General features: G+C 73.4%; 105 protein-coding genes and 1 tRNA gene. 23 read left to right on the forward strand and 83 right to left on the reverse strand.

Going from position 1 to position 115,343, the window contains the following annotated elements:
- Both IFT90_RS08845 and IFT90_RS08850 read right to left on the reverse strand, forming a co-directional pair.
- Positions 1-3,061, reverse strand: a 3,061-nt coding sequence (locus IFT90_RS08845; protein ID WP_192041862.1) for a GH92 family glycosyl hydrolase, incomplete at its 3' end; no start/stop codon positions are given.
- Positions 3,062-3,299: 238 nt separating this feature from the next.
- The gene (locus IFT90_RS08850; RefSeq protein ID WP_371740903.1) at positions 3,300-4,106 is read right to left on the reverse strand and encodes an oxygenase MpaB family protein; all 807 of its coding nucleotides are present in this window, start codon (positions 4,104-4,106) and stop codon (positions 3,300-3,302) included.
- Positions 4,107-4,178: 72 nt separating this feature from the next.
- Between IFT90_RS08850 and IFT90_RS08855 the strand changes: the two genes are divergently transcribed.
- On the forward strand, positions 4,179-4,718 hold the full coding sequence (locus IFT90_RS08855; RefSeq protein ID WP_192041863.1) for an NUDIX domain-containing protein: 540 nt from the start codon (positions 4,179-4,181) through the stop codon (positions 4,716-4,718).
- Here IFT90_RS08855 and IFT90_RS08860 read toward each other — a convergent pair.
- The 10 genes from IFT90_RS08860 to IFT90_RS08905 form a co-directional block, all read right to left on the reverse strand.
- Positions 4,715-6,346, reverse strand: coding sequence for a stealth conserved region 3 domain-containing protein (locus IFT90_RS08860; protein WP_192041864.1), 1,632 nt, complete (start codon positions 6,344-6,346; stop codon positions 4,715-4,717). The two genes, IFT90_RS08855 and IFT90_RS08860, sit on opposite strands and share 4 nt — an antisense overlap.
- 126 nt (positions 6,347-6,472) lie before the next feature.
- Positions 6,473-6,853: a DUF6804 family protein gene (locus tag IFT90_RS08865; protein WP_123546233.1), complete on the reverse strand. Its 381-nt coding sequence runs from the start codon at positions 6,851-6,853 to the stop codon at positions 6,473-6,475.
- Between the two features lie 136 nt (positions 6,854-6,989).
- Positions 6,990-7,574, reverse strand: coding sequence for a GDSL-type esterase/lipase family protein (locus IFT90_RS08870; protein WP_192041865.1), 585 nt, complete (start codon positions 7,572-7,574; stop codon positions 6,990-6,992).
- A gap of 105 nt (positions 7,575-7,679) precedes the next feature.
- Positions 7,680-7,880: a hypothetical protein gene (locus IFT90_RS08875; RefSeq protein WP_192041866.1), complete on the reverse strand. Its 201-nt coding sequence runs from the start codon at positions 7,878-7,880 to the stop codon at positions 7,680-7,682.
- Positions 7,877-9,505, reverse strand: coding sequence for an SDR family oxidoreductase (locus IFT90_RS08880; RefSeq protein ID WP_192041867.1), 1,629 nt, complete (start codon positions 9,503-9,505; stop codon positions 7,877-7,879). The genes IFT90_RS08875 and IFT90_RS08880 overlap by 4 nt, the downstream gene beginning before the upstream one ends.
- A gap of 24 nt (positions 9,506-9,529) precedes the next feature.
- The gene (locus tag IFT90_RS08885; protein WP_192041868.1) at positions 9,530-10,465 is read right to left on the reverse strand and encodes a bifunctional riboflavin kinase/FAD synthetase; all 936 of its coding nucleotides are present in this window, start codon (positions 10,463-10,465) and stop codon (positions 9,530-9,532) included.
- Positions 10,466-10,470: 5 nt separating this feature from the next.
- Complete coding sequence (locus IFT90_RS08890; protein WP_123546244.1) at positions 10,471-10,908, reverse strand: hypothetical protein; 438 nt, start codon at positions 10,906-10,908, stop codon at positions 10,471-10,473.
- 58 nt (positions 10,909-10,966) lie between these two features.
- The gene (locus tag IFT90_RS08895) at positions 10,967-11,335 is read right to left on the reverse strand and encodes a hypothetical protein (protein WP_133737651.1); all 369 of its coding nucleotides are present in this window, start codon (positions 11,333-11,335) and stop codon (positions 10,967-10,969) included.
- Complete coding sequence (gene truB, locus IFT90_RS08900) at positions 11,332-12,231, reverse strand: tRNA pseudouridine(55) synthase TruB (protein WP_192041869.1); 900 nt, start codon at positions 12,229-12,231, stop codon at positions 11,332-11,334. Before truB ends, IFT90_RS08895 begins: the two co-directional genes overlap by 4 nt.
- A gap of 35 nt (positions 12,232-12,266) precedes the next feature.
- On the reverse strand, positions 12,267-12,830 hold the full coding sequence (locus IFT90_RS08905) for a hypothetical protein (RefSeq protein WP_192041870.1): 564 nt from the start codon (positions 12,828-12,830) through the stop codon (positions 12,267-12,269).
- 56 nt (positions 12,831-12,886) lie between these two features.
- On the opposite strand from IFT90_RS08905, the gene IFT90_RS08910 reads away from it, so the two are divergent.
- Positions 12,887-13,756, forward strand: coding sequence for an A/G-specific adenine glycosylase (locus IFT90_RS08910; protein ID WP_192041871.1), 870 nt, complete (start codon positions 12,887-12,889; stop codon positions 13,754-13,756).
- A 14-nt stretch (positions 13,757-13,770) separates the two neighbouring features.
- Here the strand turns inward: IFT90_RS08910 and rbfA are convergent, their stop codons facing one another.
- The 20 genes from rbfA to IFT90_RS09010 form a co-directional block, all read right to left on the reverse strand.
- Positions 13,771-14,319, reverse strand: coding sequence for a 30S ribosome-binding factor RbfA (gene rbfA, locus IFT90_RS08915; RefSeq protein ID WP_192041872.1), 549 nt, complete (start codon positions 14,317-14,319; stop codon positions 13,771-13,773).
- 96 nt (positions 14,320-14,415) lie between these two features.
- Complete coding sequence (gene infB / locus IFT90_RS08920; protein WP_192041873.1) at positions 14,416-17,223, reverse strand: translation initiation factor IF-2; 2,808 nt, start codon at positions 17,221-17,223, stop codon at positions 14,416-14,418.
- A 95-nt stretch (positions 17,224-17,318) separates the two neighbouring features.
- Positions 17,319-17,801, reverse strand: coding sequence for a YlxR family protein (locus IFT90_RS08925; protein ID WP_371740904.1), 483 nt, complete (start codon positions 17,799-17,801; stop codon positions 17,319-17,321).
- A gap of 6 nt (positions 17,802-17,807) precedes the next feature.
- Positions 17,808-18,794, reverse strand: coding sequence for a transcription termination factor NusA (gene nusA / locus IFT90_RS08930; protein ID WP_192041874.1), 987 nt, complete (start codon positions 18,792-18,794; stop codon positions 17,808-17,810).
- A gap of 152 nt (positions 18,795-18,946) precedes the next feature.
- Positions 18,947-20,710 (reverse strand): proline--tRNA ligase, encoded by a 1,764-nt coding sequence (locus IFT90_RS08935; protein WP_192041875.1) that lies wholly within the window; start codon positions 20,708-20,710, stop codon positions 18,947-18,949.
- Positions 20,711-20,777: 67 nt separating this feature from the next.
- Positions 20,778-21,602: a hypothetical protein gene (locus IFT90_RS08940; protein ID WP_192041876.1), complete on the reverse strand. Its 825-nt coding sequence runs from the start codon at positions 21,600-21,602 to the stop codon at positions 20,778-20,780.
- Positions 21,599-22,663, reverse strand: a complete 1,065-nt coding sequence (locus IFT90_RS08945; RefSeq protein ID WP_371812200.1) for a VWA domain-containing protein — start codon at positions 22,661-22,663, stop codon at positions 21,599-21,601. Before IFT90_RS08945 ends, IFT90_RS08940 begins: the two co-directional genes overlap by 4 nt.
- A complete protein-coding gene (locus tag IFT90_RS08950; protein ID WP_192041877.1) occupies positions 22,660-23,661 on the reverse strand; it encodes a VWA domain-containing protein in 1,002 nt (333 codons plus the stop codon). Before IFT90_RS08950 ends, IFT90_RS08945 begins: the two co-directional genes overlap by 4 nt.
- Positions 23,652-24,131 carry a hypothetical protein gene (locus tag IFT90_RS08955; RefSeq protein WP_192041878.1) on the reverse strand — a complete coding sequence of 160 codons (480 nt, stop codon included), beginning with the start codon at positions 24,129-24,131 and terminating at the stop codon, positions 23,652-23,654. Before IFT90_RS08955 ends, IFT90_RS08950 begins: the two co-directional genes overlap by 10 nt.
- The gene (locus tag IFT90_RS08960; RefSeq protein WP_192041879.1) at positions 24,124-25,005 is read right to left on the reverse strand and encodes a DUF58 domain-containing protein; all 882 of its coding nucleotides are present in this window, start codon (positions 25,003-25,005) and stop codon (positions 24,124-24,126) included. The genes IFT90_RS08955 and IFT90_RS08960 overlap by 8 nt, the downstream gene beginning before the upstream one ends.
- Positions 25,006-25,010: 5 nt before the next feature.
- Positions 25,011-26,045 carry an AAA family ATPase gene (locus IFT90_RS08965; protein WP_192041880.1) on the reverse strand — a complete coding sequence of 345 codons (1,035 nt, stop codon included), beginning with the start codon at positions 26,043-26,045 and terminating at the stop codon, positions 25,011-25,013.
- 29 nt (positions 26,046-26,074) lie between these two features.
- Entirely contained in the window at positions 26,075-26,734 is a 660-nt protein-coding gene (locus tag IFT90_RS08970) for a methionine ABC transporter permease (protein ID WP_123546270.1), read from the reverse strand.
- Positions 26,735-26,736: 2 nt separating this feature from the next.
- Positions 26,737-27,816 carry a methionine ABC transporter ATP-binding protein gene (locus IFT90_RS08975; protein ID WP_192041881.1) on the reverse strand — a complete coding sequence of 360 codons (1,080 nt, stop codon included), beginning with the start codon at positions 27,814-27,816 and terminating at the stop codon, positions 26,737-26,739.
- A gap of 81 nt (positions 27,817-27,897) precedes the next feature.
- Entirely contained in the window at positions 27,898-28,815 is a 918-nt protein-coding gene (locus IFT90_RS08980) for a MetQ/NlpA family ABC transporter substrate-binding protein (protein ID WP_192041882.1), read from the reverse strand.
- Between the two features lie 309 nt (positions 28,816-29,124).
- The gene (ispG, locus tag IFT90_RS08985; RefSeq protein ID WP_192041883.1) at positions 29,125-30,273 is read right to left on the reverse strand and encodes a flavodoxin-dependent (E)-4-hydroxy-3-methylbut-2-enyl-diphosphate synthase; all 1,149 of its coding nucleotides are present in this window, start codon (positions 30,271-30,273) and stop codon (positions 29,125-29,127) included.
- Positions 30,274-30,374: 101 nt separating this feature from the next.
- Positions 30,375-31,706, reverse strand: a complete 1,332-nt coding sequence (locus tag IFT90_RS08990; RefSeq protein WP_192041884.1) for a site-2 protease family protein — start codon at positions 31,704-31,706, stop codon at positions 30,375-30,377.
- 136 nt (positions 31,707-31,842) lie between these two features.
- Entirely contained in the window at positions 31,843-32,922 is a 1,080-nt protein-coding gene (gene dxr / locus IFT90_RS08995) for a 1-deoxy-D-xylulose-5-phosphate reductoisomerase (RefSeq protein WP_192041885.1), read from the reverse strand.
- A gap of 44 nt (positions 32,923-32,966) precedes the next feature.
- Entirely contained in the window at positions 32,967-33,953 is a 987-nt protein-coding gene (locus IFT90_RS17535; protein ID WP_192041886.1) for an FKBP-type peptidyl-prolyl cis-trans isomerase, read from the reverse strand.
- A gap of 2 nt (positions 33,954-33,955) precedes the next feature.
- Positions 33,956-34,519 (reverse strand): FKBP-type peptidyl-prolyl cis-trans isomerase, encoded by a 564-nt coding sequence (locus IFT90_RS09005; RefSeq protein ID WP_123546284.1) that lies wholly within the window; start codon positions 34,517-34,519, stop codon positions 33,956-33,958.
- Positions 34,520-34,659: 140 nt separating this feature from the next.
- Positions 34,660-35,139, reverse strand: coding sequence for an OsmC family protein (locus tag IFT90_RS09010; RefSeq protein WP_192041887.1), 480 nt, complete (start codon positions 35,137-35,139; stop codon positions 34,660-34,662).
- A 38-nt stretch (positions 35,140-35,177) separates the two neighbouring features.
- On the opposite strand from IFT90_RS09010, the gene IFT90_RS09015 reads away from it, so the two are divergent.
- Positions 35,178-36,206 carry an asparaginase gene (locus IFT90_RS09015; RefSeq protein WP_192041888.1) on the forward strand — a complete coding sequence of 343 codons (1,029 nt, stop codon included), beginning with the start codon at positions 35,178-35,180 and terminating at the stop codon, positions 36,204-36,206.
- Here the strand turns inward: IFT90_RS09015 and IFT90_RS09020 are convergent.
- The 9 genes from IFT90_RS09020 to IFT90_RS09060 form a co-directional block, all read right to left on the reverse strand.
- Positions 36,187-37,143, reverse strand: coding sequence for a hypothetical protein (locus IFT90_RS09020; protein ID WP_192041889.1), 957 nt, complete (start codon positions 37,141-37,143; stop codon positions 36,187-36,189). The genes IFT90_RS09015 and IFT90_RS09020 overlap by 20 nt on opposite strands.
- Before the next feature lie 102 nt (positions 37,144-37,245).
- The gene (locus IFT90_RS09025; protein ID WP_192041890.1) at positions 37,246-39,327 is read right to left on the reverse strand and encodes a zinc-ribbon domain-containing protein; all 2,082 of its coding nucleotides are present in this window, start codon (positions 39,325-39,327) and stop codon (positions 37,246-37,248) included.
- Between the two features lie 8 nt (positions 39,328-39,335).
- Positions 39,336-41,699, reverse strand: a complete 2,364-nt coding sequence (locus IFT90_RS09030; protein WP_192041891.1) for a transglutaminase domain-containing protein — start codon at positions 41,697-41,699, stop codon at positions 39,336-39,338.
- Positions 41,696-43,147 (reverse strand): DUF58 domain-containing protein, encoded by a 1,452-nt coding sequence (locus tag IFT90_RS09035; RefSeq protein WP_192041892.1) that lies wholly within the window; start codon positions 43,145-43,147, stop codon positions 41,696-41,698. Before IFT90_RS09035 ends, IFT90_RS09030 begins: the two co-directional genes overlap by 4 nt.
- Positions 43,144-44,115 carry a MoxR family ATPase gene (locus IFT90_RS09040; protein WP_123546296.1) on the reverse strand — a complete coding sequence of 324 codons (972 nt, stop codon included), beginning with the start codon at positions 44,113-44,115 and terminating at the stop codon, positions 43,144-43,146. The genes IFT90_RS09035 and IFT90_RS09040 overlap by 4 nt, the downstream gene beginning before the upstream one ends.
- A gap of 37 nt (positions 44,116-44,152) precedes the next feature.
- Entirely contained in the window at positions 44,153-49,963 is a 5,811-nt protein-coding gene (locus IFT90_RS09045) for an Ig-like domain-containing protein (protein WP_192041893.1), read from the reverse strand.
- 50 nt (positions 49,964-50,013) lie between these two features.
- Entirely contained in the window at positions 50,014-51,444 is a 1,431-nt protein-coding gene (locus IFT90_RS09050; RefSeq protein ID WP_192041894.1) for a protein kinase, read from the reverse strand.
- Positions 51,445-51,627: 183 nt separating this feature from the next.
- Positions 51,628-52,422, reverse strand: a complete 795-nt coding sequence (locus IFT90_RS09055) for a protein phosphatase 2C domain-containing protein (protein WP_192041895.1) — start codon at positions 52,420-52,422, stop codon at positions 51,628-51,630.
- A complete protein-coding gene (locus IFT90_RS09060; protein WP_192041896.1) occupies positions 52,419-52,994 on the reverse strand; it encodes an FHA domain-containing protein in 576 nt (191 codons plus the stop codon). Before IFT90_RS09060 ends, IFT90_RS09055 begins: the two co-directional genes overlap by 4 nt.
- A 190-nt stretch (positions 52,995-53,184) precedes the next feature.
- Between IFT90_RS09060 and IFT90_RS09065 the strand changes: the two genes are divergently transcribed.
- On the forward strand, positions 53,185-53,745 hold the full coding sequence (locus IFT90_RS09065; RefSeq protein ID WP_244638382.1) for a methylated-DNA--[protein]-cysteine S-methyltransferase: 561 nt from the start codon (positions 53,185-53,187) through the stop codon (positions 53,743-53,745).
- On the opposite strand, the gene IFT90_RS09070 is transcribed toward IFT90_RS09065, so the two are convergent.
- From IFT90_RS09070 to IFT90_RS09180, 23 genes are all read right to left on the reverse strand, one after another.
- The gene (locus IFT90_RS09070; protein ID WP_192041897.1) at positions 53,715-54,515 is read right to left on the reverse strand and encodes a peroxide stress protein YaaA; all 801 of its coding nucleotides are present in this window, start codon (positions 54,513-54,515) and stop codon (positions 53,715-53,717) included. The two genes, IFT90_RS09065 and IFT90_RS09070, sit on opposite strands and share 31 nt — an antisense overlap.
- A 29-nt stretch (positions 54,516-54,544) precedes the next feature.
- Complete coding sequence (locus tag IFT90_RS09075; RefSeq protein ID WP_123546308.1) at positions 54,545-54,805, reverse strand: F0F1 ATP synthase subunit epsilon; 261 nt, start codon at positions 54,803-54,805, stop codon at positions 54,545-54,547.
- Between the two features lie 2 nt (positions 54,806-54,807).
- On the reverse strand, positions 54,808-56,268 hold the full coding sequence (gene atpD / locus IFT90_RS09080) for a F0F1 ATP synthase subunit beta (RefSeq protein ID WP_192041898.1): 1,461 nt from the start codon (positions 56,266-56,268) through the stop codon (positions 54,808-54,810).
- 39 nt (positions 56,269-56,307) lie between these two features.
- Positions 56,308-57,207 carry a F0F1 ATP synthase subunit gamma gene (locus IFT90_RS09085; protein WP_192041899.1) on the reverse strand — a complete coding sequence of 300 codons (900 nt, stop codon included), beginning with the start codon at positions 57,205-57,207 and terminating at the stop codon, positions 56,308-56,310.
- 44 nt (positions 57,208-57,251) lie between these two features.
- Positions 57,252-58,889: a F0F1 ATP synthase subunit alpha gene (atpA, locus tag IFT90_RS09090; RefSeq protein WP_192041900.1), complete on the reverse strand. Its 1,638-nt coding sequence runs from the start codon at positions 58,887-58,889 to the stop codon at positions 57,252-57,254.
- 58 nt (positions 58,890-58,947) lie between these two features.
- On the reverse strand, positions 58,948-59,742 hold the full coding sequence (locus IFT90_RS09095; protein ID WP_192041901.1) for a F0F1 ATP synthase subunit delta: 795 nt from the start codon (positions 59,740-59,742) through the stop codon (positions 58,948-58,950).
- A gap of 2 nt (positions 59,743-59,744) precedes the next feature.
- Positions 59,745-60,305 (reverse strand): F0F1 ATP synthase subunit B, encoded by a 561-nt coding sequence (locus IFT90_RS09100; RefSeq protein ID WP_123546317.1) that lies wholly within the window; start codon positions 60,303-60,305, stop codon positions 59,745-59,747.
- A gap of 20 nt (positions 60,306-60,325) precedes the next feature.
- Positions 60,326-60,559 carry an ATP synthase F0 subunit C gene (gene atpE / locus IFT90_RS09105; RefSeq protein WP_043594505.1) on the reverse strand — a complete coding sequence of 78 codons (234 nt, stop codon included), beginning with the start codon at positions 60,557-60,559 and terminating at the stop codon, positions 60,326-60,328.
- Between the two features lie 71 nt (positions 60,560-60,630).
- Positions 60,631-61,437: a F0F1 ATP synthase subunit A gene (gene atpB, locus IFT90_RS09110; protein ID WP_123546319.1), complete on the reverse strand. Its 807-nt coding sequence runs from the start codon at positions 61,435-61,437 to the stop codon at positions 60,631-60,633.
- 240 nt (positions 61,438-61,677) lie between these two features.
- A complete protein-coding gene (locus IFT90_RS09115; RefSeq protein ID WP_123546321.1) occupies positions 61,678-62,103 on the reverse strand; it encodes a hypothetical protein in 426 nt (141 codons plus the stop codon).
- The gene (locus tag IFT90_RS09120) at positions 62,100-63,380 is read right to left on the reverse strand and encodes an MraY family glycosyltransferase (RefSeq protein ID WP_369878088.1); all 1,281 of its coding nucleotides are present in this window, start codon (positions 63,378-63,380) and stop codon (positions 62,100-62,102) included. The genes IFT90_RS09115 and IFT90_RS09120 overlap by 4 nt, the downstream gene beginning before the upstream one ends.
- On the reverse strand, positions 63,377-64,054 hold the full coding sequence (locus tag IFT90_RS09125; protein ID WP_192041902.1) for an L-threonylcarbamoyladenylate synthase: 678 nt from the start codon (positions 64,052-64,054) through the stop codon (positions 63,377-63,379). The genes IFT90_RS09120 and IFT90_RS09125 overlap by 4 nt, the downstream gene beginning before the upstream one ends.
- Positions 64,055-64,092: 38 nt before the next feature.
- Complete coding sequence (gene prmC / locus IFT90_RS16905; protein ID WP_192041903.1) at positions 64,093-64,980, reverse strand: peptide chain release factor N(5)-glutamine methyltransferase; 888 nt, start codon at positions 64,978-64,980, stop codon at positions 64,093-64,095.
- On the reverse strand, positions 64,977-66,059 hold the full coding sequence (prfA, locus tag IFT90_RS16910) for a peptide chain release factor 1 (RefSeq protein WP_192041904.1): 1,083 nt from the start codon (positions 66,057-66,059) through the stop codon (positions 64,977-64,979). The genes prmC and prfA overlap by 4 nt, the downstream gene beginning before the upstream one ends.
- Entirely contained in the window at positions 66,059-68,269 is a 2,211-nt protein-coding gene (rho, locus tag IFT90_RS09140) for a transcription termination factor Rho (protein WP_192041905.1), read from the reverse strand. The genes prfA and rho overlap by 1 nt, the downstream gene beginning before the upstream one ends.
- A gap of 260 nt (positions 68,270-68,529) precedes the next feature.
- Complete coding sequence (gene thrB / locus IFT90_RS09145; protein ID WP_192041906.1) at positions 68,530-69,483, reverse strand: homoserine kinase; 954 nt, start codon at positions 69,481-69,483, stop codon at positions 68,530-68,532.
- A gap of 13 nt (positions 69,484-69,496) precedes the next feature.
- Positions 69,497-70,579, reverse strand: coding sequence for a threonine synthase (gene thrC / locus IFT90_RS09150; protein ID WP_192041907.1), 1,083 nt, complete (start codon positions 70,577-70,579; stop codon positions 69,497-69,499).
- Positions 70,579-71,913 carry a homoserine dehydrogenase gene (locus IFT90_RS09155; RefSeq protein ID WP_133737675.1) on the reverse strand — a complete coding sequence of 445 codons (1,335 nt, stop codon included), beginning with the start codon at positions 71,911-71,913 and terminating at the stop codon, positions 70,579-70,581. Before IFT90_RS09155 ends, thrC begins: the two co-directional genes overlap by 1 nt.
- Positions 71,914-71,996: 83 nt before the next feature.
- Positions 71,997-73,400 carry a diaminopimelate decarboxylase gene (gene lysA, locus IFT90_RS09160; RefSeq protein WP_192041908.1) on the reverse strand — a complete coding sequence of 468 codons (1,404 nt, stop codon included), beginning with the start codon at positions 73,398-73,400 and terminating at the stop codon, positions 71,997-71,999.
- A 96-nt stretch (positions 73,401-73,496) separates the two neighbouring features.
- On the reverse strand, positions 73,497-74,264 hold the full coding sequence (locus IFT90_RS09165) for a DUF2993 domain-containing protein (RefSeq protein WP_192041909.1): 768 nt from the start codon (positions 74,262-74,264) through the stop codon (positions 73,497-73,499).
- 7 nt (positions 74,265-74,271) lie between these two features.
- Complete coding sequence (gene argS / locus IFT90_RS09170) at positions 74,272-75,936, reverse strand: arginine--tRNA ligase (RefSeq protein WP_192041910.1); 1,665 nt, start codon at positions 75,934-75,936, stop codon at positions 74,272-74,274.
- 96 nt (positions 75,937-76,032) lie between these two features.
- Positions 76,033-76,818: a gamma-glutamyl-gamma-aminobutyrate hydrolase family protein gene (locus IFT90_RS09175; protein WP_244644841.1), complete on the reverse strand. Its 786-nt coding sequence runs from the start codon at positions 76,816-76,818 to the stop codon at positions 76,033-76,035.
- 51 nt (positions 76,819-76,869) lie between these two features.
- Positions 76,870-77,559 carry a pyridoxal 5'-phosphate synthase gene (locus IFT90_RS09180; RefSeq protein WP_199861748.1) on the reverse strand — a complete coding sequence of 230 codons (690 nt, stop codon included), beginning with the start codon at positions 77,557-77,559 and terminating at the stop codon, positions 76,870-76,872.
- 88 nt (positions 77,560-77,647) lie between these two features.
- Between IFT90_RS09180 and IFT90_RS09185 the strand changes: the two genes are divergently transcribed.
- A tRNA-Arg gene (locus tag IFT90_RS09185) sits at positions 77,648-77,722 on the forward strand.
- A gap of 119 nt (positions 77,723-77,841) precedes the next feature.
- On the opposite strand, the gene IFT90_RS09190 is transcribed toward IFT90_RS09185, so the two are convergent.
- A complete protein-coding gene (locus tag IFT90_RS09190; protein WP_192041912.1) occupies positions 77,842-78,057 on the reverse strand; it encodes a hypothetical protein in 216 nt (71 codons plus the stop codon).
- A 172-nt stretch (positions 78,058-78,229) separates the two neighbouring features.
- Positions 78,230-79,123 carry an EamA family transporter gene (locus tag IFT90_RS09195; protein ID WP_192041913.1) on the reverse strand — a complete coding sequence of 298 codons (894 nt, stop codon included), beginning with the start codon at positions 79,121-79,123 and terminating at the stop codon, positions 78,230-78,232.
- An 83-nt stretch (positions 79,124-79,206) separates the two neighbouring features.
- Between IFT90_RS09195 and IFT90_RS09200 the strand changes: the two genes are divergently transcribed.
- From IFT90_RS09200 to IFT90_RS09225, 6 genes are all read left to right on the forward strand, one after another.
- Positions 79,207-79,614 carry a sortase gene (locus IFT90_RS09200; RefSeq protein ID WP_192041914.1) on the forward strand — a complete coding sequence of 136 codons (408 nt, stop codon included), beginning with the start codon at positions 79,207-79,209 and terminating at the stop codon, positions 79,612-79,614.
- 127 nt (positions 79,615-79,741) lie between these two features.
- Complete coding sequence (locus IFT90_RS17300; protein ID WP_192041915.1) at positions 79,742-81,781, forward strand: TPM domain-containing protein; 2,040 nt, start codon at positions 79,742-79,744, stop codon at positions 81,779-81,781.
- Positions 81,782-81,891: 110 nt separating this feature from the next.
- A complete protein-coding gene (locus tag IFT90_RS09210; RefSeq protein ID WP_192041916.1) occupies positions 81,892-82,614 on the forward strand; it encodes a PspA/IM30 family protein in 723 nt (240 codons plus the stop codon).
- On the forward strand, positions 82,611-83,687 hold the full coding sequence (locus IFT90_RS09215) for a DUF418 domain-containing protein (protein WP_192041917.1): 1,077 nt from the start codon (positions 82,611-82,613) through the stop codon (positions 83,685-83,687). The genes IFT90_RS09210 and IFT90_RS09215 overlap by 4 nt, the downstream gene beginning before the upstream one ends.
- Before the next feature lie 46 nt (positions 83,688-83,733).
- Positions 83,734-84,561: an arginase family protein gene (locus IFT90_RS09220; RefSeq protein WP_192041918.1), complete on the forward strand. Its 828-nt coding sequence runs from the start codon at positions 83,734-83,736 to the stop codon at positions 84,559-84,561.
- Complete coding sequence (locus IFT90_RS09225; protein WP_192041919.1) at positions 84,558-85,379, forward strand: crotonase/enoyl-CoA hydratase family protein; 822 nt, start codon at positions 84,558-84,560, stop codon at positions 85,377-85,379. Before IFT90_RS09220 ends, IFT90_RS09225 begins: the two co-directional genes overlap by 4 nt.
- Positions 85,380-85,501: 122 nt before the next feature.
- Here the strand turns inward: IFT90_RS09225 and IFT90_RS09230 are convergent, their stop codons facing one another.
- On the reverse strand, positions 85,502-85,672 hold the full coding sequence (locus IFT90_RS09230; RefSeq protein WP_123546355.1) for a CsbD family protein: 171 nt from the start codon (positions 85,670-85,672) through the stop codon (positions 85,502-85,504).
- A 171-nt stretch (positions 85,673-85,843) separates the two neighbouring features.
- Between IFT90_RS09230 and IFT90_RS09235 the strand changes: the two genes are divergently transcribed.
- The 3 genes from IFT90_RS09235 to IFT90_RS09245 are packed head-to-tail and all read left to right on the forward strand — an operon-like array spanning position 85,844 to position 88,415.
- Positions 85,844-87,244 (forward strand): NAD(P)/FAD-dependent oxidoreductase, encoded by a 1,401-nt coding sequence (locus tag IFT90_RS09235; protein ID WP_192041920.1) that lies wholly within the window; start codon positions 85,844-85,846, stop codon positions 87,242-87,244.
- Positions 87,241-87,597: a Fe-S oxidoreductase gene (locus IFT90_RS09240; RefSeq protein WP_192169191.1), complete on the forward strand. Its 357-nt coding sequence runs from the start codon at positions 87,241-87,243 to the stop codon at positions 87,595-87,597. The genes IFT90_RS09235 and IFT90_RS09240 overlap by 4 nt, the downstream gene beginning before the upstream one ends.
- A complete protein-coding gene (locus IFT90_RS09245) occupies positions 87,594-88,415 on the forward strand; it encodes an SDR family NAD(P)-dependent oxidoreductase (protein WP_146900030.1) in 822 nt (273 codons plus the stop codon). Before IFT90_RS09240 ends, IFT90_RS09245 begins: the two co-directional genes overlap by 4 nt.
- Before the next feature lie 39 nt (positions 88,416-88,454).
- On the opposite strand, the gene IFT90_RS09250 is transcribed toward IFT90_RS09245, so the two are convergent.
- Positions 88,455-89,432 carry a siderophore-interacting protein gene (locus tag IFT90_RS09250; protein ID WP_371812204.1) on the reverse strand — a complete coding sequence of 326 codons (978 nt, stop codon included), beginning with the start codon at positions 89,430-89,432 and terminating at the stop codon, positions 88,455-88,457.
- Between the two features lie 92 nt (positions 89,433-89,524).
- A complete protein-coding gene (locus IFT90_RS09255; protein ID WP_192041921.1) occupies positions 89,525-89,974 on the reverse strand; it encodes an SIP domain-containing protein in 450 nt (149 codons plus the stop codon).
- Between the two features lie 321 nt (positions 89,975-90,295).
- Between IFT90_RS09255 and IFT90_RS09260 the strand changes: the two genes are divergently transcribed.
- Genes IFT90_RS09260 through IFT90_RS09280 form a run of 5 tightly spaced genes read left to right on the forward strand, consistent with a single transcriptional unit; the run spans position 90,296 to position 95,301 of the window.
- A complete protein-coding gene (locus tag IFT90_RS09260; RefSeq protein ID WP_192041922.1) occupies positions 90,296-91,816 on the forward strand; it encodes an ABC transporter substrate-binding protein in 1,521 nt (506 codons plus the stop codon).
- Positions 91,813-92,766 (forward strand): ABC transporter permease subunit, encoded by a 954-nt coding sequence (locus tag IFT90_RS09265; RefSeq protein ID WP_192041923.1) that lies wholly within the window; start codon positions 91,813-91,815, stop codon positions 92,764-92,766. The genes IFT90_RS09260 and IFT90_RS09265 overlap by 4 nt, the downstream gene beginning before the upstream one ends.
- Complete coding sequence (locus IFT90_RS09270) at positions 92,763-93,704, forward strand: ABC transporter permease (protein ID WP_192041924.1); 942 nt, start codon at positions 92,763-92,765, stop codon at positions 93,702-93,704. The genes IFT90_RS09265 and IFT90_RS09270 overlap by 4 nt, the downstream gene beginning before the upstream one ends.
- Positions 93,701-94,474, forward strand: a complete 774-nt coding sequence (locus IFT90_RS09275; RefSeq protein ID WP_192041925.1) for an ATP-binding cassette domain-containing protein — start codon at positions 93,701-93,703, stop codon at positions 94,472-94,474. The genes IFT90_RS09270 and IFT90_RS09275 overlap by 4 nt, the downstream gene beginning before the upstream one ends.
- Positions 94,471-95,301, forward strand: a complete 831-nt coding sequence (locus tag IFT90_RS09280) for an ABC transporter ATP-binding protein (protein ID WP_371812205.1) — start codon at positions 94,471-94,473, stop codon at positions 95,299-95,301. Before IFT90_RS09275 ends, IFT90_RS09280 begins: the two co-directional genes overlap by 4 nt.
- 9 nt (positions 95,302-95,310) lie before the next feature.
- Here the strand turns inward: IFT90_RS09280 and IFT90_RS09285 are convergent, their stop codons facing one another.
- The 5 genes from IFT90_RS09285 to IFT90_RS09305 form a co-directional block, all read right to left on the reverse strand.
- A complete protein-coding gene (locus IFT90_RS09285) occupies positions 95,311-96,759 on the reverse strand; it encodes an amidase family protein (protein WP_192041926.1) in 1,449 nt (482 codons plus the stop codon).
- Between the two features lie 32 nt (positions 96,760-96,791).
- On the reverse strand, positions 96,792-97,403 hold the full coding sequence (locus tag IFT90_RS09290) for a GNAT family N-acetyltransferase (RefSeq protein WP_192041927.1): 612 nt from the start codon (positions 97,401-97,403) through the stop codon (positions 96,792-96,794).
- Between the two features lie 136 nt (positions 97,404-97,539).
- Positions 97,540-98,226, reverse strand: a complete 687-nt coding sequence (locus tag IFT90_RS09295; RefSeq protein WP_192041928.1) for a uracil-DNA glycosylase — start codon at positions 98,224-98,226, stop codon at positions 97,540-97,542.
- Positions 98,223-98,966 (reverse strand): Type 1 glutamine amidotransferase-like domain-containing protein, encoded by a 744-nt coding sequence (locus IFT90_RS09300; protein WP_371812206.1) that lies wholly within the window; start codon positions 98,964-98,966, stop codon positions 98,223-98,225. Before IFT90_RS09300 ends, IFT90_RS09295 begins: the two co-directional genes overlap by 4 nt.
- On the reverse strand, positions 98,963-99,604 hold the full coding sequence (locus IFT90_RS09305; protein WP_192041929.1) for a phosphoribosyltransferase: 642 nt from the start codon (positions 99,602-99,604) through the stop codon (positions 98,963-98,965). Before IFT90_RS09305 ends, IFT90_RS09300 begins: the two co-directional genes overlap by 4 nt.
- A 195-nt stretch (positions 99,605-99,799) precedes the next feature.
- Between IFT90_RS09305 and IFT90_RS09310 the strand changes: the two genes are divergently transcribed.
- Positions 99,800-100,099 carry a hypothetical protein gene (locus IFT90_RS09310; RefSeq protein WP_192041930.1) on the forward strand — a complete coding sequence of 100 codons (300 nt, stop codon included), beginning with the start codon at positions 99,800-99,802 and terminating at the stop codon, positions 100,097-100,099.
- 69 nt (positions 100,100-100,168) lie between these two features.
- Here the strand turns inward: IFT90_RS09310 and IFT90_RS09315 are convergent, their stop codons facing one another.
- The 8 genes from IFT90_RS09315 to IFT90_RS09350 are packed head-to-tail and all read right to left on the reverse strand — an operon-like array spanning position 100,169 to position 110,132.
- Positions 100,169-100,933: a YqjF family protein gene (locus IFT90_RS09315; RefSeq protein WP_192041931.1), complete on the reverse strand. Its 765-nt coding sequence runs from the start codon at positions 100,931-100,933 to the stop codon at positions 100,169-100,171.
- A 13-nt stretch (positions 100,934-100,946) separates the two neighbouring features.
- Positions 100,947-101,858: a glycoside hydrolase family 16 protein gene (locus IFT90_RS09320; RefSeq protein ID WP_192041932.1), complete on the reverse strand. Its 912-nt coding sequence runs from the start codon at positions 101,856-101,858 to the stop codon at positions 100,947-100,949.
- Positions 101,855-103,249 carry a hypothetical protein gene (locus tag IFT90_RS09325; RefSeq protein WP_192041933.1) on the reverse strand — a complete coding sequence of 465 codons (1,395 nt, stop codon included), beginning with the start codon at positions 103,247-103,249 and terminating at the stop codon, positions 101,855-101,857. Before IFT90_RS09325 ends, IFT90_RS09320 begins: the two co-directional genes overlap by 4 nt.
- Positions 103,246-105,126, reverse strand: coding sequence for a hypothetical protein (locus IFT90_RS09330; protein WP_192041934.1), 1,881 nt, complete (start codon positions 105,124-105,126; stop codon positions 103,246-103,248). Before IFT90_RS09330 ends, IFT90_RS09325 begins: the two co-directional genes overlap by 4 nt.
- Positions 105,123-106,937 (reverse strand): glycosyltransferase family 2 protein, encoded by a 1,815-nt coding sequence (locus IFT90_RS09335; protein WP_199861749.1) that lies wholly within the window; start codon positions 106,935-106,937, stop codon positions 105,123-105,125. The genes IFT90_RS09330 and IFT90_RS09335 overlap by 4 nt, the downstream gene beginning before the upstream one ends.
- Entirely contained in the window at positions 106,934-108,271 is a 1,338-nt protein-coding gene (locus IFT90_RS09340) for a hypothetical protein (protein ID WP_192041935.1), read from the reverse strand. The genes IFT90_RS09335 and IFT90_RS09340 overlap by 4 nt, the downstream gene beginning before the upstream one ends.
- Positions 108,268-109,245: a glycosyltransferase family 2 protein gene (locus IFT90_RS09345; protein ID WP_192041936.1), complete on the reverse strand. Its 978-nt coding sequence runs from the start codon at positions 109,243-109,245 to the stop codon at positions 108,268-108,270. Before IFT90_RS09345 ends, IFT90_RS09340 begins: the two co-directional genes overlap by 4 nt.
- Complete coding sequence (locus tag IFT90_RS09350) at positions 109,242-110,132, reverse strand: glycosyltransferase family 2 protein (RefSeq protein WP_199861750.1); 891 nt, start codon at positions 110,130-110,132, stop codon at positions 109,242-109,244. Before IFT90_RS09350 ends, IFT90_RS09345 begins: the two co-directional genes overlap by 4 nt.
- 900 nt (positions 110,133-111,032) lie before the next feature.
- Between IFT90_RS09350 and IFT90_RS09355 the strand changes: the two genes are divergently transcribed.
- Positions 111,033-111,695 carry a hypothetical protein gene (locus IFT90_RS09355; RefSeq protein WP_192041937.1) on the forward strand — a complete coding sequence of 221 codons (663 nt, stop codon included), beginning with the start codon at positions 111,033-111,035 and terminating at the stop codon, positions 111,693-111,695.
- On the opposite strand, the gene IFT90_RS09360 is transcribed toward IFT90_RS09355, so the two are convergent.
- Positions 111,682-112,458, reverse strand: coding sequence for an SDR family oxidoreductase (locus IFT90_RS09360; protein WP_192041938.1), 777 nt, complete (start codon positions 112,456-112,458; stop codon positions 111,682-111,684). The two genes, IFT90_RS09355 and IFT90_RS09360, sit on opposite strands and share 14 nt — an antisense overlap.
- 191 nt (positions 112,459-112,649) lie before the next feature.
- Here IFT90_RS09360 and IFT90_RS09365 point away from each other — a divergent pair, with 191 nt between their 5' ends.
- Together IFT90_RS09365 and IFT90_RS09370 are read left to right on the forward strand one after the other, a co-directional pair.
- Positions 112,650-113,981 carry a bifunctional o-acetylhomoserine/o-acetylserine sulfhydrylase gene (locus IFT90_RS09365; RefSeq protein WP_192041939.1) on the forward strand — a complete coding sequence of 444 codons (1,332 nt, stop codon included), beginning with the start codon at positions 112,650-112,652 and terminating at the stop codon, positions 113,979-113,981.
- Positions 113,982-114,053: 72 nt separating this feature from the next.
- Entirely contained in the window at positions 114,054-115,262 is a 1,209-nt protein-coding gene (locus IFT90_RS09370) for a homoserine O-acetyltransferase (protein ID WP_192041940.1), read from the forward strand.
- The last annotated feature ends 81 nt before the right edge of the window (positions 115,263-115,343 follow it).

Below are 115,343 nucleotides of genomic sequence, written 5' to 3' on the forward strand. Positions count from 1 at the left end.
CCGCCACGAGCGCCCCGAGGGGGCCGGCTCCCGTGAAGGCGAGGGCTCCGCGGTCGGCGATGGCCGACGACGAGCCGTCGGAGGCGGTCCCGTCGCCCGAGGACCCGGGCGAGGTGCCTGCTCCCTGACCGGCGCCGTCTCCCCCGCCGCCCGGCGGGTCACCGGGCAGCACCGGGGCGGCCGCGACCGACACGGGCACGGCGATCGAGGCCGGGGCGAAGGGCACGGGCGCGAACGGCGGCAGGTCCGCCGCGCTCGACACCGTCACCGTCGCCGTGCGCACGCCGATCGTGTCGAAGGCCCGGGTCGTCGTCACGAGCCAGGTGTCGCCGTCGGGGACGACCGTGGCCGGGGCGGCGACGCCGTCGTCCCACTCGACCTGCGCCTCCATCGCGGTCGCCCCGGTCGCGAGCACGGCCGGCGTCGGGGTGACGCCCGACGACACCGGGAACGCCGGCGTCACCGGGGTCAGCGACGCACGGGCGAGCCGCAGCTCGACCGCGCTGCCCACCTCGGCCGACACGGGCTGCCCGTCGATCGGGGCGAGGGCGAGCTCGGCCTGGTCGGGGGCCGACACGCTCGGGACGGCGTCGTCCGGCCCGGTGCCCCAGGTGAGGCCCTCGGGCGACGAGGCGAGGTCGAAGGCCAGCTCGGCGCCGTCCTGCAGGTCGGTCGCGTCGAACCAGGTGCGCGTCTGCGGCACGCCGTCGACGCTGAGCCCGCGGACGTAGCGGGGCGAGTCGCCGGAGGCGGCGGGCGCGGACACCGAGACCTGCGCGCCGTCGTCGAGCGTGATCGTCGCCGCCAGCACCCGCGGTGCGTTGACGGCCATGATGCCCGAGCCGGGCTCGACCGGCATCATCCCGAGGGAGGCCAGCACGTACCAGGACGAGAGCGTGCCGAGGTCGTCGTTGCCGACGCCTCCGCCGGGCGTGTCCGGGAACCGGTTGAGGTTGGCGGCCAGCACGTCGTTGACCTTCGCGGGCTCGCCGACGAAGTCGTAGAGCCACGGGTCGACCAGCATGGGCTCGTTGCCCGGGTTGTAGCCGATGCTCGAGTAGTAGTCGCTGCCGCCCTCGGCCCAGCTCGCCGGCGAGACACCCGGCGCGGCACGCAGGGCCGGCAGGTCGACGTACTGGTCGAGGCGCGCGAGGAACGCCTCACGACCGCCCATGGCGTCGACGAGGCCAGGGACGTCCTGCGGGGCCATCCACTGGTAGTGCCAGGGCGTGCCCTCGTGGAACCCGGACTCCTGCACCTCGGCGAGCTCGGGCGCCGAGTTGAAGGTGCCGTCCGGGCCGACGGCGTTGACGATGCCGGTGAAGCCGCCCGTCAGCTCGACGTCGGGGTTCCACAGCGTGCGCCAGTTGCGTCCCCGCTCGAGGAACGGCGCCGCCTCGTCGTCCTTGGCGAGGCGCTGCGCGGCCGCGCCGATCGCCGCGTCCGCGAGGGCGAACTCCATCGTCGCCGAGCCGCCGTGGCGGTACTCCTCGAACTGCCCGCCGAGGCCGCCGCCGTTCTCGGCGTACCAGGGCACGTGCCCGTTCGCGAGGTAGAACTCGACGCTCTGGCGACCCACGGAGACGACGTCCGCCGGGGGCGCAGTGGTCGCGTTCTCCGTCAGGAAGCCCCAGAGCTCGTCGTGGATGTCGTCCGGCACCGAGCCCAGGGCGAAGTTCTCCGCCAGCCAGGGCGACACCGGGTCGCCGGCCATGATGTTCGTCTCGAGCGCGCCGAGCGACCACCGGGGCAGCCAGACGCCCTCGATCCTCGCTCGGTGCATCGACCGCACCACGTCCTCCGCCCGGTCGTGCTCGAAGAGGGCGTGGAGGGTCGCCTGCGTGCGGTACGTGTCCCAGAGGGAGAAGCGCTGGTAGTAGGTCCATCCGTCGGCGACGTGCTGCTGCAGGTCCATCCCGAGGTAGCGGCCGTCGACGTCGCTGCCGATGGTCGGGGACAGGAGGCTCTTGTAGAGCTGGGTGTAGAAGACCCGCAGCTGCTCCTCCGTCTCGGTCGTCACGTCGAAGCGGCCGAGCGCGTCGTCCCACTCCGCGGCGGTCGAGGCGCGCACGGCGTCGAAGCCGAGACGCTCGCCGTCGACGGCGGTCTCGGCGACGCGGTTGCCCCGCGCTCCGTCGAGGTCGACGAACGAGACGCCCACGCTCAGCTCGACCGTCCGGTCGGTCGTCGTGTCGAACGTCGCGGCCGCGCCGTTCAGGCCGACGTCGACGGCGCTCGCCTCGGACGCAGGCACGAAGGTGCCGTCCGTCCCCCACGTGCCGTGCGTCGCGGCGGGACGGTCGAACTCGGCGCTGAAGAAGTACCGGACGGAGTCGTCGGTGCCGCCGCAGAAGCCGCCGTTGTCGACCCAGCCCTCGACGGTGCGGTCGTCGACCCACGTGACGCTGCTGGCGCCGGCGTCACGGAGGGTCTGACCCACGTTGACCGAGACGGAGCCCGTGGCGCCCTCGGGGAACGTGTAGCGGTGCTCGCCGACGCGTGTCGACGCGGTGAGCTCGACCTCGACGTCGTCGGCGAGGAGCGCCGTGTAGTACCCGGCCGAGGCCTGCTCGGTGGTCGCCTGGTCCTTCAGGGCGATCGCCGTCCGCTCGGTGACGGGCACGTCGCCCGCGCTCGGGGTGACGAGCACCTCCCCCGCCGCGGGGCAGCCGGCGCTGTTGACGTGCTGGTGGCTGAAGCCCCAGACCTCGCCGGCGTCCTTGCTGTACGACGTCGAGGCGTAGGAGGACGTGTTGTCGGGGCTCAGCTGGACCATGCCGAACGGCGCCGTCGCGCCGGGGAACGCGTTGCCCTCGCTCTCGGTGCCGACGAAGGGGTTCACGAGCGCCGACAGGCCCGTGTCCGGAGCCGGGACGCCGACCCCCGGGGCGGGAGCGGCCTGGGCCGGCACGGCGGCGAGGCCCGTGAGGGCGCCTCCGCCGACGGCGACCGCGAGGGCGGTGAGGGCCGCGGCGATGCGACGGCCGTGCGGGCGGGAGCGAGCAGGTGACGGGGAACGACCCTGACGTCGTCCCGGGGCGGGGGTGATCGGGTGGGGCATGGGGGCGTTGTCCTCCTCGACGAACGGTCCGCGCCTCCTGCTCGCCCGGGTGCACGTCGGCGTGCACCCGACCGGACGACGACGTCACGGGGCGGCACGGCACGGGGCCGACAGCGGGAGGGCGTGACTTGTCTACCACGAGACGTACCCCGAACGAGACTCGTCGGGGTACGCCGACCGGCGGGACCAGCGCAGGCCGCCGGCCCTCTCGGGCGGCCCCGTAGCCGTCTCGTCCGGTTTAGCCGCGGGCGAGGTAGGCGCGGAGTCGGCGCAGGTAGTGGTCGCGGAGGACGTGCCGCAGGCGAGCCGGCAGCCACGGCACGACGAGGCGGCAGAGCAGCAGCACCGCGCCGAACGCGCGGGCCCGGACGGGCCCCCACGGGAGCCGGAACGCCTCGCGCAGGCGATCCGGCAGCAGCCCGGTGGTCACGAGCCGGGCGAGCGGCATGGCGAGCCGCAGCGCCAGGGGCACGGCCCGCGGGTGCAGCAGCTGGTGCGCCACGTCGCGCGTGACGTCGTCGACGACGAGCTCGTCGAGACGCGCGTCCCACCAGGCGCGGAAGGTCGCCCGGTCGGCGGGCCAGGCCCCCGGGGGCAGCTGCAGCGCGGTCCCCACCCGCTCGTAGTCGCGGTAGACCGCCTCGGACGCCGCGACGGGGCCGTAGACGCGCTCGTACAGGTCGATCGCCGAGTCGTAGAGCGTCGCGGCGACCCAGAGCTGCAGCTGCGGGTCGTGCGCGTCGTAGGCCACGGACGAGGAGGCGTCGCTCCGGACCGGCGCGTGCGCCCGGTCCACGAGACGGCGCACCGCCGCGGACTCCTCCTCGCTGCCGTAGACGATCGCGTAGAGGTAGGTCATCGTGCCGTGCAGACGCTGCAGCGGCCGGTCGACGAAGTCGCTGTGCTCGGCCACGCCGTGGCCGACGCCCGGGCTCGCGAGCTGGAGCAGGATGGCACGTCCGCCCGCGCCGAGCAGCAGGGCCTCCCCCGCCATGTCGCGGATGCCGCGCACGTCGCGGCCCCGCCTCACCTGGTCCTCGTGCACCGGGCCAGCCTAGGGCGGCGACCCGGGGAGGCCGCCGGGTGGGGCCGCCGGGTGCCTCGCTAGGCTCTCCGCATGGCCGCCCCCGACTTCGTCCTGTCCCTCCGCGAGGCCGTCGGCACCGCCCCGCTCTGGTTGTCGGGCGTCACCGCCGTGGTGACGAAGGGCGACGACGTGCTCATGGTCCGCCGCTCGGACACCGGGGCGTGGACGCCGGTCACGGGCATCGTCGACCCGGGCGAGCACCCTGCCGACGCGGCCGCCCGCGAGGTGCTCGAGGAGGCGGACGTGACGGCCGAGCCCGTCCGTCTCGCGGCCGTCGGGGTCACCGGGGTCGTCACCTACCCGAACGGCGACCAGGCGAGCTACCTCGACCACACCTTCGCCCTGCGCTGGGTCTCGGGCGAGCCCGCCCCGGCCGACGGAGAGAACACGGAGGCGCGGTGGTTCCCCCGGGACGCGCTCCCGCCGATCAGCGATGAGATGCGCGGCAGGATCGACGCCGGGCTCTCGGACGAGCCGGGCGCCCGGTTCACCGCGGCGGGCGAGCTCCGGGGAGGCGGTCGGCGCCGGGACGACGTCGGCGGTCCCGCCGGCGCGACCGGCGCCTCCTAGGACTCGATGCTGCCCTGCGGGCCGCCGGCACGCAGCGTGCGTCGCTCCTGCTCGGCGGCCTCGCGCGCGACCCGGTCCATCTCGGCCTGCTCCCACGGCGCCGCGAACGGGAAGTAGCGCTCGAGGAAGTCGGTCACCGTGTCGGTGCGCTCCTCGTCGGTCACCTCGGGGAAGCTGCCGTCGTTCAGGCAGAAGAAGTCGAACGAGCGCTTCTTCAGCACCTCGGACAGCGACGCGAGACCGGAGACCATCGTGGTGTCGACGTAGCTCACCTTCGCGTTCTCCTGCACGATCGCCCGGCCGGTCATCAGCGTGTAGTAGTGGTACAGCGAGTTGGTGACCGAGATGTTCTCCTTCGCGCGGAACGGGCTGGCGCCCGTGGCGGCGAAGTCGTCGGCGAACTCGTGCTCCATCTCGAACAGCACGCTGCGGCGGAGCGGCGCGGCGGTGTGCTCGAGGTGACGCGTCGTGACCCGCCCGAAGCGCTGCTGCAGGAGGCGACGGTTGACTCGGGCGGCGTTCTCGAAGCCGCTGCGCTCGGGGTTGTTCAGCCCGAGGCCGATCCGGGTGTCGGCCTCGATGAACTTCGACACCGAGCCGGGCGAGAAGAACATCGACGGCGCAACGGGACGGCCGAAGAACATGTCGTCGTTCGAGTAGAGGAAGTGCTCGCTGAGCCCCTCGATGTGGTGCAGCTGCGACTCGACGGCCTGCGAGTTGTGGGTCGGCAGCCAGGAGAGGTCGGAGAAGAACTCCTCGCTGCGGACGACGCGGACCCGGGGGTGGTCGCCGAGCCACTCGGGCACGGGCGAGTCGGTCGCGATGTAGATGTTCCGCACCCACGGCGCGAACATGTAGACCGAGCGGAGCGCGTACTTGAGCTCGTCGATCTGACGGAACCGCGCGGGGGCGTCGTCGCCCTCGCCCACCACGTGGCCGTTCGCGCGGGCTGCTCGGGCGCGCTGGTACTCGACGGAGTTGCCGTCGACCCACGAGAAGACGATGTCGACGTCGAACGTGATGTCGGTGGCGTGGTCGTCGAACATGTGGGCGAGCGTGGGCCACTGCATGCCGTAGCGCTCGACGGTCTCCTCCACGGCCTCGGAGCGCGGCAGGTCGGTGCGCATGAGCGCGTTCTCGACCGGGACGAGGATCTGATCGTCCGTGAGGATCCAGAACTCGACCTGGACCGCGGTGCCGGCGCCGTAGCGCAGGCGCCCGATGGGCTCGACGCGCGGACGGTAGAGGCGGAAGATCCGCTCGTCGTCGTCGAGCAGGCCGCCCTCGGACACGAGCACGGCCTGGCCCTTGGGGGGCTTGGCGTAGAAGGGCTCGGTCGCGGCCGCCACGGTCATCGCCTCGGCGAAGGCGTCGCGGTGGACCGTGTCGACGGCGATGACGGGACGGACGTCGTTGCCCCGGACCAGCAAGAAGGGGACCTCGGCCTCGTCGAGCACCCGACGGATGAAGAGCAGGTCCTCGATCATCGACTGCTGCGGGGTGAGGTGGCCGTTGAGGAGCGTGAACTGGCCCTTGCGGACCACGACGTCGTCGCGGTCCAGACCACCGGCTCGGGGACGGGGCGTCAGGAGCGGACTCTCCGTCGTTCCGGTGATCTCGGTGACCATCTAGGCTCAACTCCCTGTGCTCGCCTCGGGCAGGCTCGTGCACGTCGACACCCAATTTAGCGGTCCGCGGAGCGGGCCGCGTGCAGGGGTGCTGGCGGGTGGCGGAGGATGCGGCGTGCAGGGCGGTCAGCGACGCCGTCCGGGGGCGGGACGACCGCCTCCGGCGCCCCGGCCCGCCTCGGCGTTCGGCACCTTCGTGCGGACGCCCGCGACGATGAAGACGACCGCTGCGGCGAACTGCATCGCGGCCCAGGGCTGACCGCTGAGGGGCACGACGACGACCGGGTTCCAGAGGACCGCGATCGCGCCCAGCAGCGCGACCGCCCACCAGGCCCGCCCGCGCCAGGCGAAGACCGCCATGATCAGGGCGAGGATGGCGACCACGTAGCGCACGACGGTGAAGGTGCCGGAGTCGAGCAGGAAGGCCCCCACCGTGAGCACGACGGCGCCGAGCAGGCCGGGCGCGAGGGCCGGGCGGAGGAAATCGGGGGCCTGGGGCGTGGGCACGGAGCCGCCTCTCGTCGATGTCGGGCACGATCGTGCCCGGGAGAGCCTAGCGACGGGCGTCGTGACGCACCCTGGACGCGGCGACGCCCCCGGGACGACGGGTCGTCGAGGGGGCGTCGAGGCCGAGCGGCGGCCCTCAGTCGATGTCGTAGGGGACGTGCAGCACCGTGAGCGGCCGGCTCATCGGCGGCTCGCCGCGGAGGCGCTCCAGCCCGGGCAGGAGCTCGGCGACCCAGGCACGGTAGCCCTCGTCGCTCAGGTGCACGCCGTCGGTCGTGAACTCGGGGCGGAGCGCCTCGCCCGACTCGTCGGCCAGTGCCGGCCACAGGTCGAGCCACTGGGCCCGGACCGTCGACGAGAACTGGCGGAGGTGGCGGTTGGCGTCCTGGATGCGCGGCGCCTGGTCGGCGGTGCGCGGCAGGATCGACTGCAGCAGCAGGCGCGTGCCCGGCAGCTCGCGACGCATCGTCACCATGAGCGACTCGACGCCGCGGACGACCTGCTCCACGGTGCGCCGAGCGATGAAGTCCTCGTTGCCGATGAGGAGCACGACGGAGTCGGGACGTGCCGCCACGACCTCGTCGAGGCGCTCCGTCAGGCTCGCCGTGGTGTCGCCGTCACGGCCCAGGGCGACGACGTCGTCGTCCGGGAACCAGGCCGACCAGTCGCCGCCTGCCGTCGTGCTGTCTCCGACGAAGACCAGTCTCTCGCCGTGCGCCATGGGTACCTCCGGGTGGTGTCGATGTGCCGAGGGGCCGGACGGCCCCCGGCGTGTCGTCTCGGGGAAGCGTACCGCTCGCCGGCTGCGCACGACCCGGGCCCCGGCTCAGCGGAGGAAGCGCCGCGGCCGCCGGGCGGCGATCCGGTCGAGCGCGTGTCGGACGCTCGGCAGCAGCACGACGAACGAGACCACGACCACGAGCACCCCGAAGGCCACGCCGAGCCAGAGGGGCACCGGAGAACCCGCACCGGCCTCCGCGGGGTAGAGCGGCGGCGGCGTGACCGCCAGGACGGCCGCGAGCGTCACGACCGGGCCGCGCCGGCCCCGGCCCCGACAGCCTCGCCGGAGCCGGAGCCAGCACCAGCACTGCCGGTCGACCCCGAGGCGTCGCGGGCAGCGGTCGCCGTGATCCGGCGGAGCATGCCGCTGAAGATCACCCCGTGGAACGGCAGGATGGCGAACCAGTACAGCCGGCCGCCGAGCCCGTGCGGGAAGAACACGGCGCGCTGACGGTAGTGCGAGCCACCGCCCTCGCGCGGGGTGACGCGCATCTCGAGCCATGCCCCGCCCGGCGCCTTCATCTCGGCGCGCAGTCGCAGAAGCCGGCCTCGCTCGAGCGTCTCGACGCGCCACCAGTCGAGCGCGTCGCCGACCCGGAGCGACGTGGCGCTGCGCCGCCCGCGACGGAGCCCCACTCCCCCGACGAGCCGGTCCATCCAGCCGCGCGCGGCCCAGGCGAGCGGGAACGAGTACCAGCCGTTCTCCCCGCCGATGCCCTCGACGACGCGCCAGAGCGCCTCCGGCGACGCGGTCGAGTCGGTCTCGCGGTCGTCGGTGTAGACCGTGTGACCCGACCAGTCGGGATCGCTCGGCAGCAGGTCGCTGGGGGCGCCGGCGACCGACGAGTCCTGCCAGCTCGTCTCGACCTCGCCGTCCTTCTCGCGCTGCAGGGCCAGCCGCACGGCGGCCCGGTAGCGCAGGAGCCCCTCGGCGGGCGGTGGCACGACGTCGTCGATGTCGCTCTCGCTCACCACGCAGTCGTACTGCAGGGAGGCGATGATCGGGATCGCGAGGGCGCGCGGGATCGGCGTGACGAGGTTCACCCACTGCGAGGCGAGCCAGGGCGTGAAGACGGGCAGGGAGGCGATCGGGCGCTGCGCCAGGCCCGCCTCCAGCGCGTAGCCGTTCATCATCTGGCCGTACCGGAGGACGTCCGGCCCGCCGATGTCGAAGGTCCGGTTGACGTCGGCGGGCACGTCGGCCGAGCCGATCAGGTAGTGCAGCACGTCGCGGACGGCGATCGGCTGGATGTGGTTGCGGACCCACTTCGGCGCGGGCATGTAGGGCAGCACGTCGGTGAGGTGGCGGATCATCTCGAAGGACGCGGAGCCGGACCCGATCACGACCCCGGCCTGGAGGGCCACGGTGGGCACGCCGCTCGCCAGGAGCACGTCGCCCACGTCGCGGCGGCTGCGGAGGTGCTTCGACAGCTCCCCGTCGGGGTGCAGGCCCCCGAGGTACACGATGCGGCTGACGCCGGCGTCGCGGGCGGCGTCGGCGAACACGTGGGCGGCCTCGGCCTCGGCCCGCTCGAAGTCGCCCTTGCTGCCCATGGCGTGGGCGAGGTAGTACGCCACCTCGACGCCGTCGAGGGCGACGCGGACGGACTCGCGGTCGGTGAGGTCGCCCTGCACGACCTCGACGTCGTCGGCCCACGGCACGTCGACGAGCTTCTCGGGCGAGCGGACGAGCACGCGGACGTCGGCGCCCGCCTCGACGAGGCGCGGGGTGAGCCGTCCACCGATGTACCCGGTGGCCCCGGTCACGAGCACGCGGCGGCGGGAGACCGCCTGGTCCGTGTCGCGGGTGACGTCGGTGGCCACGGGCGCCTCGGGAGGCGCAGTCGTCGTCGGGTCGTTCTCAGCAGGCATGTCGACGACGGTACGCCGCCGGTCTCAGGACAGGCCGAGGACCTCGCGCGTGCGGACGACGTCGGCCCGGATGTGCTCGATCAGCGCGTCGATGCCCTCGAAGGCCACGTTGCCGCGGACCCAGTCGACGAACATCACCGTCAGCTCCTGGCCGTAGAGGTCCATCGAGACGTCGAGCAGGTGGGCCTCGACCTGCTTCTCGGGCACGCCGTCGAAGGTCGGGTTGTGCCCCACCGAGACGGCGGCGGGATAGGTCGTGTCGCCGACCAGCACCCGGGCCGCATAGACGCCGTCGGCCGGGACGTAGCCCTCGCTGTCGGGCGCGAGGTTGGCCGTCGGGAAGCCGAGCTCGCGCCCGCGCTGCTCGCCGTGCACGACGATCCCGCGGACGGCCGGCTCCCGGCCGAGCAGCTCGCCGGCGCGCGCGACGTCGCCGGCCTCGAGCAGCTCCCGGATCCAGGTCGAGGAGGCGCGGCGCCCGCCCCCGAGACGGACGTCGTCGATCGACACGACCTCGAGCCCCCGCTCGGCGCCGAGCTCGCGCAGGGTGTCGACCGTGCCGCTGCCCCGCACCCCGAAGCGGAAGTCGTCGCCGACGAAGACGACGCGGGCGTGCAGGGCGCCGACGAGGATCCGGTCGACGAACTGCGCAGGCGTGAGGCTGCGGAGCTCGTCGTCGAAGGTGAGCATGAGGGTCGCCGCCACCCCGGCGGCCTCGAGCAGCTCGCGCTTCTGGCGGTTGCTCACGAGCGACCGCGGCACGGAGCCCGGCCGCAGCACGGCGAGGGGGTGCCGGTCGAAGGTCACGACGGCCGAGGTGAGGCCGCGCTCGGCCGCGACCTGCTCGAGCAGGTCGATGACGGCGCGGTGCCCCACGTGCACGCCGTCGAACTTGCCGATCGTCACCGCGGTCGGGCCGAGGTCGGCAGGCACGTCGGCGAGGGCGTCCCAGAACTGCACGGGAGCTACTCCGTCCGGTCGGCGGCGTCCGCCTCGGCGGCGACGGCGGGCCGGGAGCGGAGCAGCCAGAGGATGCCCAGCACGGGCAGGACGAGCGGGACGAAGCCGTAGCCGCGCCCGAACCACGACCACACGGTGTCGTCGGGGAACAGCTCCGGGTCGAGCACGGTCACCAGGCCGACGATCAGCACGCCCGCGAGCTCGAACGAGATGGTCGCCCAGGCGACGGCGTACGAGGTGCGTCCACGGCGGATCAACGACACGGTGGCGACGATGTAGACCACGGCGGCGAGGGCGCTCAGCGTGTACGCGAGCGGCGCCTCGTCGAACTGCTCGAGGATCTGGAACACGGACCGGCCGGTCGCCGCCAGGGCGAGCACCGCGTACACCGCGATGAGGACCCGGCCGACGCCGACCGCACGAGAAGACTTCTGAGTGACCATCACCGACAAGGATATGGCGCGCGCCTGTGGACCGGCGCCAGGACGCAGGAGGCGGCCCTCACGCGACCTGGACGGTCCAGATCTGCAGCATGCGGTAGACCATGACCGCGACGGCGAAGACGGCCGCCGCGAGCACGAGGTTGCTCCACCGGGTGCGGTCGACGAGCGCCCAGACGACGGCGAGCGGCGGCAGCAGGATCGCCGAGACGAGGTAGATGTAGAACTCGACGACGTTGCCCGTCGGCGGGTTGCCCGCGAACGGCGCGACGATCGCGACCACCAGCTGCACGAGCAGCAGCAGCAGCACGAGCGCCGTGGCGCCGACCGTGATGTCGTTCGGCAGCTTGCCCGAGAAGCCGGCCACCAGGCAGACCAGCCCGGCGACGCAGGCCACGATCACCTGGGCCCAGGTGAACCACTCGATCACGCGCGCACCTCGTCGGTCGGGAAGTTGACGATCGGCACGGCACGGCCGCCACGCACCGAGACCAGCCCGGCGAGGTCGCCCGAGGCGGTGACCGCGGCCACGGGGCCCTCGGTGTCGGCGCGGCCGGTCGCGGGCCGCTTGCCGTGGCCGAGGTCGGTCGCCTCGTCGGCCGTCATCGACCAGACGGGGAACAGCGAGGAGGCGACGGCCGAGGGAGCGAGGAGGGCCGGCGCGACCTCGATGCCCTCGAGCACCGCGGCGTCGGCGACGTCGAACGAGCCGACCCGGGTGCGCCGCAGCGCGGTGAGGTGGCCGCCGACGCCCAGCGCGGCGCCGAGGTCGCGGGCGAGGGCCCGGACGTAGGTGCCCGACGAGCAGCTGACCCGCACGTCGAGGTCGCGGACAGCCACGCCGTCGGCGACGCCGTCACGCCGATCGAGCACGACGAACTCGGAGACGACCACGTCGCGCGCCGCCAGCTCGACCTCGACGCCCTCGCGGGCCAGGTCGTAGGCACGACGACCGCCCACCTTGATGGCGCTGACCGTGGTCGGCACCTGGCTGATCGGCCCGGTGAGGTCGGCGATGCCGGCGTCCACCGCGGCGTCGGCCACGCCCGACGCGTCGGCGGTGGCCGTGACCTCGCCCTCGCAGTCGTCGGAGGCGGTGGAGACGCCCAGCCGGATAGTCGCCTCGTACGTCTTGTCCAGCCCGACGAGGAACGTGAGGAGCCTGGTCGACGAGTCGAGGCCGAGGACGAGCAGGCCGGTGGCGAGGGGATCGAGCGTGCCCGCGTGGCCGACCTTGCGGGTGCCGGCGGCCTTGCGGACGCGGGCGACCACGTCGTGGCTGGTGATGCCCTGCGGCTTGTCGACGAGGAGGATGCCGCTGTTCACGCGACGACGCTACCGCACCGTGCCCGGGCCGACGCTCAGCACGCGTCGTCGAACACGCGGCGCGGGTGCTCGGGGTCGGCGACGTCGACCACGGCCGTGGCGACGGCCCGCAGGCCGCCGCGGCCGCCGCCCGGCGTGACCCAGACCGTGTAGTTCCAGAGCCCGGCGAGCTCGGGGCGCCCGAGCGCCTCGCCGTCGACGACGAGGAGGGCGTCGTCGGGGCCCGTCACCCAGCGCGGCTCGACCTCGCGCTGCGAGGCGCTGTCGAACGCCGCCGGTACCCACGCGGTGCTGCCACCCAGCCGGAACGGCTCCACGAGGACGCGGCGCAGGAGCGCCCCGTCGACCGGGGCGGGCTCGCCGTCCGCCACCGCGCCTCCCTCGCCCCGGGGCCTGCCGAAGTCGGCGACCGACGCCCGGAAGGCCGCGTGGCCCGCCTCGACGAGAGCGGCCGCGAGGTCGTCGGCGAAGGCCGACTGACCGGCACCCGCGGGGCCGTCGACGGCGACGAACGCCCGGCCCCTCGAGTAGTTGTGCAGGATCTCGGTCGCGAGAGCGCGCAGCGTGTCCTTCTTGGCGGGGGCCCAACGAGTCGTCATGCGGTCACCCTAGGCCGGGCCGCCTACAGCGGTCCGAGCGCCCGTAGGATCGTCCCGTGACCATCGCCCCCGCCGTCTCGTCGTGGTTCCGCGAGCACGGGCGCGACCTGCCCTGGCGCCGCCCGGGCTTCACCGCCTGGGGCACCCTCGTCAGCGAGGTCATGCTGCAGCAGACACCGGTCGTGCGGGTCGTCCCCCGGCTGGAGCAGTGGCTGGAGCGCTGGCCGACGCCGGCGGACCTCGCGACCTCCCCCGCCTCGGAGGCGGTGCGCGCGTGGGACCGCCTCGGGTACCCGCGCCGCGCGCTCGCCCTGCACGCCGCCTCCGTCGTCATCACCGAGCGGCACGGCGGCGTCGTGCCCGAGACCGTGCCGGAGCTGCTGGCCCTGCCGGGCGTGGGCGACTACACCGCCCGGGCCGTGGCGGTGTTCGCCTACGGCCACCGGCACCCGGTCGTCGACACGAACGTGCGCCGGGTGCTCGCGCGCGCCGTCGAGGGCCTGGCCGAGCCCTGGGCGCCGAACGCGCGCCGCGACCTGCCGGCGATGGAGTCGCAGCTCCCGACAGACGTCGCCGAGGCCCGGGTGACCAGCGCCGCGGTGATGGAGCTCGGCGCGCTCGTCTGCACCGCGCGGTCGCCGCGCTGCGACGAGTGCCCGCTGGTCGCGCAGTGCGCGTGGGTGCTGGCCGGCCGGCCGGAGCACGCCGGCCCTCCCCTGCGCCGCCAGGCCGCCTTCGCCGGGTCCGACCGCCAGGTGCGCGGGCTGGTCATGGCCGAGCTCCGGGCGAGCGACGTGCCGGTCACGGGCGACGAGGTGGCCCGCGTGTGGCCCGACGCGGAGCAGCGCGACAGAGCCCTCGCCGGCCTCCTCCGTGACGGGCTGGTCACGGGATCGGCCGACGAGGGCTGGTCGCTGCCGAGCTAGGCGGCAGGGCCAGCTCAGCGGGTCGAGCCGTCCGGCTCCACCGTGCCGTCGTCGACGGCGCCCGACTCGACGTCGGCCTCGTCGACGACGGGCACGACCTCGTCGTCGTCGAGGTCGTCGTCCTCGTCGTCGAAGTCGTCCTCGTCGCGGGGCTTGACGTAGGGGTCGGCGTCGCCGGCGTACTCGGCCGTGGCCGCGACGGTCTGGCTGTCCTGGTCGCGCTGGCGCGCCTCCTGCAGGAGGCGGTCGATGGACGCCGCGTTCTCGGGCAGGGCGTCGAGGATGAACTCGAGGCTCGGGGTCAGTCGGGCCGTGATGTTCTTGCCCACCTCGCTGCGCAGCATGCCGGTGGCGGACTTGAGGGCGGCGCCGGTGTCGCTGCGCTCCTCGTCGGTGCCGTAGACCGTGTAGAACACGGACGCGTGCTGTAGGTCGCCCGTCACCTTGACGTCGGTGATGGTGACGAACCCGAGGCGCGGGTCCTTGATGCCGCGCTCGAGCCGCCGCGCCACGATCTCGTGGATGCGGTCGGCCATCTTGCGGGCGCGCTGTGCGTCGACCATTCCTTGCTCCTTCTGCTGTTCGCCCGCAGGCGAGAGGGGTGAGGCCCCGCCCCGACCGTGGTCGTGGCGGGGCCTCTGACGATGCGTCGCCGGGCGTCAGCCCCGCGGCTTCTCGACCATCTCGATGGTCTCGATCTCGTCGCCGATCTGGATGTCGTTGAACTTGCCGAGGCCGATGCCGGCCTCGAAGTCCGTCCGCACCTCGGTGACGTCGTCCTTGAAGCGACGCAGCGAGTCGATGGCGAGGTTGTCGCCGACCACCACGCCTTCGCGGATGACACGGGCACGGGCGTTCCGCGTGATCGTTCCCGACCGCACGATGACACCGGCGATGTTGCCGACCTTCGACGAGCGGAAGATCTCGCGGATCTCGGCGACACCGGACTGCTTCTCCTCGAACTCGGGCTTGAGCATGCCCGTGAGCGAGTTCTCGATGTCCTCGAGCGCGGCGTAGATGACCGAGTAGAAGCGCACGTCGACGCCCTCTCGGGCAGCACGCTCGCGGGCCTTCGTGTCCGGTCGGACGTTGAACCCGATGATGACCGCGTTGTCGACGGTCGCCAGGTTGACGTCGCTCTCGGTGACGGCGCCCACGCCGCGGTGGATGATGCGCAGCTGCACGCTGTCGTCCACCTCGATCTTGAGCAACGACTCCTCGAGCGCCTCGACGGCACCCGACACGTCGCCCTTGATGATGATGTTGAGCGCCTCGACCTTGCCCTCTTCGAGAGCACGGGTGAAGTCCTCGAGCGAGATGCGCTTGCGGGCCTTGGCCAGCGACGCGTTGCGCTCGACGGCCTCGCGCTTCTCGGCGATCTGACGGGCCGTGCGGTCCTCCTCGGTGACGAGGAAGGTGTCGCCGGCACGGGGAACGCTCGAGAGCCCCTGCACGAGCACGGGACGGCTCGGGAAGGCCTCGTCGACGGTGTCGCCGTTCTCGTCCATCATCGCGCGGACTCGGCCGTAGGCCGTTCCCGCGACGATCGCGTCGCCCACCCGCAGGGTGCCCGACTGGATGAGCACGGTCGCGACGGCGCCGCGGCCCTTGTCGAGGCGTGCCTCGATGGCGACTCCGCGAGCGTCCTTGTCCGGGTTCGCCCGCAGGTCGAGACCGGCGTCGGCCGTGAGGAGGACGGCCTCGAGGAGCGCGTCGATGTTCTTGTTGTCGCGTGCGGACACGTCGACGAACATCACGTCTCCGCCGTACTCCTCGGCGACGAGGCCGTACTCGGTCAGCTGCTGACGCACCTTGGCCGGGTTCGCGCCCTCCTTGTCGATCTTGTTGACCGCGACGACGATCGGCACGTTGGCGGCCTGGGCGTGGTTCAGCGCCTCGACCGTCTGCGGCATGATCCCGTCGTCCGCCGCGACCACGAGGATCGCGATGTCGGTGACCTGCGCACCACGGGCACGCATGGCGGTGAACGCCTCGTGGCCCGGGGTGTCGATGAAGGTGATGGCGCGCTCGACGCCCTCGTGGGGCGCCCAGACCTGGTAGGCACCGATGTGCTGCGTGATGCCGCCCGCCTCGCCGGCGACGACGTTGGCGTTGCGGATGGCGTCGAGCAGTCGGGTCTTTCCGTGGTCGACGTGGCCCATGACCGTGACGACGGGCGGACGGACCTGCAGCACGGCCTCGTCCTCGTCCTCGAGCTCCTGCTCGAGGTCGATGTCGAAGCCCTCGAGCAGCTCCTTGTCCTCGTCCTCGGGAGAGACGACGAGGATGCGGTAGCCGAGCTCCTCGCCCAGGACCTGGAACGTGGCGTCGTCGAGCGACTCCGTGGCGGTCGCCATCTCTCCCAGGTGGAAGAGGACGGTCACCAGGTTGCCGGGGCTGGCGTCGATCTTGTCGGCGAAGTCGCTGATGGACGCGCCGCGACGCAGGCGGACGATCGTGCTGCCGTCGCCGCGGGGGACGCTGACGCCGCCCAGCGACGGGGCGGAGCGCATCTCGAACTCGGCCCTCTTCGTCCGCTTCGACTTGCGTGCCTTGCTCTTGCCGCCGCCGCGACCGAACGCGCCGGCCGTGCCGCCGCCGGGGCCGCGACCACGGCCACCGCCGCCGCCGCCCGCAGGGCGGGGAGCGCCGAAGCCGGGACGGAAGCCGCCGGCCGCGCCGGGAGCACCGCCGCCGGGACGCTGGAAGCCGCCGCCGGCACCGCCGGGACGACCGCCGGCACCCGCGGGGCGCTGGCCGAAGCCGTTGGGGCGGGGGCTGGCGCCGACGCCGGGACGCGGAGCGCCCGGACGAGGAGCGCCGGGACGGGGAGCCATCGGGCGCGGCCCTGCTGCTCCGCCGGGGCGGGGCATGCTGGTCGCGGCGCCGGAGCCGCCGGGACGGGGCGCGCTCGGGCGGCCCATGCCCTGGTTGCTGGCGAAGGGGTTGTTGCCGGGGCGGGGGGCGCCGGGACGGGGACCGCCGGGCTTCGGCGCGGACGCGCCGGCCTCGGCGGGAGCGTCGGACTCGGCGGGAGCCGTGCCCGACTCCTTGGCGGCCGCGGCCGCGGCACGCTCGGCCTCGGCCTTGGCCTGGCGCTCGGCGACGGTGAGCGGCGCGACGGGGGCAGGTGCCGCCTCCGTGTCGTCAGCGGCAGCCGGGGCCTCGACGGGAGCAGCGGGCTGCTCGGCGACGGGAGGCTTGGGTGCGGCAGGACGGGGCCCGCCGGGCTTCGGTGCGGAGGAGGCGGCGGGAGCCGACGCCTTCGGGCTCGCGGCAGGTGCGGCGCCGGCCTTGGGCGCGGCAGCGGCGCCGGCGAACGCCTGGCGCAGCTTGCGGGCCACGGGGGGCTCGACGCTGGAGGACGGTCCCTTGACGAACTCGCCCATCTCCTTGAGCTTCTCTAGTGCTGTCTTGCTGTCGATCCCCAGCTCGCTGGCGATCTCGTGTACGCGTGGTTTAGCCACAGTTCTCCTGTCTCGGGCCCCTTCCCGGTCAGGAGGGAGCCGTCAGTTCTGGACGGGTCTCATTTCGAGCCGCTCATTAGTTGTCCATGTGCCTGTCAGCCTGTTCTGTCGTGGCCAGTGGTCGTGGTGGAACTCGGGGTGTGCACATCGGTCTGCAGCCGCATCAGGTGGTCGCGGAGCTGCTCGGTGTCGGGCTCGGAGTCGAGGCGGAGCGCACGGCGGAAGGCCCTGCGTTTCACTGCCGACTCGAACGCGTCCATCGAAGGCGTCAACCACGCGCCCCGCCCGGGCAGCGTGGCGGTCTCGTCGACCACCAGGCGTCCGTCACGGGCGACGACCCTCACGAGTGAGGACCGTGGAGCGCGCGCTCGAGTACCGATGCACGTTCTTACGGGTACCACTCTACCCCCTCGGGTGGGCGGACGGGAGACGTCGGGGGCGAACGGCGTGGTGCACCGCCCGCCCCCGGCATCCCGACCGGTCAGTCGTCCTCGAGGATCGAATCGGGCTGGATGGGTCAGGCACAGGACCGGGCCGCCGACGCTGGCGCGTCGTCGACCCGGCGCGCGCATCGACATCCAGACCTAGTCCTCGAGGATCGAGTCGGGCTGGATGTCGATGCGCGCGCCCGTGAGCTTCGCGGCGAGACGGGCGTTCTGCCCCTCCTTGCCGATGGCGAGCGAGAGCTGGTAGTCGGGCACCAGGGCCCGGACGGCCTTCGTCGCCTGGTCGATGACGAAGGCCGACGACACCTTGGCCGGCGACAGCGCGCTGGCGACGAAGACGGGCAGGTCGCTCGAGTAGTCGACGATGTCGATCTTCTCGTCGCCCAGCTCGGTCTGGACGGCGCGGACGCGCGCGCCCATCTCGCCGATGCAGGCACCCTTGGCGTTGACGCCGGGCTCGGTCGCGCGCACCGCGATCTTGGTGCGGTGCCCGGCCTCACGGGCCAGGGAGACGATCTCGACGACGCCGCTGGCGATCTCGGGGACCTCGAGCGCGAAGAGCTTGCGGACGAGCGAGGGGTGCGTCCGCGAGACGGTGATCTGCGGCCCCTTCGTGCCCTTGCTGACGCCCGTCACATAGACGCGGATGCGCGTGCCGTGGTCGTACTTCTCGCCGGGCACCTGCTCCTCGGGGGGCAGGATGGCCTCGATCGTGCCGAGGTCGACGTGCACCATGCGGGGGTTCGGTCCCTGCTGGATGACGCCGGCGACGATGTCGCCCTCACGCCCCTTGAACTGGCCGAGGACCTTGTCGTCGCCGATGTCGCGCAGGCGCTGGTTGATCACCTGCTTGGCCGCGAAGGCGGCGATGCGGCCGAAGTCGCTGGGGCTGTCGACGGACTCGCCGACGACCTCGCCTTCTTCATCGCGCTCGATGGCGAAGACGGACACGTGCCCGGTCTTGCGGTCGAGCTCGACCCGGGCCGCCGGGACGCGGCTCTCGGGCTGGTCGGTGTGCTTGAGGTAGGCCGTGAGGATGGCCTGCTCGATGATGCCCACGAGTTCCTCGAAGGGGATCTCGCGCTCGCGTTCCATGAGACGCAGCACGCTCAGGTCGATGTCCACTGAGGGCCTCCACTGTTCAGATCTTCAGGCTGCGCGCACGGTGGCGCGCACAGCATCCCCCTACGGTACCCGAGTGCGACGGGGGCGGAGCACCGGACGCGGCCCCCGCCTCCTGCGTCCGAGGGGACACGAGGAGGCGCGGGCCGACGATGTCAGGAGGCGCGCGGAGCCGACAGGGCCGCGACGGCCTCGGCCACCGGGACGGGCGTGCGCTCGCCCGTGCGGCGGTCCCACAGCTCGACGATGCCCTCGCCGGCGGAGCGCCCGACCACGACGATCTGCGGCACGCCGAGCAGCTCGGCGTCGCCGAACTTGACCCCGGGCGAGACCTTGGGGCGGTCGTCGTAGAGCACGTCGAGGCGGTGCGCCTCGAGCTCGGCGGTGAGCGCCTCGGCGACCTCGAAGACGACCGGGTCCTTGCCCGTCGCGACGACGTGCACGTCGAACGGCGCGACGTTCGCGGGCCAGACGAGGCCCTTGGCGTCGTTGTTCGCCTCGGCGATCACCGCGAGGATGCGCGTCACGCCGATGCCGTACGAGCCCATCGTGACGGTCACCTGTTTGCCGTTCTCGTCCAGCACCTTGAGGCCGAGGGCCTCGGCGTACTTGCGGCCGAGCTGGAAGACGTGGCCGATCTCCATGCCGCGGGCGGTCTCGATCGGGCCGGAGCCGTCGGGGGCCGGGTCGCCCTCGCGGACCTGCGCGGCCTCGATGACGGCGTCGGCGACGAAGTCGCGACCGGCGACGAGACCGGAGACGTGCAGGCGGGGGGCGTTCGCACCCGTGACCCAGGCCGACCCCTCGACGACCCGCGGGTCGACGACGTAGCGGATGCCCGACTCGGACTCGCTGCCGAGCACCTGCGGCCCGAGGTAGCCCTTGACGAGCACGGGGTGCCGCGCGAAGTCGGCGTCGCCGGCGGCCTCGACCTCGGCCGGGGCGAAGGCGACCTCGAGGCGCTTCATGTCGACGTCGCGGTCGCCGGGGAGCCCGACGACGACGACCTCGCGGGTGCCGTCCAGGTGGGTCAGGGCGACGACGACGTTCTTCAGGGTGTCGCCGGCGGTCCACGGACGGCCGTCGTCGCGCGGGTGCGAGTCGTTCAGCTGCTCGACGAGCCCGGCGATGGTCGGGGTGTCGGCGGGCTCGAGGGCGACGGGCTCGGCGAGCCCCTCGAGGGGGATCGACTCGGGCACGATCGTGGTGAAGGCCTCGACGTTCGCGGCGTAGCCGCCGGCCGTCCGGACGAAGGTGTCCTCGCCGACCTCGGTGGGGTGCAGGAACTCCTCGGAGCGCGAGCCGCCCATCGCACCGGCGTCGGCCTGGACGATGACGTACTCGAGGCCGAGACGCGTGAAGATGCGCTCGTAGGCGTCGCGCTGCAGCTGGTAGCTGGCCTCGAGCCCGGCGTCGCTCGCGTCGAACGAGTAGGCGTCCTTCATCGTGAACTCGCGGCCGCGCAGGAGGCCGGCACGGGGCCGTGCCTCGTCGCGGTACTTGTCCTGGATCTGGAACAGCGTCAGCGGGAGGTCCTTGTACGACGAGTACAGGTCCTTCACGAGGAGCGTGAAGGCCTCCTCGTGCGTGGGGGCGAGCAGGTAGTCGGCGTCCTTGCGGTCCTTGAGGCGGAACATGCCGTCGCCGTACTCGGTCCAGCGACCGGTCGCCTCGTAGGGCTCGCGCGGCAGAAGGGCCGGGAAGTGCACCTCCTGCGCGCCCGCGGCGGTCATCTCCTCGCGGACGACGGCCTCGATCTTGGCCTTGACCCGGAGGCCCAGGGGCAGCCAGGCGAACACGCCGGGCGCCTGGCGGCGGATGTAGCCGGCCCGCACGAGGAGGCGGTGGCTGGTCACCTCCGCGTCGGAGGGATCTTCACGGAGGGTGCGGACGAAGAGCTGGGAGAGGCGCGTGGACACCCGCCCAGCATAGGGGCGTGCCCGGAGGAGCCGAGGCCGGATGCCCCGAGGCTCGACCCGGTCACGGTCACCAGGGCTTGCCGTCGTACTCCCCCGGCGCCTGCTCGTAGTACCGCTCCCGGTCGGTGTCCTGCTGGCGCTCCTGCTGGCTCTCGTCGCCCTGCTGCTGCAGCTGGTCGAGCGGGTCGGTGCCGCCCGCGCCGGCGTCGCCCTCGTCCTCGCCGCCGCCCTGCCCTGGAGCCGAGCCGTCGCCTCCCGAGGGGTCGCCCTGGTCGCCGCCCTCGGCCTGCTGCTGCTTGTCGCCCAGCCTGCCCTGGGCGTCGTCGAGGGGCTGCGACGTGTCGGGCTGCTGCGGGTCGTCCGGGGGCTGGAAGCAGCCCTCCGGAGCCTCGGCGATCGTCGACTGCCCCAGTTCGTAGAGCTGCTCGGCGTCGGCGTAGCGCAGCTCGAGCAGCGCGGCGTCGCCCTGGGCCTCGATGACGAGCACGAGGTCGGTGCGGATGACGCACGAGACCGTCTCGTCCCCCTCGGGCGCGAGGTCGAGGGCGGTGACGAGCTCCTGCCGCGCGACGTCGAGCACCCCGACCCTCGCCCACGCCGTGCCGCGGTCGAAGTGGTGCACCCACGGCTCGACCACGTTGGCGACGCCGAGGGGCGCGGTCAGGGAGGCCGCCCGCTCGTAGGCCCGGCCGTCGTAGGCGTGCTGCGTCAGGCCCGCGAAGAGCGGGAGGCTGAGCAGCTTGAGCGCCACGAGCAGCACGACGAGCACGACCGGGGCCGACCAGAGGAACATCCGGCGTCGGAGCCGGCGACGGTACTGGTCGAGGCTCGGCTCCGCGGCGGTCGCCCGGTCGCGGTCGTCGACGGGCGGCGGGGCGTGGGTGTCGGTCACGACGACGTCCTCCCGGGTGCACGGTCGGCCCGGGGCCGGACGCGGATCTCGGCGAGGGCGCGGGCGACGACGGCCACCTCGACCAGGGCGAGCAGGAACAGCGGGACGGCGGCGATCCAGTACAGGTCGACGACGGCCTCGGCACGGCCCTCGTCCGAGGCGACCGCCCCGTCGCGCGCGTCGGCGACGACGGCCCCGACGCCCGTGTCGGCCTCCCGGTGCACGTAGTCGACGCCGAGCTGGGAGGCGATCGTGCGGAGGGCGTCCTCGTCGATCACCGAGAGGGCGTCCGGCTCGCCCGGCTGCGTCCTGTCCTTGATGTACTCGGTGCTGCTGTAGGCGTCGCCGTACCCGTCGAAGACCTCCATGCGCCCACCCGCGGCCGTGCCGTAGCCGAGCACCGCTCCCCCGTCGACGTCCGCCGCGGCCGCCGCGAACGAGCCGGGCGCCTCGTCGGCCGTCTGTTCTCCGTCGCCCAGGTAGTAGACGACGTTCGCCCTCTCGGGGTCGGCCTCGCGCGCCTCCTGCAGCCGCTCGGCCAGGAGGTCGGAGGCCTCGGTGATGCTGCTGCCGCTGGAGTAGTAGGTGATCTCCTGGTTCATCACTGAGGCCGCGGTCACGACTGCCGCCGCGTCGTCGGTGAGCGGGGTGCGGAGCACGGCGGTGCTGTCGAAGGAGATGAGCGAGAAGCGGGCGCCGGCCAGCTCGCTCGCGATCGCGTCGACGTCGCTCCGGACGCCCTCGAGCCGCGGGCGGTCGCCGTCCCAGTCCTCCGCCGCGATGCTCGAGGTGGTGTCGACGACGAAGAACACGTTGAGCGCCGCCGTCGACGCCTGGGCGCTGCCGCCGGGCACGCCGGGACGCACGGCGACGACGAGCAGCAGCGCCACGACCACGAGACGGCGGACCCAGCTGCGCAGGAGGCGGCGGTCGCCCCGCTCGGCGACGACCCGCCACCCGACGAAGCCCAGCAGCGCGACGCCGAGGACGGCGAGCAGCCACCACGGGAGCACGGGCTGCAGCACGATCGCGGCGGGCAGCGCCGCCGTCGCCGCGATCACAGCCGTACCCGCCAGAGCAGGACGAACGAGGCCGCCGCGAGCAGGAGCGCGACGATGACGGCGGCCTGCGGGGCGTCGGTCGTGACGAGGCGGCGCGTCCCGGTGAAGAGGCCCGCCTCCTGGTCGTCGACCTGCTGCACGATCTCGGCCACGGTGGTCGCGCCGTCGAGCGCGTAGTAGGCGCCGCCGGTCGACTCGACGACGGTGCGCAGCTCGCCGGCGACCTCGTCCGCCACGGCGTCGTCGGAGTAGTCCGCGGGGTTCAGCGCGTAGACCCGGATGCCGCGGTCGGTCGCGAGCTGCCCCGCCTCGTCGAGCGTCAGCAGGGCCGCGCCGTTCACGTAGTTGTCGGTCGCGAGCACGATCGACTTCGGCCGGGTGCTCTCGCTGCCCCCGTCGAAGCTGAGGGCGCAGGAGGCGAGGCCGTCGCCGATCAGGGAGGCGCCCTGCCCGAGGTCGGTGCCCGTCCAGTACCGCGTGCCGTCCTCGCCCGCACTGTCGAAGGAGTCGCGGTACTGGCTCAGCTGCTCGGCGACGAAGTCGTAGTCGTCGGTCAGGGGGAACGCCTGCACGGACGAGCTGTCGAAGAGGGTCAGCCCGATCCGCTCGCCGTCGAGGCCCGACGCGAGCTCGGCGAAGGTCGACACGATCTGGGAGTCGACCTCGGTCATCGACCCCGAGACGTCGAGGCAGAGCACGATGTCGCGCTTGTAGGACGGCGGCTCGACGACCTGGACCGTGCCCGGCCGGGCGATGAGCAGGGCGCCGAGGCCGGTGAGGGCGATCACGAGGACGAGGGCGCCCACGAGCGCCGCACGGTAGCGCGCCACGATCCGGCGGTACACCGGCAGCTCGGTCAGGCGCTCGCTGTGGGCGACGGGGGTGCCGGCGCGGCGCAGTCGTGCGCGCTCGCGGCGTCGCAGGACGAGCCAGAGCCAGGCGCCGAGCCCGGCGACGACGAGGGCGGCCAGCAGGGCCCACCACCAGATCAGGACCACGAGCGCACCACCTCGCGCGCGGTCTCGGCGGCCCGGTCGGGGTCGCCCGGGTGCTGCTGGGCGAAGGCCGGCGGGTACCACTGCTCGACCGCGTCGGCCACGCGGGGCAGGTCGGCCTCGCGCAGGTCGGCGAGGGTCATCACGTGCGTGTCGGCGCCCGCCGTCTCGTGGACGAAGAACCGGAGGAGGAGGCTGAGCCGGCTGTGCACCGCCCGCTCGCCGAGACGGCCGTCGCGGGAGGCGGCCTGGACCTCGTCGATCAGGCCGAGATAGCGGAGCCGGACCGAGGGCAGGTCGACGACCGCGGCCGCTGCCGCCCGGCGGGCCGATGGGGGCAGCCGCCGCGCCGAGAAACGCAGCACGAAGACGATCCACGCCCCGACGAGGCCCAGGAGGACGAGCCCGAGCACCAGCCACAGGACCCAGAGCGGGTACTGGTACGGCCCGAAGAAGCCCCTGTCGTCAAGCACGGCGGTGCTTCTCCATCAGGGTGAAGAGCCCGGGCACCACGGCCGCCTGGCTCGACAGCCTCTCGCTGCTGATGCCGAGGGCCTGCAGCTGCCGCCCGGCGTCGTCCGCGCGCCGCTCGGACGATTCGTCGAAGGCGCGGCGCAGTGCCGCGTTCTCACGCAGGTACGCCGGGAGGGCCGTGACCTCCTGCACGTCGTAGACGTCCCCGGCGTGGCCGGACCGCGTCATGAGGTCGGCGTCGCCGACCGTGACCCAGACGATCTCGTGCTGGGCGCGCAGCCGTCGGAGGAGCCGCACCAGCTCGGCGTCGACGACGACGTCGTCGGTCACCACGACGAGGATCGACCGGCGGCGGACGCCGCGGGCGACCCAGTCGAGGACGCCCCGGAGGTCGCTGCGGGGCGCGTCGAGCGAGACGCGACGGTCGACCTGGCGGAGGAGGCGCTCGAGATGGGCCTCCGTCGCGCCGGCGGGGAGGGCGACGGTGCCGCCCTCGTCGCCGGCGACGAGCGAGACGACGTCGCCGTGACGGGACGCGATGTAGCCCAGGGCGCCGGCCGCCATGATCGCTATCTCTTTCTTGGTCTCGCCGCTGGCGGCCGTCGCGGCCATGTTGCGACCGGTGTCGACGACGAGGACCAGCGACCGCCTCCGGCTGGCGACGTAGCGCTTGACCAGCGGCTCGCCGTGACGCGCGGTGGCCTTCCAGTCGATGTCCTTCACCTCGTCGCCCGGCACGTAGGCCCGGAGGTCGTCGAAGTCGTGGCTGCGGCCGTGGTGGACCGACGCCCAGCCGCCCTCGAGGAGGTCGAGGGTGCGGCGGTGCGCGAACAGGGACATCTTCGTGCGCACCCGGAGGAGGAGGCTCGCCACGGTCGTCAGGGAGTCTGCACGGAGGCGAAGACGGCGTCGATGATCGTCTCGGGGGCCACGTCGTCGGCCGTGGCCTCGTAGCCGAGGATGACGCGGTGCCGCAGCACGCCGTGCCGCAGGTGCTTCACGTCTTCCGGGATGACGTAGTCGCGGCCGTGCAGCAGGGCCAGGGCACGCGCGGCCTGCATGAACGCGATGCTGGCACGCGGGCTCGCGCCGAACTGGACGTAGTCGGCGAGGCTGGCGGGGATGTACTGCTGCGGGTGGCGTGTGACGTAGATCAGCTGGACGATGTAGTTGACGATCGAGGCGTCGACGTACACGCGCTTGGCGAGTTCCTGCAGCCACACGACGTCCTCGAGCGACACGCCGGTCGGCGCATCGACCTGCTGCTCGTCGTAGACGCCGGCCTCGATGCGCCGGATGACCTCGGCCTCCTCGGCGGGCGACGGGTAGTCGAGCACCTCTTTCAGGAGGAACCGGTCGAGCTGCGCCTCGGGCAGCTGGTACGTGCCCTCTTGCTCGATCGGGTTCTGCGTGGCCAGCACGAGGAACGGCCGGGGCAGCGGGTAGACGGTGCCGCCGATGCTCGTCTGCCTCTCTTGCATGGCCTCGAGCATCGCGCTCTGGGTCTTCGCGCTCGAGCGGTTGATCTCGTCGAGCAGCACGAAGTTCGAGTGCACGGGGCCGAGCTGCGTCACGAAGGTCGACTTCTGCGCGTCGTAGATCTGGGTGCCGGTGATGTCGCTCGGCAGCAGGTCGGGCGTGCACTGGATGCGCGTGAAGCTCGCCTCGACGGACTGCGCGAGCGTCGCCGCCGCGGTCGTCTTGGCCAGCCCGGGGACGCTCTCGAGCAGCACGTGCCCGCCCGTGATCAGCGCGATCAGCAGGGTGTCGCGGAGGCCGGTCTGGCCCACCACCTTGCGCGAGAACGCGTGCGACACGGCACCGACGACACCGGCGGCACGCTCGAGGTCGGCGGGGCTGACAGGGGTGCCGACCGCGGCGGGAGGCGGGGGCGTCGTCGAGGTGTCGGTCACCCGGCCCACTGTAACCGAGGCGTCCGACGTCACCGCCGGAGCGCCCTCCTCGCGAGGTGGTTGCCCAGGAACTGGACGAGCTGCACCAGCACGATGATGAGCAGCACCGCGCCCCACGTGACCACGGGGTCGAACTGCCGGTAGCCGTAGAGCAGGGCGAACGCGCCGAGTCCCCCGCCGCCGACGTAGCCCGCGACCGCCGACATGTCGACGAGCGCGACGAAGATGAACGTGTAGCCGAGGATCAGCGGGCCGAGCGCCTCGGGCAGCACGATGCTGCCGATGATCCGGAACGGCCCTGCACCGGCCGCCCTGGCCGCCTCCACGACTCCCGGCTGCACCGTGAGCAGGTTCTGCTCGACGATCCGCGAGATCGCGAACGAGGCCGCCAGGGAGAGCGTGAAGATGATGGCCGTGTTGCCGACGCCCGTGCCCACGACGGCCCGGGCCAGGGGCTGGGCCGCCGCGAGGAAGATGATGAACGGGATCGGCCGGAACACGTTGACGACCACGTTGAGGACGCCGAAGACGACGCGGTTCGCGAAGAGGGCGCCCTCGCGGGTGAGGTAGAGGGCGAGCCCGAGGAGGAGCCCGCCGAGCCCGCCGAAGAGCAGGGTCAGGGCGACGATGTAGACGGTCTCGTAGGCCGCCTTCCAGAGCTGGGGCTGCAGGTCGATCAGGGAGTCCATGGTCAGCGTGCCTCCGCGTCGTGGGCCGGCCGGTCGGGCGCGGCCTCGGTCGTGGGCGGGGCCGGGAGCTCGGTCGCGGCGACCCCGAGCTCGGCGACGGCGGCCGAGACGTCGCCGTCGCCGCCCGTCAGGGCCAGGGTCAGGGTGCCGAAGGTGCGCCCGCCGATCTCGTCGATGCCGCCGAAGACGATCTCGAAGCGGACGCCGTGGCGGGCGAGCACGCCGAAGACCTGCTGCTGGTCGACGCCGCCCTCGGAGACGCGCACCGTCACGAGGCGGCCCTCGTGGCGTCGCCGGAGAGCCGCGAGGTCGTCGCCCTGCGGCGACCCGGCGACGACGGTGGAGACGAAGCGCCGTGTGGACGCCTCGCGCGGGGCCGAGAAGACCTCGAAGGTGCGTCCGATCTCGACGACCCGACCACGGTCCATCACGGCGACGCGGTCGGCGATCGACTTGATGACGTCCATCTCGTGCGTGATGACGACGATGGTGATGCCCAGCTCGGCGTTGACCCGCCGGAGCAGGGCCAGCACCTCCTGCGTGGTCTCGGGGTCGAGCGCGCTCGTCGCCTCGTCGGCGAGCAGCACGCCCGGCGACGTCGCGAGGGCGCGGGCGATCCCGACGCGCTGCTTCTGGCCGCCCGACAGCTGGTCGGGACGCGCGTGGGCTTTGTCGGCCAGCCCGACGAAGTGCAGCAGCTCGCTGATCCGCCGCTGGTGGTCGGCCTTCGGCACGCCGGCCGCCTTGAGCGGGAACTCGACGTTGCCCCAGACCGTCTTCGACGAGAACAGGTTGAACTGCTGGAAGATCATGCCGATGCCGGCGCGCACCCCGCGGAGCTCGCGCTCGCGCAGCCCGGTCACGGGACGGCCGTCGATCTCGATCCGGCCGCTCGTGGTCGGCTCGAGCGCGTTGATCAGGCGCACCAGCGTGCTCTTGCCGGCGCCGGAGTAGCCGATGATCCCGAAGATCTCGCCGTCGGCGATCTCGAGGCTGACACCGTCGACGGCCGTCAGCGGTGCGGCGCCCTTCTCGCGGGGCGGGTAGGTCTTGACGACGTCGGTCAGGGTGATGGCGGGCATGGTCTCCTCGTCACGGTCGGAAGGGCCCGACCCGCACGCCGTCGTGGCGAGCGGGTCGGGCCCGGGCGGGGGCAGGCGGCGTCAGCCGTTCTGCTCCACGAGCTCCTTCGTCTGCTCGAGCGACTCGCGCAGGTCGGCGACGGGCACCTTCGTGGTGAGGGCCGTGCCGCCCGAGTTCTCGACGACGCCGTCGGTGACGGCCTCCGTGTCCTGGTAGATCTGGACGAGCTTCTGGTACGTCTCGTCGTCCGCGTCGCCCTCACGCGCGGCGAAGACGTTCACGTAGGGCAGCGACGCAGGGTCGGAGGGGTCGTCCTGGGCGATGATCGTGTCGGGCGAGAGCCCCGCCTTGGTGGCGTACTCGTTGTTGATGATCGCGCCGTCGAAGTCCGGCAGCGACGTCGCGGCGAGGTCGGCGGCGACGGGCGAGACCGTGACCGTCGAGGCCTCGGTGTCGATGTCGTCGAGGCCGGAGAAGATGTCGCCGCCGTCCTTCAGCTCGATCAGGCCGTTCGACTGCAGCACGAGCAGCGAGCGGGCGAGGTTGCTCGCGTCGTCGGGCACCGCGACGGTGTCGCCCTTGCTGAACTGGTCGAGCGAGGTGTGCTCCTGCGAGTACAGGGGCAGGGGGTAGATCGCCGTGGAGCCGATCGGCACGAGGTCGGCGTCGGCCGACACGTCGTACTGGGCCAGGTAGACGATGTGCTGGAACTGGTTCAGGTCGAGTTCGTCCTCGGTCAGCGCCGGGTTCGGCTGCTCGTAGTTGGCGAAGTCGACGATCTCGACGTCGATGCCCTCGTCGGCGGCGGCCTGCGTGAAGGTGGCCCAGTACGGGTCGCTCGCGCCGGCGACCCCGATGCGCACGGCGTCGCCGCCCCGGTTCGCGACGGCGATGCCGACGCCCACGGCGGCGAGCACGACGACGACCGCCACGACGATCGCGATCAGCCGACCGCGCTTCCTCTTGGGGGCCTCGATCAGGGGTGTTGCCTCGGACATGACGTTCCTCTCAGACGGTGCGACGCACGTCGCCGGCTGCTGCTGCCGGCACCACGACCGTGCGTCCCTCCATCGTGACCGGCGGGGCGGGCCGGGTCACAATCGGCGCGTCACACGGCGACACACCCGCTCCGCGAGCGGGCACGGGAACGAGCGCGGCGACGGTGCGGGAGGCCGCGGGACCCGGAGCGTCGGCGCGGCACGTCAGAGGCGGCGGGCAGGCTGCGACGCGGAGGAGGCGCGATGCGGCCGGAGCCTGCACCGCGCCTCCTCGGGGCCGTCGGGTCGGTGACCGACCCGCGATCAGCCTCAGACCGTGAGGACCTGGGGCGAGCCGACCTCGCCCGGGGGCATCTCGGCCGCGAGGCGGTTGGCCTCGTCGATCAGCGTCTGCACGATCTCGGACTCGGGCACGGTCTTGATGACCTCGCCCTTGACGAAGATCTGGCCCTTGCCGTTGCCCGACGCGACGCCGAGGTCGGCCTCGCGGGCCTCGCCTGGCCCGTTCACGACGCAGCCCATGACCGCGACGCGGAGCGGGACCGTCATGCCCTCGAGGCCGTCGGTGACGTCGTTCGCGAGCTTGTACACGTCGACCTGCGCACGACCGCAGCTGGGGCAGCTGACGATCTCGAGCTTGCGCTCGCGCAGGTTCAGCGACTGGAGGATCTGCAGGCCGACCTTGACCTCCTGCGCGGGAGGCGCGCTGAGGCTCACGCGGATGGTGTCGCCGATGCCCTCGCCGAGCAGGATGCCGAAGGCCGTGGCCGACTTGATGGTGCCCTGGAACTCGGGGCCGGCCTCGGTCACGCCGAGGTGCAGGGGCCAGTCGCCACGCTCGGCGAGCTGCCGGTACGCCTTGACCATGATGACCGGGTCGTTGTGCTTGACCGAGATCTTGAAGTCGTGGAAGTCGTGCTCCTCGAAGAGGGAGGCCTCCCACACCGCGGACTCGACGAGCGCCTCCGGCGTCGCCTTGCCGTACTTCTGCAGGATGCTGGGCTCGAGCGACCCGGCGTTCACGCCGATGCGGATGGAGACGCCGGCGGCCTTGGCCGCGGCGGCGATCTTGCCGACCTGGTCGTCGAACTTGCGGATGTTGCCGGGGTTGACGCGCACCGCGGCGCAGCCGGCGTCGATCGCCTGGAACACGTAGTTCGGCTGGAAGTGGATGTCGGCGATCACCGGGATCTGGCTCTTCTTCGCGATGATCGGCAGCGTCTCCGCGTCGTCTCGAGTGGGCACGGCGACGCGCACGATGTCGCAGCCCGAGGCGGTGAGCTCGGCGATCTGCTGGAGGGTCGCGTTGATGTTCGTGGTGGGCGTGGTGGTCATCGACTGGACGCTGACGGGAGCGTCGCCTCCGACGAGGACCTTGCCCACCTTGATCTGCCGCGACTTGCGTCGCGGGGCAAGGGTTTCGGGGACCTTCGGCATTCCGAGATTGACTGCAGGCACGTCGTCGATCGTAGACCCGTGCGCTGGGCGCGCGATGTCGGAGGCGAGGACGCCCAGCGGGCCGGCAGGTCAGGACGTCCGCGGGCCGGCTGCCGAACGGGTCAGCGGATCAGCGAGATCGGGTTCACGATGTCGGCGTAGGCGAGCAGCAGCCCCATGCCGCCGAGGACGATCACGACCGCGAACGTGAGCGGGATGACCTTCGCCGTGTCGACGGGCCCCGGGTCGGGGCGGCGGAACAGCTTGGCGAAGCCACGACGGATCGCCTCGATCAGCGCGCCCGCGACGTGGCCGCCGTCGAGGGGCATCAGCGGCACGAGGTTGAAGACGAACAGGGCGACGTTGAGGCTGGCGAGCAGGCTCACGAGGAACGCGGCCCGGTCGATGAACGGCACGGTGTCGAGGCTGACCACCTCGCCCGCCATCCGGCCGACCCCGACGACGCTGACGGGGCCGTTCGCGTCGCGCTCTCCCCCGCCGAACGCAGCCTGGGCGACGGCGACCATGCGCTGCGGCAGGTGCACGATGACGTTCGCGACGTGTCCGATGTTCGTGCCGACGGTCGGCAGCACGGCCGTGACCGGCTGCTGCACCGTCACCGTCGCGAAGCCGATGCCGACGAAGCCCACTTCCTGGGTGACCGGGGCGCCGTCGTCGCCCACGACGGGCACGCCCGCCGAGTCGATCACCTGGCGTGCGGAGAGCGCCGGGGTGACCTCGAGCGTCTGCTCGCTCCCGTCCCGCTCGACCACGACGCTGAGGGTCTGGTCGGGAGCCGCTCGGAACGCGCTCGTCACCTGGTCGCCGTCCGCCATCGCCACGCCGTCGATCGACACGATGCGGTCGCCGTTCTGCATGCCGGCCGCGAACGCGGGCGCCGCCGTGGCGTCGGCCGGGCACTCGGTCTCGGTCGACCCGGCAGGCAGCACGCACTGGTTGACGAGGCCGACGGTGGTGCTCGACTGCGCCGTGCCGAAGCCGCACAGCAGGATGGTGAAGAGCACGATCGCGATGAGCAGGTTCATCGTCGGCCCGCCGAGCATGATGATGACCCGCTTGTAGACGGGCAGCCGGTAGAAGGTGCGGTGCTCGTCGCCCTGGTCGATCGTGTCGGCGCTGGCGGTGCGCGCGTCCTGCACGAGGGTCTGGAAGAAGCCCGTGCTCGCCGTCCGGCCCTTCTGGCCTTCGCGCGCCGGCGGGTACATGCCCGACATCGAGATGTAGCCGCCGAGCGGCAGCGCCTTGACGCCGTACTCGGTCTCGCCCCGGCGGCGGGAGAAGATCGTCGGCCCGAAGCCGATCATGTACTGCCCGACCTTGACGCCGAACGCCTTGGCCGGCACGAGGTGCCCGATCTCGTGCAGCGCGATCGAGACGGCGAGCCCGATGACGATCACGACGATGCCGAGCAGGTAGAGCAGGACGGTTTCCACCGGGCAAGGGTAGCCGTCCGAGACGGGGAGCCGGCCCCGCACCGGCCATGGCGACGCTGTGAGGGGTCAGGGCCCGCGCCTCCTCGGCCCGGCCTCGTGCCCGAGGCACTGACGGGGGACGGCGGGACGGCGGCCGCTAGCGGCGGGCGAGCAGCGCGTCGGCCGCCTCGCGGGCCCAGCGCTCGGCCTCCAGCACCCCCTCGAGGGTGCTCGACCCCGCCGTGTGCCGGTCGACGACCTCGCGCACCGTGTCGAGGATGCCCAGGTAGCCGACCCTGCCGTCGTGGAACGCGTGGACGGCCTGCTCGTTCGCCGCGTTGAACACCGCGGGCCAGGTCGCGCCCGCCCGGCCGACCTGCTTCGCCAGCAGCACGGACGGGAACGCCTCGTCGTCGAGCGGCTCGAAGGTCCAGGTGGAGGCGGTGGTCCAGTCGAGGGGCACGCCGACGCCCGGCACGCGGTCGGGCCAGGCCATGCCGAGCGAGATCGGCAGTCGCATGTCGGGCGGCGACGCCTGGGCGATCGTGGACCCGTCGACGAACTCGACCATCGAGTGCACGATCGACTGCGGGTGGACCGTCACGTCGATGTGGTCGTAGTCGACGTCGAAGAGCAGGTGGGCCTCGATCACCTCGAGCCCCTTGTTGACGAGCGTCGACGAGTTCGTCGTGACGACGCGGCCCATGTCCCACGTGGGGTGCGCGAGGGCCTCGGCGGGGGTGACGTCGGCGAGGGAGGCGCGCGTCCGGCCGCGGAAGGGCCCGCCGGAGGCGGTGAGCACGAGACGACGGACCTCGCCGCGGTCGCCGGAGCGGAGCGCCTGCGCGATGGCGGAGTGCTCGGAGTCGACCGGCACGATCTGCCCCGGCGCCGCGCGCTCGCGCACGAGGTCGCCGCCGACGATCAGGCTCTCCTTGTTGGCCAGCGCCAGCGTGGCGCCGGAGTCGAGCACGGCGAGCGTGGGTGCGAGGCCCACGCTGCCCGTGATCCCGTTGACGACGACGTCGGCCTCGACGTCGCGGACGAGCGCCACCGACTCGTCGGTGCCGAGCGCGGTGTGCTCGACGCCGAAGCGGGCTGCCTGCTCGGCCAGCAGGGCGGCGTTCGAGCCGGCCGACAGCCCGACGACGGTGAAGAGATCGGGGTGGGCGGCGACCACGTCGAGCGCCTGCACGCCGATGGAGCCGGTGGAGCCGAGGAGGATGACGCGACGCATGCGGTCAGCCTAGGGGCGCGCCGGGCCCGGTGCGGAGGCGGCGCTCAGGCCACGGCGAGGACGTCGATGACGAAGACGAGCGTGTCGCCGCCCTCGATGCCCGCGCTCGGCTGTCCGCCGTCGCCGTAGCCCTCGGCGGGCGGGACGACGACGAGCACCTGCGAGCCGACGGTCTGGCCGATCATCGCCGCGGCGAAGCCCGGGACGACCTGCGCGGTCGAGAACGGGGTCGGGGTGCCCTTGCCCCAGCTCTCGTCGAAGACCTTGCCGTCGCGCCAGTTGACCCCCTGGTACTGGACCGTCACGTTGGCGGGGTCGGGGACGACCTCGCCGTCGCCCTTCTTGAGCACCTCGACCTGCAGCTCGGCCGGCGGGTCGGCGTCGGGGATCGTCACGGTCGGACGGCCGTCGTCGGCGAGCGCCACCTCGGGGAAGCCCGGCTGCGCGGGCTGGTCGACGCCGGTCGCGCGCGTCGGCACGATCGAGAACGTGTCGACGACGATCACGGCCGCCGCGTTCGGCGGCGCGGTGCCCGTCTGGGCGGGCTGCATGTCGGCGGCGCTGGCGACCGTGACCGAGCGCGAGCCGGCCTGGTTGCAGAGCAGCGCGGCCTCGAGCCCGGGCACGTAGTAGTCGGCGCTGATGGTGAGCTGCTCGCCGCTGCCGCGCTCGTAGCCGGCGGAGCTCAGCTCGGCGCCGGTCGTCGCGTCGAAGACCGTCACGGCCACCTGGACGACGTCGCCGGACTTCGTCTCCGGCCCGGTGCCCTGCGAGACCACGGCCCGCTGGCTCGTCGCCGCGCCCAGGGGGCCGGAGAGCGCGATGGTCGGCTTCTGACCCACCTCGCCCGACACCTCGACCGAGTCCGCCTCGGCGCCGCCGCCGAGGCAGGCGGTCGCGGCAGGGCTCGCACCGGGTGTCGTGGCGGACGGCTCAGGCGCCGCGTCGTCCGTGCAGCCGACCAGGGCGACCGCGAGGAGCGGCACCCCGACCAGGCCGAGGAGGCGCGCGCGGCGACCGATGACGGTCACGGTCAGTTCGCGGCCAGGATGTCGATCACGAAGACGAGCGTGTCGTCGCCCGCGATGCCGGCCTGCGGAGCGCCCGCCTCGCCGTAGCCCTCGGCCGGCGGGATGACGACGACGGTCTGCGAGCCGACGGTCTGGCCGACGATGCCCGCGGCGAAGCCCGGGATGACCTGGCCGGTGCCGAACGTGGTCGGCTCGCCGCGCTTCCAGCTCTCGTCGAAGACCGTGCCGTCCTTCCAGAGCGAGCCCTGGTACTGGACGGTGACCTGGGCGCCGTCCTCGACGACGGGGCCGTCGCCCTTGATCAGCGTCTCGACCTGGAGCTCGGTCGGCGCCTCCGTGCCGGGCAGGGTGACGGTCGGGCGGCCGTCGGAGTCGAGCTCGACCGTCGGGAAGCCGGCCTGCGGCTCCTGCGCCTCGCCGCTGGCACGCGTGGGCACGTCGGAGGGGGCGCTCGACGACGAGGACGGGGCGGAGGTCGCGGTGTCGCCCGTGCTGGCCTCGGAGGCACAGGACGCGAGGCCCAGCACGAGGACGGGGACGGCGAGCAGGGAGAGGGAGCGGCGCATGGGAGTCTCTCGATCGAGGGGCGGGGACGGCGCGGAGCCGGGACGGCGCGGAGCCGCCCGGGTCGCGAGGCGCCGGGTCAGGTCATTCTGCCCCACGCCGCCGCAGGGCCTGCTGAACGGCCGAGGCACGTCGACCCCGATCAGGAGGCGGCGGCCACCAGGGTCGTGGGCTCGTGGCCGACGGGGAACGCGACCGACGCGGCGATGAAGCACTTGCGGGCGGCCTCGGCGTGCAGCGTGCTCGCGAGCTCGACCATCGACGCGTCGGCCACGGTGACGACGGGCCGCAGGGTGGCCGACGTGAAGCGGCCTCCCCCGTCCGCGGTCTGCGTCATGGAGCCCTCGGCCGAGTCGCGGTAGGCGACCACGACCACGCCCGCGGACGCGGCGACGTGCAGGTAGCTGAGGAGGTGGCACTCGGCCAGGGCGGCGAGGAGCAGCTCCTCCGGGTTCCAGCGATCGGCGTCGCCGTGGAACGTGCGGTCGGCCGACCCCTGGATGTCGTGCAGCTTGCCGGCGGCCGAGACGGTGGCGTCGCGACCGTAGCTGCGGTACGACGTCGTGCCGACTCCCCGGTCTCCCGTCCAGGCGAGGTCGACGGCGTAGTGGTGGTCGAGCACGGGATCCTCCTCGGCGGGGCGTCGATACACTCCCCATCATGACCCACCTGAGCGCCTCCGCCGGCGACCCGCGCCGTCCCCTCACCGCCGACGGGAGCGTCGAGCTCGCCGTCCTCGTCCGTTCGGGCCTCGAGGAGAGCCGCCACCTCGGCGCCGCGGTCGTCGTCGGGCCGGACGGGGCCGTGCTCCGCTCGGTCGGCGACGTCGGGGCCTCGATCTACCCCCGCTCCTGCCTCAAGCCGCTGCAGGCGCTCACCGTGCTGCGCGCCGGCGTCGACCTCCAGGGGCCGCAGGCGGTGCTCTCGACCGCCAGCCACGCGGGCACCCCCGCCCACCTCGAGGTCGTCGAGGCGATGCTCGCCCGCGGCGACCACGACGAGCACGACCTGCTCTGCCCCGCCGACTGGCCCGGCGACCGCCGCAGCGCCCGCCTGCTCGACGAGCCCCGTCGCGCGGCCATGAACTGCTCGGGCAAGCACGCCGCTTTCCTCCTCGCCTGCGACCAGCGGGGCTGGGACACGGCCACCTACACCGCCATCGACCACCCCCTCCAGGCCGCCGTGCGGGAGACCGTCGCCGAGTTCACCGGCGAGGTCGTGGACCACGCCGGGACCGACGGCTGCGGCGCTCCCGTGTTCGCCACGACCGTCACGGGCCTCGCCCGGGCCGTCGGCCGGGTGGCCGGGTCGGCGGGCGACGTCCGCGACGACCGAGACCCCGACGCCGCGCACCTCGTCCGCTCGGTGCTCGCCGACGCCTGGGCCATCGACGGCCCGGGACGGGACAACACGGTCACGATCGACGAGCTCGGCGTGTTCGCCAAGCTCGGGGCCGAGGGCGTCATGGTGATGGGGACCACCGGCGGCGTCGGGGTCGCCGTCAAGGTGCTCGACGGGAACGTCCGCGCGGGGACCCTCGTCGCTCTGCACCTCCTGGTGGAGCAGGGCGTCGTGGAGCAGGCTGCCGCCGACCGTGTCACCTCCACGACCCTGGAGAAGGTGCTCGGCGGGGGCGTCCCCGTCGGCTCGCTCCGGCTCAGCGGGGCGCTCACGGCCGCTGGGGCGTGACGCGCTGACGGCTCCGTCCGTCGAGGGCGTCAGGGGCATCGGGGGCGTCGGCGGCGTCGGGGGCGTCGAGCACCGACGTCCACGCCGGAGTGACGGGCACCGAGCAGGCCGTGCCGTCGCGTCGGACGACGGCCACGGCTCCGTGGCGCGAGATCTCGACGACGCAGGCGGCGGACGGGCCGGAGCCACCGCCTCCTCCGACCTGCCCTGACAGGGCCTCGGCCTCGGTCTCGGCAGCTCCGATCTCGCCGTCGCCGTGTCCGTCGGCCGCTGCCGGCTGCCAGGTCACGAGGCCGTCAGGAGCGCCCCGGTGCCGCAGCTGGGCGCGGTAGCCGCCCGCGAGGGACCGGGCCAGCAGCTCCGGGCCCCGCACGTGCACCCCGCCGGCGGCGTCGACGCAGAGCGGACCGTCGGGCAGCTCGGCGAGGCGCCGTCGGAGCACCTCGGTGCGGGCGTGACGCACGACGGCGGCGCCGGTGTCGCCCACGAGGACGATCCCGCTGTCGACCCGGCCGCTGCCGAGCACGACGAGCGAGCGCACGCCGACGACCGGTGGGGCCTCACCTCGCCGGAGCCGCTCCACGAGGTCGGCCGAGGTCGGCCAGATGTGCTGCAGGGAGCGACGACGCGAGTCGAGCCGGGCGTCGCAGACCGCCTCGGTCTCGTCGAGGGCCGCGAACCACCGGTCTCGGGCAGCGCGGGCCGCCTGCCGTCCGACGAGGCCCGCGAGGCCCTGAGCCGAGGCCACCGACGCCCCGGCCAGGAGGACGGCGAGGAGGTCGAGGTCGCCACGGGCCGCTCCCGCACCCCCGACCGCCAGGCCGGCGACCAGGGCGGCGGCGACGGAGAGGACCCAGCGCGACGGCTCGGGCGACGGGGACGGCACCACGACCGCGCCGGGCGAGGAGGAGGTGGTCGCGGTGTCGGGGACGGTCACGAGACCAGCCCACCACGACGACCCGGCGCCGTGGCGGCTGTCCCCGAACCGAGGTCGGACCTCGGCTCGGAGAACGGCCTGGGGAGGGATCAGCTCGGGTGATCAGCTCACGATGAAGAACTGCTCGCCGATCTCGACCCTCGTGCCGCGGGCCACGCGCACGCGCGTGCCCGGCTCGACACGTCGGGCGGGCTGCTCGTGGGGCCGCACGACGGTGCCGTTGCCCGACCACCGGTCGCTCACCCAGAGGGCCCCGAGCTCCTGCCCGAACTCGAGGTGGGTCTTCGAGACGGACTTGCCCGGGTCGGCGATGCGGACGAGGTGGTCGAACCGCTCCCCCGGCTGGGGCGACGGCGCCCGTCCGAGCAGGCCGGAGCCGTCGACGGTGACGCTCTCGCCCGTGCTGAACTGGAAGAGGTACTCCGTGCCGACGGGGCCCCTCCTCACGAGACGGGTCTCGTCGACGTCGTCGTCCGTGACCAGTCGGGAGCGGGCGTCACCGGCGAGGAGACCCGACAGGGCCGACGCCGGCGCCGCCGTCGGCATGGGAGGCAGGTCGGGGAGACCGGTCGCGCCGTCTCCTCCGGGCGCCCCTGCCCAGCGGCCGGGGACCGCCCCGGGCTGGACCGGCGGCTCGGACGACGGAGCGGTCGGGCGGTCGGCCTGTCGCTCGGGCGGCAGCTCGGCACGGTGCTCGTCGACGACCGGAGTCGCCTCGCCGCCCGCGTCGACGACGTTCTCGGGATCGGGCGCGGGCGCCGGTGCCGGTGCCGGTGTCGGTGTCGGTGTCGGTGCCGCAGCGCTCGGACGCCACTCGGGCGGCAGCGGGGCGACCGGTCCGGTGAAGGACAGCGCCACCGACTGCACGACGGCCCCGCACTCGGGGCAGAAGATGTCGTCCTCGTCGAGCAGGGCGCCGCAGTGCGTGCAGTGCTCGACGACCTTCTGCTGACCGGGCTCGACCAGCGGGACCGGTTCGCCGTCCGGCACCGGCGCGACCGCCGGGGAAGCGCCGGGGACGGCCCGAGGCAGCGGGGTCACCGGAGCCGTGTCGCCGGCCACGCCGTCGGGAGCGGGAGCCGGTTCGCGGAGGGGCACCGGGGCCACGGGGCCGACCGCGGACGGCCGCCCTGGCTCGGACGACTGCCCGGGCTCGGATGCGTCGGGACCAGGGTGGGGTGCCGCCTCGGACGAGTGCGAAGGCTCGGGCTCGGCAGCGTCCTCGCCGTCGTCGGCTCCGGGGACGGGCCCCGCAGGGTCGGCCGGTCCCGGCGTCTCGTCCGGCGCCGTCGAGGTCTCGGTCGTTCCCGGGGTGGAACTGTCGTGTCCGTCACCCGAGTCGTCCCCGTCGGCCGCAGCCGAGGTGCCGACGGCGCCTCCGTCCTCGGGACGCGCGCCGTCGTGCCGGACGCCGACCGGCGGGTCGGCTTCCTGGCCGGGCGCCTCGGCTGCGACGGCGTCCTCCGTCGGGCGGGCCGCGGGGGGCGTCTCGTCGTGCGGGGCCGGGACGTCGTCCTCGGAGGGCAGCCGCGAGAACGACGCCGTCCACAGGGGGGCCGACGTCGGTCGCGGACCGTTGTCGGCGTGCGGAGCGGGCGCACGCAGAGGTGCGGGCGCCGGAGCGGCCGCCGGCGCCACGGGCTCCGCAGGCAGAGGAGCCGGTGCCGGTGCAGCCGGCTCCGCGACCTCCGACGGCGACTGGGTCGAGGGCTCGGCGGACGACGGATCGTCCTGTCGCGCGCGGGCCTCCGCCTCGCGGTCGATGAGGGTCGCGTCAGCGCCCGTGGACTCGACCGACCGGGCCGGGACGATCCACGCGGGAGGCGCCTCCTCGGTTCCGGCCTCGACCGCGCGACGCTCGCCCCCTGCGCGCTCGTGCCCACGATCACGGTCGGGGGCAGCCTCGTCGCGTGCAGCCCCGACGGGTGCCTGGTCGACCGGCTCCTGCTCGACGCGGCGGTCTCGGACCCACCAGGGCGCGTCGCCCGACGTCGTGGGCCGCGGCGGCTGGCGCAGCTGCCACGCCGGCGGCTCGGCCTGCGCGCCCGCGCCTGAGCCGGTCCCTGCGCCCTCGTCGCGACGTGCGGCCGCCGCAGCGACGTCGGCGCTCGTGACGGCGCGGCCGCACACTCCGCAGAACATGGCGCCGACGGGCAGCGGGCTGTCGCAGGTGGGGCAGTGCATCGGGACCTCTAACGCTCGGGACGTGTCCCGCCATGGTATCCACGGAGCGAGCGGAGCGAGACCGCGGCCTTGGCGCGCTGCCACCGCGTCAGGTCGGCGTCGAGCGACCGGCGCATCTCGGCCACGGCCGCCCACACGCGGTCCGCGTCCTCGGCCGGCGGCGGCGTCGGGGCGAAGACGGCCCGGTCCGCGACGCGGGCCAGCACGGCCGGCCGGGCCCCGCCGACCGCCTGGGCGACCTCGCTCCGCGTCCCCGACCGCGGGGTCTCGATGCCGTGGTCGACGACGGCGTCCTCGAACTCGCGCCACCCGCCCGTGATCCTCGACGCGGCGTCGGGGGCACGACGTCGGGCACGGCGACGGCGCAGCTTCACCGCCACCACGGCCAGGAACGGCGCCGCGACCACCCCGGCGACGAGCGCCGTCCAGCCGAGCACCCGGACGACCACGAGCAGCACCGCCAGCCAGGCGGGCGCCGTGTCGGGGTCCTCCTGCTCGGACTGCGGCGGCGTCTGGTCGTCGCGCACCTGAGGCTCCTGCGGCGGCGGCTGGACGACCGACTCGGGGCGCGAGACCTCGCTCGGGTCCTGCACGACGTCCTCGGGGATGGGGCGCTCGGCCGGGACGGGATCGAGCGCGACCCAGCCCGCCTGGGCCGTGTCGACCTCGATCCACGCGGTGACGTCTCCCCCGCGCACCGGCACCGGGCCGGTCGCGTCGGCGAGCTCGTCGGCGTCCGGCACGAAGCCCATGACCACCCGCGAGGGGAAGCCGAGCTCGTCGGCCATCAGGGCCGCGGCCGTCGCGTACTGCTCGGCGTCGCCGACCATGACCGGGTCCGTGAAGAGCTGGGCGATGCGCGCCGACCCGTGCCCCGACAGGCTGATCGGCTCGTCGGCCCCGACGCCGTGGCTGATGTAGCCGTCCTCGGCGAGCAGGTCGAGCACGGCCTGCAGGCGGGCGCCCGGTCCCTGCACGCCGTCCACCGCCTCCTGCACGGCGTCGGTCAGCTCGTCGGGGACGGCACGGGGCGAGGGGACCCGGGCCGAGCCGGGCGTGAGGCCCTCCAGCTCGCCCTCGGCGGGCTGGTCGGGCAGCACCGCCTCCAGCCGGTAGCGGTCGCCCTCCTCGAGCCCGCCCACGACGGCGGCGGTGCCGCTCGTGTCGTTGTAGAAGAAGGCGTCGCGCCGGTCGGTCGCCGTCGGGCCGCCGAAGTCGATCGACTCGAACTTGCCGACCGTCGGCAGCCAGACCCCGCTGTACCCGTCGACGGTGACGGCGAGGGTGGTCTGGCGGCCGGACACCCCCGACTGGTCGAACACCGAGGGGACCCGGTCGAAGGAGCCGGACTCGCTCGTCACCTCGTCGCTGCCGACGGTGTAGGCGACGCCGTCGTACGTGTCGAGCGTCGCGAGGCGCAGCAGCTGGCCGGCCGCGAGCCCCTCGACCTCGAAGAGCGTCTCGTCGACCGTCGGGTCCTGCTCGTAGACACGGAACCTCGTCAGCGGGCTGACCACGTCACGGGGGTCGAAGGGCTGGACGACGACGGTCCGCGCGACGGTGCGCTCCGCGGCGGGCGGGACGACGGCAACGGCGCCCGCGGCGGCGGCTCCGGCGACGACGAGGGTGACCACCGTCCCGGCGACGGCCCTCCCGGCGACGGAGCCGTGTCCGTGCGCCCGTGCGCCCGCCGAGCCTCCCCCGAGGGCCTCGACGGCGAGCCGGCGACGACGGAGGCGCCACCAGACCACCCACGCCACCGAGACGGCGAGCACCGTGAGCCCTGAGACCACCGGGAAGAAGGCCTGTGCGGGGCCGAGGACGATGCCGGCCAGCCAGACGACGACGGGGCCGAGGGCCGCGAGCTCAGCCCGGCGGGACCGCAGTGCCGTGGTCAGCCCCACGACGGACGCCAGCAGCAGGAGGACGAACACGGGCACGAGCAGGGACTCGTAGCTGCCGACCGGCAGGGTGATCGTGACGATCTGCTTCCAGGCGAGAGCGGTGCCCGTGACGAGCTGGCCGAGGCCGCCGAGCGTCGGCACCACGCCCCACAGGGCCTGCGACGGGACGGCGAGCGGCACGCCGAGCAGCAGGTACGCCGCGACGGTGAGCACCAGCACCCCGAAGCTCGAGAGCCGCAGCACCGCCCCGGCGACGGCGACGACGCCGCCGACCGCCACCGTGACCAGGGCCAGCACGACGAACTCGGCGCTCTGGTAGACGGGCCAGAAGACCGCCGCGGCCGCCAGGAGGGCCAGGACGTGCAGCCCGCTGGCGAGCAGGACGAAGGAGGCGCGCAGCCGGGGACGGCGGACGCGTGTCCGGAGATCGCCCGGCCGGGACGCGGCGGGAGCCTGCGCGCCGCTCATGTGGCGGCCGCCCGGGCGAGCGACTTCTGCAGGTCCTCGAGGTAGCCGATGGTGAGGACGGTCAGGTCGCTGATCCGCGTCATCCCGGGCACGGCCTCGGGATCGCAGACGATGGCGACCGCCTCGACGCCGACCGGGAAGTGCAGGCCGGCCGAGCGCAGCTGGGTGAGGGTCGCGGTGCTGCCGACGACGAGGAACGCGACGGAGACGCCGGCGACCCGGTCGCCGGCCACCCGGGCGACGTCGACGATGCCGAGGGCCGACTCCGCGTGCTCCACGACCGCGAGGTCGTCGAGGAGGCGCGTGCGGGTCAGCGTGCTCAGCGACCGGATCTCGAGGGTCTTGCGCTTGGCGAACTCGGGCGTGCGCTCGCTGACGACGACGCTCACCTCGCGGGCGTCGCGCACGGCCCGCGCCCCGAGCGAGCCCGCGACGCTCACGGCCAGCTCGAACTCGTCGTCCGAAGCGAAGTCTGCGGTGGCCAGGCTGAGCGCGATGACGATGTGGCTCCTCCGGCTCTCCTCGAACTGTCGGACCATGTAGGTGCCGGTCTTGGCCGTCGACTTCCAGTGGATGTTGCGCCGCTCGTCGCCCGGCTGGTACTCCCGGAGCGCGTGGAACGAGATGTCGCTCGGCGAGAGGTCGCGGGTCGGGTTGCCCTCGAGGTCGCGGATGAGGCCGGTGCTCGTGCTCGGGATGCCGATGGTGCGGGGGTGGACGAACATCTCCGTGACCCCCGTCCAGTCGAGCTCCCGTCGCACCAGCCCGACGGCGTCGCCGCGGACGGTGCGGACGGGACCGACCCGGATGACGCCGCGCCGCTGGGTGGGGACCGAGAAGGTCTCGGTGACGCTGTCGCCCCCGCGGAGGCCGGGCAGGCTGATCTCGGCGAGACCGGCCCCGACCGGGATCTCGACGGAGACGCCGAGGATGCGGCGGCGGGTCGGGTTCTCGACGACGACGCTGCCCGAGGCGGGCTCCCCGACCGTGACGCGCTCGTGCGGGATGTCGAGCGCCACGCGGAACGCGTTGCGGCCGATCAGGCTCAGTCCGGCGACGACGAGCACGACGAGCGAGGCCCAGGCGACCACGACGAGCTCGAGCCAGCCGAGCAGGTAGCCGACGACGAAGCCGACGGGCACCACGACGAGCACGGCCCAGCCGACGGGCGTCACGACGCCCGAGACCGCCCGGAACGCCCGGGTCAGCCACGCCCGGGCAGAGCGGAGGAGGCGCACGGCGAGGACGAGCGCGTCGGCCACGGGCCCGGAGCGGTCGCCCACGATGCGGGTGCGCGCGTTCGTGAGTCCCTGGGTCCCCGTCGCGAACCCGCCGTCGAAGCCCGTCCGCGACTGCGTACGGCCGCCGCGGGTGTGCGTCCGGCCGCGGGACGCGTCGCGGTCCCGACGTGCGCGGCTGTCGGTGCTGCCTGGTCCGGCGTCGCTCACACGGCGATCCGCTCGGAGGGCGGCGGCGTCTCGATCAGCAGCTGGCTGACGATGCTCGACGGCGTCACGCCGTCGAACTCCGCCTCGGGGTCGAGCACCAGCCGGTGGGCGAGCACGGGCTCGGCGAGGGCCTTGACGTCGTCCGGGACGACGTAGTGGCGCCCTTGGGAGGCGGCGTAGGTCTTGGCGGTGCGGACGAGGGCGAGGGCGCCTCGCACGCTGACGCCGAGCCGCACCTCCTCGGCGGTCCGGGTCGCCTCGACGAGGCGGGCGACGTAGTCGCTGATGGTCGACTCGACGTGGACGGTGCGGGCGAGCTGCGCCATCTCGGTGACGACCCCGGCCTGGACGATGGGGCTGAGGCTCCCCTCGTGGACCCGGGTCGCGGAGCCCTCGAGGATCCGGACGGTCGCCGCGTGGTCGGGGTACCCGATCGACGTCTTCATGATGAACCGGTCGAGCTGGGCCTCGGGCAGACGGTACGTGCCGGCCTGCTCGACGGGGTTCTGGGTGGCGATCACCATGAAGGGGCTGCCGACGTCGTGGCTGACGCCGTCGACCGTGACCCGGCTCTCCTCCATGACCTCGAGCAGCGCCGACTGGGTCTTCGGGCTGGCCCGGTTGATCTCGTCGGCGAGGACGATGTTGGAGAAGATCGGGCCTCGGTGGAACTCGAACTCCCCCGCCTTCTGGTCGTAGATGCTCACGCCGGTGATGTCGCCGGGCAGCAGGTCGGGCGTGAACTGGACGCGGTTGCTCGTGCCCTGCACGCTCTGGGCGATGGCGCGGGCGAGCGACGTCTTGCCCGTGCCGGGGAAGTCCTCGAGCAGGAGGTGCCCCTCGCTGAGCAGCGCCGTGAACGACAGCCGCACGACGAACGTCTTGCCCAGGAGGACCTGGTCGACGTTCGCGACGAGGCGCCCGAAGATCTCGGAGAACCAGGTCGCCTGCTCGGGGGTCATGCTCATGCGGTGTTCGTCTCTCTCGTGGTGGTGTGCGTGGCCATCATCCTGCAGAGCACGCGGTCTCCAGGTACTTGGGATCGTCGTAGGTCGCCCCGTTCGCCTCTACCGTGCTGACCACGCGGACAGCGTCGGCGTTCGACGGGACGACGGACGTGCGGGTGTACGGAACATCATCATCCGGCCCTGCCGACGCCCACTCCCTGGCCAAGGGGATGCCCGCGACGTCGAGGGTGACGAGTCGGAACTGGACCGACATCGACGTGAGGAGCGCCTCTGACGCGTTCCGGGGATCGACCACGTCGAGTGGCTGACCGACGTTGCAGATCGCGCTGGGTGCCCGCGTCGTCAGCGGGACGGCCGAAACCGCATCCGAGGCCGGGCCGCACTCGACACGCGTCGCGCCGGAACGACATCCTCGGAAGGCCACGGTGACGATCGAGCCGTTCACGGCGTCGTTGGCGATCGTCCGATCCCCGCCCGTGGGGACGTCTCCCCATGCGCCACCCGCGACGCGGTACTGGTACTTGTCGACCGCACCCGAGGCATTGACCTGATCGACGGCCAGCTTGAAGAGTCCGGAATCGCCGGTCGAGACGACTCGGACGGTGCCGGTGGCTTTGCCCGGGGGCGTGACGCTCTCGGTGGCAGCGATCGCCGAGGAGCAGAACAACCCGTTCGAGGCGACGACCGTGTAGGTATAGGACCCCTCTGGCGGCGAGTCGTCGACGACCGTGGCCGAGGTGTTCTCGACGATGCGCTGCCCCGACGCGGTGCATCCTTGTGCAGGGGCTGCACTGCCGCTCTGGCGGTAGACGGAGAAGGTCATCGTTGCGCCCCCGGCCGCGACGGGCGCAGTCCAGCGAACGGTCGCGTCGTTGGCCGTCGCCGTCGCCGTGACAGCGAAAGATCCGGGCGTCCCCACGGCCGTTCCGCGCGCGACGCCGCTCCGTGCCCAGTCGGCTTCGCTCGAGACCTGCGCCCGGTTCTTCGCGTAGACGCGCACGTCGTACGCAGCGCCCGGTGTGCCTGCGAATGAGGCCGTCGTGGTCGACGAGGTGATCGCCCCAGGGGCGTCCGCCGGACCGGTGACCTCGATCACGTAGCCGCCGGCACCCAGCACGGGGGTTCCCCGCTCTGGCTTGGACACGGGGTTCCAACGGACGACGAGCTCGTTCGGCGTCGTGGACGACGGCGTCACCGTGACGCCGGTCGGCGCGGCCGGCACGAAGTCGGCGCTGTACGAGGGGCTGGCCGCGCTGGGAGCCGAGTCGCCGAGGCCGTTCGTGGCCACGACCGTGAACCGGAACGTCTGCTCGGGGTCGAGGTCGGTCAGCGTGCACACCGTGGTGAGTCCGCAGTCCTTCGAGTACGAACCACCCGCGCTGCCGGTGCCCGTCAGGCGGAAGCGCGTCAGGGGCGAGTTGTTCGCCTGGGGCGCGGCGTAGCTCAGGGTCAGCTGCCCGCCGGTGAAGACGCCCGTTCGGACCGGTGCCGCCGGAGCGTCCGGGACGTCCTGCACGGAGACGGTCACGTTGCCCCACACGTACCGGTCGGGGTCGTCCGTGACGTCGGCCACGCGGTACTGGAGGTTGGTGTCCCCCGGCTGGGCGCCCTGCCCGACGGTGACGGCGAGGGTGCGGTTGTCGGCGCTAGGCGTGACGGTGACGCCTGCCGGCAGTCCGCCTCCGCCGAGCCCGCGGATGTCGACGACCCGCAGCGGCTGGCCCGGGAACGGGTTGGTGGCCTGGTCGTTCGCGAGCACGTCGATCGAGGCCGAGGTGCCGCGGCGCACCGCCTGCGTGTCGGCCGCGGGCTGCGCCAGGGGCCTGCTCGAGCCGACGACGGCCAGTCGGATCGCCCCGGACTGGCCCGTCGTGACGGCGTCCGCCACCGACACGGGCAGCGCCCGCGTGGTGCCCTTGGGCGTCCCCGAGTCGGCCGTGATCGTGATGTCCCGACCGGAGACGCTGACCGCGAAGCCGGGCACCGCCTGGGCGTCGGCGCTCCAGCGGAGCTCCGAGAGGTCGTCCGGGTACGGGTACGAGGTGAGGCGCTGCAGGTCGAGGGTCCGCGACTGCCCCGGCTCGAGGTCGACGGAGGTGCCGGTGAAGGTCGGCGGCTGGTTCTCCCGCGGGGTCACCGTGATGGGCAGGACCAACGTCGCCGTGCGGCCTGACGGGTCGTCCGCGGACGAGCCGTCGGTCACCTCGAACGAGACGGACGCCGTGCCGAAGTAGAGCTCCTCCGACGTGTAGGCCAGGGTGGTCGGGCCGACGACGAGGTCGGAGCCGTCGGCGTGCGTCGCCCTGACCGACTCCTCGTCGGTCAGGCGGATGCTCTTGCCGCCGGCGGCGATGACGTACCGGGTGAGGTCGATCGTCAGCCGGTCGCCGCTGACGACGGTGAGCGGACGTGCGGTCTTGTCGAGCTGCGGCAGCGCGTCGTCGAAGCCCGGGACCCGGACGAACGCGTAGGTGCGGACGGCAGGGTCGTCGGGGTGCGACACCGAGAACGGGATGATCTGGCTGGAGTCGGTGATCGTGACGCGCACGCGGCGGTCCGGCGTGATCTGCGAGGTCGTGTCGTAGCCGGGCTCGAGGTCGAGGCCGAGCGAGGAGACCGGGCCGTCGGCGAAGAAGACGTTGGTCAGGACGTTGACGTCGACCGACTGCCGCCCCGCGATGTCGCTGAGGTCGAGCACGGTGTCGTCGACGACGGGGTGGTTCAGCGGCGCGTCGGCGTCGACGTTCACCGTCACGAAGCTCGAGCTCGAGCCGCCCTGTTCGTTCTCGACGGTGTAGACGAGTCCGTACTGCCCCTCGGCGGCGGGCGGCCGCACGGCGATCATCGTCCCGTCGACGACCTCCGCGGTCGTGTCCGCGTCGTTGGCCTCGACGCCGGTGACGGACAGCGCCCCGCCGTCGGGGTCCGAGTCGTTGTCGAGCACGCGCACGGTGATCGTGCCGCCGGGCCGCATGGTCACGTCGTCGGCCACGGCGATGGGGTTGCGCGAGCCGTCGGCCCGTGCCGAGATGCCGATCCGCACCTTGCCGCTGGCGCGGGCGCCCAGGCCGTCGACGACGGTGTAGCTGAAGGTGTCGGTGCCCGCGCTCGTGCCGTTGGCCTGGTACTCGATCGAGTCCGTCCCGACGCTCGTCACGCTGCCCTTCTCCGGGTTCGTGCCGACGCCGAGCAGCGAGACGCTGTCTCCGTCGGGGTCGACGCCGTCGAGGGGCACGGTCACGCGGACGGACTCGCCCGCGACGACCCGGGCCGTCACCGTCTGGGGCACGGGCGGGTTGTTCGTCGCCACGTCGGCCTCGCGCACCGCGATGGTGACCTGCGCGGTGTCGCGTTGACCGTCGCGTCCCTCCACCGCGTAGACGGCGGTCACGTTCCCGGGCGTCGTCGGGGCGAGGTACCGCAGGATCGAGCCGGACGCGAAGAGCAGCCCGCCGTCCGTCGGGACGTCCTGGACGAGGTCGGGCACGAGCGTGATCTCGTCGCCGTCGGGCTGTTCGTCGTTGGCCAGCACGTCGATGTCGATCGCGTCGCCGACGCGCACGGTGACCTGGTCGTCGGTCGCGACGGGCGGCTGCGTCTGCGAACGCCGCGGCGTCTCGATGACGGTGACCGTGCCCTCGGCCGAGGCCAGGCCGTTGGTGACCGTGTAGGTGAAGGTGACCGGTCCCCCGTCGAGGGGCGCGGCCAGCGTCAGGCGCAGGTACCGCTGGTCGAGCGTCTCGACGCGGACGCCGGACGAGAGGGGGACCTCGGAGGTGGACGTCACCATCAGCACGTTGCCGGCAGGGTCGTGGTCCGTCGCCACCACGTCGAGGGTCTGGGTGCTCAGGGTCTCGACGAAGACCGTCTTCGGCGTCGTGACGGGCGGGCTCGACGGATCGGGCGGCGACTGGACGTCGACCCTGATGGTGCCGGTCGCGGTCTGGTCGCCGTCGGTGACGGCGTACTCCAGGTTGTGGGTGCGGACCTCGTCGCTGACGAACCGGAACGTGCCTGCCTCGTAGCTCGGCGTGACGGTCGAGCCGTTCTTCGCCGGCACGCTGTTGAGCCGGATGGAGCCAGAGCCCCCGCTCGCGTACGGGAGGGGCCGCACCGTGATCTGCTGGCCCGCGTAGGCCTGCACGGAGAAGGAGTCGGCGGTGAGCGGCGACGACCCCGCGACGCGGATCGTCATGCTCCCCCGGCCCTCGACCTCGCCGTCCGAGACGACGAGCCCGACGTCGAGCGTCGTGGCGCCGGCGCCCGCGTCCTGGTACACGACGTCGCCCGACGGCTTGTAGGAGACGCCCTCGCCGCCGGCGGCACTCGTCAGGTAGAACGCGTCGCCGTCGGGATCGACCCAGTCGCCGAGCACGGAGGTCGTCACGCGCCCCGATGACGACACGTCGGCCGAGGTCCGCCGCACCTGTGCCGGCGGGCTGTTCTCGCCGGGCGCACGCACGGTGACGGTCACGGTCGCCGTCGCGGTCGCCCCGCGCCCGTCGCTGATCGTGTAGTCGAAGCTGAACGACCCGGTCGCCTCGTCCGTGAGGGTGAGCAGCACCTGCTGGCGGTCGTTCACGACGTCGAGGCGGCCCGTCGCCGGGTCGAGGTCGGACACCTGGTCGACGACGAGGGGGTCGCCGTTGGGGTCGTAGTCGTTCAGCAGGACGGAGAGGGTGCTGGCCCGGCCCGGGCGCGCGCCGAGGTCGTCGTCGATCGCCACCGGGGGCTTCTGGTCGGGATCGAGCTCGGGCGGCTCGTCGGTGGTGTCGTTCTCTTCTTCTTGCTGCTCGTCGTCGCGGTCGAGGAGCTCGTCCCAGTTGTCGATCAGCTGGCCGCGGCTCTGCACGGCCCAGCTGCTGCCCCCGACGGGGTCGCTGAGCACGGCCCGACGACCGTTGACGTCGAAGACCAGGGCGGCCGCCCCCGGGACGCCGTCGAGCTGCATCACGCCGCCCCGAGCCCGCGAGCAGTCGCTCCACGCGGTGCCGCCCGACCAGGCCGCGTACGTGCACGTCCCGACGACGGCCGGCCGTGCGGGCAGCCCCGTCTGGTCGGTGACGACCTCGCTCGGCTCGCCCCCGTCGAACGGGACCCGCAGGAGCGACGTGCTCGTCGCCACCAGGACGCCGTCGCCCTCGTCGGAGGCCTGCTGGAGCGCGAGCCCGCCCGCGGCGGAGCTCGAGAGGTCGACCTCGTCGCCGTCCACGACGAGACGCCCGGCCTCGACGTCGAGCACGGCCCAGTGCGTGCCGACGCTCGTGACCTGGTGCTCGCCGGGGCCCGTCAGGGACGTGGACCGGGTCGAGTCGACGTCGAAGGCGTCGCCGGGGTCCACGCGCGACACGTCGCCGCTGGCGGCCGAGAAGACGGTGACCGTGCCGTCCGGGGCGACGCTCGTGACGGCGTCCTCGCCGAGGCTGAGGTCGGCATCGTCCTCCGCGCTGAACGTCGCCAGGTCGGAGACGGGCAGGCTCCACAGCTCGCCCGTGCCGCCCGACACGACCACGGCCCGGTCGCCGGACAGGAGGACGTCCGGCGAGTCGGGCGGCAGGGGCACGCTCTCGCCGATCGTGGAGGTCGCCGGGTCGACGATGCCGACGGTCGCGCTGCTCCGGTCGACCATGAGGACGGCGTCGGACGACTGCGCGACGGACAGGTCGCCTCCGGTGCTCCTGACGGCCGCGTTCAGCTCGGCGACGTCGGTGTTCGCCCGGCCCAGCGCCGTGCGCGAGCCGTTCGCGACCCAGACGGTGCCGTCGTCGAGATCGAGTCGCTGGGCCTCGTAGCCCGTGCTGGCCACGGCCACGGTGACGACGAGCGCCGTGATGGCGACCACGCTCACGCCGGTCGCCACGGCGGACCGACGTGACCGGGCCCAGGCGCCGAGGCGCGTCACTCGCCGCCCCCGGCCACGGCACACTGCTCGCCGCTCGGCTCGCCGCTCTGGCCGGCCCGGTTGACGCTCACCGTGATGCAGAGCTGCTCGCCCGTCTCGGAGGCGCTGGCCACGAAGCGGTTGGACGTCTGCTGGCTCGTGTCCGAGCCCGTCGAGATGATGTAGGCGTCGCCCGAGCGGAGGCCCGGGTCGCTCCACGTGAACACGACGGACGAGTCCTCGGCCGTGGCCGAGATCTCGGAGACGCGCGGGATCTCGGTCGACGTGGCCCGCACGAGGACGAGCGTGGCCGTCGCACCCAGGCCGATGGCGACGACGGCCGCGGCGACGAGCGACCAGACGAGCACGAGGGCACGACGGCTGCGGGGTGCTTCTCGGGTCCCCGTGCTGCGCGGCACCGCCCGGCTGTGCCCGAGTCCCGAGCCGTGGACGGCCGCCGCCTGCGCCTCCGTCACGCGACGGCGTCGGCGGCGACGTCGGGTCGACTGCACCGGGGCGGCACCGCGGAGGCGCGTCCTGTCCTCGAGGTCGGCCACCGTCGCGAGGGCCCAGTCGTCGACCGCGACCTCGATCGGGGTCTGCCCCACGCCGAGCTCGGACTCGACCTGCTGCAGCTCGCGCAGCAGCTCGAGGACGCTCGCCTGCCGCTGCTCCGGTCGCCTCGACATCGCCCGGGCGAGGATGCGCTCGAGGCTCGCGGGGACGTCGGTGCGACCGGTCGGCGCCAGCTTCGCCTTGTCGATCCGTCCGATCAGGTCGGAGGCGCCGTTCTTGTCGCTGCCGAGGATCTCGAAGGGGCTGCGGCCGGCGAGGAGCGAGTACACGGTCGCGCCCAGCGACCAGACCTCGGACTCGATCGTGCCGTTCGTCTCGTCGAGGAGCACCTCGGGCGCCGACCAGGGGATCGACATGCCCACCGCCTCCTGCGGCTCGCTCTCGCTCAGCGAGGCGGCGATGCCGAAGTCGGACAGGACGGGGTGTCCGTAGGCGGTCATGAGGATGTTCGAGGGCTTGACGTCGCGGTGCAGCACGCCCTGCCGGTGAGCCGTCTCGACGGCGCTGCCGATCTTGACGCCGATCCGCAGCACGTCCGCGACCGGGATGCGGTCGCGGCGGTAGCGCTCGCTGAGCGACGACGAGCAGAGCTCCATGACGAGGTACGGGCGGCCGTCGGCCGACACGCTCGCCTGGTACACGGTGAGGATCGAGGGGTGCGCGCTCAGCTGGGCCATGAGGTTGGCCTCGGCCTGGAACATCTGGCGGACCTGGTCGTTGACCACCTCGCTCAGCATGACCTTGACGGCGACCTGGCGCCTCGGCATGTTCTGCTCGTAGAGGAAGACGTCGGCGAAGCCGCCGGAGCCGAGCACGTGGACGTGCGAGAAACCGGGCAGCACCGGCGGCGGGGACGGCAGTCGTCGTGCCACGTCACCCTCCTCGGCTGTCTCCGGCGTGCGCCCGCGCAGGACGCGCCGACACGCTGCCGGCCCTCGCCATTGTAGGTCGGGCCCTCGGGGGCCGTGCCCCGTTCGGCTCGGACGGGGGACGACCGACGCTCCCCCACTTCGGGGGAGGAACGACGCCCCGACGCCTGTGGACGACGGCCTCGGCTAGGCCTCGGGCAGCTCGGTCGCTGTACCCCGGACGTCGACCACGACGGCCGTCACGTTGTCGCGTCCGCCGGCCTCGACCGCAGCACGGACCAGTGCCGTGGCCGCGGCGTGCGACTCCGGCTGCTCGGCGAGCACACGCTCGATGTCGGGGCCGGACAGCTCCTTGGTCAGCCCGTCCGAGCAGACGAGGAGGCGCAGGCCGGGACGGGCGGGGATCCGCCAGTAGTCGGGACGCTGGTCGACGTCGAAGCCGACGGCCCTCGTGATCACGTTGCTGTCGGGGTGGGACTCGGCGTCCTCTGCACGGAGGAGGCCCGCGTCGACCATCTCCTGGACCACGGAGTGGTCGACGGTGATCTGCTGCAGGGCGCCGTCGGCGACGAGGTACACCCGCGAGTCCCCCACGTTGAAGACCGTGAACTCGGCCTCGCCGTCCTCGCCGGAGAGGAACACGCCGGTGGCGGTCGTGCCGACCCCGAGCTCGGTCTCGGCCGCGGCCACGGCGAGGTCCGCCGTCGCACGCCGCAGCGCCTCCTCGAGCTCGTCCGTGCTCAGGCTGTCCCGGACCGCCACCTCGGCGATCCGCCGCACCACCGCGTCGCTGGCGACGTCGCCGGCGCTGTGCCCGCCCATGCCGTCCGCGACGACGAAGACCGGCGCCTCGGCGACGTAGCTGTCCTCGTTGTGCGCGCGGCGGAGGCCGACGTCGGTCACGCCCGCCCAGTCGATCGACAGGCCGGGCGCGTCGGCGGCGAGGGGGTGGGCGGTCGTGGGGCGGCCGAGCTCTGTCACGGGCGAGGTCCTTCGTGGGCTGAGGGTCGGGGAGGCGGGAGGATCTCGAGGAGGTTGCCGTCGCCGACGTCCACTATGGTCCCTGCCAGCACCACGGACGACTCGCCCTGCCGGAGAGTCACGGGAAGGCGTCCGGGCATCGTCACGACCGTGCCGTTCGTCGAGCGCAGGTCGGTGACGACGACGGTCGCGCCCACCTGCTCGACGCGGACGTGGCTGCCCGAGACCTCGCCGGTCGGCGAGGGCACGACGACGAGGACGATCGGGGCACCGGTCGGGACACGCGGGGCAGCCGGTCGTCGGCCGACGACGACAGGGCCCTCGAGCCGACGGGCCTCGCCGCCCACGCGGAGCGCGTGCACCCGACGGGCGGCCTGCGCGGGCGGGGCAGGAGGCGGGGCAGGAGGCACGGGCGGTGCGCTGCGGCGCTCGTCGTGGGTGCTGGCGCGGGGACGCACGACCGTGTCGTCGTCCGGCACCGTCGACGTCGCGGCCCGACGGACGACGAGCACGGTGTCGTCGAGCACGGTGTCGTCGAGTTCCTCGCCGTCGTGCTGATCGGGTCGTGTCACGGTGTCCTCACGAGGGGATGGTCGAGGAGGCGCGTCACGCCTCACGACAACGCTACCGGTCGATCGCTCGCCCACCTCCGCGCGTCGCGCCTCCTCGTGTGGCCCCTCCCCAGGAACGGCCGAGCTCGCCCTCTCCACAAGTGCCGCCGCCGAGCACGACCTCGCGGGAGCACCTCCGTAGCGTGCCCCCATGCCCGACCTCACCCTCGTCCCTCCGCTGGCGCCGGGGCTGCACGACGACCCGGGCGACGTGCGCTTCGTGCGGCTCCACTCCCCCGTCGGTCGCATCGAGATCCACAGTCGGCGGGACGCCGTGGAACGCGTCCTCGTCGACGACGGACGAGGCCTGCCCCACGACGGGCTCGTCGAGCACTCGGACGACCTGCTCGAGGCCGCCCGACGGCAGGTGCACGACTACTTCGACGGCCGACGTCGTCAGTTCGACCTCCCTGTCAGGCCGATCGGCACCGCCTTCCAGCTGTCCGTCTGGTCGGCGCTCGTCGCGGTGCCGTGGGGGCTGACGACGACCTACGGGCGCCTCGGCGGTGCTGTCGGCAGCCCGCAGGCCGGGCGGGCCGTCGGCGGCGCCGTCGCGTCGAATCCCCTGCCGTTGCTCGTCCCGTGCCACCGGGTCCTCGGCCGGACGGGCGGCGTCACCGGCTACACGGTGGGCCGGGGCGTGCCGACCAAGCAGTGGCTGCTGCGCCACGAGGGCATCGTCTACCGGATCGGGCCCGTGCCGGTCGTCTGACCGGGGTCCCCGAGCAGCGACTCGGACACCAGGACGAGCTCGCCCTCGGCCGACGGCTCGAGGACGATGCCGGCCCTCCGGGCCCACGCGAGGAGGTCGTCCAGCCCGGCGAGCTCGGGGCGGTCCTGGAGGAGGCGACGGACGAGCAGCCCCTTCGACTTCTTGTTGAAGTGGTTGAGGGCTCGACGTCGACCGGACGCGTCGGACACGACTCGGACGAAGACCGACCCGGGGCGTGGAGCAGGCCCGAGCGTGACGTAGCCCTCGGAACGGAGGTCGACGACGAACTCGCCCGACTCGACGACCTCGGCAAGGACGGACGACACCGAGGCGGACCAGGTCGATCGCAGGGACCCGGCCGGCAGACGGGAGTCGTGGGACAGCCGGTACGCGGGGATCGGGTCACCCGCCCGGACGAGCCCGAACAACGCAGAGTGGACGGCGATGTGCTGGTGAGCCCACCGCCAGCCCGTCTCGTCCAGCTCGTCGACCTCGACAGGATCGAACAGGACCCCGGTGTACCGCGCGAGGGCAGGCATCGTCGGCGCGGACTCGACCGTCCTGTTGCGGTCGACCTCGTCGGCGAGGCGAGGTCCGAGCTTGAGGCCGGACATCATCGCTGCTCGATCGGACGAGAGAGCCAGGAGGCGGTCCGTCACGTCACGCCGGACCTCGCTCAGCTGCGGGAACGACAGGGACGCGAGGTCGAGGCCGGACATGCCGCTGCCCCCGTCGAGTTTCGTCTCGGACGGGGGCAGCAGGAACAGCACGGTGGATCAGGAGGAGGTGCGAACGGGTGTCAGGCCAGCTGCGCGTTGCGCGCGACGACCGTGACCGTGTCGTTCTCGACGGACAGGAACCCGTCGTCTGCGGTCGCCTCGACGGTCGAGCCGTCGGTCAGGCGGACGCGGACCTTGCCCGTGGCCAGGATCGCCAGGAGAGGCTCGTGACCCGGCAGGATCCCGATCTCACCCTCGGCGGTGCGGGCAACGATGGACGACGCCTCGCCCGACCACACCTCGTGGTCGGCCGAGACGACGCTCACGGTGAGAGCAGCCACGATCAGCCGTTCTCCTTCTGGATCTGAGCCCACTTCTCTTCGACGTCGGAGATGGACCCGACGTTGAAGAAGGCCTGCGTCGCGACGTGGTCGAACTCGCCGTCCGCGATCGCCGTGAAGGACTCGATGGTCTCCTTGAGGGGGACCGTGGAGCCCTCGACACCGGTGAACTTCTTCGCCATGTACGTGTTCTGCGAGAGGAACTGCTGGATCCGGCGCGCACGCGCGACGGTGATCTTGTCCTCCTCCGAGAGCTCGTCGACACCGAGGATGGCGATGATCTCCTGGAGTTCCTTGTTCTTCTGCAGGATCGCCTTGACGCGGATCGCCGTGTTGTAGTGCGCCTCGCCCAGGTAGCGGGGGTCGAGGATGCGGCTGGTCGAGGTCAGGGGGTCGATCGCCGGGTAGAGGCCCTGCGACGCGATCTCTCGCGACAGCTCGGTGGTGGCGTCGAGGTGCGCGAACGTCGTGGCAGGCGCCGGGTCGGTGTAGTCGTCGGCCGGCACGTAGATCGCCTGCAGCGAGGTGATCGAGTGACCGCGCGTCGAGGTGATGCGCTCCTGGAGCACGCCCATCTCGTCCGCGAGGTTCGGCTGGTAGCCCACCGCGGACGGCATGCGGCCGAGGAGCGTCGAGACCTCGGAGCCGGCCTGCGTGAAGCGGAAGATGTTGTCGATGAAGAGCAGGACGTCCTGCTTCTGCACGTCACGGAAGTACTCCGCCATCGTCAGCGCCGACAGGGCGACCCGGAGGCGCGTCCCCGGCGGCTCGTCCATCTGGCCGAACACGAGGGCGGTCTTGTCGAACACCCCGGCCTCGTCCATCTCGGCGATGAGGTCGTTGCCCTCACGGGTGCGCTCGCCCACGCCGGCGAACACGGACACGCCGCCGTGGTCCTGCGCGACACGCTGGATCATCTCCTGGATGAGGACGGTCTTGCCGACACCCGCACCGCCGAAGAGGCCGATCTTGCCGCCCTGCACGTAGGGCGTGAGCAGGTCGATCGACTTGATGCCGGTCTCGAAGAGCTGGGTCTTCGACTCGAGCTGGTCGAAGGCCGGGGGCTTGCGGTGGATCGGCCAGCGCTCGGTGATCTCCACCTGCTCGTTGCCCTCGAGGTTGAGGATCTCGCCGGTGACGCTGAAGACCTTGCCCTTGGTGACGTCGCCGACGGGGACCGAGATCGGCGCGCCGGTGTCCGTGACCTCCTGGCCGCGGACGAGTCCGTCGGTCGGCTTGAGGGCGATGGCGCGGACCAGGTCGTCGCCGAGGTGCTGGGCGACCTCGAGGGTCAGCTCGCTGCTCGTGTCGCCGATCGTGATCGTCGTGTGGAGCGCGTTGTACACGCCGGGGATGGCGTCGTGCGGGAACTCGATGTCGACGACGGGGCCCGTGACCCGGGCGACTCGCCCGACGCCGGGAGCCGACTCGGTCGCGACCGGCGCGGTTGCGGTGTCAGTCATGGCTTCTCTCTCTTCGGATGGTGATGCTGGGGGGCAGATCTACTTGGCCGAGCTGAGGGCGTCTGCGCCGCCCACGATCTCGGAGATCTGCTGCGTGATCTCGGCCTGGCGAGCGTTGTTCGCCAAGCGGGTGAAGTCCCGGATGAGGGTGTCCGCGTTGTCGCTGGCGGCCTTCATGGCCTTCTGGCGAGCAGCGTGCTCGGACGCCGCCGACTGCAGCATCGCGTTGAAGATGCGGCTCTCGATGTAGACCGGCAGGAGCGAGTCGAGCACCTCGGTGGCGTCGGGCTCGAAGTCGTACAGCGGCAGGATCTCGTCGTCGGCAGGTGCCTCGACGCCCTCGACGACCTCGAGGGGAAGGAGACGGACGACCTCGGGGACCTGGCTGACCATGTTCACGAAGCGGTTGTAGACGATGTGGATCTCGTCGACCCCGCCCTCGGACGCGGCGGTGAGGAACTTCGACACGACTGCGTCGCCGATCTCCTTCGCGGTCGCGAACTCGGGCTGGTCGGTGTTGCCCGTCCAGATCTGCTCCGAGTCGCGCTTGCGGAACGCGAAGTAGTTCTGCGCCTTGCGGCCGACGAGGTAGAACACGACGTCCTTGCCCTGGCCGCGCAGCAGCGTGGCGAGCTGCTCGGCCTCCTTCAGCGTGTTCGAGCTGAAGGCGCCGTTCAGGCCACGGTCGGACGTGAACACGACGACCGCGGCACGCTCGACGGTCGCGGGCTCCGTGGTGAGGATGTGGTCGACGTCCGAGAACGTCGCCACGGCCGAGACCGCACGCGTGATGGCTCGCGAGTACGGCCCGGAGGCCTTCATCCTCGCCTGCGCCTTCTGGATGCGCGAGGCCGAGATGAGCTCCATCGCCCGCGTGACCTTCTTCGTGGTCTGCGCGGAGCGGATCCTCTGGCGGTAGACCCGTAGTTGGGCTCCCATGACTCTCCTGTTGTCTCGTCAGTCGTGATCGTCGGTCGAGCGCGTCAGCGCTTGGCCTTGACGATCTTCTCCTGGTTGACGTCGGCGGCGTCGGTGGCCTCGAACTGCTCGGTGCCGACCGAGGCGAGGGGCTTGCCCTCTCCCGTCTGGAACTCCTGCTTGAAGGCGTCCACGCCGGCGCCGAGCGCCGAGACGATGTCGTCCGACAGGACGTTCTTCTCACGGAGGTCCGACAGCACCGAGGTGTTGCGGCCGAGGTAGTCGAGCAGCTCGCGCTCGAAGCGGAGCACGTCGGGCACGGGGACCTCGTCGAGCTTGCCGTTCGTGCCGGCCCAGATCGAGACGACCTGGTCCTCGACGGGGTACGGCGAGTACTGCGGCTGCTTGAGCAGCTCAGTGAGACGCGCACCACGGGCGAGCTGACGACGGCTCGCGGCGTCGAGGTCGGACGCGAACATCGCGAAGGCCTCGAGCGAGCGGTACTGGGCCAGCTCGAGCTTGAGCGTTCCCGAGACCTTCTTGATCGACTTCAGCTGGGCGTCGCCGCCGACTCGTGAGACCGAGATGCCGACGTCGACAGCGGGACGCTGGTTGGCGTTGAACAGGTCGGACTGCAGGAAGATCTGGCCGTCGGTGATCGAGATCACGTTGGTCGGGATGTAGGCCGAGACGTCGTTCGCCTTGGTCTCGATGATCGGGAGACCGGTCATCGAGCCGGCGCCGAGCTCGTCGGACAGCTTCGCGCAGCGCTCGAGCAGGCGCGAGTGCAGGTAGAAGACGTCGCCGGGGTAGGCCTCGCGGCCCGGCGGGCGACGGAGGAGCAGGGACACGGCACGGTAGGCCTCGGCCTGCTTCGACAGGTCGTCGAAGATGATGAGGACGTGCTTGCCGCCGTACATCCAGTGCTGGCCGATGGCCGAGCCGGTGTAGGGGGCGAGGTACTTGAAGCCCGCGGGGTCGGATGCCGGAGCCGCGACGATCGTCGTGTACTCCATGGCGCCGGACTCTTCGAGGGCGCCCTTCACGGACGCGATCGTCGAGCCCTTCTGGCCGATGGCGACGTAGATGCAGCGGACCTGCTTGTTGACGTCGCCCGACTCCCAGTTGGCCTTCTGGTTGATGATCGTGTCGATCGCGATCGCCGTCTTGCCGGTCTGGCGGTCGCCGATGATCAGCTGACGCTGGCCGCGGCCGACCGGGATCATGGCGTCGATGGCCTTGATGCCGGTCTGCATGGGCTCGTGCACCGACTTGCGCTGCATGACGCCGGGGGCCTGGAGCTCGAGGGCGCGACGCCCCTCGTTCGCGATCTCGCCGAGACCGTCGATGGGCGCACCCAGGGGGTCGACCACGCGGCCGAGGAAGCCGTCGCCGACGGGGACCGAGAGGACCTCGCCGGTGCGGGTCACCTCCATGCCCTCCTCGATGCCGGAGAACTCGCCGAGCACGATCGTGCCGATCTCGTCCTCGTCGAGGTTCTGGGCGAGGCCCTGCGTGCCGTCCGCGAAGCGGATGAGCTCGTTGGCCATGACGCCGGGGAGACCCTGGACGTGCGCGATGCCGTCAGCGGCGTCCGTGACGTAGCCGACCTCGGTCGTCGAGGCCTTGGACGGGTCGTACGACGACACGAAGTCCTTCAGCGCATCGCGAATCTCATCGGGGCTGATCTTGATGTCTGCCATTGTGATTCCTATTCGTAGCGAGGCTTCAGGGGGCCTCGAGTCTGTGTGGGGTGCGTGCCTAGCCGGCGAGCTGGAGGCGGAGCGCGCTGAGCTTGGTGGCGACGGTCCCGTCGATGACCTCGTCGCCGACCTGGACGCGGAGCCCGCCGATCACGGCAGGGTCGACGACCTGGTTGATGCGGAGGCTACGCCCGAACTGTCGGGACAGACCCTGTTCGAGGCGGGCCGCGTGTGCGTCGTCGAGGACGCGCGCGGTCGTGACCGTGGCGACGAGCTGGTCCGACTGGTCGGACACGATCTCGGCTGCCGTGCGGAGGAGTTCCCCGATCCGACGGCCGCGGGGCTGACGGACGAGGTGGCTGACGATCGTGTTCGTCTGCTCGCTCGCGCGTCCCCCGAGGAGGCGCTGCACGAGGCCTGCCTTCGCCTCGGGGTCGCTCAGCTTGGTGCCGATGGCGAGCTCGAGGGAGGAGTCGGAGCGGACGGCCGCGTCGAAGGCGAAGAGCTCGTTCGCGATCGTGCTGCCGTCGGGGATCGTGGAGGCGACGACACGGATGCCGATCTCCTCCATGCCCGCGAGGAGATCGCGCTTCGAGGACCAGCGGCGGCCCACCACGGACAGCACCAGCGCACGCGCCGGCTCGGTGAAGGCACCGAACACGCGGTCGACGAGCTGCTTCTTGGTGGCGGCGTCGACAGCGGGGTCGGCGAAGTAGGCCTGCAGCTGGACGTTGCCGCCGATGACCCGACCGGCGTCGAGCACCTGCTCGCCCGTGGTCAGGTCCGCGGCACCGCCGAGATCGGCGAGGGTGGACCTCGCCGACCCGAGCGCCTCACGGGACATGGAGCCCATCGTCAGCGGCCCGCCTTCGTGTTCTGGTCGGCCTCGAGGTCGGCCAGGAACCGGTCGACGACGGCGGATGCCTTGGCGTCGTCCGCCAGGGACTCGCCGATGACGCCCGACGCGAGGTCGATGGCCAGCGAGCCCACCTCGGCACGGAGCGACGCGACGGCAGCCGCACGCTCGGCCTCGATCTGGACGTGGGCGTTCGCGGTGACGCGATCGGCCTCGGCCTGTGCCTGCTGCTTGAGGTCGGCGAGGATCTCGGCGCCCTCGGCACGAGCGGCCTCACGGATGCGAGCCGCCTCGGCGCGGGCGTCGGCCAGCTGCTTCTTGTACTCGTCGAGGGCCTTCGCCGCCTCGGCCTGTGCGGCCTCGGCGTGGGCGATGCCGCCTTCGATGCGCTCGGCACGCTCGTCGAGGATCTTGCGGAACTTCGGGATCGCGAAGATCCCGAAGAACGCGGCGATGACCACGAAGACGACGAGAGACCAGAGGATGTCGTAACCGGCGGGGAAGAAGACGGCAGCCCCTTCGGGAGCACCGCCCTCGGCCGCGAGGATCGTCTCGATCATCGGTGTGTCGTCCTAACTGATCAGGAGAAGATGAAGCCGGCGGCGAGGCCGATGAAGCCCAGCAGCTCGGTGAACGCGATGCCGAGGAACATCGTGACCTGGAGGCGGCCGGCCAGCTCGGGCTGACGTGCCATGGCCTCGACGGTCTTGCCCGCGACGATGCCGATGCCGATGCCGGGGCCGATCGCTGCGAGGCCGTAGCCGACGGTCGCGATGTTGCCGTTGATCTCAGCGAGGATCGTGGTGGTGTCCACTTGTGTTTCCTTCCGGTTGGGCGGGGCTCGTCAGGCGACGGGCCCCGTCGTTCTTAGTGTTCGTTCGACGCTCAGTGTTCGTTCGACGCGGCCTGTTGGATGTAGACCGAGGCGAGGAGCGTGAAGACGTAGGCCTGCAGCACGGCGACGGCCATCTCGACGATGGTCATCACGAACCCGCCGATGAGGGTCAGGGCGCCGAACGCCATGAACCCACCGCTCATGCTGAAGAAGAAGAAGTGCGTCGCGGCGAAGCAGAGCACGAGGAGGAGGTGGCCGACCATCATGTTCAGCAGCAGTCGCAAGGCCAACGAGATGGGCCGGACGATGAAGATGTTGATGAACTCGATGGGCGTCAACAGGATGTACATGTACCACGGCACACCGGCAGGGAACAGCGCGTTCCGGAAGAAGGTCGCCCCGCCCACCTCGCGGAAGCCCGCGTAGATGAACATGACGTACGCGACGACGCCGAGCAGCAGCGGCATGGCGACGACGGAGGTGCCGGCGATGTTCAGCCCGGGCACGATGCCCGTGATGTTCATCGCGAAGATGCCGAAGAACATCGCGGCCAGCAGCGGCAGGTACTTCCGGCCGAGCTTCTCGCCGAGGATCTCCTCGACGATCTGCACGCGGACGAAGTCGAGGCCGAGCTCGGCGATGCTCTGGCCACGGGACGGCACGAGGCGCCCCTTGCGGAGGGCGAGCCAGAAGAGCAGCAGCATGACGGCGATCGCGAAGAGGCGGACCAGCATGATGCGGTTCAGCTCGAAGGGGGTGCCTTCGAAGAAGATCGCGGACGGGAAGAACTCGTCAAGAGTCGGGGCGTGGAATCCCCCGTCTCCGTGGCCGGTCTCGGCAGCGGAGAGCAGGTTCACAGCGTTCGCTATCAGCGCTATCTCCTGTGTCGGGGCGAGCACCCTGAAGTGTCGCGACGATTGGTGGGGTTGTCATCCGAACCCGCAGAGAATCGCGGCCGGGGAACGGTCATGACTCTATCAAGGTATTCGGCGCTGGCACGAATCGGCGGCGGTCTTTTCATGCCCTGCAAGGAACATGACCCGGCCGCCGCCGCACACGGGCCCGGGAGGGCCTCGTCGTGGTGGTCCGTGGACCTGTCAGTCCTGCGGCGCGGGAGGCAGGACCGCGTCGCTGACGTTGCCGAGGCGACCGCGGACGACCACCAGGGCGTCGATGGCGAGAGTGCCGATGATCGACACGACGAGGGCCAGGAAGAGCACGACGTCGTTCACGAACGGCTGGTCCTTCACGAGGACCAGCAGCACGACGAAGATGACGAGCTTGAGCAGCCAGGCGCCCATCACGATGCCGAAGAAGGCCGCGAGGCGGAACCGGATCGCGATGAGCATGCTCGCCGCGGTGATGCCGGCGAAGACGACGGCGAGGGCCACCCCGACGAGCGCGCTCCAGAGCCCGTCCGTCCCTGCGAGGGCGTACCCGAGACCGCCTCCCACCACGGCGATCGCGAGGGCCAGGAAGCCCGTGTAGGTGAGGATCTTGGTGAAGATCGATCGGGCGTTCATGGGCGTTCCTCCGGGGGTGTCAGTTCGGGCACCACGGCGTTCTGCGCCGTGTCGGTGTCGGACGGGTCGAGGACTCCGGCGGCCTCGTCGAGCGGGTCGAAGCGTCCCGACTCGCTCGCCGCGAGGTCGGCGGTGCGGGTGCTCTGGACGGCGACCTCGACGCGCTTCCTGCGGCTCAGCGGCGCGAGGGTCAGGGCAGCGCAGACCACGAGGCCGACGCCGAGGAAGAGCCCGACGAGCCAGGCGGGCTTGACGAAGAGGAACATCAGGCAGCCGACGGAGACGACGAGGGTCCACGAGTAGAAGATCAGCACGGCCTGGAAGTGCGAGTGGCCCATGTCGAGGAGGCGGTGGTGCAGGTGCTTCCGGTCCGCCGTGAACGGCGACTTGCCCGCACTCACGCGGCGCAGCACGGCGAGTCCGAAGTCGAGGAGGGGCACGACCAGGACGGCGAACGGCAGCAGGATCGGGATGAAGGCCGGCAGCAGCGCGGACCGCGAGATCGTGGCCGGGTCGATCTGGCCCGTCACGGAGATGGCGCTGGTCGCCATCACGAGGCCGGTGAGCAGGGCGCCCGCGTCGCCCATGAAGAGCCGTGCGGGATGCCAGTTGAGCGGGAGGAAGCCGAGGCACGCACCGATGAGGACGGCCGTGAGCAACGCAGCCAGGTTGAAGTACTCGGTCTGGCCGATGGTGATCGAGATGACGAAGCTGTAGATGAAGAACACGCTGTTCGCGATGATCGTCACCCCGGCGACCAGCCCGTCGAGGCCGTCGATGAAGTTGACCGCGTTCATCACCAGAACGATGGCCAGGATCGTGAGGATCAGCGACATGTAGGGAGAACCGATGGCGAGGCTGCCGCCGATCGGGAGCGACACCAGCTGGACGCCCTGCCACGCGAGGACGCCCGCCGCGATGATCTGGCCGGCGAGCTTGGTCATCCAGTCGAGGTCGTAGAGGTCGTCGACCACCCCGATGACCACGATGATCGTCGCCGCGCCCAGGATGGCCAGCGGCGGGCCAGGGTCCGCGAACACGAGGCGGAAGTAGTCGACGCCGGAGATCAGGGGGAAGACGAACCACGCCGCGAGGAGGGCGACCACGACCCCCGCCCACATCGCCACTCCCCCGAGCCGCGGCGTCGGCGTCTGGTGGACGTCTCGCTCGCGGATCGTCGGGTAGAGCTTGAAGCGGAGGCCGAGGCGCCAGACGACGACGGACAGCACGAAGCTGACGACTGCTGCGATGACCATCGCGAGCAGGTAGTACCTCACGCGAGGGCGTCGGCCCCGACGACGCGTCTGATCTCGGAGTCGGGCAGGACGCCGTGCCGGACGATGCGGACGACGCCGTCGGACGCACCCGTCGCGTCGACGATCGTCGAGCCCGTGTTGGCGCCGGGCCGCCGTTCCCAGCCGCTGCCCACGGGCCCTGCGTCGAGGTACACCGACACCGAGTCGCCCAGCATGTCGAGGGCCGCCTGGGCGGTCTCGGCCGCGGCACGGCCGGTGAGGTTGGCGCTCGAGACCGCGAGCGGCCCCGTCTCCTCGAGCAGCTCGAGGGTGAGCGGGTGGCTCGGCACGCGCAGGGCGACGGTGCCCCGGGTGTCGCCGAGGTCCCAGCTGAGGGACGCCTGCGCGCGGAAGATCACGGTGAGCGGCCCCGGCCAGAACTCGTCGAGCAGCGGCCTGACGACCTCGGGCACCGTCGAGGTGAGCGCGGCGAGCGTCTCCTGCCCCTTGATGAGGACGGGAGGCGGCGACTGGCGGCCCCGCCCCTTGGCGTCGAGGAGCTTCTGCACGGCGCCGGCGTCGAACGCGTCGGCGGCCACGCCGTAGACCGTGTCGGTGGGCAGGACCACGAGCTCGCCCCGGCCGATGGCGCCGCGTGCTCGACGCATGCCGGCGAGGAGCTCGGAGTCGACGGAGAGGTCGTAGAGGGAGGCCATGACCTGACGATGATAGTGCGGACGACCTGGAGAGGGCGTCAGCGCACCGCCGTCGTCGCACGGTCGCGACCGGTGAGGTCGGGGTGCGTGACCGTGGACCGCCAGCCGTCGGCGTCCAGCAGGTCGCGGATGGCGCCTCCCTGTGCCTCGCCGTGCTCGATGACGAGCACACCACCGGGGCGCAGGAGGCGGAGGGCCGTCGCCGACAGGTCGCGCACGACGTCGAGGCCGTCAGCTCCCCCGTAGAGGGCGAGCGCCGGGTCGTGCAGGCGCACCTCGGGATCGCGCGGAACCATCCCGACGGGGATGTACGGCGGGTTCGAGGCGACCACGGACACGGTGCCGTCGAGCTCGGGCAGGGCGTCCGCGAGGTCGCCCTCGACGAGGCGGGCGTTCTCGGCGCCGACCGCGGCGATGTTGCGACGGGTCCAGACGGCCGCCTCGGCCGAGAGCTCGACCGCGACGACGGACGCGTGCGGCACCTCGGTGGCCATGGCCAGGGCGATGGCGCCGCTGCCCGTGCCGAGGTCGACCGCGATCGGGGCGGGCTCGGCCGCGGCGCGCAGGGCGTCGACGGCCAGCTGCGCCACCCCCTCGGTCTCGGGTCGGGGCACGAAGACGCCCGGTCCGACGTGCAGCTGCATCGACCGGAACGGAGCGGTGCCCGTGATGTGCTGGAGCGGTTCCCGAGCGGCGCGCCGTGCGATCGCGGCGGCGAACGCCCCGGCGGCGTCGGCCGTCAGGGCGGACCGGGTGACGACCCGGGCGCGGAGCACGCCCCGACCGAGGTCGAGCACGTGGGCCAGCAGCAGCTCCGCGTCGACGTCCGGCGTCGGCACCCCGGACGACGAGAGCACGGCCGACCCCGCCGCGAGGGCGGAGTCGACCGTGCGGGCGTGCCCGAGGTCGGCGACGGCGTCGGTCACGACGCGGCGTCGCCGATCTCGGCGAGCCGGGCCTCCTCGTCGGCCTGGATGCACGACTCGACGACGGGCTGCAGGGCCCCGTCCATCACGGCGTCGAGGTTGTACGCCTTGTAGCCGGTGCGGTGGTCGGCGATGCGGTTCTCCGGGAAGTTGTAGGTGCGGATGCGCTCCGACCTGTCCATGCCCCGGATCTGGCTCTTGCGGGCGTCCGACGCGATCGCCGCCTGCTCCTCCTGCTGGCGCGCGAGGATGCGCGCGCGCAGGACGCGCATGCCGGCCTCGCGGTTCTGCAGCTGGCTCTTCTCGTTCTGCATCGCCACCACGATGCCTGTGGGCAGGTGGGTGATGCGGACGGCCGAGTCGGTCGTGTTGACCGACTGGCCCCCGGGGCCCGACGACCGGTAGACGTCGATCTTGAGGTCGTTCTGGTTGATGTCGACCTCCTCCGGCTCGTCGACCTCGGGGAACACGAGGACCCCGGTCGTGGAGGTGTGGATGCGGCCCTGGGACTCCGTGGCGGGCACGCGCTGGACGCGGTGCACGCCTCCTTCGTACTTCAGGTGCGCCCAGACGCCCTGCGAGGGGTCGGTGGCGTTCGACTTGATGGCGACCTGGACGTTCTTGTACCCGCCGAGGTCGCTGTCGTCGTTCTGGATCATCTCGGACTTCCAGCCCATGCCCTCCGCGTAGTGCAGGTACATGCGCAGGAGGTCGGCGGCGAAGAGGGCGCTCTCCGCGCCTCCCTCGCCCCCCTTGATCTCCATGATCACGTCGCGGCCGTCGTCGGGGTCACGAGGGATCAGGAGGCGCCGCAGCTTCTCCTGGGACTCGTCGAGGCCCTGCTCGAGCGCGGGCACCTCGTCGGCGAACGCCTCGTCCTCCTTCGCGAGCTCCCGTGCGGCCTCGAGGTCGTCACCCGCCTGCTGCCACGCCGAGTGTGCAGCCACGATGCGGCTGAGCTCGGCGTAGCGGCGGTTGATCTTCTTGGCGCGCGCGGCGTCCGCGTGGACCGCGGGGTCGCTGAGCTGGGTCTGGAGGTCGTCGTGCTCCGCGAGGAGCACGGACACCGACTCGAACATCAGTGGTCTTTGTGGCCGGCGTCGTGGCCGTTCGCGGGCATCGACTTCTGGATCTGCACGAGGAACTCCACGTTCGACTGCGTCTCCTTGAGGTTGCCGAGGACGATCTCGAGCGCCTTCTGCTGCTCGAGGCCGGCGAGGGCGCGACGCAGGCGCCACGTGATCTTGACCTCGTCGGGGCTGAGCAGCATCTCTTCGCGACGCGTGCCGGAGGCGTTGACGTCGACGGCCGGGAAGATCCGCTTGTCGGCGAGGTGACGCGAGAGGCGGAGCTCCATGTTGCCGGTGCCCTTGAACTCCTCGAAGATCACCTCGTCCATCTTCGAGCCGGTCTCGACCAACGCGGTCGCCAGGATGGTCAGCGAGCCGCCGTTCTCGATGTTGCGCGCAGCGCCGAAGAAGCGCTTCGGCGGGTAGAGGGCCGACGAGTCGACGCCGCCCGACAGCACGCGGCCGGAGGCCGGGGCGGACAGGTTGTAGGCGCGGCCGAGGCGGGTGATCGAGTCGAGCAGCACGACGACGTCGTGGCCCAGCTCGACGAGGCGCTTCGCCCGCTCGATCGCGAGCTCGGCGACCGTCGTGTGGTCCTCGGCGGGGCGGTCGAACGTCGAGGCGATGACCTCGCCCTTGACCGTGCGCTGCATGTCGGTGACCTCTTCGGGGCGCTCGTCCACCAGGACGACCATGAGGTGCACCTCGGGGTTGTTCACCGCGATGGCGTTGGCGATCGCCTGCAGCACGAGCGTCTTGCCGGCCTTGGGCGGCGAGACGATCAGGCCGCGCTGGCCCTTGCCGATGGGCGACACGAGGTCGATGATGCGGGTCGAGAGCTTCTGCTGCTCGGTCTCGAGGCGCAGTCGCTCCTGCGGGTAGAGAGGCGTGAGCTTGCCGAACTCGACGCGCTTCGCGGCCTCCTCGACGGGCTGGCCGTTGATGGAGTCGATCCGGACGATCGCGTTGTACTTCTGGCGGCCCTGGCCCTGGTCGCCCTCGCGCGGCTGGCGGATCGCGCCGACGACGGCGTCGCCCTTGCGGAGGTGGTACTTCTTGACCTGGCCGAGCGACACGTACACGTCGCTCGCGCCGGGCAGGTAGCCCGTGGTGCGGACGAAGGCGTAGTTCTCGAGCACGTCGAGGATGCCGGCGACGGGGATGAGGACGTCGTCCTCGGAGATCTCAGGCTCGAACTCGTCGGTCTGGACGCCTCGGCCGCGCTTGCGGTCACGCTGACGGCCACGGCCCTGACGGCCGTTCTCGTCCTGCTGCTGCTGCGGGCCGGTGCCCTGCTGGCGGTCCTGCTGCTGGCGGTCGCCCTGCTGCTGGTCGGCCTTCTGGCCGCCCTGCTGCTGACGGTCCTGCTGCTGCTCGCCGGCCGCGGCCTGCTGGCCGGACTGGCCGTTCTTGCGGTCTCCGCGGCCACGGCTGCGGCTGCGACGGCCACCGCCCTGCTGGCCGGACTGGTCGCCCTGACCCTGGTCGCCCTGGCCCTGGTCGCCCTGCGCCTGGTCGCCCTGGCCCTGGTCGTCCGCACCCTGGGCGCCCTGGGCGCGCTCGGCGGCGTCGAGGTCGGTGGTGGTGTCGGAGGGCTGCTCGCCCTGCGCCGCGGCCTGAGCCTCGGCGACGGTCGCGTCGGAGGCGCGGCGCGAGCCACGGCGGCTGCGCGAGGGACGCTCGGCGGCGACGGGCGGCTCCTGGGCGACCTCTGCCGCGGGAGCCTGCTCGGCCTGCGCGACGGGAGCCTCGACCGGGGTCGTGGCGGGGGCCTGGAGGACGGGCTCGACGCCCGACTCCCCGCCGTTGACGTGGTCGCCGGCGCCGCGCTGGGCGGGAGCGCCGGCAGCGGAGGTGGCGCGACGCGAGCCGCGACGGGCACGGGTCGGGGCGACGGTCGCCTCGTCGGCGGTGGGGACTTGAGCGGCCTCGGCCGGCTCGGTGCCGGCCACGCCCTCGACGGGCGCGTCGGCGACGGCCTCGACGGGCACGTCGAGCACGGGCTGCTCGACGACGGGCGCGGCGGCCTCGGCCGGGGCAGCGCTGCCCCCGGCCGACTGCGCCTGCACGGCGGCGATCGCGGCGACGAGGTCGCCCTTGCGGAGCTTGGAGAGACCGCTGATGCCGAGCGAGGAGGCGAGGGCCTGGAGCTGCGGGAGGCGCATGGCGCTGAGCTCGGCGGTGGTGTCCGCAGAGTTGGGGATGTCGACGTCTGACACTGGTGTTGGGTTCCTTCCGCTCCCCCGCGAGAGCCGCGAGGCTGAGCTGGTCACACCTCGTGGCCTGGGGTCTGCCCTGTCGGCAGGCCCTGCGCGGATGCGCGCTGCGCGGGATGCGCAGAGGAGCTCACGGAGGTGCGGCGCACGTACGCCAGACAGGCGGACGGACGCTGCGAGATGTGCACTACGGGATGTGCGGCCCGGGGGGATCAGGGAGCCTGGGGACTCGACACGCCTACTCGAGAACCGAGGAGGTGCTGCTAGAAGCCCAGGGGATCTTGATTCTCTACCGGGTGCGGCTTCACTGTAGCACCCCGCAGGTCGACGGCGAGCATGACGGCGCGCCAGTCGGACAGGGAATGCTCGGCAACGAGATCAGCCGCGAACAGGCGCTGCGCGGGGTCGCTCCCGAGCACCAGCAGCGACGGTCCCGCGCCGGACACGACCGCGGCCAGGCCGGCGTCCCGCAGCAGGGAGATCAACGCGTCGGTCTCGGGCATGGCGCTCGCCCGGTAGCTCTGGTGGAGCCTGTCCTCCGTGGCGGCGAGCAGCAGCTCGGGGCTCTGGATCAGCGCCGCCACGAGCAGCGCGGAGCGCGACACGTTGAACGTCGCGTCCTCGTGCGGCACCGACGCGGGCTGGAGGCTGCGCGCGAGCTTCGTCGAGAGGGTCGACTCCGGCACGAAGACGACGGGAGACACGCCCCGGTGCACGAGGAGGCGCTTGTGGGCGGGGCCCGACGAGGTCATCCACGCGATGGTCAGCCCGCCGAAGAGCGCCGGGGCGACGTTGTCGGGATGGCCCTCCATCTCGGTGGCCACCCGCAGCAGGTCGGCGGAGGAGAACTCGACCACTCCCTCCAGCAGGCCCTTGGCGGCGACGACGCCGGAGACGATGGCGGCGGCCGACGAGCCGAGGCCGCGCCCGTGCGGGATCACGTTGCGGGCCTCGAGCCGGAGGCCCGGCAGCGGCTGCCCGACGGACGCGTAGGCCGCGGCGATGGCCTGCACGACGAGGTTGCCCTCGTCGGTGGGCACCTCGCCCGCGCCGACGCCCTCGACGTGCACCTCGACGCCCGAGCCCGTCGTCGTGGTGACCACGAGCTCGTCGTAGAGCGAGACGGCGAGCCCGAGCGTGTCGAAACCGGGACCGAGGTTCGCCGAGGTCGCCGGCACCCGGACCAGCACCGACCGCACGTCGCCCGCTCGGGTCATCAGCACGCCTCGGTCACGCAGAGGCCGCGACGAGCCCGAGCACCTCGGCCACGCGCGAGGTGTCGCTCTCGACGACCGTCGGCGTGACCTCGGAGCCGTCGGCGCGACGGAGCGCCCACTGCGGGTCCTTCAGGCCGTGGCCGGTGACCGTGAGGACGACCGTCGCGCCCGCCGGGACGACGCCCGCGTCGGAGCGCTCGAGCAGGCCCGCCACGCTGATCGCCGACGCCGGCTCGACGAAGACGCCGACCTCGGCCGCCAGGATCTTCTGCGCGGCGAGGATCGCCTCGTCCGTGATCGCTCCGAACCAGCCGTTCGTGAGGTCGCGGGCCTCGAGGGCCAGCTGCCAGGAGGCGGGGTTGCCGATGCGGATCGCGCTCGCGATGGTCTCGGGGTGCTTCACGACCTCGCCCGCCACGATCGGCGCCGAGCCGGAGGCCTGGAAGCCGAACATCCGCGGCAGGCGCGTGGACCGACCGGCCTCGACGTCCTCGCGGTAGCCGCGGGTGTAGGCCGTGTAGTTGCCGGCGTTGCCCACGGGGAGGAAGTGGAAGTCGGGGGCGTCGCCGAGCACGTCGACGACCTCGAACGCGGCCGTCTTCTGGCCCTCGATGCGGTCGTTGTTGACCGAGTTCACGAGGTGCACCGGGTAGTTCTCGGCCAGGTCGCGTGCGATGTCGAGGCAGTCGTCGAAGTTGCCCTGGATCTGGATCAGCTGACCGTCGTGGGCGACGGCCTGGCTCAGCTTGCCCATGGCGATCTTGCCCTCGGGCACGAGCACCGCGGCGGTGATGCCGGCGTGCGCGGCGTAGGCGGCGGCCGACGCCGACGTGTTGCCGGTCGACGCGCAGATGACGGCCTTGGCGCCGTGCTCGACCGCCTTCGAGATGGCCATCGTCATGCCGCGGTCCTTGAAGGAGCCGGTCGGGTTCATGCCCTCGTACTTGACGAACACCTTCGCCCCGGTGCGCGCGGACAGCGCCGGCGCCGGGATGAGGGGCGTGCCGCCCTCGCCGAGGGTGACGACCGGGGTCGCCTCCGTCACGTCGAGACGGTCGGCGTACTCGCGCAGGACACCCTGCCACTGGTGGGCCATCAGGCTCCTTCGACTCTCAGGACGCTCGTGACGGAGTTCACGACCGCGGTGTTGCGGAGGGCGACGACCGTGGCGGCGAGGTCGGACTCGCGGGCACGGTGCGTGCCGATGATCAGGGTAGCGGTCGCGGGGGGCGCCTCCTCGTCACGGGACGCACCGGGCTCGAGCCCGCCGGTCTGCTCGACGCTGTGCACGCTGACGCCGTGCTGGCTGAGCACCGTCGCGACCTCGGCGAGGACGCCGGGCTGGTCCGCGACGTCGAGGGTGATCTGGTAGCGGGTGACCACGTGGCCGATGGGCAGCACAGCCAGGTCGGCCTGGGTCGACTCGGCGACGCCGGGGCCGCCGATGACGTGTCGACGCGCGGCGGACACGAGGTCGCCGAGCACCGCCGAGGCGGTCTCCACTCCCCCGGCGCCCGCGCCGTAGAACATGAGGTCGCCGGCGGCCTCTGCCTCGACGAACACCGCGTTCTTCGCGCCGTGGACGGCCGCCAGCGGGTGGTCGAGCGGGACGAGCGCGGGGTACACGCGAGCGCTGACGCCGTCCACGCCGTCGGAGTCGGTGAGCCGTTCGCAGATGGCCAGGATCTTGACCACGTAGCCGGCCTTGCGCGCAGCCTGCACCTGCTCGTGCGTCACGGACGTGATGCCCTCGCGGTGCACGGCCGAGAGCGGCACCGTCGTGTGGAAGGCGAGGCTCGCGAGGATGGCCGCCTTCTGCGCCGCGTCGAAGCCCTCGATGTCGGCCGTCGGGTCGGCCTCGGCGTAGCCGAGGGCCGTCGCGGTCGCCAGGGCGTCCTCGAGCGTGTCGCCGTCGGTGTCCATCCGGTCGAGGATGAAGTTGGTCGTGCCGTTGACGATGCCCATGATCCGGCGGATCCGGTCGCCGGCGAGGCTGTCGCGGAGCGGTCGGATGATGGGGATGGCGCCGGCGACGGCCGCCTCGTAGTAGAGCTGGGCGCCGACCTGCTCGGCCGCCGCGAAGAGCTCGGGGCCGTGGTGAGCGAGGAGCGCCTTGTTGCCCGTGACGACGTCGGCCCCCGACAGCAGCGCCTGCAGCACGTGGTGGCGGGCCGGCTCGAGCCCGCCCATGAGCTCGACGACGATGTCGGCCCCGAGGATCAGCGACTCGAGGTCGGTGGTGAACAGCTCGCGCGGCAGGTCGACGTCGCGGGGCGCGTCGACGTCGCGGACGCCGATGCCGACCAGCTGCAGGCCGGCGCCGGCGCGACCCGCCAGCTCGTCGGCGTGCTCGAGGAGCAGGCGCGCCACCTGCGACCCGACCGATCCGGCGCCCAGCAGGGCGACCCTCACGTCGCGGTATTCGTCCATGGTGTTCCGTTCTGTGGAGGCGACCCGGTCGGGGCGCCGTGAGCTGAGGGGCAGGGGTGGTCGGGAGACGTGCGCCGCGAGGCTCAGTCGAGGCCGGCGTCGCGGGCGAGGAGGTCGGCCTCGGTCTCACCACGGACGATGACCCGAGAGGCCCCGTCGCGCACCGCGACGACCGGGGGCCGCCCCACGTGGTTGTAGTTGCTCGCGAGGCTCCAGCAGTACGCGCCCGTCGCGGGCACGCCGAGCAGGTCGCCCGGCGCGACGTCGGCGGGCAGGTACTCGGCCAGCACGACGAGGTCGCCGCTCTCGCAGTGCTTGCCCGCGACCCGGACGAGGGCAGGGCCCGCCGAGGAGGCGCGGCTCACCACGCGCGCGGAGTAGTCGGCCTCGTAGAGGGCCGGCCGGGCGTTGTCGCTCATCCCGCCGTCGACGCTGACGTAGCGACGGACGGCGGTCTCTCCGGTCTGCTCGTCGACCGTGACCGCGACGTCCTTGACCGTGCCCACCGTGTAGAGGGTCGTGCCGGACGGCCCGGCGATCACCCGGCCGGGCTCGACGGCGACCACGGGCAGCGGGATGCCGAGCCGCGCGCACTCGGCCGCGACGATGTCGGCCAGCGCGGCGGCGAGCTCGTCGAGGGGACGCGCGTCGTCGACCGACGTGTAGGCGATGCCGAAGCCGCCGCCGAGGTTGAGCTCGGGGACGGGACCGTCGGCGAGCAGCTCGGCGTGGAGGGCCAGGAGCCGGCGCGCGGCCTCGCCGAACCCTTCCGAGCCGAAGATCTGGGAGCCGATGTGGGAGTGCAGGCCGAGGAGCCGCAGCGACGGCCGGCTGCGGATGTCCGCCACCACGGCCGGTGCGTCGGCGAGGGTGATGCCGAACTTCTGGTCCTCGCGGGCCGTGGCGAGGTAGTCGTGCGTCGACGCGTGCACGCCGCTGTTGACGCGGACGCGGACGGACTGGACGACGCCGTGACGAGCCGCGGCCTCGGCGACCCGCACCACCTCCTCCGCGTTGTCGACGACGATGTTGCCGATGCCCGCCGCGACGGTGCGGTCGATCTCGGCGAGCGACTTGTTGTTCCCGTGGAACGCCATGCGCGAGGGCTCGACGCCGGCCGCCGCGGCCACGGCGAACTCGCCGCCGGTGCAGATGTCGACGCGCAGGCCCGCCTCCGCGACCCAGCGGGCGACCTCGACGGACAGGAAGGCCTTGGCGGCGTAGTAGACGATCGCGCTCGTGCCGACACGTCCGAGCTCTCGGTCGAACGCCTCCTTCGCGCCGCGGGCCCGCCCTCGGAAGTCGTCCTCGTCGACGACGTAGAGGGGACTGCCGTGACGGGCGACGAGCTCGGTGGCACGGACGCCGGCGACGGCGACGACGCCGTCGTCGTCGCGGAGGGCGCCGTGCGACCAGACCGAGCGGTCGAGCGCGTCGACGTCGTCGGGCTCGAGCAGCCAGTCGGGAGCGAGGGGGTTGGGCGACACGGGGACCTCGGTGGGGATCGGGAGGGGCGGGACGACGACGAGCCTAGCGACAGCGGCCGCGCGTGACGGAGCCCTGCGGCGGCCGGCGCCCTGGCATCAGCTGCAGCTGCCCTTCGCGGCCAGGCCGGAGGAGGTGAGCGGCAGCCCGTCCGACCGGAGGCCGAGCTGCACCCGGCCCCGCTCGACGTCGACCGACGTCAGCACGACGCCCGGGGGCAGCTGCTCGGCGACGCAGACGCGCTGGGCGAAGTCGCCGAGGAACGGGGTCAGGTCGAGCGACAGGGACGTGTCGGGCAGCGACGCCCGCGTCGGGGTGAAGTCGAGGGCACGGCCGTCGTCGGCGATCGCGGGCGTGGCCGTCACGTCGACGGGCACCGACCCGAGCACGGGCACGTCGAAGCTGCGGGCGTAGGTCACGTCGCCGTCGCCGAGGGTCACGGTCGCGCCGGCGGACGAGACGCCCTCGAGCGAGCTGACCGTCGCGGAGTCGGCCGAGAGCGTGCCCGTGACCGCGCCGGAGGTGCCCTCGAGGTCGGTGGGGACGTCGCTGACGTCGAGGCGGAACGAGACGGGGTCGCCCGCCGAGCCCGAGGTCAGCGTCACGTCGTCGAGCGAGCCGTGCACGATCTGCCAGAGCACGGAGGTGCCGTGGACGTCGACGGCCACGTCGTCGAGGCCGGTCGCGGTCGAGATCTCGGCTGCGGCGCGCTGCTCGACCAGGCCACGGGTCACGACGTCGGCCACGACCGCGAGGATCGCGAGCACCACCAGAACGCCGACCAGCACGAACAGGCCGGCGGCGGCGCCCCGGGCACGGCGGCGCGGGACGGCCCGCTCGGCGAAGAAGTCGTCGACGTCGCTCATCTCGTCGTCACATCCGGTCGGGAGCGGAGACGCCGAGGAGGCCCAGGCCGTTGCGGATGACCTGGCCGGCCGCGTCGTTGAGCCAGAGGCGCGTGCGGTGCAGGTCGGTCACCTCCTCGTCGCCGAGGGGGGTCACCCGGCAGCTGTCGTACCAGCGGTGGTACGTGCCGGCGAGTTCTTCGACGTAGCGGGCGACCCGGTGCGGCTCGCGGAGCTCGGCGGCCTGGACGACGACGCGCGGCAGCTCGGCCAGGGCGCCGAGGAGGGCGCTCTCGGTCTCGTGGACGAGCAGGGAGGCGTCGAACGCGTCGCGCGTCACGCCGGCGGCCTCGGCGTTGCGCGCCACGGAGCGGGTGCGGGCGTGCGCGTACTGGACGTAGAACACGGGGTTGTCGTTCGTGCGCCGCGTCCAGAGGTCGAGGTCGATGTCGATCGAGCTGTTCACGGGGCTGCGCACCAGCGAGTAGCGACCGGCGTCGATGCCGACGGCGTCGACGAGGTCCTCCATCGTGACGACGGTGCCCGCGCGCTTCGACATGCGCATCGGCTCGCCGTCGCGGAGCAGGTTGACCATCTGGCCGATGAGGATCTCGAGGTTGACGCCCGGCTCGTCGCCGAACGCCGCGCACATCGCCATCATGCGGCCGACGTAGCCGTGGTGGTCGGCGCCGAGCATGATCAGGTTGCGCTCGAAGCCGCGCTCGCGCTTGTCGAGGTAGTAGGCGAGGTCGCCCGCGATGTACGCCGCCTCGCCGTCCGTCTTGATGACGACCCGGTCGCGGTCGTCGCCGAACTCGGTGGTGCGCAGCCAGGTGGCGCCCTCGGCCTCGTAGATGTGCCCGAGCTCGCGGAGCCGGGCGACGGCGCGCTCGACGGCCTTCGACTCGTGCAGCTCGTTCTCGTGGAAGTAGACGTCGAAGTCGACGCCGAAGTCGTGCAGCGACTGCTTGATGTCGGCGAACATGAAGTCGACCCCGGCGGCCCGGAAGGCCTCCTGCGCCTCGTCGCGCGGGAGCGCGAGCACGTCGACGTCGGTCGCCGCGAGCACGCGGTCGGCGATGTCGGAGATGTACTGACCGCCGTAGCCGTCCTCCGGCGTCGGCTCGCCGAGCGCCCGGGCGACGAGGCTGCGGGCGAACCTGTCGATCTGCCCGCCGTGGTCGTTGAAGTAGTACTCGCGGGTGACGCGCGCGCCCTGCGCCTCGAAGACACGGGCGAGGCTGTCGCCGACGGCGGCCCAGCGGACGCCGCCCATGTGGATGGGACCCGTGGGGTTCGCCGACACGAACTCCAGGTCGATGGTGACGCCGTCGTAGTACGAGCCGCGGCCGAACTCGGCCCCCTGCTCGACGATCGTCCTCGCGAGCAGGCCGGCGGCGGCCGCGTCGAGCCGCACGTTGACGAAGCCGGGGCCGGCGACGTCGACGTCGGACACGCCGTCGACCTCGGCCAGCTCGGCCGCGATCTCGGTCGCGAGGTCGCGCGGCGAGGCGCCGACCCGCTTGGCGAACTTCATCGCCACGTTGGTGGTCCAGTCGCCGTGGTCGCGGTTGCGGGGCCGCTCGAGCACGACGTCGGCGGGCGTCACGACGACGTCGGCGGGAACGCCTCGACGCTGGAGCACCCCGTCGACGACGGCGAGCAGGGACGTGGAGAGTTCGGCGGGAGTCACGGTCGTCGAGCTTACCGGCTGGGCACGGGGAGACCGGCGGGACGGTCGACCACCGGCCGAGCCGCGGTCGCCGGGACGGCGCGCGGGAGGCGGCGGTCAGGCGGCGCGGGACACCTCTGCGGCCTGGGCCGCCAGCAGGGACAGGAGGAGCGGCAACTGCGTCCGGTCGGCGCCGCGGTCTTCCGGGTGCCACTGCACGCCCGTGATCGGCGCGGTCTCGTGCTCCACGGCCTCGACCCCGCCGTCGGCGGTGCGGGCGACGACCTCCAGGCCCTCGCCGACCCGGTCGACGGCCTGGTGGTGCGCGCTGCGGACACGGGCCGTGGTGCCGCCGAGCGCCGCCGCGACGCGGCTGCCGGGGGCGAGCTCGACGTCGTGGTCGACCATCAGGCTCTCGACCGCTCCCGAGCCCCGGTGGGCGCCGTCGGCGTCGTCGAGGTGCGGCACGAGGGTGCCGCCGAGCGCCACGTCGATCACCTGGTGCCCGCGGCAGATGCCGAGGAGGGGGGTGGACCGGACGAGCGCACGACGCACGAGGGCGATCTGGCCGGCGTCCGCCTCCTCGTCGTGACGCCCCTCGCCCTCGTAGCCGCGGCGTCCGCCCCAGGCGACCGGGTCGAGGTCCTCTCCCCCGGCGATCACGATCGCGGAGGCACCGTCGGTGACGCGGAGGAGCTCGGCGGCGCCGAGGTCGCCCGCGGCGAAGCGCTGAGCGTCCCAGCCGAGCGCGATCGCGTCCTCGACGATGCGCTCGTTCAGCGTCTGGACGTACGCGTGGTACCGCGGAGCGTGGGGCCGGTGTGCCGTCACCTCGACCACGGCCAGCATCGGGCGCGCGGCGACGACGGCAGCGGACCCGGGGCGGACGAGGGAGGAGGTCATGGCTCCATGGTCGTCGGCGGTCACGGCCCTGGCCAGCTGTGTGTCGCGGCGTTACGGCCAGAGGGAGGCGCGGCGCCAGTCGTCGCCGACCCGGTCGTACCGCACGCGCACCTGGTCGCGGCCCGTCGTGGCCTGCCAGAACTCGACCGACACCGGCAGGACTCGGTACGCGGTCCAGTCGTCGGGCACGAGGTCGTCGTCGGCCTCCACCTCGGCGCGGGCACGGTCGAGCGCCTCGTCGGCCGCGCGCACGTCGTCGATCTCCGTGCTCTGCGGCACGGCGACGGCGACGGCACGCGAGTCGGGGTGCCGGTGGCGGAAGTCCTGCTCCGCGACGTCGCGGGGCCCGGCGACCGCCGAGCCGGTGACGCGGACCTGCTGCCCCTGCGCCGCCCAGAAGAAGGTGAGCGCGACGCGCTCGTCCTCGGCGATCTGTCGGCCCTTCGGGCTCAGCGCCGACGAGGTGAACCAGAAGGCGTCGTCGACGTCCTTGAGCAGGAGCGTGCGGGCCGCGGGGCCCGACGCCGTCGAGGCCGTCGACAGCGTGAACGCGTGCGGCTGGACGACGCCGACGGCGACGGCGACGTCGAGCCACTCGAGGAACAGCGCGATCGGGTCGGCAGGCGTCGACGAGACATCGAGCTCGCGGACGTCGGGGCTCGGCGACGCCGCCCCCTTCACGCGGTCGCGGAACGAGGACGAGGACGAGGAGGCGCCGGGCGCGGAGTCGGGAGGAGTCACAGGACCAGCCTGCTCCCGTCCGGTCGCCGCGTCCGTCGACCACGTCCATGACCGCGTGCAATCGCTGCTAGCCTTGTCGACGTCCCTGGCCCCCATAGCTCAGGGGATAGAGCACTGCCCTCCGGAGGCAGGGGCGAAGGTTCGAATCCTTCTGGGGGCACCACGCACCACCTCGGCCGACCGGCCGGCAACGACGAAGGCCCCGCTGATGCGGGGCCTTAGTCGTGCTCGTGGGCGGTCGGCCCCCGGCTCCGTTGCCGGCGGTCGACCGCTCGTCGCGGCTCAGCTGTACGTGAGCGCGATGACGGCGACGTCGAGCGTGCGGTACGCGCCCTCGGCACGGGTGGCCGAGCGGACCCGGCCCCGCAGGACCTCGAAGCGGCCCTCGGTCTCGTGCACGAAGCCGATGACGCCGGCGGTGGGGGTGGACACCCGGTGGAAGCCGTCGCCCAGGGGCACGACCTCCGCTCGCGACGTCCTCTCAAGAACAGCACCCATGATGTCCTCCTCAGGTCAGACGGCCTCGGGTCAGGCCGGTCTCCGGAGAGTACCCCGCGAAGCCGCCGCGGAGCCCCGTGAACGGGGTACAGGCGGCCACGACCGCTCCTCGTCAGTCCAGGACCGCCCGCTCACCACCCGTCGGCGGAACGGGTGCCGCAGGGGTACGACGTCAGGTGGGCGGCGGCTCCACGAGCGGCCCGTCGCGACGGGGCCGGCGCGCGGTGGCCGTGACGCCGACGCTCGCGGCCGTCACGAGGGCGAGGGCCACGAGCTCGCGCGCGCCCAGTGCCTGGCCGAGCACGACGAGGCCCGCGAGCGCGGCCGTCGCCGGGCCGAGGCTCGACAGGACGCCGAACACCCGCGTCGGCAGCCGCCGCAGGGCCACCATCTCGAGGGAGTACGGCAGGGCGCTCGTCAGCACCGCGACGACGAGGAACACGAGCAGGAGGCTCGGGTCGGCCGAGACGGCCGAGGCCGCGTCCCCGGCCCCCAGCGGCACCACGATCACTGCGGCGACCGTCATCGCGACGGCGAGGCCGCCGAGCGAGTCGTCGCCCCGGCCGAGGCTGGCGTTGGCGACGATGTAGCCCGCCCAGAAGGCGCCCGCCCCGAGTGCCAGCAGGACGCCGAGGATCGGGGTGGCACCGCTCGAGTCGAGGCCGAGCACGACGACCCCCGCCAGCGCGAGAACGGCCCAGGCCGCGTCGACGAACCGCCGCGTCTGCACGAGGGCGACCGTGAGCGGGCCGAGGAACTCGAGGGTGACCGCGACGCCGAGGGGCACCACGTCGATGGCCAGGTAGATCAGCAGGTTCATCCCGGCGAGGGCCACGCCGAGCAGGACGACGCCGAGCCACGTACGGCGCGACCAGCCGCCGACGCGCGGCCGGAAGACGAGCAGCAGGACGAGGGCACCGAAGCCCAGGCGGAGCGCCGCCGCGCCGAGCGGGCCGAGGGCGTCGAAGTGGGTGCGGGCCAGGGCGGCGCCGAACTGGACCGACACGATGGCCGCGACGGCGAGGAGCGGGGCGGGCACGCGCTCGAGGGCGGCGGGGCGGGTCACGGTCGGCAGGTCTCCGGGGTCGTCGGGGCGGGACGAGTCTAGGGCGGCAGGACCACGCGGCCCGGCCACAGTACGATCGAGGGGTGTCCGACGCCCTCACCGTGATCTCCCCCGTCGTGGAGCTCTTCGGCTGGTTCGGGTTCGTCGTGGGCACGCCTTTCCTGCTCGCCGGCACCGTCATGCGCTCGCGCTCTCGTCGGTGGGAAGAGACGGTCGCCGTCGTCATCCCCGCACCCGACTGGGCGCACGCGGCCACCGCGAGGTGGATGGACTCCTCGGGCGAGCTGCACGAGACCGAGTTCGACGACCACCCCGTCGACACCCCGGTCGAGACCGAGCTGGTGGTGCACTACGACCCGTGGCGGCCGACGCGGCCCCGGCTCGACGCGCCGCACGAGGACGGCCGTGCCCTCCGCACGGTGGGCTGGATCCTGATCGGCGTCGGTGCCCTCTGCGCTGTCGCTTCCATCGTCCTGCTCTTCGTCGGCTGAGCTCCCGCCCCGCCGCGCTCCCTCCCCCGACGAGGGACGGCTCCTCCCGTCCACCGCGACACCCCCCTCTCGGACCCCGTCGGGGGGCCCGTGGCTAGACTCCAGCCACCGGACCGAGGGGAGAACCGTGACCGTCAGCGCGAAGGGTCGACGAGACCGACGAGGGGTGCGGAGGGCCGTCACCGCCGGCGTGGCCGCACTGCTCGCCGCGGGGGTGATCGGCCTCGGCGCGACGACGGCCGCGGCCTCGCCGCCGGTCGACCTCGACGGCGCCTACGTGCTCGACGACGCCGGAGTCCTCTCGACGGCCGAGGTCCAGCAGGTCACCGACAGCCTCGATCAGCTCTCGGCCGACGCCGGGATCGACCTCTTCGTCGTCTACGTCGACTCCTTCGAGTCCCCCGCCGACAGCGCTGCCTGGGGCGTCGCCACGGCGGAGCGCAACCAGCTCGGCACGGACGACGTCCTCCTCAGCGTCGCGGTCGACGACCGGGTGTACGACCTCTCCGTCTCCTCGAGCTCGACGATCACCGCCGGCCAGCAGGAGGCCCTCCAGTCGGACGTCCTCGAGCCCGAGCTGCGCGACTCGGACTGGGCAGGGGCGGCCGTGGCCCTCGCGGACGGCATCCGGCAGGACGCCGCCGGCCCCGATCTCTCCTGGCTGCTCTGGGCGCTCGTCGGGCTCGTCGTCCTCGCCGCGATCGGCGCCGTCGTCTTCGCCGTCGTCCGGGGCCGCGCACGCCGACGCGCCTTCCGCTCCGCCGAGGAGGCGCAGGCCCAGCTCGATCGCCGCGCAGCCGCCCTGCTCGTCGCCCTCGACGACGAGCTGACCGCCGGCGCGCAGGAGGTCGGCTTCGCCGCGGCCCAGTTCGGCGACGAGGCCGTCGCCCCGTTCGCCGCGGCGCTGACCACGGCGAGGGAGCAGGCACGGGAGGCCTTCGAGCTCCAGCAGCGGCTGGACGACTCCGTGCCCGACTCGCCCGAGCAGCGTCGCGAGTGGACCGAGCGCATCGTCCAGCTCTGCGACGAGGCCGGACGCTCGCTCGACGAGCAGTCCGCGGCCTTCGACGCCCTCCGTGCCGACGAAGAGCGCGCTCCCCGCGACGCGGCTGCGCTGCCCGGGGAGGTCGCCGGCCGGCGAGAGAAGGTGCAGCGTGCCCGGGCAATCCTGACGCAGCTCCAGCAGACGTACTCGGCCAGGGCCGTGGCCACGGTCGCCGACGCCCCGGACCAGGCCGACCGCCTCCTCGACTTCGCGGACGAGTCCGCCGCCACGGCGACCGCGGCGATCGGTCGGGACGACACCGGCGAGGCCGTGGGGTCCGTGCGTGCGGCACGACAGTCGCTCGGCCAGGTCGATCAGCTGGTCGGCTCGGTCGACAAGGCGGCCGAGGCCCTGCGCACCGCGGGCACGACGATCGCCGCGCTCTCGGCCGACCTCCGGCGCGACGTCGCCGCGGCCGAGTCGCTCCCCGACGACCGGGTGCCCGAGGGGGTCGACGTCGCCGGCGCGGTCGCCGCAGCTCGCGCCGCCGTCGCCCTGGGCGAGACGCAGACCGACGACCCCCTCGCCGTGCTGACCGGCCTCGACACCGCGAACGTCCGCATCGACGCCGCCCTCGTCGCCCTCCGCGACGCCGTCGAGAAGGACCGCAGGGCCCAGGCCGCGCTCGACCAGGCGCTCCTCACCGCCCGCAGCCAGATCAGCGCCGCCCGCGACTTCATCGAGACCCGACGCGGCGCGGTCGGTCCGCAGCCGCGCACCCGCCTCTCCGAGGCCGAGAGGCACCTCGCGACGTCCGTCTCGCTCGCGACCTCCGACCGCGATCGCGCCCTCGGCGAGGCGCACCTCGCGGTGCAGCTCGCCGGAACTGCCGCGTCGGAGGCGCAGGCCGAGGTCTCGTCGTACCAGCAAGGCGTGCCGTTCGGCGGCGGAGGACGAGGCGGCGGGGCCGACCTGAGCGGCATCGTCACCGGGATCGTCCTCGGCGGGTTGCTCGGCGGCGGAGGCGGCGGGCGCGGCGGCGGCTTCGGCAGCGGCGGGCTCGGCGGCCTCGGCGGCTTCGGCGGACGCAGCGGCGGAGGCGGCGGCTTCGGAGGCGGCGGCTTCGGCGGCGGAGGAGGCGGCGGGGGCGGCGGACGTCGCTCCGGCGGCGGGCGCTTCTGACCCGGTCCGCCCCGTCCCGGACGACGACCCAGACGACCACGACGACAACGACACTCCCCGGCGGGCGCCGCCCGGCGGGACCGACGCACCACCCACGAGAGGACACCACCATGGCGAAGCAGTCCATCTTCGGCCGGATCGCTCAGCTGACCCGCGCCAACATCAACGCCCTGCTCGACCAGGCGGAGGACCCTGCCCTGATGCTCGACCAGATGGTGCGCGACTACACCAACAGCATCGCCGAGGCCGAGTCGGCCGTGGCCCAGACCATCGGCAACCTCCGGCTGCTCGAGCAGGACCACGCGGAGGACGTCGCGGCGGCCGCCGACTGGGAGCGGAAGGCCCTGGCGGCGAGCAACAAGGCGGACCAGCTCCGCACCGCCGGCAACGCCGCCGACGCCGACAAGTTCGACGCGCTCGCCAAGGTCGCCCTCGGCAAGCAGATCTCCTCCGAGAAGGAGGCGAAGGACGCCGAGCCGACGATCGCCTCCCAGACCGTCGTCGTCGACAAGCTGAAGGCAGGGCTCACCGGGATGCGCTCGAAGCTGGACCAGCTCGACTCGAAGCGCAACGAGCTGATCGCCCGCTCGAAGACCGCGGCGGCACAGTCGCAGGTCGCCGACGCCCTCGGCAGCATGGACGTCCTCGACCCCACGAGCGAGATCGGCCGCTTCGAGGACAAGGTCCGACGCGAGGAGGCCAAGGTGCTCGGCCAGCAGGAGCTCGCCGCGTCCAGCCTCGACGCGCAGTTCGAGGGCCTCGAGGACCTCGACCAGCAGACCGAGGTCGACGCTCGGCTCGCCGCCCTGAAGCTCGGCGCCCTCGACGCGTGACCACCGCCTCCGGCTCCCTCGCCCCGCCTCCCGCCGTGCACCGGCCGGGCGGCGGGGCGTCGCGCGTCGTCGCCGTGGACGTCGCGCGGGGGCTGGCGGTGCTCGGCATGTTCGCCGCGCACATGTGGCCACGGGCCGAGCTCGACGAGCGGGTCTTCGACGGCCGGTCGGCGATCCTGTTCGCCACCCTCGCGGGCATCTCGCTCGGCCTCTCGTCGGGCGGGTCACGCCCTACGCCCCGAGGCGGCCGCGCCCCGGTCGTCGGCTCCGTGCTGATCCGGGCGGCGGTCCTCGTGCTGCTCGGCCTCGTGCTGCAGGCCTGGAACGAGTACGTGCTCGTCATCCTCCCGTACTACGGCGTGATGTTCGCGCTGCTCGCCGTCGTCCTCTTCGCCCCGCGCCCCGTCCTGCTCGCGCTGGCCGCGGTCGTCACGGTCGGCGCTCCGTGGCTCGCCGACCGGGTGCCCGTGACGACCCTCGGCAGCCCTCTCGCGGGAGGGGTCGTGGGGCTCGCGCAGGACGCCCTGCTCGTCGGGTCGTACCCGGCGCTCGTCTGGCTGCCGTTCCTGCTGGTCGGCCTCGTCGCCGCGCGGAGCGACCTGCGGCGCCTGGGCACAGCGGTCGTCCTGCTGGTCGCGGGCGTCGTGGCGGCGGTCGTCGGCTACGGGTCCCGGTGGCTGCCGGGCGCCTCCTCGTGGCCTGCCCTCGACCCGGCCGCGCACGAGGGCGCACCGGCGGAGATCGTCGGCTCGGGCGGCACGGCCCTCGCCGTCGTCGGCCTGCTGCTGCTCGCCACCCGGCCGGCCTGGGCGGCCGGACGAGCCGTCGCCACGGGCCTCTCGCCGCTCGCCGCCGTCGGGAGCCAGCCGCTCACCATCTACTCGGCGCACCTCGTGCTGACGGCTCCCCTTTTCACCCTCTACCGCCTCGACGGCGGACGGTACGGCCTGCCCCTCGGCTGGTTGGTCGCGGCCGTCGTCCTCACGATCGTCTGGGCCGTCCTCTGGCGCCGCTTCGTCGGCCGCGGGCCGCTCGAGCGTGTCGTGGCCCGGGTGAGCAGGCCCTGGGGATGAGCGCCACCCGGCGCTCGGCGGACCGCCCTGTGCCAGACTCACGCGCATGAGGTTCGTCGTGGTCCCCCAGTGGCAGGGTTCTCCGTCGTCGAGGGCGATGCGGCTCGCCGAGGGCGCGTACGCCGTGCTCGGCGACCTGCCCGCGAAGTCGACCGCCGTGGTCGAGGTGCCGGTCGGCGCCGGCGACTCGCTCGGCACCCGCGTGCACAGGTTCTCGTCGGTCGTGGCCGTGGCCGCGTCGCTCCGCCGCGAGCTCGAGGCCGAGGCCTCGCCCGCCCTCGTCGTGGGCGGCGACTGCGGCGTCGAGTACGCCGCCGTGCAGCACACCCTCGGCCCCGACACCGCCGTCGTCTGGTTCGACGCCCACCCCGACCTGCACAGCCCGCGCACCAGCGAGAGCGGCGCCTTCAGCGGGATGGTCCTCCGGGCCCTCACCGGCGACGGCACGGACGAGCTCGGCGCCCTCGAGGCCGGGCCCGGGGCGAGGCGCCTCGAGCCGGGCCGGATCGTCCTGGCCGGGAGCCGCACGTACGACGACGCCGAGGACACCTGGGTCGAGAGCCGCCGTGTGCGCACGGTGTCGTCGCTCGACCTCACCCCGGAGGAGGTGGTCGAGGCAGTCGCCGCGACCGGCGCCACCGAGGTGTACGTCCACGTCGACCTCGACGTGCTCGACCCCGGCACCCTCGACGGGCTGCTCGAGCCGGTCCCCTTCGGCCTCGACCCGGCCGTCCTGATCGCCACGATCACCGCCCTCAAGGAACGCTTCACGCTCGTCGGTGCGGGCCTGTGCTCGTTCGCCCCCGTCGACGCGGCCGCCGCGGCCGACGACATGGGCACGATCCTCCGCGTCGTCGGAGCACTGGCCCGATGACCGACGGCGCGGCGAGCGACGGCACGGTGAGCGACGACCGGCCCCGCGTCTCCGTCGAGCGCGACGAACACGTGCTCCTCATCGGCCTCGACCGCCCCGAGAAGCGGAACGCGGCCGACCGGCGGATGCTCCGCGAGCTCTCGCTCGCCTACGGCCTGCTCGACCGCGATCCCGACCTGCGGGTCGGCCTGCTCGTCGGCCACGGCGAGCACTTCACGGCGGGCCTCGACCTCGGCGACGTCGCCCCCGCCGTCGGCGAGGACGGGCTCGACGTCGTCCCCGAGGGCGGGCTGCATCCCTGGCAGGTCGAGGGGCGTCAGCTCACGAAGCCCGTCGTCGCCGCCGTGCAGGGCACCTGCCTCACGCTCGGGGTCGAGCTCGCCCTCGCGAGCGACGTCGTCGTGGCCGAGGTCGGCACCCGCTTCGGGCAGATCGAGGTGAGCCGCGCGATCCTCCCGTTCGGCGGGGCCACGATCCGGCTCCCCCGCCGGGTCGGCTGGGGCGACGCCATGCGCTGGATGCTCACCGGCGACCTGTTCGACGCCGAGGAGGCGCGGCGCATCGGGCTCGTGCAGGAGGTCGTCCCCGAGGGCGAGGCCCGCACCCGCGGCCTCGAGCTCGCCCGCCGCATGGCCGCCCAGGCCCCGCTGGCCGTGCAGGCGACCCTGGCGAACGCCCGGCTCGCGGTGCGCGAGGGGGACGCCGCCGCGGAGGCGCGGCTGCAGCCGGAGCTCGTGCGGCTGATGCAGACCGGCGACGCGCGCCGGGGCATGGAGGCGTTCCTCTCGAGGACGACGGCGGAGTACGAGGGCGACTGACCGCCTCCTCGTGTCGCCCTCCGCAGTGCGGACGACGACGAGACCGGACGGTGCCGGCCCCTGACACGCAGGAGCCCGCCTCCCCCTGAGGGGAGACGGGCTCGAGAACGAGGCGGATCGACCTACTTGAAGACGTCCTTGACGTCCTCGCCGACCTTCTTGGCGGACGCGCCGGCCTGGTCCTTCTGACCCTCGGCCTTGAGGCTGTCGTCGCCCTTGCGGTCTCCGATGGCCTCCTTCGCCTTGCCGGCGATGTCCTGAGCGGCGTTCTTGATCTTGTCGTCGAGTCCCATGGTGACCTCCTCGCTAACGGCGCTGTCTGCGCCTTTTCCAGCACCGTACGCCTCCGGGCCCGCGACGTCCTCCCCTGTCAACCAGTACTCAGAATCCGTACAGCGATCGTTCATGCGGGTGATGGGCGGTCCCCCGGCGCTCGACAGGCCACCGGGACTACCGTCTGACCCATGACGACTTATGACCTCATCGTGATCGGAGCCGGCGCGGTCGGCGAGAACGTGGCGGACTACGCCACCCGCAGCGGGCTGGAGGTGGCCCTCGTGGAGGCCGAGCTGATCGGCGGCGAGTGCTCGTACTGGGCCTGCATGCCGTCGAAGGCGCTCCTCCGCTCCACCTCGGTGATCCGGGCCGCGAAGTCCGTGGGCGGCGCCGCCCAGGCGGTGACCGGCGACGTCGACGTCGCCGCGGTGCTGCGCCGACGCGACTCGTTCACGAGCGGCTGGGACGACTCGGGGCAGGCCGACTGGGTCGAGGGCGCGGGCATCGCCCTGCTCCGCGGCCACGCGACCATCACCGGCGTCAAGGAGGTGACGGTCGACGGGACCGTGCACACGGCCCGCCACGCCGTGGTCGCGGCCACCGGCTCCACCGCCCTGCTGCCCGACGTGCCCGGCCTGGCCGAGGCGCGTCCGTGGACGAGCCGCGAGGCCACCAGCGCCCAGACGGTTCCCCAGAGCCTCGTCATCGTCGGAGGCGGCGTCGTCGCCCTAGAGATGGCCACCGCCTACCAGGGCCTCGGCTCGACCGTGACGGTCATCGCCCGCAGCGGCCTGCTGGGCGGCCAGGAGCCCTTCGCCGGCGAGCTCGTCGGCAAGACCCTGAGCGAGCGAGGCGTCGACGTGCGCGTCGGCGCGTCCCCCGCCTCCGTCCTCCGCACCGAGCACGACACGGTCGAGGTCACCCTCGACGACGGCAGCGTCGTGATCGCCGACGAGATCCTCGTCGCGACGGGCCGCGTGCCGCGCACCTCCGACCTCGGCCTCGAGAACGTCGGCATCGAGCCCGGCGACTGGCTGCAGGTCGACGACACGCTGCTCGTGCACGGCACCGACTGGCTCTACGGCGTCGGCGACGTGAACCACCGTGCGCTGCTCACGCACCAGGGCAAGTACCAGGCCCGCGCCGCCGGCGAGGTCATCGCCGCCCGCGCCCTCGGCCGTGAGCTGATGACCGAGCCGTGGGGCGCGCACGTCGCGACCGCGGACGACGCCGCCGTGCCCCAGGTGACGTTCACCGACCCCGAGGTGGCGAGCGTCGGCCTCACCGCGGACGCCGCCGAGAAGCGGGGCATCGACGTGAAGGTCGTCGACTACGACCTCGCCGGCGTGGCCGGGTCGGCCCTGCACTCGGACGACTACGAGGGGCACGCCCGGATCGTCGTGGACGAGGGCCGCAAGGTCATCGTGGGCGCCACGTTCGTCGGGCCCGACGTCGCCGAGCTGCTCCAGGCCGCCACGATCGCCGTGGTCGGCGAGGTGCCGATCGACCGCCTGTGGCACGCCGTCCCCGCCTACCCGACGGTGAGCGAGATCTGGCTGCGCCTGCTCGACGCCTACGGGCGTCCGTGAGGAACCCCCTCCTCGACTCGCCGGTCTCGCGCCTCGGCTGCGCGTGGGCGACAGCCGTCGGGCTCGCGATCGGCGTGCCGCTCAGTGTCGGCCGGGTGCGCGTGGTCGGCGACCTGATCGTCTGCCGGGGCCTCCCCCGGTGGGCGTTCAAGCGCGGCGGCACCTGCGTCGGGCGGGTCTACCTGACCCGTGACAACGACGGCCCTCGCGTGCTGCAGCACGAGGCCGTCCACGTGAGGCAGTGGCAGAAGTACGGCATGCTGATGCCGTTCCTGTACTTCCTGGCCGGCAGCGACCCGCTGACGAACAGGTTCGAGATCGAGGCAGGCCTCGAGGAAGGCGGCTATCGATGACCCGCACCGTGATCATCACCGGAGCCAGCAGCGGCATCGGCCGGGAGGCGGCGATCGAGCTCGCGGCGGGAGGCGCGCAGGTGGCCGTGGTCGGCCGCAACGCCGAGCGCACCCGCGCCGTCGCCGACCAGGTCGGCGGCCGGGCGTTCCTGGCCGACTACGACCGGCTCGACGACGTACGCCGCCTCGCGGACGAGCTGCTCGAGGCGTACCCGCGCATCGACGTGCTGGCCAACAACGCGGGCGGCCTCGTGAGCGAGCGAGGCCTCAGCCACGACGGGCACGAGCGCATCCTGCAGTCGAACCACCTGGCGCCCTTCCTGCTGACGCGCCTCCTGCTGCCCCGGCTGCTCGAGAGCTCTGGCCGGGTCGTCTCGACGGCCAGCGTGGCCAACTTGTTCGGCAGCGTCCGGCTCGACGACCTGAACTGGGCCAAGCGGCCCTGGCTCGGCGGCTGGCGCCAGTACGGCACGAGCAAGATCGAGACGATCCTGTTCGTCCGCGAGCTCGCCCGGCGCACCGGCCTGGAGGCGTTCTCGTTCCACCCCGGCATCGTCAAGACGTCGTTCGGCTCGTCGTCGCCGATGTGGCGCATGGCGAACGTTCTCTCGAACGGCAACTACGGCATCTCGGCCCACGCGGGCGCCGTACCCCTGATCCAGCTGTCGGGCCCGAGTTCGGTCAGCGTCGAGAACGGCACCTACTTCGACCAGCTGAAGCCGCACGGCCGGCTGCACCGGCACGCGCAGGACGACCTGCTGGCCGAGGCGCTCTGGGACAGGACGAGCGAGATCGTCGGGGTCGACCCGCAGGTCTGACCGGCGCGGCCCCAGGGCGGGCCTCCGCGCCGCCCCGGGTCACATCTCCGCGCGGCCCAGCCGCCAGTAGCCCATGAAGGCGACCTGGCGGCGGTCGACGCCGACCTCGCTCACGAGGAACCGTCGCAGCGCCTTGATCGCGCCGGCCTCGCCGGCCAGCCAGGCATAGAGCTCGCCCTGCAGGGCGGCGCCGTGCGGCGCCTCGCCCTGCGGGACGTCCCAGAGGATGTCGTGCTCGATGTCGACCTCCTCCAGGTCGACGCCGCGGTGCCACGCGGTCACGTAGCGGGCCGTCCAACCGCGCACCGCGGCCTGCAGGGGCGCGCCGTAGGCAGCGTCGACGGCCACGTCCGCGGCGGCGTCGGCCTTCGGCGCCCCGCTGCCGGAGCGCGGCAGCCAGTGCACGGTCACGCCGGGCGGCGCCACCAGCGGCAGCACGTCGTCCGCGGTCGGCACCTCGAGGAACACGCAGCCCCGGGCGTCGGCCGGCAGCGACTCGACGATGGACGAGATGGCGGGCACGGCGGTCTCGTCGCCGGCGATCATCACGGTGGAGGCACGGCCGGGCGCCCACTCGACGCCGCTGCCGGTGACCCCGCTCGTCGCGTCGGGCCCGATGAGCATCGCCACGTCGCCGACGCGGGTGCGGGCGAGCCAGGAGGCCGCGGCCCCCTGGTCGCCGTGGCTGACGAAGTCGACGTCGACCTCGCGGAGCTGCGGCCGGACGGCGCGCGCCGTGTAGGTGCGGAAGGCGTTCTGCTCGTGCGCCGGCAGCGCCCGCCAGGAGGGCCACCAGTCGTCGGTGGGGAACGTGTCGTAGCCGGTGGCCTCGAGGGGCAGCACCAGCTTGATCCGCTGGTCGAGGCCGTCGACGCCGAAGTCGGCGAGGTCGTCGCCGGTGAAGGTCACGCGGACGAAGTGCGGGCTCAGGGCCTGCAGGGCCGCGACGCGCACCCGGTACGGGCGGTGGGCGGGCTTCGGGCGGGCCTCGGGCGGGGCCTCTGTCGTGATCGTCACGAGTCGAGCCTAAGGCATGCCTTACCTAAGTCGACGGGAGTCGCCTCGACGTCGAACGACAGGTGTCGACCACGAGCCGAGGAGGCGGGCGCTCAGACGGCGGTCGTGCCCCGGTCGGAGGGCACGCCCTGGTGGGGCGAGACCATGTCGTGCAGGTCGCGGCGCAGGTCCCACGCGAAGCCCTCGGGGCCCCCGAGCCAGATGAGGTGCTCGGCCTCGGCCAGCGCGTCGGCGTCGACGTACATCTCGGCGAGCCACGCGCGCACGGCACGCTCGACCGCCTCGCCGGACGCGCAGGAGAGTCCGCTGCCGGGCGCGCCCGATCGGCGGTCGCGAGCGAGCCAGGTGACCGTGACGCGGCCGGGCGACGGCAGCTCCTCGATCTCGGCCGCGGTGTCGACCTCGACGAACACCTGGCCCCGGGCGCAGATCGGCAGGGCCGCGAGCATGGCACGGAGCGTGGGGACCGAGGAGGCGTCGCCCGCGAAGAGGACGCGGATCGCGTCGTACGGGAGGGGCGGGTCGGCGAAGTCGAGGATCATGTCCCGCCCAATGTAGGTGAGGCTTGCCTCATCCGCCACTCGGCGGCCTGCCCTCGCGGCAGGTGCACAGGCACCGCCCGCGCTCGGGCGCACGCGCGGCCCGGTGCCGGGCCGACCCCCGTGTAGTAGATTCTCTGACGTCCACGGGTCCGGCAGCGACCTGGGGGCGAGGGGCGGCGCGTCAGTCCGGCAGCGACGACGTGCCAGCCGTGGTCCGACGTCCACAAGCGACGACGGTCCTCCTTCGACCGGAGCGTGCAGGTCGCCACGAGCGACGGTGCACGCCGACCCGAACCGCTCCCGAAAGGCACCTCCACCGCCATGCGCCCCTCCCGCCTCCTCGTCCCCGTGGTCGCCGCCGCCGCCTCCCTCGCCCTGCTCGCCGGGTGCACCGCGGGCGGCTCCGACGCCCCGCGCGGCGGCGCCGACGCGACGGTCACCGTGGGCCTCGTGCTCGAGCCCTCCGACCTCGACGTCCGCACCACCTCCGGCATCGCCCTCGACCAGGTGCTGATCGACAACGTCTACCAGGGCCTCGTCGGCCGCACGCAGGACAACGAGATCGTCGACGTGCTGGCCCGCGAGCACACGATCAGCGCGGACGGCCTGACCTACACGTTCGCGCTGCAGGACGGAGTGACGTTCCACGACGGCGCCGCGATGACCGCGGCCGACGTCGTGTGGTCGCTGCAGCAGGTCGCCGACGACGAATCGCTCGCCGGCCACGCCGACCTCGCGTCGGTCGCCGACATCAGCTCCCCCGCCGACGACACCGTCGTGCTCACGCTGTCGCAGCCCGACTCGGCCCTGCTGTTCGCGCTGACCGGCCGTGCCGGGCTCGTGCTCGAGCAGGCGGCCACCAACGACCTCTCGACCACCGCCAACGGCACCGGGCCCTTCACGCTCGCCTCGTGGACCCAGGGCGACAGCCTCCGCCTCGAGCGCTTCGACGACTACTGGGGCGAGGCCGCCGGCGTCGCCGGCGTCGTGTTCCGCTACGTGCCGGACGGCTCGGCCGCGATCAACGCGACCCTCTCGGGCGACCTCGACGTGCAGACGGCGGTCGACGCGACCCTCGCCTCCCAGCTCGACGGCGTCGACGGCATCACGGTCGAGAAGGGCCAGACGACCGACAAGTACACCCTCGCCTTCAACAACGCGGTCGCCCCCTTCACCGACCCGCGGGTGCGCCAGGCGATCCGGATGGCCGTCGACAACGACGCGCTGATCGCGGCCGTCGGCGGCTCGGCCGTCGACCAGGGCGGACCGATCCCCGAGCTCGACCCGGGCTACGAAGACCTGACGGACGTCGACGCCTACGACCCCGACCAGGCGAAGCAGCTGCTGGCGGAGGCGGGCCACGCCGACGACCTCGACCTCACGCTCGAGTACGCGAACTTCTACCCCGCCGCGATCGGCGACGTGCTCACCACCCAGCTCGCCGACGTCGGCGTCACGTTGACGGTGCAGCAGGTCGACTTCACGACCTGGCTCAACGACGTGCTCGCGCCGCCCGCCGACGGCGGCACGCGCGACTTCCAGCTGAGCATGGTGAACCACGCCGAGACCCACGACTTCTCGAACTGGGCCGACCCGACCTACTACTGGGGCTACGACTCGGCTCCCGTCCAGCAGCTCTACGCCGAGTCGCTGGCCGCGACCGACCCCGACGTCGCCGCCTCCAAGCTCGCCGAGGCCGCCCGGATCGTGTCGGAGGACGCCCCGGCAGAGTGGCTGTACACCGCCACGACGCTGACGGCCGTGCGCGACGGCGTGACGGGCTTCCCGACGTCGTCCACCAGCACCCGCCTCGACCTGTCCGCGCTGGCCGTCTCGGAGTGACCCGCTTCCTGCTCGGACGCACGGCCCTCTTCGCCCTGGGGCTCGTGGTCGCGAGCGTGCTGATCTTCGCGACGCTCCGCCTCCTGCCGGGCGACGTCGCGCAGGCGATCGCGGGCACGACGGGCTCGCCCGCCCAGGTCGCGGCGCTGCGGGAGCAGCTCGGCCTCGACCGGCCGATCGCCGCGCAGTACCTCGACTGGGCGGCCGGGCTGCTGCGCCTCGACCTCGGCGAGTCGCTCGTGACGGGCACCCCCGTCGCCGACGAGATCGCCGAGAAGCTCGGCGTGACCCTGCCGCTGGCGTGGCTCTCGCTGGTCTTCGGGCTCCTGATCGGCGTGCCTGCCGGCGTCTGGGCCGCCGCCCGGCACCGCCGACCCGTCGGCCTCGTCGTCGGCGTCGGCTCGCAGCTGCTCGCCGCGGTGCCGGCCGTCTGGCTCGGCATGCTCCTCATCGCCCTCTTCGCGGTCACGCTCGGCTGGCTGCCCACCCAGGGCTGGCCCCTCGACGGCTGGCAGGACCCCGGGCGGGCGCTCCGCTCGCTCGTGCTGCCTGCCCTCACGATCGGGATCATCGAGGGTGCGGTGCTGCTGCGCTTCACCCGGTCGGCCGCCATCGGCGCGCTCGACCAGGACTACGTCCGCGCCGCTGCGGCCAAGGGCATGACGCTCGACCGCGCGCTCCTGCGGCACGGCCTGCCGAACGTGATGCTCAGCGTCGTCAGCGTGCTCGGCCTCCAGGTCGTCGGGCTCGTGGTGGGCGCCGTCGTCGTCGAGCAGCTGTTCACGCTGCCCGGCCTCGGCCGGATGCTCGTCACCGACGTCGGCCGCCGCGACCTCACCAAGGTCCAGGGCGAGCTGATGACGCTCACCGCGATCGTCCTGTTCGTCGGGCTGCTCGTCGACGTCGCCCACCGACGGCTCGACCCCCGGCTGCGCGAGGTCGAGCGATGAGGCGCGGCTCGTTCGTGCGCGCGCTGCTGCGCCGACGCCAGGGCGCGGCGGCCGTCGCCTGGCTGGCCCTCGTCGCCGTCGCCGCAGCGGTCAGCCCCTTCTGGACCCCGGCCGACCCGTTCCGCACGGATCCCTACTCGGCCTGGCTGCCCCCGTCGGGAACGCACCTGTTCGGCACCGACGCCGTCGGCCGCGACATCGCCAGCTACGTGATGGCGGCGAGCGGCACCACCGTGGTCGTCGCCGTCTCCGCCGGCCTCCTCGCGCTCGTCGTCGGGCTCGGCCTCGCCGCCCTCGGCTCGCTGACCGCCCGGATCGTGCGCGAGTCGGTCGCCGTGCTCATCGACGTCCTCGTCGCGTTCCCCACCATCCTGGTCGCGATGGCCCTCGCCGCGGCGTTCGGCGGGTCGCTCGGGGTCGTCGTGGTCGCCGCCGGCCTCGGCTACGGGGTGACGATCGCCCGCGTCTCCCGCAGCGAGATCCGCCGGGTCGCCCGAGAGGACTACGTCACCGCCGCCCGCGCGTCGGGCGCCGGGACCACGACGGTGCTGCTGCGGCACGTGCTTCCGAACATCGCGCCGGTCTTCGTCGTGCAGCTGTCGCTCGCGATGGCGACGTCGATCCTCGCGGAGGCGGGGCTGTCGTTCCTCGGCTACGGGGCGTCGGCCGAGACGGCCTCGTGGGGGCGCCTCCTCGCGGATCTCCAGAAGTTCCTCGGCGTGCACCCGTGGACGATCGTCTGGCCCGGGCTCGCGATCACGCTGACCGTGCTGGCGCTGAACCTGCTGGGCGACGCGGTGCGCGACGCCGCCGACCCGCGCCTCCGCGGGGGCGGGCGACGTGCCGCCCTGCCCGTGGACCCCGGCACCCCGGCCTCGCCCGCGGCCGCGCCCGACCCTGCCGACTCCCCCGCCGCCTTCCCCGGAGTGACCTCGTGAGCCTCGACGTCGGCGACCTGACCGTGACGATCGACGGGCGCCGCGTCGTCGACGGCGTCTCGCTGCACCTCGCGGACGGCGCCCGACTCGGCCTGATCGGCGAGTCCGGCTCGGGCAAGTCGATGACGACGCTCGCCGTCCTCGGCCTGCTGCCGCCGCAGGCCGTCGTGACGGGCAGCATCCGCCTCGACGGCCGCGAGCTCGTCGGCCTCTCCGACCGGCAGCTCGCCCCGTTGCGGGGAGCGACGATCGCCGCCGTGTTCCAGGACCCGCGCACGGCCCTCGACCCCGTCATGACCATCGGGCGTCAGGTGGCCGAGCCGCTGCGCCTGCACGGCCGCGTCTCCCGGGCCGACGCGCGCCGCCGGGCCGTCGAGGCCCTGGCCGAGGTCGGGCTCGACGAGTCGGTCGCGGACTCGTGGCCGCACCAGCTGTCGGGCGGCCAGCGGCAACGCGCCGTCATCGCGACGGCGCTCATCGCCCGCCCGGCCGTGCTGCTCGCCGACGAGCCCACGACCGCGCTCGACGTGACGACCCAGGCCGAGGTGCTCGCGCTGTTCCGCCGGCTGGTCGACGAGCGCGGGGCCTCGCTCTTGTTCGTGACCCACGACCTCGCGGTGCTGGCGCAGGTCGCCGAGGAGGCGGCGGTCCTGTCCCGGGGACGCGTGGTCGAGAGCGGGCCGGTCGCGCGCCTCCTCGGCTCGCCTGCCCACCCCGTGACGCGCGGCCTCGTCGAGGCCACGCGGGCGACGACCTGGAGGGCACCGTGACCGACTCGCACGCGCAGCACGACGCCGACGGCGCGGGCGCCGGGCCGCTGCTCCGCGGCCGCGGGCTCTCGCGCACCTTCACGCTGCCCCGCCGGTCGCCGTTCCAGCCCGGGCCCGTGCGGCACGCCCTCGTCGAGGCCGACCTCGACGTCGGGCGGGGCGAGAGCGTCGCCCTCATCGGCGAGTCCGGCTCGGGCAAGTCGACCCTGGTGCGCCTCCTGCTCGCGCTCGACCGGCCGACCGCCGGCACCGTGACGTTCGACGGGCGGGAGGTGCGTCCCGACCGCGCGTCGCGCCTCCGCTGGCTGCGCCGCCGCACGGGCGTCGTGCTGCAGGACCCGTACAGCTCGCTCGACCCCCGCATGCGGATCGGCGACGTCGTGGCCGAGCCGCTGCGCCTGCTGCACGTGCCGGGCGACCACGAGCGCATGGTCGCCGAGGTGCTCGACCGTGTCGGACTCGACCCGCGGGGCGTCGACCTCTGGCCGCACGAGCTGAGCGGCGGCCAGCGCCAGCGCGTCGCCCTGGCCCGTGCCGTCGTGCACGGCCCCGACCTGCTGGTCGGCGACGAGCCGATGAGCGCGCTCGACGTGACCGTGCGCGCTCAGATCCTCGGCCTGCTGGCCGAGCTGCGCGACGACCTCGGGCTGTCGCTGCTGATCGTCTCGCACGACGTGGGGCTCGTGCAGCACCTCAGCGACCGGGTGGCCGTGCTGCAGGGCGGCCGCATCGTCGAGCAGGGCGCCACCGCCGACGTGCTCGGGCGACCGCAGCACGACTACACGAAGCGGCTCATCGCGTCCGTGCCGACCCTCGACGGGTCCTGACCGCGTCCCTCACCAGCAGTCGGGGTGCCGCCGCTGCCACCGCAGGCGCCGCTCGAGCTGCGCGCCGATCGCGAGCAGCACGTCCTCGCGGCCCGGTCGGCCGATCAGCTGGACGCCGGCGGGCAGCCCGTCGACCTCGGCCACCGGCAGCGTGATCGCCGGCAGGCCCGCGACGTTGACGAACGAGGTGAACGGCGACACGAGGCACTGCTGCTCGAAGGCCCGCTCGGGGTCGTCGGCGTCGTGCCAGCCGAGAGCCGGCGGCAGCAGGGCGAGGGACGGCGTCAGCACGGCGTCGAAGCGGTCGAAGGCCGCGATGACGCTCTGCTCGAAGGCACTGAGGCCGGCGAGGGCGGCGCCCAGCTCGCGGGCGCCGAGCTCGCGGCCCCGGCGGACGAGCCACGCCGTCATCGGCTCGAGCAGGGCGAAGTCGTCCTCGGTCTCGGCCGGGATGCCCGCCGCGCCGGCCTGCCAGATCGTCCGGAACAGGGCCGCGTAGTTCGGGGACCCCGGGTCGGAGCCGGGCAGCGTCGCGTCCTCCACACCGTGCCCCAGCACGTCGAGCTGGTCGGCGGTGTCGCGCAGCACCCCGAGGAGGCGCGGGTCGACCCGGACGTCGTACGCGTCGTCCCACGGGCTGGCCGTCAGCACCCCGAGCTGGAAGCGCCCCTCGCCGCGGACGGCGGTGCCGAGCCACGCCCCGTCGGGCGAGCCGGGCGCCCGCAGGGCGAAGTGGTCGCGCGGTGCCCGGCCGTCGGGCGACACCATCGCGTCGAGCAGCATCGCGGCGTCGGCGACGGTGCGGGCGATCGGGCCGCCGACGGCGAGGCCGCCGAGGCTCGTGATGCCCGACTGCGCCGGCACCCGGCCGCGCGAGGGCTTGAGGCCGACGAGCCCGGTCATGGCGGCGGGGATGCGGATCGAGCCGCCGCCGTCCGAGCCGGGGGCGAACGGCAGCAGGCCGGCGGCGACCGCGGCCGCCGCTCCCCCGCTCGAGCCGCCCGCGCCGAGGTCGCGACGCCAGGGGTTGCGCGGGACGGGACCGGCGACGGGCTCCGTGTAGCCGGTGAGGCCGAACTCGGGCGTCGCGGTCTTGCCGAGGCTGACCGCGCCGGCCTCGCCCAGCACCGCGGAGATCTCCGAGTCCTGCTCGGCGACGCGCCCGCGGGAGAGCCGCGAGCCGAGACCGGTCGGCAGGCCGGCGCGGTCGGTGAGGTCCTTGTCGGCCAGGGGCAGGCCCCACAGCGGGGCGGTGCTGCGGCCGGCGCGCCCGAGAGCGTCGGCCCGGCCGCGCGCGGCGTCGGCCCCGACCGCGACGAACGCGCCGACGCCGTCGGCGCCGGAGTCGAGCCGGTCGATGCGCGCCAGGTAGTGGTCGGTCAGCTCGCGGGGTGTGACCTCGCCGCGGCGGAGCCAGTCCCACTGCTCCTGGGCGCTGAGGTGGTGGAGTTCGAACACGTCCCCGAGCCTAGGCGCAGGGCACTCGGCCCTCAGGTACGCGGCGCGGAGTCTCGACGGCGACGCTTCTTCAGCGACTTCTGCATCGTGACCGTGCCGAGCCAGCGGCCGAACTTGAAGCCGACCCGGCCCATCCGGCCCACCTCGACGAAGCCGAGCCGCGCGTGCAGGGCGATCGACGCCTCGGCCTTGGCGTCGGCGATGACCGCGATCATCTCGCGGATGCCGGCCTCCCTGCAGGCCTCGACCAGCGCCTCCAGCAGGGCCCGGCCGAGGCCACGGCCGGTCGCCGCCGCCCGGAGGAAGATCGACGTCTCGACCGTGTACCGGTAGGCGGCCTTGCCGCCCCACGGCGTCGCGTGCGCGTAGCCGAGCACCTCGCCTACCGGGCTGACCGCCACGAGGAACGGCATGCCGAGCTTCTGCCCGACGGCCGCCTTGCGCCGCCACTCGGCCAGGGTCGTCGCCTTCTCGTCGAAGGTCACGCTCGAGTTCGCGACGTAGTGGGAGTGGATCTCGCGGACGTACGGCAGGTCGGCGGGCTCCAGGGGCCTGATGTCGAACGAGAACACGGGCTCAGGGGCCGGCGCAGGGCGGAGCCGACGGGGCAGCTGCCGCCTCTGCTGGTATTCCTCCTCGAGCACGTCCCCACTCTGGCACGCCGCTGCCTCCTCATTCAGGAAGATCGGTCCTGGATCGCGCGACGGGGGAAACTCGAGTCCTGAACCATGCACGGTGCAGGACTCACGGCCCGAGGGTTCCTGAATCGCGCAGGCGGCCTCAGGGTCGGTCGGGCAGGCGCCAGTCGACGGGCGTGCCGCCCTGCTGGACGAGCAGCTCGTCGACCCGGCTGAACGGCCGCGACCCGAAGAACCCACGTGACGCCGAGAGCGGGCTCGGGTGGGCAGACTGCACGGTCGGCACCTCGCCGAGCACCGGCACCAGGGAGGCCGCGTCGCGCCCCCAGAGCAGGCCCACGAGCGGTCCGCCGCGGGCCGCGAGCACCTCGACGGCCCGCTGGGTGACGGGCTCCCAGCCCTTGCCGCGGTGCGAGCCGGCCTCGCCGGGACGCACCGTCAGCACGCGGTTGAGCAGCATGACCCCGTTGCGCTGCCACGAGGTGAGGTCGCCGTGCGCGACGGGCGGGTGGCCGAGGTCGTCGTGCAGCTCGCGGTAGATGTTCGCGAGGCTGCGCGGCACGGGCCGGACGTCCGGGGCGGTGGCGAACGAGAGACCGATCGGGTGGCCGGGCGTCGGGTAGGGGTCCTGGCCGACGACGAGCACCTTCACCTCGTCGAGCGGCGTCGTGAAGACGCGGAGGACGGCCTCGCCGGCGGGCAGGTAGCCGCGACCGGCGCGCACCTCGGCGCGGAGGTACTCGCCCATGTCGGCGACGAGCGGTGCGACGGGCACGAGCGCCTCGGCCCAGCTCGGGTGCACCAGGTCGGCGAGCGGACGCGCGATCACTCCGCGCCCAGCGAGCCGACGGAGACGCCGACGACGTCGCCCTGCTCGTCGACCTGCGGCTCGACGCGCCAGACGCTGCCGCGGCCGAGCACGGTCAGCGCGCCCTCCCCGACGACGAGGGCGGTGTGCTCGTCGATCGCGACGCCTCCTCGGACCATGCCCGCCTCGGTCGCGGCGACCAGGCGCGTGAGCGTGCCCCACTGGGCGGCGTGCACGTCGACGGCGAGGTCGACGAGGCCGAGGCCCTCGCCGAGCTCGACCTCGTCGAGGTCCTCCGCGGCGTCCTGGGGGCAGACGGGGACGTCGCCGATCAGCCAGCCGCCGAGCAGGGCCCGGTCGGCCGCGATCGCGGCACCGGCCGAGAACCCGACGTAAGGCAGGCCGTCGCTGACGAGGAGGCGCACCTGGTCGACCAGCGGAGCCACCGCCTCGAGGTAGGCCGGCGTCAGCCCGCCGCCGACGACGAGGCCGTCGACGTCGCTGAGCACCCGGGTGTCGAAGACGTCGCCTGCCTCGACGACGGTCGTGACGACCTCGCAGCGGCCGCCGGACGCGATGAGGGCGGGGAACCCGGTGCGCCACTCCTCCGAGGGCGAGTCGTCCGCGACGACGATCAGCACGCCGACGCGCGGGACGTCGCGCCCGACCGCGCGGCCGCGGGCCGCCGCCTCGGCGACGAAGAGGTCGTAGAGCCCGGGCTCGTCGGGTGCCCAGCCGCCGCCCACCAGGTGGATGCTCACGAGGCGTCCCCCTGTCCGGCGTCGCGGGTCACCGGGGGCAGGGCGCTCCAGGGGAAGGTGATCCACTGGGAGGTGCGCTTCCAGGTGAAGTCGGGCTCGAGGATGGTCTGCGGCTTGCTGTAGAGGCAGACGGTGCGCACCTCGGAGGCGACCTCGGCGAGCAGGTCACGGACGAGGGCCAGGGTGCGGCCCGAGTCGGAGACGTCGTCGACGACGAGCACGCGCTTGCCCGCGAGGGCCGGGGCGTCGAGCGTCGGCGGCAGCAGGACGGGCTCGGGCAGGCGCTCGTCGACGCCGGTGTAGAACTCGACGTTGATCGACCCGCACATCTTCGTGTCGAGGGCGTACGAGATGGCGCCGGCGAGCACGAGGCCGCCGCGGGCCACGGCGACGATGACGTCGGGCGTGAAGTCGGCGGCGACGACGTCGCGGGCGAGGTGCCGGGCTGCCTCGCCGAACTCGAGCCAGCCCAGGACCTCGCGCTCGCCCGACGGTGCGGGACCGGGATCAGAGGAGGCGGCGGCTGCGGCAGGCGCAGCGGCGTCGGGATCTCCCGCCACGTCGTCCTCCACCACGACGGAGGCCGCTCCGGCCGACGAGGGGTCGAGGTCGGACGGGGCGTCGGGTGAGGAGACCATCCCGCAACCGTACCGGGCCAGGGCGCGCTCGGCGACGCCCGTCGCGCGTCGGGACGTCCCGACCGGTCGGCCCCCGGACCTCGTCGGCAGGTGGGCGGGAAGTCGGCGGAGGTCGGGCCCTGAGGTGCCGGGGCGACGAGCCGCTCTGCGTCGTGCGACGCCTTCTGCGGGCTGGTGAGCTCTAGGATCAGCGTCATGAGCGACCCTTCCTCTTCGCTGCCCACGTCCGACCTCACCTCGGCAGCGCTCACCGACGAGCAAGGATCCCTCGCCGTCACCGCTCGCGAGGAAGTCCAGGCGTTCCTCGCCAGCTCTGCCGAGGACGTCCACGACGCGGCCGCGGCCGCCGTCTCCGCCCTGGAGGACGCCGTCGATGCCCACGTCCCCGTCGAGGACCTCTCGGCGGCGCTCGACGCGAGCCCGGAAGCCGTCCAGGCGATCATCGACCACGACGTCGATCTCGAGGCGCTGCACCCCGACAACAACGTCGACTGACCACGACGCGTCAGCCTCCGCCAGTCCACCGTCGGCACCGGTCCGGGTCCGGCCGGCGCCCGGGCCCCGTCACCGGCCGGGCTGCTCCCACCGACCGCCGGGAGGCGCGAACACCGTGTCGACGCCGTCCGACCAGAGCAGCGAGTCGGGCTCGCGGTCGGTCACCCCGGGCAGGCCCGAGTCGGCGACGAGCTCGTCGTCGAGGTCGACCAGCTCGGCGCGGCGCAGCGACCACGACGCGTGCTCGTTCGGCCAGTACCGGGTGCGTCCGCCGCGGGCCACGTGCATGCCCCACCGGCCGGTGAGGAAGTCCGCGAGGGGGTCGCCGACCACCTCGTCGGCGAGCGGGCGGACGGCGAGGCGGCTGGACGGCCGCGCTCCGGGGCCGTGGCGGCGGGATGCGTACTCGACGACGCCTCCTCGTTCGCGCTTGCTCATCGACGCCCAGCGGTAGGGCAGGCCGAGGCCGGCCTGCGCGCCGAGCACCGGCAGCAGCTTCTGCGCCTCGAGGGTGCGGAACACGACGCCGCGACGGCCGAGGTCGTCGACCGAGTAGAGCCGCACGTTCGTCTCGAGGAACGAGCCCGCCCACGGCACGGCCGGCATCGGCCCGAACGCGCTGCCCGAGAGGCGGAACGGGATGAGCCCCACCCAGGTCGACCCGTCGTGGACGTCGGGCCGGGTGCCCGGCGGCAGCAGCGGCGCGACCCGCTCGGGCTCCACCCGCCAGTGCGCGAACGCCAGGCCGCCCCAGTGCTGACGCACGAAGGGGCGACGGAGCAGAGGAGGCGCGGTGGCGGACACCGGGGAGGCGTCGCGCGGGGAGGCGGTCATGACGCCACGCTAGCTACCCCTCCGTCGCGCGCACCCAGTCGACGACCATGCGGCTCTCAGCGGGCGTCGTCTCGTCGGGCGAGCCCGGCCAGCGGCCGCCGACGGCGAGGGAGAACAGCACGTGGAACGGCTGCGTGAACACCCACCGCAGCCCGTCCGGCGCGGACGCGCGGTCGACGAGCTGCACCTCCTCGTCGTCGATCGTCCAGGTGACGGCGTCGGCGGTGCGCGTCACCGCGAAGACGTGGAAGTCGTCGGAGAGGGGGACGTCGTGGAACGCGTCTCCCCCGGCCTGCGCGTCGGTCGTGGGCGCCGTGAGCGTGCCGCCGTGCAGCAGGTGCGTCGAGGTGCCGGTCGAGAACGGGGTCTCGACGACGTCGACCTCGCCGGCAGCCGGCCAGCCGATGGTGTCGACCGAGTCGCCGAGCAACCAGAAGGCAGGCAGCAGGCCGGTGCCGTCGGGCAGCCGGATGCGCGCCGCGACCGTGCCGGCCCCGAACGACCGCTTCGTCTGGGTCGTGATCCGTCCCGACGTGGCCGAGCCGTCAGCACCGACGGTCGCGGTGACGACGAGGTGCCCGTCGCCGTCGAGCACGGCCGCGTCGGCCGTGTACGTCTGCAGCTCGTCGTTGCCCCAGCCGCCCGCGCCGGTCTGCGCCGTCCACGACGCGGCGTCGGGCGATGCACCCGCCGGGCCGTCGAACTCCTCGGTCCAGGCCGCGTCGCCGAGCGGGGCCTCGCTGCCGGTCGCGGCGCGCACGACCGGCACGACGACGGAGGCGCCCACCAGGACGAGGGCGAGCACCCCCGAGCCGCCGGCGACGACGCCCGCGACCACGGCAGGGCGCGCCGCGAGGCGGCCCGCGTGTCGGGCGACTCGGCGGCCGACCGGGCCGTCGTCCCCGCGGCCGGCGTGTCGACTCACGACGCCTGGTCCGCCGTGCCGACCCCCAGGGCGTCGAGCAGCGCGACCGGCTCGGTCAGCACCCGCCGCGCGGCCCGCTCGACGACCTCGGGCGACGGGGCGCCCGCCCCGAGCGCGACGGTCACCTGCACCACCCCGTCGACGACGAGCAGCTGCACGCTGACCGCGCCGGGGCCGACCGGGTCGACGGCGTACGCCGCCTCGGCGGGGCGGCCGTCGCGGACCCACGGCAGGCGCTGGATCGAGCGGACGACGCCGACCGAGCTGAGCGAGACGCGCGCGGGGACGCTGCCGGGACGGGCCGGGAAGGGTCCTGGTCCGCCGGATGCCGTCGCCGAGGCGGATCGGCGCGGCCTCAGCGTCTCGCGTACGGCACCGATCGCGAGGGCGGCGAGCGGCCGTCCCGACGACACGGTCGCCCGCAGTGCCCGCTCCACGGCGAGGGCGTCCAGGCCGCCGCCGATCGGCAGGGCGGTGACGAAGTTGCCGGGCACCTGGTCGTCTCCGTCGAGCCACTGCCGCACGTCGTAGACGACGTCGCTCAGCGGGTCGAGGTCGACCCCCTCGTCGAGCAGGGCACGGCGGAGCATCACGAGCACCGCGGCGGCGAACGACGGGGCCGGGTCGACCTCGCGGAGGCGGCGGCGGAGCGCCCGGTACGCCTCGGCGGTGCCCTCCGCACGGACGACGGCCACGCGGTGCGGGGCCGGGCCGCCCGCGGACGGAGGCGGAGCGGAGCGGGCCGCGTCGACGTGGGCGTCGTGCTGCGCCTCTGCCCGGGACGCGGGCGCCAGGGCGCCTCCTCGGCTGGCGCCCCGGCTGGCGACGAGATCGAGCACACGACGCGGGTGGCGCACGAAGGTCGCGACGAGGGCCGACACGAGCGGACGTCGCGCCCCGACCGCGGTGATCCACTCGGGCATGGCCGAGCCCGCGGCGAGGTCGATCAGCGCGCCGGGCAGGGCCGCGGTGAAGCGGGCGTCGACCACGGCGTGGTCGTAGACGGCGAGGAGGTGCTGGCCGGAGAGCACGAACTGCACCGGCAGCGAGCGGTCGACCCGGTCGGCGAGCGCCGAGAGCGCCGCGGACGCGTCGAGCCGGCCGAGCTCGCCGGTCTCGTCGACGACGACCATGCGCTGCACGGCCGCGTCGAGCCGGGCCGCGTCCCAGGTCCAGTGGCCGGGCCGGCCCGGGAGCAGCCCGACGCGGGCGTCCGGGCCGACGGAGGCGACGCGCCGGAGCGCCGCCACGAGCGCCTCGCGGGTCGGCAGCTCGAGCGGACCGAGCCGGCTGAGCACGTGCCAGGAGGCGGCGAGGCGGTCGAGGGGCGGCATCCGGAGCTGGCGGGGCGCCTCCGGGACGTCGCGGGGGCGGGGCTGCGTGACGGTCACGATCGGTCCTGTCGGTCGGGGGCGGCGGGGCTGGTGCCCTCGAGCACCCAGAGCTGCACGCCGCCGTCGTCGACGACGCTCGTCCAGCGGTCGTCGGCGTCGAGCTGGTCGGCGAACCGGTCGAGGGCGCCCGCGGGGTAGAGGCCGTACAGGTCGCCGTAGTCGCGCATCTGCTGGGTCAGGAGGAGGTAGGTGGGCTCCCCCTCGAACACGAGGTCGCTCGTGAGGTCGCGCTCGACGGCGGGCTCGTCGAACGACTCGCCGAGCCAGCCCTCCCAGGTCGTCATGCTCGCGTCGTAGAGCGGGTCGGCCGCGGCCTGGGCGACATAGTCGCCGACCATGCGGCCGGGGCCCACGGGGACGGGGCTGAGGAGGCGGGACGGGACGGGCATGGTCCGCAGCAGCTCGCTGCCGACCTCGACGGCGCGCGGCTGCACGACGTTGGCGAACCAGCCGCCGTAGTAGGCCTGGGCGCTGCCGAGGGCGGCGGCGACCACCAGCACGGCCGCGACGAGCGGGACCACGGCGCGGGGAGCGCCGGGCGCACGCGGCACGAGGAGGCGCGTCACCACCGGCGCGACGAGCACGACGCAGCCGGGCAGCGAGTAGAGGTACACCCGGAAGAGGGCTTCTCCCCCGTAGCTCTGGCCGGCGAGCAGGCCGAAGGGCGCGAAGGCGAGCACCGCGGCGACGAGCACGTGCTGGCGACGCGCCACGGCTCGCGGGTCGAGCCGACGGTCGACGACGCGGGATGCTCCTCGACGGAGGCGCCCGGCCAGCAGCCCGTGGCCCGCGACGCCCCCGGCGAGCGCCCACAGCGCCACCGCGGTGCCGCGTGCAGCGAGGGAGGTGACGGTCTGGCCGGTGCTGCCCGCCCCGGTCTGCGGCGTCCGGGCGTTGGCCAGCGGGTCGGCCCCGGAGAACAGCGCCGACGAGCCGAGGTCGGCCGTGTGCAGCAGCAGCCAGCCCCCGGCGGCGAGCCCGAAGGCGAGGCCGAGCCAGCGCGGGCGGACGACGCCGAGCGCGCCGAGGGCGAGCGCGGCGAGGACGAGCCAGTACGGCGTGAGCTGGTGGGTCACGACGACGGCCGCGAAGGGCACGACGGCGAGCAGCCCGAGGGCCGGGCGACGACGGCTGTGCACGAGCAGGACGAGCACGCCGAGCGCGAGGACCCAGCCGACGGCCTGCGGCGACAGGTAGTCCTGCCCCACCCAGCCCAGCGCCTGGGCCAGGAACGCGGCGACGAAGGCCTGGCGGTGGGTCTGCCCGAGGCCCCGGGCGAGCGAGAACACGGCGAGGACGGCGAAGGCCTGGACGAGGACGGCGAACCACTGGGCCAGGGCGATCGGCGTGGTCCCCGTGACCGTGCAGAACCAGGCGACGGCGCTGAAGGCCCCCGGCCAGCCGCCGTAGATGTCCACCCCGGTGGCGACCGACCCGTGCTGCTGGACGTAGTCGATCACCCCCAGGTGCTTGTACGTCCAGCCGTAGATCGGCTCGGCGGTGCCGAGCGCGGTGGGCAGCCTCAGGCAGGCGAGCGACACGGCGAGCGCCAGCACCCGGTCGGAGGCACGTCGGCCCCGCAGGGCGAGGACCGCCGCCACGGCCGACAGGGCGATCGACGCCGGGACCCCGGGCACCGTGCTGAGCAGGAGGCCGAGGGTGGTGTGCCGTGAGTCGGGGATCGCGGGGAGGGACCCGAGGCAGAGGGCCACGGCGACGGCCATCAGGAGGCGGGCGGGCGTGACGTGCGCACGGACCGCCTCGGAGGTGCGGGCGACGCGAGCGGTGCGGGCGACGCGTCCCGGGACGGTGCGCCGAGCCTCCTCGTCCCGTCGGGCGCCCGGCGCTGCGGGACGGTCGAGCAGGTCGGTCACGAGGCGGTCCCGCCGACGACCCGCGCGACCCGGCGACCGCTGCCGGCGCTCAGCCTCGCGAGGCGGAGGGCGCCCGCGACGACGAGCGCGACCCCGAGGCCGGCGAGCACGAGCCGTGGCGACCACAGCGCGGTCGTCGCGGCCGCCGTCGTGAGCAGGACGACCAGGGAGAGCCCGGTGACGGGCACGACGACGGCCGCGGCCGAGCGTCGGAGGCGCAGCCACGACGCGAGGACCGCTCCCGGGCCGATCAGCACGGCTGCCGCGACGAGGGGCAGCTGGAGCCAGGACGGCAGCAGCCCGGGCGCGGCGACGAGGGCGGCCGCCCCGGAGAGCACGGCGGCACGGGCGGCGAGACGGCGCACGTCGGCCTCGGAGCGGACCGTTGCCGTTGCCGTTGCCGGAGCAGGGCTCGTGGCCGTGGTGCGGGGCCCGCGCACCTCGGCAGCCGGACCGCCGTCGTGGTCGTCGGCCGCCGCCTCCTCGGCCTCGCGGCGTGCGACCGCCCGCAGCTCGCGGCGGTACAGGCCGGGTCCGCGCAGCACGCTGGCGAGCTCGAGCCAGCCGATCCGCGACACCTCGCGGGCGAGCTCGGCGGCCGCGACGGCCTCGGCGCGGGCCCGGGCGACGGCCTCGGGCGCGGCTGTCCCGTCGGCGGGCACCGCCACGTCGGGCTGGGCGAGGCCCCCTCCGCCCTTGGAGAGCAGGCGCACCAGGGCCCGAGGGGCCCGGGTCGCCGCCTTCCGCCGCATGGGGCCGTCAGCGGCGACCTTCGTCAGCCAGGCTCCGAGACCGGTGCCGTAGCCGACCGACTGCTTGCGCAGGGCGGCCACGTCCGACCGGTGGCGGTGCCAGACCAACGCTGACGGCTCGACGACGAGCGCGTGGCCCGCGAACAGCGTGCGGGCGAAGACGTCGAGGTCCTCTCCCCCGTTCGTCGGCGTGCCGACGCCGAGGGCGCGGTCGAAGCCGCCGAGCTCGCGGGCAGCGGCCCGGGTGAGCGCGAAGTTCGCGCCGGTGCCGAACTCGCCGACCGAGAAGGGGAACATCGGCAGGTCGCGCGGCTGCTCGGCGAGGCGGTAGACGGCCGTGCGGACGTTGCCGGCCCACGAGACCCGGTCGTCGAAGTAACGCTGCACGGGCGTCCGCAGCTCGCCGCTCGGCACGAGGCCGGAGACGAGGGCGACGTCGGGGGCGAGGGCGAACCCTGCCTCGAGGCGCCGCAGCCACCACCGGTCGACGACCACGTCGTCGTCGGTGAAGGCGACCAGGTCGCCGGTGACGTGGCGGAGGGCCGCGTTCCGGGCGTTCGAGATGCCGGGTCGCGGCTCGGCGACGAGGGTGACCCTGGCGTCGTCGAACTCGGTCTCGACGAGGCGGCGCGTGTCGTCGGTGCGGGACGCGTTGTCGACCACGACGACGTCGAAGGACGGGTGGTCGAGCGCGAGCACGCTCGTCAGGGCCGACCGGAGGTCGTCGGGGCGGTCCCGGGTGCAGATGACCACCGTGACGCGTGACAGCCGCGCGGGCTCGGCGACGTCCTCGACCCGGGGAAGCGCGCGGAGCCCCTCCCGGAGCACCGCCACGTCGACCGTGCCGCCGACGACGGGCGCCTCGACGAACCCGAGCACGGTGTGCCGACGGCGGAGGAGGAACCGCGCCGTGGCGTAGCCCTCGTGGTCGACGAGGCGGAAGCGGTCGAGGGGCGTGTACGCCACCTCCGCCGCGTCCAGCTCGCCGACCCAGACGGCGCCGCTCCAGGCGGGCGCGACGGGGCTGGACATCGGGCGGGTGAGCAGGCCGTGGGTCACGAGGCCACCTCCAGGACACGGCGCGAACGCGCCAGGCCGACGACGCCGACGACCGCGAGGCCGAGGGTGACGCCGAGGACGAGGACGGCGACGCCGACGGCGCCCCCGGCACCGGCGGCCAGGACGGCCCCGGGGACGAGCACGGCGGTGGACGCCACGCTGCAGAGGAGGACGGGGGTCGTCCGGAGTCGGGCACGCTGCTGCGAGCCCCACACCTCGTAGGCCGTGCGGACGACGGAGGCGCCGGCCAGCAGGGCGAGGACGAGCGACCCCTCGGGGGTCGCGTAGAACGGCCCGAGCATCGACAGCAGCAGGGGCGAGGCCACGACGAGGCAGGTGGCCGCGACCGCGACGACGCCGAGCACGACGAGCCAGGTGCGGAACGCGACGGCGCCGACGAGGCCCTGCTCGCTCGACGCGTGGGCGATGAGCGACGTGCCCACGCTGACGACGACGAGGTCGAGCACGAGTCCGATCTGGAAGCAGAGGGCGAAGAGGGCCCCCTCCGAGGCCCCCGCGAAGGTCGTGACCACGAAGGGCAGGAGGAGCGCGCCCCCCATGTACAGGCCGTTGGCCGTGCCGTCGCGCAGGACGAAGGCACGGAACGACCGGCGCTCGGGCTCGCTGAGCGCGAGGGGCTCCCGGTGGCCGACCACGACGCCCAGGCGGCGCGGGACGAGCACGCCCCACGCGATCGCGACCGCGACGGTCGCGGGCAGCAGGGCCGCCACCACGATGGGCGAGCCGAGCGTGCCGAGGGCCACCACGACGACCGGCAGCACCGCGAGCTTCGCGACGTTGACCGGGCCGTTCAGGAGGAGCAGCCACTTGGCCGCGCCGAGGGCCGTGAGCACCGGGTCCTTGAGGACGAAGGCGGTCCAGACGACGACCGCCAGGGCCACGGCCACGACGGTCGCGACCGGCGAAGCGCCCGGGTCGACGAGGGCCGCGACCCCGAGCCCTGCCCCGAGGCCGGCGAGCAGCGCCACGAGGGCCGCGATCGCCAGCCCCAGCCGCAAGGCCGAGGCCCCGTGCCGGCCGTCGCTCGAGATCGTGACGAGCAGCGCGTTGCCGACCCCGCTCGACGCGATGGCCGCGGCGGCCGTCACGGCCGAGTAGACGGCCGTGTCGACGCCGAGGCGCTCGGGCGAGACGGTGCGGGCCGCGACGATCCAGAAGACGAAGCCGGCGCCGGAGGTGACGGCGTAGCCGCTGAGGATCCAGAGGGAGTCGCGCGTGACGCGACGTCCGACGGACGGCCGGGGAGGCGCCTCCTGGGCGGGACGAGGAGCGACGCCCGCCGGGGCCGCGCCGACGAGGGGCGCCGGGCTCACCGGCCGGCCCGCTCGAGGAGGTCGGCGGTCTCGGCGATCGAGCCCGCGCCTCCGAGGCGTGCACCCGCGACCGTGCCGAGGACGTAGCCGGCCACGGTGGCCGCCACGCAGGCGACGATCGCGGCCGCACGACGCAGCCCGCCGCGGCCCACGAGGCCGAGCTCGCGCAGCACGGCGCCGGGCAGGGTGCGCGAGAGGTAGTGCGACTCGGTCGACAGCGAGTCCTCCCGGCCGAGCTCGCGGGAGAGGGCGGCCTTCGACACGCCCTCGAAGAACCCGCGGCGCAGGAGGTACGACCACGTCACACGGTCGGGCGTCACCCGGTGCTGCACGAGGGCCGCAGGACGGAGCACGATGCGCGCGTCGGGGTCGTCCTGGCGGAGGCGGATGCAGAGCTGGGTCTCCTCGCAGCCGAGCGGGATGCGCCCGACGCGACCGGTGTCGAGGTCGAAGCCGCCCGCCTGGACGAGGTCCCAGCGGCGGAACGCCATCGTGCAGCCGAGCACGTTGCGGACGTCGGCGTCCCCCTCGGGCAGGCCGGCGTAGCTGCAGCCCACGACCCAGAGCAGCTCGTCGCTGTAGAAGCGGCGGCCTCCCGCGGGCCAGACCGGCTCGGCACGGCCGCCGACGCCCACGACGTCGAGGTCGACGAAGGGCTCGACGAGCAGGCGGACCCAGTCGGGCTCGGCGACGGCGTCGTCGTCGACGAACGCGACGACGTCGCCCGAGGCTTCGAGGACGCCGGTGTTGCGGGCCCCGGAGAGGCCGCGCCGCTGGGCGTTCTCGACGATCACGACGTCGTCCCAGCGGGCCCGGGCGAGGGCGAGGAGCTCGGGAGCGTGGTCGACCACGAGGACGATCTCGTCCGCCTCGGGCTGGGCCCGCACGGACTCGATCGACGCCTGGAGGTCGTCCCAGCGGCGCGTCGTGTAGGCGCACACGACGACGCTGACGCGCTGCGTCCAGCCGTTCACGCGACGATCCTGGCGGAGGAGGGGGCGGTGGCGCCCACGGCGTCGACGACGGCCGCGGCTGCGGGGGTCGGGGTCGGGGTCGGGACCACGGCGGTGACGGGTGTGGCGGAGAGGGCCGGCAGGCGGACGGCACGCCCGCGCCCCCGCTCGGCGAGGATCGTGCGCAGGACGCGGAGCCCGTCGCTGACGGCGTCGAGGTTGCTCTCGCCGTGGATGCGGGGCAGCTCGACGCTCGGGACCTCGGCGACCCGCAGGCCGGCGGTGGCGACGCGGCAGTTGATGATCGTCTCGATCTCGAAGCCGTCGCCCCAGAGCATGCGGCCGTCGGCCGGCGCGGGCGCACTGCTCGGCACGAGGTCGAGCACCGGCACGACGTGGGCCCAGAAGGCGTTGTAGCCGTAGCAGAGGTCGGTGTACCGGGTGCCGAGCAGGACGTTCGTCACGGTGTTGAGGAACCAGTTGCCGAGGCGGCGGACTCCAGTGATGTCGTCGCTCCCGCCGCCGGGGACGAACCGGCTGCCCTTGGCGACGTCCGCGCCGGCGAGCAGGGCGTCGACGAAACGAGGGATCTCCGCGGCGTCGGCGGAGCCGTCCGCGTCGAACATCACGACGACGTCGCCGGTGGCGGCCTCGAAGCCGCGGGCAAGGGCCGCGCCCTTGCCCCGGCGGGTCTCGGTCAGCACGACGATGTCGGGCATGACCCGGCGAGCCGCCGCGACGGTGTCGTCGACCGAGTTGCCGTCGACGAGGATCACCTCGTGCACGGCCGGCAGGGTGGGGAGGACGGTCTCGAGGTTGCGGGCCTCGTTGCGGGCGGGGACGACGATCGAGATGCGGGGGACGGCGGGGAGGGAGGGGATTGCGGGGACGTGCGGCGTGGAGCGCAAGGGTCGGGTCCTCTGGGGTAGGCGGACGCGTCGGGGCGCGCCGGACCGCGGCGCGGGGAGGCGCCACGGACCGACGCGATCCGCGCGGCGACGAGGGATCACTCGGGACGGAGGCCTCGCCTCGGGTAGGCGGGCCCCCGGGCGGACGGCCGATTCGGGTCGGGCCGTCCGTCGTGCGGCGGGGCCGATTCGGGTCGGGCCCCGCCGGGGGTCGTGAGAACCATAGGTCTGGCGTCTCTCACGGCGCCTGCCCCCTGATGGGGGGCACCCGGCCTCCGTCGCCCCCCGGTCACCCTCCGGCGGCGGTCCTCCGCGCCGTCGCCGCCGACCCGCGGTGTCCCCCCGTCCGGGTGGTGCGCCCCGACGCCCCCGGCCGTCGTCCGACTACGATCTGCCGCAGGCGTCGTCGATCCCGACCGACGGGGCCCGGCAGGTGGCGACGAGGCCCTGCTCAGCCCAACTCGAACGACAGGTGTCGCACATGGCCGACGAGACCCCCCGATACCAGCCAGTGTGCAGATGCGGCCACGACGAGGCGGCCCACGAGCACTACCGACGCGGCAGCGACTGCAGCCTGTGCGGCGCCGCCGCCTGTGGTCGATATCGGCCCGGACGCTGATGCTCGCGGCTCCCGGTCCCCCGATCGAGGGTCGGCACTTCTGCCGACCGCGTGTCCCCCGGACGCTGAGGCACCGCTCAGACAGGGCGTACCCCAGATAGCCCCTCAGGGTGTGCTCGACAACCACCCGAACTGGGGACGCGTCACCCTCGTCGACCGGGCGCGTCGTCCCACAGCTGGGAAGCGTCGCCGACGGCCGGACGCGGGGACCGAGCATCGGCCGCGGTCGACCCGACGTCGTTAGCCTGGTCCCGTCCCGATCCAGCCCCAGGAGGTCACCCGTGCCCCACGGTCCCGGCCAGCGCCGCCGCGCCGAGCGGTCCGCCCTCGAGCGATCGGTCGACGAGGGCCTCCTGATCATCCGCTCGGCCCTCGTGGTCTCGGCCACCAACCACGTCATCCGGCGAGCGCTGCAGGAGGCGCTGCCCTTCGACGAGGTCGTGGCCACCCAGGTCGTCCGCGACGACATGGAGCGCCTGGCCGAGCAGCAGCTCGCCGGGGCCGCCCGCGTGCGGCGCCTGCGTCGCCAGACCGGCCGCGCGTACGGCCAGTCGCGGCACCAGTTCGACTACCGCACCGACGACGCCGGGGCGCTGAAGCTCCGCGAGGCGACCGCCAAGGCGCTCGCCGCCGAGCTGACGCGGAGGCGCGACGACGACGCGTTCGTCGGCGGCGTCGTGGAGGCGGCCCGGTCGCGCGCCTGGGACGACGTCGGCAGCACCGTGGTCGACCGGCTCGGCTGGGCGGCGTCGCCCGCGCCGGGCTACGACGACGGGCGGGACGAGCGCATCCGAGGACTCGTCGAGGGCGACCTCGCCGACCTGCTGCGCACGGCCGGTCGCGAGGACGACGCCGACCCGGCTCTCGACCGCGACGCAGGCACCGACCGCCCCGCGGGCACCGGCCCCGAGACGGGCGTGGGCCCCGACCTCAGTCGCGACTGACGCGCAGCGGCCCCTTCGCGATCTTGTGGGGCGCGGCCTGGGCGACCGGCTTGATCGTCACGAGGTCGAGGTTGACGTGGGCGGGCAGCTCGACCGAGTGCACGATCGACTCCGCGACGTCCTCGGCGACGAGCGGCGCCTCCACCGCCGAGTAGACGGCGTCGGCCCGCGCCTGGTCGCCGCCGAAGCGGACCAGCGAGAACTCCTCCGTGTGCACCATCCCCGGAGCGATCTCCACCACCCGGATCGGCTCCCCCGCGAGCTCGAGGCGGAGCACTGCGACGAGCGCGTGCTCGGCGAACTTCGACGCGTTGTACCCGCCGCCGCCCTCGTACGCGACGTGGCCCGCGATGGAGGTGACCGTCACGACGTCCGCGCCGCCCGCCTCCTCGGCCCCTCGCCTCAGCGCCGGCAGCAGCGCCGACACGGCGCGCTTCGTGCCGAGCACGTTGACCTCGAACATGCGCCGCCAGTCGTCGACCGAACCGTGCTCGACCGAGTCGAGGCCGAAGGCGCCGCCGGCGTTGTTGACCAGAACATGCAGCGGGCCGGTCTCGTCGACGTGCGCGCGCAGGGCCGCGACGTCGTTGTCGCTCGTGACGTCGGCCCGGAACCAGTTCGCCCCGGTCTCGTCGGCGAGCGCCCGGAGGCGGTCCTCGCGTCGGGCGACCGCGAGCACGTCCCAGCCCCGTGCCCGGAACAGCCGGACCGTCGCCGCGCCGATGCCCGAGCTCGCTCCCGTGACCAGTGCCCGCTTCGCCATGTGCCGTCCTCGTCGTTCGTTCGTTCTCGTCCGTGGTGACCGTCGCGTCCTGCCTGCGGCCGTCGCCCACGCTAGCGCGGCGGACCGACGTCGCCCGTTACGCCGCGAGTCCGTCCCCGTGGACACCCGCCCCGCGCCTCCGTACCGTGGCCCGCAGCCGCACCACCCCCGACCCGGACGAGGAGCACACCATGAGCGCAGAGACGCCCGACTGGAAGTTCGAGACCCAGCAGATCCACGCCGGGGCACGACCCGACCCGACGACCCACGCCAGGGCGACGCCGATCTACAAGACGACCTCGTACGTGTTCCGCGACTCGCAGCACGCGCAGGACCTCTTCGCCCTCGCCGAGAACGGCAACATCTACTCGCGCATCATGAACCCGACCCACGACGTGGTCGAGCAGCGCATCGCCGCGCTCGAGGGCGGCGTCGGCGCGCTGCTCGTCGCGTCCGGCCAGGCCGCGTCGACCTTCGCCGTGCTCAACCTCGCCGAGGCCGGCGACCACATCGTCTCGTCGTCGTCGATCTACGGCGGCACGTACAACCTGTTCCGCTACACGCTCGCGAAGCTCGGCATCGAGACCACCTTCGTCGAGGACCAGGACGACGCGGACGAGTGGCGCCGCGCCGTCCGCCCGAACACGAAGCTCTTCTTCGCCGAGACGATCGGCAACCCGAAGATCAACGTCCTCGACATCGAGAAGGTCGCCGACGTCGCCCACGCCGAGGGCGTGCCCCTGATCGTCGACAACACGATCGCGACGCCCTACCTGATCCGCCCGATCGAGCACGGGGCCGACATCGTCGTGCACTCGGCCACGAAGTTCCTCGGCGGGCACGGCACCGTGATCGGCGGCTTCATCGTCGACGGCGGCAGGTTCCCCTGGAGCGCCGACGCCGAGCGGTTCCCCGGGCTCACCCAGCCCGACCCGTCGTACCACGGCGCCGTCTACACGCAGGCGGTGGGCGACGCCCTCGCCTACGTGATAAAGGCCCGGGTGCAGCTGCTCCGCGACCTGGGCGCGTCGAACAGCGCCGACAGCGCCTTCTCGCTGATCCAGGGCATCGAGACGCTGAGCCTCCGCATCGAGCGCCACGTGCAGAACGCCCAGGAGATCGCCGAGTGGCTCGACGCGCGGGACGACGTCGCCGCGGTCTGGTACGCCGGGCTGCCGACCAGCCCCTGGTACGCCGCCGCCAACAAGTACGCCCCGCGCGGCGTCGGCGCCGTGCTGTCGTTCGAGCTCAAGGGCGGCGTGGACGCCGGCCGGGCCCTCGTCGACGGGCTGCGCCTCTTCAGCCACCTCGCGAACATCGGCGACGTGCGGAGCCTCGTCATCCACCCCGCCTCGACGACGCACTCGCAGCTGACCCCCGAGCAGCAGCTCACGACGGGCGTGACGCCCGGGCTCGTCCGGCTCTCGGTCGGCCTCGAGAACGTGGACGACCTGAAGGCCGACCTCGAGGCCGGCTTCGCCGCCGCCCGCGCCGTCACGCAGGAGGCGCTGCGCACCTCCTGAGGTCGCACCGGGGAGACGCGGCGGACGTAACAAACGGACCGCCCCTCCCCGGGTCGAGCAGGATGGCAGCACATGGACTGGCAGAGCACCCCCGAGGACACCGTCCCGTCGAGCGTCGTCAGCGAGCGCACCCGCCTCGCGATGCTGGCCCGCCCGCCCGTCACCGGGGCGTGGCGCGACGGCGACGATCCGGGCGACCGCGCGTTCACAGCGCTCGACCGGCTCGACCTCGAGAGCGGCACGACCCTCGACCGCGTCCGCATCGCCTACGAGACCTGGGGCGAGCTCTCCCCCGCCCGCGACAACGCCGTGCTGCTGCTGCACGCGCTGACGGGCGACAGCCACGTCGTGGGCCAGGCGGGCCCCGGCCACCGCACCGCGGGCTGGTGGGGCGGCGTCGTGGGCCCCGGTCTCGCCGTCGACACCGACCGCTGGTTCGTCGTCGCGCCCAACATGCTCGGCGGCTGCCAGGGCAGCACCGGCCCCTCGTCGTTCGGCCCCGACGCCGTCGAGTGGGGCTCGCGGTTCCCGCATCTGACGATCCGCGACCAGGTCGCCGCCCAGGCGGCCTTCTCGGATGCTCTCGGCATCGAGCGGTGGGCTGCCGTCGTCGGCGGCTCGATGGGGGGCATGCACGCCCTCGAGTGGGGCGTGACGCACCCCGACCGGGTCGAGCGGCTCGCCGTGCTGGCGGCCCCGCCCCTGGCGAGCGCCGACCAGATCGCCCTCAACACGGTCCAGACCGAGGCGATCCGGATGGACGCGGCCTTCGCGGGCGGCGACTTCTACGACGCCGTCGACGGCGAGGGGCCCTGGCGCGGCCTCGCCCTCGCCCGCCGCATGGCGCTGCTCAACTACCGGTCGCCGGAGGAGCTCGCGGCCCGGTTCGGACGCGCCTGGCAGAGCGACATCTCTCCCTTGGGCGGCCCCGGCCGGTTCCAGGTCGAGAGCTGGCTCGACTTCCACGGCGCGAAGTTCACGCGCCGCTTCGACGCCGGCAGCTACGTCGCCCTGCTGGGGGCGATGAACTCCCACGACGTCGGCCGAGACCGAGGCGGCGTCGAGGAGGCGCTCGCACGGGTCACGGCGCGCACGCTCGTGCTCGGGGTCGACAGCGATCGGCTCTTCCCCGCCCGCGACCAGCAGGCGATCGCCCGGCACCTGCCGAACGGCCTCGACGACGGCGAGGCCGTCGTGATCACCAGCGAGTACGGACACGACGGCTTCCTCATCGAGGACGACGCGGTCGGCCACCACCTCCGCCGCCTGCTGGCGAGCTGACCCGGCGCCCCGCCCGGTCGAGGCGTCCCCTGGGCGGTCCCCCGAACGGCCGACACGTCCCCCGTTCCGCGCCTGCCCGCG

The sequence above is a fragment of the Frigoribacterium sp. CFBP 8766 genome (assembly GCF_014841435.1).
GTDB lineage: Bacteria > Actinomycetota > Actinomycetes > Actinomycetales > Microbacteriaceae > Frigoribacterium.

What these genes read in the sequence shown, in the direction of transcription:
- IFT90_RS09305 (WP_192041929.1), bottom strand. Translation starts at nt 99,604, where the DNA reads ATGGTCTCCTCACCCGACGCCCCGTCCGACCTCGACCCCTCGTCGGCC.
- IFT90_RS09260 (WP_192041922.1), top strand. Translation starts at nt 90,296, where the DNA reads ATGCGCCCCTCCCGCCTCCTCGTCCCCGTGGTCGCCGCCGCCGCCTCC.
- IFT90_RS09235 (WP_192041920.1), top strand. Translation starts at nt 85,844, where the DNA reads ATGACGACTTATGACCTCATCGTGATCGGAGCCGGCGCGGTCGGCGAG.
- IFT90_RS08925 (WP_371740904.1), bottom strand. Translation starts at nt 17,801, where the DNA reads ATGTCGATGCGCGCGCCGGGTCGACGACGCGCCAGCGTCGGCGGCCCG.
- IFT90_RS09015 (WP_192041888.1), top strand. Translation starts at nt 35,178, where the DNA reads ATGACCCACCTGAGCGCCTCCGCCGGCGACCCGCGCCGTCCCCTCACC.
- IFT90_RS09040 (WP_123546296.1), bottom strand. Translation starts at nt 44,115, where the DNA reads ATGAGCATGACCCCCGAGCAGGCGACCTGGTTCTCCGAGATCTTCGGG.
- IFT90_RS09370 (WP_192041940.1), top strand. Translation starts at nt 114,054, where the DNA reads ATGGACTGGCAGAGCACCCCCGAGGACACCGTCCCGTCGAGCGTCGTC.
- IFT90_RS09220 (WP_192041918.1), top strand. Translation starts at nt 83,734, where the DNA reads ATGAGGTTCGTCGTGGTCCCCCAGTGGCAGGGTTCTCCGTCGTCGAGG.
- IFT90_RS09115 (WP_123546321.1), bottom strand. Translation starts at nt 62,103, where the DNA reads ATGAACGCCCGATCGATCTTCACCAAGATCCTCACCTACACGGGCTTC.
- IFT90_RS09065 (WP_244638382.1), top strand. Translation starts at nt 53,185, where the DNA reads ATGCCCGACCTCACCCTCGTCCCTCCGCTGGCGCCGGGGCTGCACGAC.
- IFT90_RS09310 (WP_192041930.1), top strand. Translation starts at nt 99,800, where the DNA reads ATGAGCGACCCTTCCTCTTCGCTGCCCACGTCCGACCTCACCTCGGCA.
- IFT90_RS09270 (WP_192041924.1), top strand. Translation starts at nt 92,763, where the DNA reads ATGAGGCGCGGCTCGTTCGTGCGCGCGCTGCTGCGCCGACGCCAGGGC.
- IFT90_RS09155 (WP_133737675.1), bottom strand. Translation starts at nt 71,913, where the DNA reads ATGGACGAATACCGCGACGTGAGGGTCGCCCTGCTGGGCGCCGGATCG.
- IFT90_RS08980 (WP_192041882.1), bottom strand. Translation starts at nt 28,815, where the DNA reads ATGTCCGAGGCAACACCCCTGATCGAGGCCCCCAAGAGGAAGCGCGGT.
- IFT90_RS09100 (WP_123546317.1), bottom strand. Translation starts at nt 60,305, where the DNA reads ATGATCGAGACGATCCTCGCGGCCGAGGGCGGTGCTCCCGAAGGGGCT.
- IFT90_RS08905 (WP_192041870.1), bottom strand. Translation starts at nt 12,830, where the DNA reads ATGACGACTCGTTGGGCCCCCGCCAAGAAGGACACGCTGCGCGCTCTC.
- IFT90_RS09255 (WP_192041921.1), bottom strand. Translation starts at nt 89,974, where the DNA reads ATGATCCTCGACTTCGCCGACCCGCCCCTCCCGTACGACGCGATCCGC.
- IFT90_RS09360 (WP_192041938.1), bottom strand. Translation starts at nt 112,458, where the DNA reads ATGGCGAAGCGGGCACTGGTCACGGGAGCGAGCTCGGGCATCGGCGCG.
- IFT90_RS09365 (WP_192041939.1), top strand. Translation starts at nt 112,650, where the DNA reads ATGAGCGCAGAGACGCCCGACTGGAAGTTCGAGACCCAGCAGATCCAC.
- IFT90_RS09225 (WP_192041919.1), top strand. Translation starts at nt 84,558, where the DNA reads ATGACCGACGGCGCGGCGAGCGACGGCACGGTGAGCGACGACCGGCCC.
- atpD (WP_192041898.1), bottom strand. Translation starts at nt 56,268, where the DNA reads ATGACTGACACCGCAACCGCGCCGGTCGCGACCGAGTCGGCTCCCGGC.
- IFT90_RS08890 (WP_123546244.1), bottom strand. Translation starts at nt 10,908, where the DNA reads ATGGTCACTCAGAAGTCTTCTCGTGCGGTCGGCGTCGGCCGGGTCCTC.
- IFT90_RS08860 (WP_192041864.1), bottom strand. Translation starts at nt 6,346, where the DNA reads ATGGTCACCGAGATCACCGGAACGACGGAGAGTCCGCTCCTGACGCCC.
- IFT90_RS09175 (WP_244644841.1), bottom strand. Translation starts at nt 76,818, where the DNA reads ATGACCTCCTCCCTCGTCCGCCCCGGGTCCGCTGCCGTCGTCGCCGCG.
- dxr (WP_192041885.1), bottom strand. Translation starts at nt 32,922, where the DNA reads ATGCGTCGCGTCATCCTCCTCGGCTCCACCGGCTCCATCGGCGTGCAG.
- thrB (WP_192041906.1), bottom strand. Translation starts at nt 69,483, where the DNA reads ATGACCCGAGCGGGCGACGTGCGGTCGGTGCTGGTCCGGGTGCCGGCG.
- prfA (WP_192041904.1), bottom strand. Translation starts at nt 66,059, where the DNA reads ATGTTCGAGTCGGTGTCCGTGCTCCTCGCGGAGCACGACGACCTCCAG.
- IFT90_RS09210 (WP_192041916.1), top strand. Translation starts at nt 81,892, where the DNA reads ATGGCGAAGCAGTCCATCTTCGGCCGGATCGCTCAGCTGACCCGCGCC.
- IFT90_RS09125 (WP_192041902.1), bottom strand. Translation starts at nt 64,054, where the DNA reads ATGGCCTCCCTCTACGACCTCTCCGTCGACTCCGAGCTCCTCGCCGGC.
- IFT90_RS08870 (WP_192041865.1), bottom strand. Translation starts at nt 7,574, where the DNA reads ATGGCGCACGGCGAGAGACTGGTCTTCGTCGGAGACAGCACGACGGCA.
- IFT90_RS09025 (WP_192041890.1), bottom strand. Translation starts at nt 39,327, where the DNA reads ATGCACTGCCCCACCTGCGACAGCCCGCTGCCCGTCGGCGCCATGTTC.
- IFT90_RS09190 (WP_192041912.1), bottom strand. Translation starts at nt 78,057, where the DNA reads ATGGGTGCTGTTCTTGAGAGGACGTCGCGAGCGGAGGTCGTGCCCCTG.
- IFT90_RS08855 (WP_192041863.1), top strand. Translation starts at nt 4,179, where the DNA reads ATGGCCGCCCCCGACTTCGTCCTGTCCCTCCGCGAGGCCGTCGGCACC.
- rbfA (WP_192041872.1), bottom strand. Translation starts at nt 14,319, where the DNA reads ATGGTCGACGCACAGCGCGCCCGCAAGATGGCCGACCGCATCCACGAG.
- IFT90_RS09165 (WP_192041909.1), bottom strand. Translation starts at nt 74,264, where the DNA reads ATGAGCGACGTCGACGACTTCTTCGCCGAGCGGGCCGTCCCGCGCCGC.
- IFT90_RS09245 (WP_146900030.1), top strand. Translation starts at nt 87,594, where the DNA reads ATGACCCGCACCGTGATCATCACCGGAGCCAGCAGCGGCATCGGCCGG.
- IFT90_RS09230 (WP_123546355.1), bottom strand. Translation starts at nt 85,672, where the DNA reads ATGGGACTCGACGACAAGATCAAGAACGCCGCTCAGGACATCGCCGGC.
- atpA (WP_192041900.1), bottom strand. Translation starts at nt 58,889, where the DNA reads ATGGCAGACATCAAGATCAGCCCCGATGAGATTCGCGATGCGCTGAAG.
- IFT90_RS08970 (WP_123546270.1), bottom strand. Translation starts at nt 26,734, where the DNA reads ATGGACTCCCTGATCGACCTGCAGCCCCAGCTCTGGAAGGCGGCCTAC.
- IFT90_RS09095 (WP_192041901.1), bottom strand. Translation starts at nt 59,742, where the DNA reads ATGGGCTCCATGTCCCGTGAGGCGCTCGGGTCGGCGAGGTCCACCCTC.
- IFT90_RS09085 (WP_192041899.1), bottom strand. Translation starts at nt 57,207, where the DNA reads ATGGGAGCCCAACTACGGGTCTACCGCCAGAGGATCCGCTCCGCGCAG.
- IFT90_RS09030 (WP_192041891.1), bottom strand. Translation starts at nt 41,699, where the DNA reads ATGAGCGGCGCGCAGGCTCCCGCCGCGTCCCGGCCGGGCGATCTCCGG.
- IFT90_RS09315 (WP_192041931.1), bottom strand. Translation starts at nt 100,933, where the DNA reads ATGACCGCCTCCCCGCGCGACGCCTCCCCGGTGTCCGCCACCGCGCCT.
- IFT90_RS08880 (WP_192041867.1), bottom strand. Translation starts at nt 9,505, where the DNA reads ATGCCTGCTGAGAACGACCCGACGACGACTGCGCCTCCCGAGGCGCCC.
- IFT90_RS08975 (WP_192041881.1), bottom strand. Translation starts at nt 27,816, where the DNA reads ATGCCCGCCATCACCCTGACCGACGTCGTCAAGACCTACCCGCCCCGC.
- thrC (WP_192041907.1), bottom strand. Translation starts at nt 70,579, where the DNA reads ATGGCCCACCAGTGGCAGGGTGTCCTGCGCGAGTACGCCGACCGTCTC.
- IFT90_RS09005 (WP_123546284.1), bottom strand. Translation starts at nt 34,519, where the DNA reads ATGCGCCGCTCCCTCTCCCTGCTCGCCGTCCCCGTCCTCGTGCTGGGC.